The sequence below is a fragment of the Paenibacillus sp. FSL E2-8871 genome (assembly GCF_038000345.1).
Lineage (GTDB): Bacteria > Bacillota > Bacilli > Paenibacillales > Paenibacillaceae > Paenibacillus_AQ.
The window spans coordinates 1,499,456-1,614,798 of record NZ_JBBOBV010000001.1 but is presented as its reverse complement, the minus strand read 5'-3'; the positions used below and the strand labels follow the sequence as shown (position 1 = coordinate 1,614,798).

113 protein-coding genes and 1 pseudogene (2 of these 114 running past the window's edge) are annotated in these 115,343 nt (G+C 43.1%); 87 read left to right on the top strand and 27 right to left on the bottom strand.

What is annotated here, in order from left to right:
• From NYE25_RS07480 to NYE25_RS07470, 3 genes are all read left to right on the top strand, one after another.
• Nucleotides 1-1,070 carry the 3' portion of a serine hydrolase domain-containing protein gene (locus NYE25_RS07480; protein WP_341145573.1) on the top strand. Its footprint begins 100 nt before the window's first position, so 1,070 of the gene's 1,170 nt are visible here — the last part of the coding sequence; its start codon lies off the left edge, out of view; it ends in the stop codon at nucleotides 1,068-1,070.
• A gap of 118 nt (nucleotides 1,071-1,188) precedes the next feature.
• Complete coding sequence (locus NYE25_RS07475; protein ID WP_340970423.1) at nucleotides 1,189-1,743, top strand: DUF1700 domain-containing protein; 555 nt, start codon at nucleotides 1,189-1,191, stop codon at nucleotides 1,741-1,743.
• Nucleotides 1,744-2,013: 270 nt separating this feature from the next.
• Nucleotides 2,014-4,083 (top strand): serine hydrolase, encoded by a 2,070-nt coding sequence (locus NYE25_RS07470; protein WP_340970421.1) that lies wholly within the window; start codon nucleotides 2,014-2,016, stop codon nucleotides 4,081-4,083.
• A 1,052-nt stretch (nucleotides 4,084-5,135) separates the two neighbouring features.
• Here the strand turns inward: NYE25_RS07470 and NYE25_RS07465 are convergent.
• Nucleotides 5,136-5,348, bottom strand: a complete 213-nt coding sequence (locus NYE25_RS07465) for a hypothetical protein (RefSeq protein ID WP_076283489.1) — start codon at nucleotides 5,346-5,348, stop codon at nucleotides 5,136-5,138.
• Nucleotides 5,349-5,447: 99 nt separating this feature from the next.
• The gene (locus tag NYE25_RS07460) at nucleotides 5,448-5,960 is read right to left on the bottom strand and encodes a MogA/MoaB family molybdenum cofactor biosynthesis protein (protein ID WP_341145572.1); all 513 of its coding nucleotides are present in this window, start codon (nucleotides 5,958-5,960) and stop codon (nucleotides 5,448-5,450) included.
• Nucleotides 5,961-6,132: 172 nt separating this feature from the next.
• On the opposite strand from NYE25_RS07460, the gene NYE25_RS07455 reads away from it, so the two are divergent.
• From NYE25_RS07455 to NYE25_RS07445, 3 genes are all read left to right on the top strand, one after another.
• Nucleotides 6,133-7,158, top strand: a complete 1,026-nt coding sequence (locus NYE25_RS07455) for a CobW family GTP-binding protein (RefSeq protein WP_341145571.1) — start codon at nucleotides 6,133-6,135, stop codon at nucleotides 7,156-7,158.
• Nucleotides 7,159-7,252: 94 nt separating this feature from the next.
• Complete coding sequence (locus tag NYE25_RS07450) at nucleotides 7,253-7,600, top strand: four-helix bundle copper-binding protein (RefSeq protein ID WP_042128424.1); 348 nt, start codon at nucleotides 7,253-7,255, stop codon at nucleotides 7,598-7,600.
• 241 nt (nucleotides 7,601-7,841) lie between these two features.
• A complete protein-coding gene (locus NYE25_RS07445) occupies nucleotides 7,842-8,306 on the top strand; it encodes a hypothetical protein (protein WP_042188942.1) in 465 nt (154 codons plus the stop codon).
• Here NYE25_RS07445 and NYE25_RS07440 read toward each other — a convergent pair.
• The 3 genes from NYE25_RS07440 to NYE25_RS07430 all read right to left on the bottom strand — a co-directional run bounded on the left by NYE25_RS07440 (nucleotide 8,283) and on the right by NYE25_RS07430 (nucleotide 13,527).
• Nucleotides 8,283-9,536 carry a winged helix-turn-helix domain-containing protein gene (locus NYE25_RS07440; RefSeq protein ID WP_341145570.1) on the bottom strand — a complete coding sequence of 418 codons (1,254 nt, stop codon included), beginning with the start codon at nucleotides 9,534-9,536 and terminating at the stop codon, nucleotides 8,283-8,285. The genes NYE25_RS07445 and NYE25_RS07440 overlap by 24 nt on opposite strands.
• A gap of 107 nt (nucleotides 9,537-9,643) precedes the next feature.
• On the bottom strand, nucleotides 9,644-11,731 hold the full coding sequence (locus NYE25_RS07435; RefSeq protein WP_341145569.1) for an ABC transporter ATP-binding protein: 2,088 nt from the start codon (nucleotides 11,729-11,731) through the stop codon (nucleotides 9,644-9,646).
• Nucleotides 11,732-11,778: 47 nt separating this feature from the next.
• On the bottom strand, nucleotides 11,779-13,527 hold the full coding sequence (locus NYE25_RS07430; protein WP_341145568.1) for an ABC transporter ATP-binding protein: 1,749 nt from the start codon (nucleotides 13,525-13,527) through the stop codon (nucleotides 11,779-11,781).
• Nucleotides 13,528-14,074: 547 nt separating this feature from the next.
• Here NYE25_RS07430 and NYE25_RS07425 point away from each other — a divergent pair.
• Nucleotides 14,075-14,392 carry a HesB/YadR/YfhF family protein gene (locus tag NYE25_RS07425; RefSeq protein WP_340970406.1) on the top strand — a complete coding sequence of 106 codons (318 nt, stop codon included), beginning with the start codon at nucleotides 14,075-14,077 and terminating at the stop codon, nucleotides 14,390-14,392.
• 76 nt (nucleotides 14,393-14,468) lie between these two features.
• On the opposite strand, the gene NYE25_RS07420 is transcribed toward NYE25_RS07425, so the two are convergent.
• Entirely contained in the window at nucleotides 14,469-14,984 is a 516-nt protein-coding gene (locus tag NYE25_RS07420; protein WP_042128412.1) for a hypothetical protein, read from the bottom strand.
• A 124-nt stretch (nucleotides 14,985-15,108) separates the two neighbouring features.
• Between NYE25_RS07420 and NYE25_RS07415 the strand changes: the two genes are divergently transcribed.
• The 3 genes from NYE25_RS07415 (at nucleotide 15,109) to NYE25_RS07405 (ending at nucleotide 18,440) form a co-directional block, all read left to right on the top strand.
• Nucleotides 15,109-16,857 carry an ABC transporter ATP-binding protein gene (locus tag NYE25_RS07415; RefSeq protein ID WP_042188932.1) on the top strand — a complete coding sequence of 583 codons (1,749 nt, stop codon included), beginning with the start codon at nucleotides 15,109-15,111 and terminating at the stop codon, nucleotides 16,855-16,857.
• A 133-nt stretch (nucleotides 16,858-16,990) separates the two neighbouring features.
• Entirely contained in the window at nucleotides 16,991-17,509 is a 519-nt protein-coding gene (locus NYE25_RS07410) for a sigma-70 family RNA polymerase sigma factor (protein ID WP_042194048.1), read from the top strand.
• Nucleotides 17,502-18,440, top strand: a complete 939-nt coding sequence (locus tag NYE25_RS07405; RefSeq protein WP_341145567.1) for a DUF4179 domain-containing protein — start codon at nucleotides 17,502-17,504, stop codon at nucleotides 18,438-18,440. The genes NYE25_RS07410 and NYE25_RS07405 overlap by 8 nt, the downstream gene beginning before the upstream one ends.
• 77 nt (nucleotides 18,441-18,517) lie before the next feature.
• Here the strand turns inward: NYE25_RS07405 and NYE25_RS07400 are convergent, their stop codons facing one another.
• Both NYE25_RS07400 and NYE25_RS07395 read right to left on the bottom strand, forming a co-directional pair.
• Nucleotides 18,518-18,961 carry a DUF441 domain-containing protein gene (locus NYE25_RS07400; RefSeq protein ID WP_341145566.1) on the bottom strand — a complete coding sequence of 148 codons (444 nt, stop codon included), beginning with the start codon at nucleotides 18,959-18,961 and terminating at the stop codon, nucleotides 18,518-18,520.
• A 1-nt stretch (nucleotide 18,962) separates the two neighbouring features.
• Nucleotides 18,963-19,967: a YpdA family putative bacillithiol disulfide reductase gene (locus NYE25_RS07395; protein WP_076298846.1), complete on the bottom strand. Its 1,005-nt coding sequence runs from the start codon at nucleotides 19,965-19,967 to the stop codon at nucleotides 18,963-18,965.
• A gap of 180 nt (nucleotides 19,968-20,147) precedes the next feature.
• Here NYE25_RS07395 and NYE25_RS07390 point away from each other — a divergent pair, with 180 nt between their 5' ends.
• From NYE25_RS07390 to rsgA, 4 genes are all read left to right on the top strand, one after another.
• The gene (locus tag NYE25_RS07390) at nucleotides 20,148-20,744 is read left to right on the top strand and encodes a DUF2087 domain-containing protein (RefSeq protein WP_341145565.1); all 597 of its coding nucleotides are present in this window, start codon (nucleotides 20,148-20,150) and stop codon (nucleotides 20,742-20,744) included.
• A gap of 121 nt (nucleotides 20,745-20,865) precedes the next feature.
• The gene (locus NYE25_RS07385; RefSeq protein ID WP_076283499.1) at nucleotides 20,866-21,321 is read left to right on the top strand and encodes a DUF3939 domain-containing protein; all 456 of its coding nucleotides are present in this window, start codon (nucleotides 20,866-20,868) and stop codon (nucleotides 21,319-21,321) included.
• 161 nt (nucleotides 21,322-21,482) lie between these two features.
• Nucleotides 21,483-22,154, top strand: a complete 672-nt coding sequence (locus NYE25_RS07380; RefSeq protein WP_341145564.1) for an HAD family hydrolase — start codon at nucleotides 21,483-21,485, stop codon at nucleotides 22,152-22,154.
• A gap of 496 nt (nucleotides 22,155-22,650) precedes the next feature.
• Nucleotides 22,651-23,742 (top strand): ribosome small subunit-dependent GTPase A, encoded by a 1,092-nt coding sequence (gene rsgA / locus NYE25_RS07375; RefSeq protein WP_341055368.1) that lies wholly within the window; start codon nucleotides 22,651-22,653, stop codon nucleotides 23,740-23,742.
• A 119-nt stretch (nucleotides 23,743-23,861) separates the two neighbouring features.
• Here the strand turns inward: rsgA and NYE25_RS07370 are convergent, their stop codons facing one another.
• Together NYE25_RS07370 and NYE25_RS07365 are read right to left on the bottom strand one after the other, a co-directional pair.
• Nucleotides 23,862-24,488, bottom strand: a complete 627-nt coding sequence (locus NYE25_RS07370; RefSeq protein WP_042188917.1) for an FMN-dependent NADH-azoreductase — start codon at nucleotides 24,486-24,488, stop codon at nucleotides 23,862-23,864.
• A 495-nt stretch (nucleotides 24,489-24,983) separates the two neighbouring features.
• Entirely contained in the window at nucleotides 24,984-25,223 is a 240-nt protein-coding gene (locus NYE25_RS07365; RefSeq protein WP_042128392.1) for a hypothetical protein, read from the bottom strand.
• Between the two features lie 142 nt (nucleotides 25,224-25,365).
• Between NYE25_RS07365 and NYE25_RS07360 the strand changes: the two genes are divergently transcribed.
• Nucleotides 25,366-26,034 (top strand): hypothetical protein, encoded by a 669-nt coding sequence (locus NYE25_RS07360; protein WP_341145563.1) that lies wholly within the window; start codon nucleotides 25,366-25,368, stop codon nucleotides 26,032-26,034.
• On the opposite strand, the gene NYE25_RS07355 is transcribed toward NYE25_RS07360, so the two are convergent.
• Nucleotides 26,021-27,721: an alpha-amylase family glycosyl hydrolase gene (locus NYE25_RS07355; RefSeq protein ID WP_341145562.1), complete on the bottom strand. Its 1,701-nt coding sequence runs from the start codon at nucleotides 27,719-27,721 to the stop codon at nucleotides 26,021-26,023. The two genes, NYE25_RS07360 and NYE25_RS07355, sit on opposite strands and share 14 nt — an antisense overlap.
• Before the next feature lie 273 nt (nucleotides 27,722-27,994).
• Between NYE25_RS07355 and NYE25_RS07350 the strand changes: the two genes are divergently transcribed.
• The 7 genes from NYE25_RS07350 to NYE25_RS07320 all read left to right on the top strand — a co-directional run bounded on the left by NYE25_RS07350 (nucleotide 27,995) and on the right by NYE25_RS07320 (nucleotide 35,336).
• Nucleotides 27,995-29,017 (top strand): ABC transporter substrate-binding protein, encoded by a 1,023-nt coding sequence (locus tag NYE25_RS07350; RefSeq protein ID WP_076283503.1) that lies wholly within the window; start codon nucleotides 27,995-27,997, stop codon nucleotides 29,015-29,017.
• A 52-nt stretch (nucleotides 29,018-29,069) separates the two neighbouring features.
• A complete protein-coding gene (locus NYE25_RS07345) occupies nucleotides 29,070-29,846 on the top strand; it encodes an ABC transporter ATP-binding protein (protein ID WP_076283504.1) in 777 nt (258 codons plus the stop codon).
• Entirely contained in the window at nucleotides 29,846-30,682 is an 837-nt protein-coding gene (locus NYE25_RS07340) for an ABC transporter permease (RefSeq protein WP_341145561.1), read from the top strand. The genes NYE25_RS07345 and NYE25_RS07340 overlap by 1 nt, the downstream gene beginning before the upstream one ends.
• A gap of 95 nt (nucleotides 30,683-30,777) precedes the next feature.
• Complete coding sequence (locus tag NYE25_RS07335) at nucleotides 30,778-31,764, top strand: aromatic acid exporter family protein (RefSeq protein WP_042188904.1); 987 nt, start codon at nucleotides 30,778-30,780, stop codon at nucleotides 31,762-31,764.
• A gap of 165 nt (nucleotides 31,765-31,929) precedes the next feature.
• Nucleotides 31,930-32,952 (top strand): HD-GYP domain-containing protein, encoded by a 1,023-nt coding sequence (locus NYE25_RS07330; RefSeq protein WP_052404322.1) that lies wholly within the window; start codon nucleotides 31,930-31,932, stop codon nucleotides 32,950-32,952.
• Between the two features lie 225 nt (nucleotides 32,953-33,177).
• Nucleotides 33,178-33,735: an outer spore coat protein CotE gene (locus NYE25_RS07325; protein ID WP_036687755.1), complete on the top strand. Its 558-nt coding sequence runs from the start codon at nucleotides 33,178-33,180 to the stop codon at nucleotides 33,733-33,735.
• Nucleotides 33,736-34,343: 608 nt separating this feature from the next.
• The gene (locus tag NYE25_RS07320) at nucleotides 34,344-35,336 is read left to right on the top strand and encodes a putative amidoligase domain-containing protein (protein WP_341145560.1); all 993 of its coding nucleotides are present in this window, start codon (nucleotides 34,344-34,346) and stop codon (nucleotides 35,334-35,336) included.
• A gap of 114 nt (nucleotides 35,337-35,450) precedes the next feature.
• On the opposite strand, the gene NYE25_RS07315 is transcribed toward NYE25_RS07320, so the two are convergent.
• Entirely contained in the window at nucleotides 35,451-36,248 is a 798-nt protein-coding gene (locus tag NYE25_RS07315) for a GNAT family N-acetyltransferase (protein WP_341145559.1), read from the bottom strand.
• A gap of 275 nt (nucleotides 36,249-36,523) precedes the next feature.
• On the opposite strand from NYE25_RS07315, the gene mutS reads away from it, so the two are divergent.
• From mutS to glnA, 13 genes are all read left to right on the top strand, one after another.
• Nucleotides 36,524-39,277: a DNA mismatch repair protein MutS gene (gene mutS, locus NYE25_RS07310; RefSeq protein ID WP_340970224.1), complete on the top strand. Its 2,754-nt coding sequence runs from the start codon at nucleotides 36,524-36,526 to the stop codon at nucleotides 39,275-39,277.
• A 32-nt stretch (nucleotides 39,278-39,309) separates the two neighbouring features.
• Nucleotides 39,310-41,295, top strand: a complete 1,986-nt coding sequence (mutL, locus tag NYE25_RS07305) for a DNA mismatch repair endonuclease MutL (protein ID WP_341145558.1) — start codon at nucleotides 39,310-39,312, stop codon at nucleotides 41,293-41,295.
• A 42-nt stretch (nucleotides 41,296-41,337) separates the two neighbouring features.
• Nucleotides 41,338-42,117 (top strand): class I SAM-dependent methyltransferase, encoded by a 780-nt coding sequence (locus NYE25_RS07300; RefSeq protein ID WP_341124949.1) that lies wholly within the window; start codon nucleotides 41,338-41,340, stop codon nucleotides 42,115-42,117.
• Nucleotides 42,107-43,087, top strand: a complete 981-nt coding sequence (gene miaA / locus NYE25_RS07295) for a tRNA (adenosine(37)-N6)-dimethylallyltransferase MiaA (RefSeq protein WP_042188893.1) — start codon at nucleotides 42,107-42,109, stop codon at nucleotides 43,085-43,087. Before NYE25_RS07300 ends, miaA begins: the two co-directional genes overlap by 11 nt.
• A 19-nt stretch (nucleotides 43,088-43,106) precedes the next feature.
• A complete protein-coding gene (hfq, locus tag NYE25_RS07290) occupies nucleotides 43,107-43,346 on the top strand; it encodes an RNA chaperone Hfq (protein ID WP_042128368.1) in 240 nt (79 codons plus the stop codon).
• Between the two features lie 139 nt (nucleotides 43,347-43,485).
• On the top strand, nucleotides 43,486-46,056 hold the full coding sequence (locus NYE25_RS07285) for a transglycosylase domain-containing protein (RefSeq protein ID WP_341145557.1): 2,571 nt from the start codon (nucleotides 43,486-43,488) through the stop codon (nucleotides 46,054-46,056).
• Nucleotides 46,057-46,266: 210 nt separating this feature from the next.
• Entirely contained in the window at nucleotides 46,267-46,821 is a 555-nt protein-coding gene (locus NYE25_RS07280; RefSeq protein ID WP_042128364.1) for a DUF402 domain-containing protein, read from the top strand.
• Nucleotides 46,822-46,825: 4 nt separating this feature from the next.
• The gene (locus NYE25_RS07275; protein ID WP_341145556.1) at nucleotides 46,826-47,482 is read left to right on the top strand and encodes a YdcF family protein; all 657 of its coding nucleotides are present in this window, start codon (nucleotides 46,826-46,828) and stop codon (nucleotides 47,480-47,482) included.
• A gap of 93 nt (nucleotides 47,483-47,575) precedes the next feature.
• The gene (locus NYE25_RS07270) at nucleotides 47,576-48,541 is read left to right on the top strand and encodes an AAA family ATPase (protein ID WP_042188887.1); all 966 of its coding nucleotides are present in this window, start codon (nucleotides 47,576-47,578) and stop codon (nucleotides 48,539-48,541) included.
• A 40-nt stretch (nucleotides 48,542-48,581) separates the two neighbouring features.
• Entirely contained in the window at nucleotides 48,582-49,871 is a 1,290-nt protein-coding gene (gene hflX, locus NYE25_RS07265; protein ID WP_042188885.1) for a GTPase HflX, read from the top strand.
• A gap of 133 nt (nucleotides 49,872-50,004) precedes the next feature.
• Complete coding sequence (locus NYE25_RS07260; RefSeq protein ID WP_341055344.1) at nucleotides 50,005-51,258, top strand: methionine gamma-lyase family protein; 1,254 nt, start codon at nucleotides 50,005-50,007, stop codon at nucleotides 51,256-51,258.
• Nucleotides 51,259-51,341: 83 nt separating this feature from the next.
• Nucleotides 51,342-51,752: a MerR family transcriptional regulator gene (locus NYE25_RS07255; protein WP_042128355.1), complete on the top strand. Its 411-nt coding sequence runs from the start codon at nucleotides 51,342-51,344 to the stop codon at nucleotides 51,750-51,752.
• Between the two features lie 33 nt (nucleotides 51,753-51,785).
• Entirely contained in the window at nucleotides 51,786-53,114 is a 1,329-nt protein-coding gene (gene glnA, locus NYE25_RS07250) for a type I glutamate--ammonia ligase (protein WP_042128352.1), read from the top strand.
• A gap of 147 nt (nucleotides 53,115-53,261) precedes the next feature.
• Here the strand turns inward: glnA and NYE25_RS07245 are convergent, their stop codons facing one another.
• Both NYE25_RS07245 and NYE25_RS07240 read right to left on the bottom strand, forming a co-directional pair.
• A complete protein-coding gene (locus NYE25_RS07245) occupies nucleotides 53,262-53,447 on the bottom strand; it encodes a tyrosine-type recombinase/integrase (protein ID WP_341145555.1) in 186 nt (61 codons plus the stop codon).
• A gap of 195 nt (nucleotides 53,448-53,642) precedes the next feature.
• Nucleotides 53,643-53,903: a DUF2642 domain-containing protein gene (locus NYE25_RS07240; protein WP_445667125.1), complete on the bottom strand. Its 261-nt coding sequence runs from the start codon at nucleotides 53,901-53,903 to the stop codon at nucleotides 53,643-53,645.
• Between the two features lie 363 nt (nucleotides 53,904-54,266).
• Here NYE25_RS07240 and NYE25_RS07235 point away from each other — a divergent pair, with 363 nt between their 5' ends.
• The 6 genes and pseudogenes from NYE25_RS07235 to NYE25_RS31260 form a co-directional block, all read left to right on the top strand.
• Nucleotides 54,267-54,401, top strand: a complete 135-nt coding sequence (locus NYE25_RS07235) for a hypothetical protein (RefSeq protein WP_341145554.1) — start codon at nucleotides 54,267-54,269, stop codon at nucleotides 54,399-54,401.
• 32 nt (nucleotides 54,402-54,433) lie between these two features.
• Nucleotides 54,434-54,703 (top strand): hypothetical protein, encoded by a 270-nt coding sequence (locus NYE25_RS07230; RefSeq protein WP_341145553.1) that lies wholly within the window; start codon nucleotides 54,434-54,436, stop codon nucleotides 54,701-54,703.
• Nucleotides 54,704-55,225: 522 nt separating this feature from the next.
• Nucleotides 55,226-55,588, top strand: coding sequence for a 2-oxoglutarate dehydrogenase E1 (locus NYE25_RS07225; RefSeq protein WP_341145552.1), 363 nt, complete (start codon nucleotides 55,226-55,228; stop codon nucleotides 55,586-55,588).
• A 19-nt stretch (nucleotides 55,589-55,607) separates the two neighbouring features.
• Nucleotides 55,608-56,039, top strand: coding sequence for a hypothetical protein (locus NYE25_RS07220; protein ID WP_341145551.1), 432 nt, complete (start codon nucleotides 55,608-55,610; stop codon nucleotides 56,037-56,039).
• Between the two features lie 380 nt (nucleotides 56,040-56,419).
• The gene (locus tag NYE25_RS07215; RefSeq protein ID WP_341145550.1) at nucleotides 56,420-56,776 is read left to right on the top strand and encodes a ferrichrome ABC transporter ATP-binding protein; all 357 of its coding nucleotides are present in this window, start codon (nucleotides 56,420-56,422) and stop codon (nucleotides 56,774-56,776) included.
• A 141-nt stretch (nucleotides 56,777-56,917) separates the two neighbouring features.
• A pseudogene (locus NYE25_RS31260) lies at nucleotides 56,918-57,031 on the top strand (DNA methyltransferase); the annotation flags it as partial.
• 149 nt (nucleotides 57,032-57,180) lie between these two features.
• Here the strand turns inward: NYE25_RS31260 and NYE25_RS07210 are convergent.
• Nucleotides 57,181-57,348 (bottom strand): DUF4083 family protein, encoded by a 168-nt coding sequence (locus tag NYE25_RS07210; RefSeq protein ID WP_341145549.1) that lies wholly within the window; start codon nucleotides 57,346-57,348, stop codon nucleotides 57,181-57,183.
• A 568-nt stretch (nucleotides 57,349-57,916) separates the two neighbouring features.
• Between NYE25_RS07210 and NYE25_RS07205 the strand changes: the two genes are divergently transcribed.
• The 10 genes from NYE25_RS07205 to NYE25_RS07160 all read left to right on the top strand — a co-directional run bounded on the left by NYE25_RS07205 (nucleotide 57,917) and on the right by NYE25_RS07160 (nucleotide 64,381).
• Complete coding sequence (locus tag NYE25_RS07205) at nucleotides 57,917-58,099, top strand: hypothetical protein (protein WP_341145548.1); 183 nt, start codon at nucleotides 57,917-57,919, stop codon at nucleotides 58,097-58,099.
• A 163-nt stretch (nucleotides 58,100-58,262) separates the two neighbouring features.
• Complete coding sequence (locus NYE25_RS07200; RefSeq protein ID WP_341145547.1) at nucleotides 58,263-58,832, top strand: hypothetical protein; 570 nt, start codon at nucleotides 58,263-58,265, stop codon at nucleotides 58,830-58,832.
• A 427-nt stretch (nucleotides 58,833-59,259) separates the two neighbouring features.
• Entirely contained in the window at nucleotides 59,260-59,481 is a 222-nt protein-coding gene (locus NYE25_RS07195) for a hypothetical protein (protein WP_341145546.1), read from the top strand.
• A 43-nt stretch (nucleotides 59,482-59,524) separates the two neighbouring features.
• Nucleotides 59,525-60,049, top strand: coding sequence for a sigma factor-like helix-turn-helix DNA-binding protein (locus NYE25_RS07190; protein WP_341145545.1), 525 nt, complete (start codon nucleotides 59,525-59,527; stop codon nucleotides 60,047-60,049).
• 265 nt (nucleotides 60,050-60,314) lie between these two features.
• The gene (locus tag NYE25_RS07185) at nucleotides 60,315-60,866 is read left to right on the top strand and encodes an RICIN domain-containing protein (RefSeq protein WP_341145544.1); all 552 of its coding nucleotides are present in this window, start codon (nucleotides 60,315-60,317) and stop codon (nucleotides 60,864-60,866) included.
• Nucleotides 60,867-61,128: 262 nt separating this feature from the next.
• Nucleotides 61,129-61,404 (top strand): phage portal protein, encoded by a 276-nt coding sequence (locus NYE25_RS07180; RefSeq protein WP_341147696.1) that lies wholly within the window; start codon nucleotides 61,129-61,131, stop codon nucleotides 61,402-61,404.
• 470 nt (nucleotides 61,405-61,874) lie between these two features.
• Nucleotides 61,875-62,078 carry a DUF5316 family protein gene (locus NYE25_RS07175; protein WP_341055324.1) on the top strand — a complete coding sequence of 68 codons (204 nt, stop codon included), beginning with the start codon at nucleotides 61,875-61,877 and terminating at the stop codon, nucleotides 62,076-62,078.
• Nucleotides 62,079-62,344: 266 nt separating this feature from the next.
• Nucleotides 62,345-62,968, top strand: a complete 624-nt coding sequence (locus tag NYE25_RS07170; RefSeq protein WP_341145543.1) for a DUF4352 domain-containing protein — start codon at nucleotides 62,345-62,347, stop codon at nucleotides 62,966-62,968.
• 133 nt (nucleotides 62,969-63,101) lie between these two features.
• Nucleotides 63,102-63,602, top strand: coding sequence for a cupin domain-containing protein (locus NYE25_RS07165; RefSeq protein ID WP_341145542.1), 501 nt, complete (start codon nucleotides 63,102-63,104; stop codon nucleotides 63,600-63,602).
• Nucleotides 63,599-64,381 (top strand): MBL fold metallo-hydrolase, encoded by a 783-nt coding sequence (locus NYE25_RS07160; RefSeq protein ID WP_445667124.1) that lies wholly within the window; start codon nucleotides 63,599-63,601, stop codon nucleotides 64,379-64,381. The genes NYE25_RS07165 and NYE25_RS07160 overlap by 4 nt, the downstream gene beginning before the upstream one ends.
• A 126-nt stretch (nucleotides 64,382-64,507) precedes the next feature.
• Here NYE25_RS07160 and NYE25_RS07155 read toward each other — a convergent pair whose 3' ends face one another.
• From NYE25_RS07155 to lexA, 4 genes are all read right to left on the bottom strand, one after another.
• Nucleotides 64,508-65,086, bottom strand: a complete 579-nt coding sequence (locus NYE25_RS07155; RefSeq protein ID WP_076298755.1) for a hypothetical protein — start codon at nucleotides 65,084-65,086, stop codon at nucleotides 64,508-64,510.
• Between the two features lie 234 nt (nucleotides 65,087-65,320).
• Nucleotides 65,321-65,701, bottom strand: coding sequence for a hypothetical protein (locus tag NYE25_RS07150; RefSeq protein ID WP_042188853.1), 381 nt, complete (start codon nucleotides 65,699-65,701; stop codon nucleotides 65,321-65,323).
• 149 nt (nucleotides 65,702-65,850) lie between these two features.
• Complete coding sequence (locus tag NYE25_RS07145; protein WP_042188851.1) at nucleotides 65,851-66,189, bottom strand: L,D-transpeptidase; 339 nt, start codon at nucleotides 66,187-66,189, stop codon at nucleotides 65,851-65,853.
• A 272-nt stretch (nucleotides 66,190-66,461) separates the two neighbouring features.
• Nucleotides 66,462-67,088 carry a transcriptional repressor LexA gene (gene lexA / locus NYE25_RS07140; protein ID WP_042188849.1) on the bottom strand — a complete coding sequence of 209 codons (627 nt, stop codon included), beginning with the start codon at nucleotides 67,086-67,088 and terminating at the stop codon, nucleotides 66,462-66,464.
• A gap of 295 nt (nucleotides 67,089-67,383) precedes the next feature.
• On the opposite strand from lexA, the gene NYE25_RS07135 reads away from it, so the two are divergent.
• The 18 genes from NYE25_RS07135 (at nucleotide 67,384) to NYE25_RS07050 (ending at nucleotide 85,612) form a co-directional block, all read left to right on the top strand.
• The gene (locus tag NYE25_RS07135; protein ID WP_341145540.1) at nucleotides 67,384-67,797 is read left to right on the top strand and encodes a LysM peptidoglycan-binding domain-containing protein; all 414 of its coding nucleotides are present in this window, start codon (nucleotides 67,384-67,386) and stop codon (nucleotides 67,795-67,797) included.
• A 109-nt stretch (nucleotides 67,798-67,906) separates the two neighbouring features.
• A complete protein-coding gene (locus NYE25_RS07130) occupies nucleotides 67,907-68,116 on the top strand; it encodes a DUF896 domain-containing protein (protein ID WP_042188845.1) in 210 nt (69 codons plus the stop codon).
• A 49-nt stretch (nucleotides 68,117-68,165) separates the two neighbouring features.
• Nucleotides 68,166-68,693: a hypothetical protein gene (locus NYE25_RS07125; RefSeq protein ID WP_149647306.1), complete on the top strand. Its 528-nt coding sequence runs from the start codon at nucleotides 68,166-68,168 to the stop codon at nucleotides 68,691-68,693.
• Between the two features lie 33 nt (nucleotides 68,694-68,726).
• Nucleotides 68,727-69,512 (top strand): HAD family hydrolase, encoded by a 786-nt coding sequence (locus NYE25_RS07120; RefSeq protein WP_341145539.1) that lies wholly within the window; start codon nucleotides 68,727-68,729, stop codon nucleotides 69,510-69,512.
• Between the two features lie 263 nt (nucleotides 69,513-69,775).
• Complete coding sequence (locus NYE25_RS07115) at nucleotides 69,776-70,213, top strand: FixH family protein (protein ID WP_341145538.1); 438 nt, start codon at nucleotides 69,776-69,778, stop codon at nucleotides 70,211-70,213.
• A gap of 174 nt (nucleotides 70,214-70,387) precedes the next feature.
• A complete protein-coding gene (gene metH, locus NYE25_RS07110) occupies nucleotides 70,388-73,765 on the top strand; it encodes a methionine synthase (RefSeq protein ID WP_445667169.1) in 3,378 nt (1,125 codons plus the stop codon).
• Nucleotides 73,766-73,909: 144 nt separating this feature from the next.
• On the top strand, nucleotides 73,910-74,857 hold the full coding sequence (gene rnz / locus NYE25_RS07105; RefSeq protein WP_341145536.1) for a ribonuclease Z: 948 nt from the start codon (nucleotides 73,910-73,912) through the stop codon (nucleotides 74,855-74,857).
• 284 nt (nucleotides 74,858-75,141) lie between these two features.
• Nucleotides 75,142-75,930, top strand: coding sequence for an HAD-IIA family hydrolase (locus NYE25_RS07100; RefSeq protein WP_341055309.1), 789 nt, complete (start codon nucleotides 75,142-75,144; stop codon nucleotides 75,928-75,930).
• 46 nt (nucleotides 75,931-75,976) lie between these two features.
• Nucleotides 75,977-76,792, top strand: a complete 816-nt coding sequence (locus NYE25_RS07095) for an Fpg/Nei family DNA glycosylase (RefSeq protein WP_341055306.1) — start codon at nucleotides 75,977-75,979, stop codon at nucleotides 76,790-76,792.
• Nucleotides 76,692-77,639, top strand: coding sequence for a deoxyribonuclease IV (locus NYE25_RS07090; RefSeq protein ID WP_341145535.1), 948 nt, complete (start codon nucleotides 76,692-76,694; stop codon nucleotides 77,637-77,639). Before NYE25_RS07095 ends, NYE25_RS07090 begins: the two co-directional genes overlap by 101 nt.
• A gap of 2 nt (nucleotides 77,640-77,641) precedes the next feature.
• Complete coding sequence (locus NYE25_RS07085; RefSeq protein ID WP_042188830.1) at nucleotides 77,642-77,986, top strand: cyclic-phosphate processing receiver domain-containing protein; 345 nt, start codon at nucleotides 77,642-77,644, stop codon at nucleotides 77,984-77,986.
• On the top strand, nucleotides 77,983-78,306 hold the full coding sequence (locus NYE25_RS07080) for a thioredoxin family protein (protein ID WP_231573284.1): 324 nt from the start codon (nucleotides 77,983-77,985) through the stop codon (nucleotides 78,304-78,306). The genes NYE25_RS07085 and NYE25_RS07080 overlap by 4 nt, the downstream gene beginning before the upstream one ends.
• Nucleotides 78,306-79,088 (top strand): ABC transporter ATP-binding protein, encoded by a 783-nt coding sequence (locus tag NYE25_RS07075; protein WP_341147695.1) that lies wholly within the window; start codon nucleotides 78,306-78,308, stop codon nucleotides 79,086-79,088. The genes NYE25_RS07080 and NYE25_RS07075 overlap by 1 nt, the downstream gene beginning before the upstream one ends.
• Nucleotides 79,085-80,152 (top strand): SAM-dependent methyltransferase, encoded by a 1,068-nt coding sequence (locus NYE25_RS07070; protein ID WP_340970165.1) that lies wholly within the window; start codon nucleotides 79,085-79,087, stop codon nucleotides 80,150-80,152. The genes NYE25_RS07075 and NYE25_RS07070 overlap by 4 nt, the downstream gene beginning before the upstream one ends.
• A 119-nt stretch (nucleotides 80,153-80,271) precedes the next feature.
• Nucleotides 80,272-81,771: a serine/threonine protein kinase gene (locus NYE25_RS07065; protein WP_341145534.1), complete on the top strand. Its 1,500-nt coding sequence runs from the start codon at nucleotides 80,272-80,274 to the stop codon at nucleotides 81,769-81,771.
• Between the two features lie 336 nt (nucleotides 81,772-82,107).
• Nucleotides 82,108-83,661: an ABC-F family ATP-binding cassette domain-containing protein gene (locus NYE25_RS07060; protein WP_042188823.1), complete on the top strand. Its 1,554-nt coding sequence runs from the start codon at nucleotides 82,108-82,110 to the stop codon at nucleotides 83,659-83,661.
• 72 nt (nucleotides 83,662-83,733) lie between these two features.
• A complete protein-coding gene (locus NYE25_RS07055; RefSeq protein ID WP_339265070.1) occupies nucleotides 83,734-84,774 on the top strand; it encodes a ThiF family adenylyltransferase in 1,041 nt (346 codons plus the stop codon).
• A complete protein-coding gene (locus NYE25_RS07050) occupies nucleotides 84,719-85,612 on the top strand; it encodes a response regulator transcription factor (protein WP_341124966.1) in 894 nt (297 codons plus the stop codon). Before NYE25_RS07055 ends, NYE25_RS07050 begins: the two co-directional genes overlap by 56 nt.
• 45 nt (nucleotides 85,613-85,657) lie before the next feature.
• Here NYE25_RS07050 and NYE25_RS07045 read toward each other — a convergent pair whose 3' ends face one another.
• The gene (locus NYE25_RS07045) at nucleotides 85,658-86,158 is read right to left on the bottom strand and encodes a C40 family peptidase (RefSeq protein ID WP_076283549.1); all 501 of its coding nucleotides are present in this window, start codon (nucleotides 86,156-86,158) and stop codon (nucleotides 85,658-85,660) included.
• A gap of 326 nt (nucleotides 86,159-86,484) precedes the next feature.
• Nucleotides 86,485-87,126, bottom strand: coding sequence for a thiamine diphosphokinase (locus tag NYE25_RS07040; RefSeq protein WP_341145533.1), 642 nt, complete (start codon nucleotides 87,124-87,126; stop codon nucleotides 86,485-86,487).
• Between the two features lie 162 nt (nucleotides 87,127-87,288).
• On the opposite strand from NYE25_RS07040, the gene NYE25_RS07035 reads away from it, so the two are divergent.
• Nucleotides 87,289-87,753 (top strand): low molecular weight protein-tyrosine-phosphatase, encoded by a 465-nt coding sequence (locus tag NYE25_RS07035; protein ID WP_341147694.1) that lies wholly within the window; start codon nucleotides 87,289-87,291, stop codon nucleotides 87,751-87,753.
• A 136-nt stretch (nucleotides 87,754-87,889) separates the two neighbouring features.
• Here the strand turns inward: NYE25_RS07035 and NYE25_RS07030 are convergent, their stop codons facing one another.
• Entirely contained in the window at nucleotides 87,890-88,621 is a 732-nt protein-coding gene (locus NYE25_RS07030; protein WP_076298745.1) for an alpha/beta hydrolase, read from the bottom strand.
• A gap of 265 nt (nucleotides 88,622-88,886) precedes the next feature.
• Between NYE25_RS07030 and pdhA the strand changes: the two genes are divergently transcribed.
• From pdhA to NYE25_RS06985, 9 genes are all read left to right on the top strand, one after another.
• Nucleotides 88,887-89,954 (top strand): pyruvate dehydrogenase (acetyl-transferring) E1 component subunit alpha, encoded by a 1,068-nt coding sequence (gene pdhA, locus NYE25_RS07025; protein WP_042188812.1) that lies wholly within the window; start codon nucleotides 88,887-88,889, stop codon nucleotides 89,952-89,954.
• Nucleotides 89,955-89,969: 15 nt separating this feature from the next.
• Nucleotides 89,970-90,947: an alpha-ketoacid dehydrogenase subunit beta gene (locus NYE25_RS07020; protein ID WP_042188810.1), complete on the top strand. Its 978-nt coding sequence runs from the start codon at nucleotides 89,970-89,972 to the stop codon at nucleotides 90,945-90,947.
• Nucleotides 90,948-91,058: 111 nt separating this feature from the next.
• Nucleotides 91,059-92,711 (top strand): 2-oxo acid dehydrogenase subunit E2, encoded by a 1,653-nt coding sequence (locus NYE25_RS07015; RefSeq protein ID WP_076283552.1) that lies wholly within the window; start codon nucleotides 91,059-91,061, stop codon nucleotides 92,709-92,711.
• 2 nt (nucleotides 92,712-92,713) lie between these two features.
• Nucleotides 92,714-94,126, top strand: a complete 1,413-nt coding sequence (gene lpdA / locus NYE25_RS07010) for a dihydrolipoyl dehydrogenase (RefSeq protein ID WP_042188806.1) — start codon at nucleotides 92,714-92,716, stop codon at nucleotides 94,124-94,126.
• 177 nt (nucleotides 94,127-94,303) lie between these two features.
• Nucleotides 94,304-95,278 (top strand): S66 family peptidase, encoded by a 975-nt coding sequence (locus NYE25_RS07005; protein ID WP_042188804.1) that lies wholly within the window; start codon nucleotides 94,304-94,306, stop codon nucleotides 95,276-95,278.
• Between the two features lie 107 nt (nucleotides 95,279-95,385).
• Nucleotides 95,386-96,366: a thymidylate synthase gene (locus NYE25_RS07000; protein WP_341055289.1), complete on the top strand. Its 981-nt coding sequence runs from the start codon at nucleotides 95,386-95,388 to the stop codon at nucleotides 96,364-96,366.
• A 52-nt stretch (nucleotides 96,367-96,418) separates the two neighbouring features.
• On the top strand, nucleotides 96,419-96,910 hold the full coding sequence (locus NYE25_RS06995; RefSeq protein ID WP_341145532.1) for a dihydrofolate reductase: 492 nt from the start codon (nucleotides 96,419-96,421) through the stop codon (nucleotides 96,908-96,910).
• Nucleotides 96,911-97,140: 230 nt separating this feature from the next.
• Nucleotides 97,141-98,628: a glutamate synthase subunit beta gene (locus NYE25_RS06990; protein ID WP_341145531.1), complete on the top strand. Its 1,488-nt coding sequence runs from the start codon at nucleotides 97,141-97,143 to the stop codon at nucleotides 98,626-98,628.
• 423 nt (nucleotides 98,629-99,051) lie between these two features.
• Nucleotides 99,052-100,767, top strand: a complete 1,716-nt coding sequence (locus NYE25_RS06985; RefSeq protein WP_341145530.1) for a proline--tRNA ligase — start codon at nucleotides 99,052-99,054, stop codon at nucleotides 100,765-100,767.
• 11 nt (nucleotides 100,768-100,778) lie between these two features.
• Here the strand turns inward: NYE25_RS06985 and NYE25_RS06980 are convergent, their stop codons facing one another.
• Nucleotides 100,779-101,642: a pentapeptide repeat-containing protein gene (locus NYE25_RS06980; protein WP_341145529.1), complete on the bottom strand. Its 864-nt coding sequence runs from the start codon at nucleotides 101,640-101,642 to the stop codon at nucleotides 100,779-100,781.
• Nucleotides 101,643-101,828: 186 nt separating this feature from the next.
• Here NYE25_RS06980 and NYE25_RS06975 point away from each other — a divergent pair, with 186 nt between their 5' ends.
• Nucleotides 101,829-104,084: a type IA DNA topoisomerase gene (locus tag NYE25_RS06975; protein WP_341145528.1), complete on the top strand. Its 2,256-nt coding sequence runs from the start codon at nucleotides 101,829-101,831 to the stop codon at nucleotides 104,082-104,084.
• Between the two features lie 89 nt (nucleotides 104,085-104,173).
• On the opposite strand, the gene NYE25_RS06970 is transcribed toward NYE25_RS06975, so the two are convergent.
• The 3 genes from NYE25_RS06970 to NYE25_RS06960 all read right to left on the bottom strand — a co-directional run bounded on the left by NYE25_RS06970 (nucleotide 104,174) and on the right by NYE25_RS06960 (nucleotide 106,702).
• The gene (locus tag NYE25_RS06970) at nucleotides 104,174-104,899 is read right to left on the bottom strand and encodes a thioredoxin domain-containing protein (RefSeq protein ID WP_341145527.1); all 726 of its coding nucleotides are present in this window, start codon (nucleotides 104,897-104,899) and stop codon (nucleotides 104,174-104,176) included.
• 103 nt (nucleotides 104,900-105,002) lie between these two features.
• Nucleotides 105,003-105,749, bottom strand: coding sequence for an HAD family hydrolase (locus NYE25_RS06965; RefSeq protein ID WP_341145526.1), 747 nt, complete (start codon nucleotides 105,747-105,749; stop codon nucleotides 105,003-105,005).
• A 35-nt stretch (nucleotides 105,750-105,784) separates the two neighbouring features.
• Entirely contained in the window at nucleotides 105,785-106,702 is a 918-nt protein-coding gene (locus tag NYE25_RS06960) for an ArsR/SmtB family transcription factor (RefSeq protein ID WP_076283561.1), read from the bottom strand.
• 162 nt (nucleotides 106,703-106,864) lie between these two features.
• Between NYE25_RS06960 and NYE25_RS06955 the strand changes: the two genes are divergently transcribed.
• From NYE25_RS06955 to NYE25_RS06930, 6 genes are all read left to right on the top strand, one after another.
• A complete protein-coding gene (locus tag NYE25_RS06955; RefSeq protein WP_076283781.1) occupies nucleotides 106,865-108,019 on the top strand; it encodes an MFS transporter in 1,155 nt (384 codons plus the stop codon).
• A 90-nt stretch (nucleotides 108,020-108,109) separates the two neighbouring features.
• Nucleotides 108,110-108,835 (top strand): phosphonate ABC transporter ATP-binding protein, encoded by a 726-nt coding sequence (locus NYE25_RS06950; protein ID WP_076283562.1) that lies wholly within the window; start codon nucleotides 108,110-108,112, stop codon nucleotides 108,833-108,835.
• 28 nt (nucleotides 108,836-108,863) lie between these two features.
• Nucleotides 108,864-110,153 (top strand): hypothetical protein, encoded by a 1,290-nt coding sequence (locus NYE25_RS06945; RefSeq protein ID WP_231573283.1) that lies wholly within the window; start codon nucleotides 108,864-108,866, stop codon nucleotides 110,151-110,153.
• Nucleotides 110,146-110,844, top strand: a complete 699-nt coding sequence (locus tag NYE25_RS06940) for a response regulator transcription factor (RefSeq protein ID WP_042128265.1) — start codon at nucleotides 110,146-110,148, stop codon at nucleotides 110,842-110,844. The genes NYE25_RS06945 and NYE25_RS06940 overlap by 8 nt, the downstream gene beginning before the upstream one ends.
• Entirely contained in the window at nucleotides 110,841-112,307 is a 1,467-nt protein-coding gene (locus tag NYE25_RS06935) for a sensor histidine kinase (protein WP_341061144.1), read from the top strand. Before NYE25_RS06940 ends, NYE25_RS06935 begins: the two co-directional genes overlap by 4 nt.
• Nucleotides 112,308-112,313: 6 nt before the next feature.
• Nucleotides 112,314-113,372 (top strand): GNAT family N-acetyltransferase, encoded by a 1,059-nt coding sequence (locus NYE25_RS06930; RefSeq protein WP_341147693.1) that lies wholly within the window; start codon nucleotides 112,314-112,316, stop codon nucleotides 113,370-113,372.
• A gap of 195 nt (nucleotides 113,373-113,567) precedes the next feature.
• On the opposite strand, the gene NYE25_RS06925 is transcribed toward NYE25_RS06930, so the two are convergent.
• Nucleotides 113,568-114,791, bottom strand: coding sequence for a glucose-1-phosphate adenylyltransferase (locus NYE25_RS06925; RefSeq protein WP_341145525.1), 1,224 nt, complete (start codon nucleotides 114,789-114,791; stop codon nucleotides 113,568-113,570).
• Between the two features lie 216 nt (nucleotides 114,792-115,007).
• On the opposite strand from NYE25_RS06925, the gene glgB reads away from it, so the two are divergent.
• On the top strand, nucleotides 115,008-115,343 hold the start of the coding sequence (gene glgB / locus NYE25_RS06920; protein ID WP_081951140.1) for a 1,4-alpha-glucan branching protein GlgB. 1,602 nt of this gene lie beyond the right edge of the window; the window shows 336 of its 1,938 coding nt (coding positions 1-336); its start codon is at nucleotides 115,008-115,010; the stop codon falls past the right edge of the window.

Below are 115,343 nucleotides of genomic sequence, written 5' to 3'. Positions count from 1 at the left end.
CCACTCAAAATGTATCTAGTTCGTTACAAACAACCACTCAACGAGATCATAATTCCGTCAAGCAAGCAATGCGGGATACATTGCTACTTGGATTCCCGGGGATACTTGCTAAAACTTCTGAGGGTGGAAAAACTTGGGGTTATGCCGATGGGGTAGCGAATCTGAGCACCAAGAAACCAATGGAAACAGATTTTCGATTTCGCATTGGCAGCGTGACGAAGACGTTCACCGCAACGGTTGTACTTCAATTAGCTGGAGAGAACCGCTTAAATCTAAACGACTCCATCGAAAAATGGCTGCCCGGTGTCATTCAAGGAAACGGATATAATGGTAAACAAATTACCATCCGGCAGATATTGAACCATACAAGTGGTATCGCTGAATACTCAAGATTCAAAGGCGCAGATTTTATGGATACGAAAAAATCGTATACGGCTGAAGAAATAGTTAAGATGGGGATTTCTCTGCCCCCAGACTTTGTCCCAGGAAAGGGATGGTCTTATTCAAACACAGGATACGTATTACTGGGTATTCTTATTGAGAAATTAACCGGAAACAGCTACGCGGAAGAGATTGAGAATCGGATTATTGAACCGCTTGAATTGTCGGATACATTCCTACCTGGCAATTCAAGCGTTATTCCAGGCACCAAGCATGCTCGGGGATATTCCCAACCAGACGAAGCAAGTGAGATTAAAGACGTTACTTATTATAATCCAAGTGCAGGTAGCTCGGCTGGAGATATGATTTCTACTGCTGACAACTTAAATAAATTCTTCTCTTCCTTGCTCGGTGGCAAATTACTGAAGGAAAAGCAGCTAAAACAAATGCTTACTACAGTTCCTACAGGAAGAGCAGGAATCGATGGATATGGTCTTGGAATCTTTGAAACTAAGCTTCCAAACGGTGTCTCGATATGGGGACACACAGGTGGTATTCTAGGGTTTTCTACGATTGCGGGAGGTACACTTGGAGGCAATCATACGTTGGTCGTCAGTTTGAACAGTTTGGGTAGAGATAACAGTCCTAATCCGTTTAAAAGTATTTTAATTGCTGAATTTAGCAATTAGGAAAAAATGAAAATGGAAAATACGGATAAATTCTGCGCAATACAAGGGGTTGGTCCCTTATTTGAAGATTATGATAATTTATTAACAGCTATATCAGTAATCAAAGGAGAGTTAAATTATGGATAAAATTATGAATGATTATCTAATGAAAATTGACAATCATTTGAAATCGATGACCGATTCCGAGCGTATTGACATTTTAAAAGAAATCAAAAGTGTAATACTTGAATTGCAAAATAATGGTGTATCTACTGAGCAAATCATCGAACGGTTAGGAAACCCAAAAGAATTAGCAAAAGTATACTTAGGTAAAGCCATTTCAATGAACAGTAAATTTAGTTGGCGTAAATTTGGTGCAATATTTGCTCTTTGTAACAGTTTTGTAGGTGTCAGTGGTATCTTACTCTTGCCGTTCATCAGTACTCTTTCCATTGCTTTAATGATTGGTGGAGTTATTACGCCGATAGGCGGAATTCTTAAATTTGTCGGACAACATATGGGATTTGATATTGGGGGAATAACAATCGAAATGGGAGCATTTACACCAAGCCCAATGTATTCCTTGCCAATTTCTATTGTGATTGGAGTGTTAATGTTTTGGTTTGGGAAAGTCTTATGGAAGCTTACTATTAAATATATTCAGGCAATTAGTCAGAAAAAGAAATTAATATAATGAACCGGGCGCGACGGTCATTCATAGACCAACCGTACCCCGATTTCTGGCTGGCCTATTTTTTTGTAGGCATATATCGTCAATCGCAATCGAAACAATCGAAAGGCACACCGTAGCCATCGGAGTTAGCTGCAGAGGTCTGACCTTTTTTTGCTTGACCTTAGGCTAGGTGATGAACTATTCGGAAGACTGTGCGGGGAAATAATTCATCATATTACACTGAGAGGGTACTTCTAGCCTATACTAATTTCATTGACGGAGGATTTTCTAATGCGTAAAAAAAGAGTTTCAAAAGTGCTCGCTGTAACGCTAAGCACGTCTCTAGCTGTGACTTACTTAATTGCTTTGGTCGGAGGGTATAGTGTCAGTGCGGAACAGCTCCCTCTTAAGGGACAAACAATCACAGCGATTCAGACTGCAGCTGTTCCTGCTGCTCCAAGCGGTCCGGTTGACCCCAAAGAAGTGGAGGCCTTCGCGGACAATTACTTTGGGAAAAGCCTGAAGAAGTTCAATGTTCCGGGGGCCATGTTCGTCGTCGTTCAGGACGGACAAGTGGTTTTATCCAAAGGATACGGGTATGCAAACAAAGAAAGCAAAACCCCAGTAGATTCCAATACCGTTTTTCGCATCGGTTCCATTTCTAAGACGCTTACAGCTGCGGCTGTGCTGCAGCTTGCAGACCAAGGGAAGATCAAGCTGGATCAGGACATCCAATCATATCTCGGAGGTATCACAATACCAAATTCGACAGGTAAACAGCTAACTTTGGAAAATATGCTGACCCACATGACTGGGTTCGATTTCCCATATGAAAAAGACGATGACGCCTCGCCCGATCTTCTCAATCAAGAGAATTCTCTTCGAGATTTCTTAATGGATCGAATGCCAACCATCGTCCGGACGCCGGGGGAAGCCTACCAGTATGACGATTATGCTTTTGCTTTGGCGGGATATGCCGTGGAACAAGTTACTGGGCTCCCTTTTCATGAATACATGGATAAAAACATCTTTCAACCACTCGGCATGAATTCTTCCCATGATCTTGTAACCCCAGAGCTTAAAGCCCGAATGGCTGCAGCTTACGATCCGGAAGGCACGCCATATCCGGAGTATGGCCTTTATCCTACGGACATGCCTCAGGGCGGAATGTTGTCCACCGGAAGCGATATGGCTAAATTCATGATCATGCTTCTACAAAAAGGAAAGGCCGGAGATCGGCAAATGTTAAGTGAACAAAGTGTTCAACGAATGAGCAAGTTTTCCGTTTTCGCTCATCCGGCCATACCTATAACAAGCTATGGATTTGAAAGCATTTTTAATGAACTGTCGAATGGTCAGTATGTCGTCAGCAAAGGTGGGAACATCCCCGGACATGCCTCTTTTACATGGCTACTGCCTGAGCGCAAAACGGGGATGTTCGTCATTTATAATAATGATTCCGAATTGCGCTCGGATTTGTATGCTGCTTTTATGGACCATTATTATCCGAAGAGCACTGAGATGCCTGAATCGGTATCACCTCTTACAGAACAGCAAGCCGCGCGTTATATCGGATTATACAAAGACCTGCATACCCCGTCATTTGTGACTAGAATTACGTACAATAACGGACAACTTGTAGCGGAAGACAGATACAAATTGGGGAATGGCAAGACTACTTTGAAAAAGATAGATCCCTTGTTGTTTATGGATGACCATGGGAAGAAAATAGCATTTCTTGAACAAAAGGATGGAGGTATTGCTTATATGTATAGACCCTCCAAGTCCCCGATAGCCTATTCGCCCAAAATACAGGAAAAAGCGTTGTTTTCCGATGTCTCGAAAGAAAGCCCCTACCAACCGTCTATAGAAAAGCTCCATTCGCTTGATATCATTAATGGAAGAGATGGGCGCAGCTTTGACCCGAAGGCGTCCGTGACCCGTGCGGAATTCATCACAATGCTGCTGCATGCTTTCGGCTATCCGCCCTCCAAATCGAAATCCGGTTATACGGATATCGAACACCATTTTGCCTTTAAAGAGATACAGGCAGCGGTCGAGCAGCATTGGTTGGAGGAGGAGACCGGAGACCGATTTGAACCGGATCGCACGATAACTCGGGAAGAAATGGCCGTCATCTTAACGCGCATTCCTCTTCCATGGCCGCTTGGCGATGAGGTCCGATTGGCAGGGAAAACCGATGATTCGGCTATCAAGGCCGTAAGCAAGCTTGTTGCTGCCGGAGTTACGGATCCGGTCACAATAATCAATTCTGACGGTTCAGTCGATTTCCACTCCAAAGAACCTTTGCTTCGCCAAGAAGCCTCCTATTTCATTGACAAGATTCTATTTGTTCCTTAATCGCTTATCGGCCGTTACAGCCGCATTCGCGCCCTGACGGAATCTCCAACCATGACTAACTTGTTGTTTCTTTCCAGTTTTATTTTTCACTACCTTAGCGCTTAGCACATTCTATTCGTGAGGGATGGGACACTATTGTTCAATAAAATATCGACAGGCTATAATCTATGGTTTCCGTATTTTATTATTTGGTCGATCTAAACCTTTACTTTCCCTTTCCTTAAACAGCAACAAATTTTTTTAGAAAAAGCTTAAAAATGAATGTAAATATGGGGCAATAGAAGGGGATTGAAAGAATCTGCCTACGCTATTGCCCCTTTACAATGATTAGGATATAATCACCTGATCACCTCATTACGAAACACATTCATTTTCTCCGCTGTCTTATGTTCAGCTGGAGAAGGAGCTGTTGTCTTAATTGACAACTTATAGAATATGCCTTGAGGTTGAAAAAGTGTGGCCATTTTTTGGTTATGCCTTTTTTTCATTTCAAGGCTTTTTTTATGTCCAAAAACATGAAAAGGGGGAGATAAAGATGGACTATATGAAGAAATACTGGCCTATAGAGCTGGAATGCATAAGAAAAGGCGTAAATCATCTTGATGATTACGTCACTATGATTTGTCCACATTAATCAAGTGCTCGCTTACTCGAAACAGTATCGGGAGCAGATAACAATCACTCAATTTGAACCAGTTCAAGATATTAAGAACCGGGGAGTGTTGTGATCGCAATAGACAGGCAACTACGGCGGATCAAACTGCAAATAGAATATGACTATGATTGGATTAAGATCGATGATGTGGTTAAGGTAACTACATAAAAAACGCCCCGGAAACTTTCCCCGGGGCATAACTACTATTCCTCGAATAACTCATCCATTAAACTATCGATTTCCTCTTTTTGGGAAACCGTAGCCTCAATATCGAATTTAGTTTAGAGTATGAATTTGAATTGTTTTTTGACAGAAAAAAGCGAGAGAAGACCCAATGCATTTAGCACGAGTCTGTCTCTCACATATAGGGGACTTTTAATAGTGTTGTGAAGTAGAGTTATCTTCCGCCTCTAGGCATCATGGAGTTATCCACAAATACATCTTTAACAGAATAGGTGTAGCAATGGCGAGGTACGGGTACACAGTGGTGACGTCTTACGATTTCAATTGGATGAATCACATTTACTACTTGTGGGTGGAAGTGATCTTGATAAACCACCTTAGGTGGGTCAGTAACCGTTTGGGCTGGGCATTTTGGACATTCAGACATTTCCTTCAGCTCCTTTTGTGTGTGGACTTACCGTATTATACGCACAGAACAAAAGCCTGCTTGGTTGTTTGTCTATTGTATTTAAAAATGGGTATTTGCTTAACGCTTGTAAATTTCACGCATAACATGGCGAAGTTCCGGGATAATTAGCCGTTCCATAGCCAGTTTTACGGCTCCAGTAGAGCCGGGCATAGAAAAGATAGCGGTCTTTCCCATGGTGCCTGCAATGGCTCGACTAAGAATAGCTGCCGAACCGATGTCCTCTGTGAAGCTTAGCATTCGAAAAATCTCACCGAAGCCAGGTAATGTTTTATCTAGCAAAGAGGCAACAGCTTCATACGTCGTATCCCGTGGAGAAATCCCTGTTCCACCAGTCAGAAGTACAGCTTCTATTCCGGCGTGGTCAACACATTTATACAATAGCTCACGAATATCCTGATAATTGTCTTTCGTAATAGTGCTGCCTATCACTTCATACCCGTCTTCTTCGAGCATAGATTTAATCAAAGCTCCTCCGGTATCTGTTTCAATAGTTCTGGTGTCCGAGACAGTAATGATATAGCAGGAAACGGTTTGAGGCGCTTCTTTCCGATGTTCTTCAACAGATGACAAATGGCTCAACTCCTAGATTAGAGATGTTATCATGATAGGGTATGGCAGAAGTAAAGACAAGCTTTCTTGTACTCACAGAATTCAGCAGGAATTTGGGGTGCCGCTTGCGTGCTTCGCGCGCATGTAGTACACTCGCTACACATAACTGTAATTTGCTGGGGAGCGATGAAACATGGAACAGGTCGTACCTGTGTATATATTGTCAGGATTTCTGGGGAGCGGCAAAACAACGCTGCTGCAGCGCCTACTAGATCATTGGAAAAATCAGGGTTTACGCCCTGCAGTAGTGATGAATGAGCTGGGTGAAGTGAATTTAGATGGATTGCTAGTTGAGCAAACTGTCCCTATGGCAGAACTACTTGGTGGATGCATATGCTGTTCTATCCGAAGTGATCTTAGTACAGAACTCGCAACACTGATCAAGAAAGAGACTCCGGATGTCGTAGTGATCGAGGCAACAGGCGCTGCAAATCCGCTGGAAATAGTGGATGGCGTAACCGAGATTTCGTTGTATCAAAAAGTAGAACTGAAAAGCTTGATCACCGTCGTTGACGCCGCGCATCTTCTTGAACTGTATCGCGCACAGCAGGGGGCAACTTATCGTTTGATGCAGGAGCAGATTCGCTGCGCTTCTGTCTTGCTATTGAATAAAATTGACCGTATAACCGCTGAAGAGGCGGAAGAGGTTAACGCTGTACTGAGGAAATGGAACGCTTATGCACCCATTCTGCCAACTGTGCGTTGTGAGGTGGAACCGGAGGAACTGCTGCGTGATGCAGGTGGAGTTCTTACGGATAAACAGCTGGAAGAGGTTGAGGACGCGAGCGAAAGCTTCTTGCATGATGAAGATGAATACACTACTGGTGGCACACATACTAGCCACGATCATGTGATGGCGTACACACATTATTTTAAACGTCCAGTAAACAGTGAAGAATTCGAACAATTCGTTAAAGAATTGCCGCGTGATGTTTATAGAGCTAAAGGTATTGTGACCTTTAATGACACCTCCAGCCGGTTTCTTTTCCAATATGCCTATCGTGAAGCTGATTTTATGAAAATCACACCACAAGGCGAAGTGCCTGACGTTGCCGTATTTATCGGCGAACATTTCTCATCAAATGAACTGCGCACTAGGTTACTGGAGATGGAGGGACGTACCTTCGTTCGTCCTAGTACAGTTAAGAGAAGTCTATAATCAGATCTCCTTGTCAGAAGTTGTAATGGTTCATTCCTAATCTTGTAGGTTAATAGTATCGCATACCCTATAAAAATACAGGAGGTTTAAGGCTATGACCCGAATTCAATATCAGGAGTGCATTGACGCTTGTTTAGAAAGTATGAATGCCTGTAATTATAGCTATGTCTCAAGCCTAAAAGAATATGATCTTGCTTCTCTGCGTGAAAGCATGCGGCTAGATCGTGAATGTGCGGATATTTGTTCATATGCCGTACAAGCGATGACTCGCCAAAGTCCGTTTGTAGCCGGAATTCTCCGTCTATGTGCCGAAATTTGTGAAGCCTGTGCAGATGAAAGCAGCAAGCATATACATACACATTGTCAGGAATGTATTGATGCCTGCCGTAGATGTGCTGAGGCTTGCCGTTTGATTAGCGATGCGGTTGAAGTATACGCGTAAGGATGTATACCCAACCTAACTATATAATAAGCAAATGACCAGACCATTGCTGTGGATGTACAGCATGGTCTGTTTTTCTTTTTAGCACAAGGTTAGATTAAATTTCGTTTCTAGAAGAGGAAATATGTAGGGAACTGGAGAATTAACAGTAGATATGAAGCGAACATAAACTTCTCCGAATCACCTGGATGATATCAGTTTATTATAGCTCTGGCAGGCCGAATAGAAGTGGAGGGGAAAGATGAAGCATACACAAGTACCAGAGAGTGAACAATCCAAGGAGTTATTTGCGTATTTTGGACTAGCAGTTTATTATGGTCAAGCTCTAGAACAGCAGTTGACCAATTTGTTATTGCTCACCAAATTATCACAAGGGAAGACGCCCACTGAAGCAGATCTGACTGATTTGTATCAGCGAAAACTCAGCAATTCACTCGGTCAACTCATCAAAGAAATCCAGCATCACTTTCCTTTCTCAGAGCAAGAAACCGCTCAGCTAGAAGAAGTGTGGAAGCAGCGTAACCATATCGTTCACGATTATTTCAAGGAACGGATACAAGAAACGTTCACCCCCGCTGGAAGGGCGAAAATGATTGAGGAGTTAAAACGCTTCAAAAATAAAGCAAGAAGGCTAGAGATCAAATTACAAGGCTATTGTACAGAAATGTTCACGAAACTGGGGTTAGAAGAGGAGACTTTGCACTAATAACCCTTCTAATCCGCACTCCTCTACAACCTCCGGTCTAAAATGAATCTTAGAAGCTCTAACGCAGCGTGACAGTGCAGACAGAGCTTCGCCTAATGCCGGAAGCATCTCTGGCGTTAGGTGTTCACCCGGTTCCCACCACCAATTCATAATGTTCAATGTTTGGCTCTTCTTATCCATCACCGGTTCAAATCTCGCAATAAAACGATCATTATATAATAAAGGCAGTACATAATAACCATACTCCCGTTCCAAGGCTGGTTTATAGACTTCCCAGCGGTAATGAAATCCAAATAATTGTCGGATCAGCTCTCGATCCCATATCAAGTTATCGAGTGGAGCTAAGACAGCCGCAAACGAATAACTTGAATGACTCTCAGCATCTTCAGACTCCTGCTGTATTACAGCTTCTAAAGTTAGAGCGTCCATGCTACGGATGTAGAGTGGAAGCTTAATACCCTCCACTAGAACTTCTCTGAGACTGTCCGCCATTAACAGTCTTTGAATCGCTTCAGTACGTTCCTTGCTCTTTAGACCAGAAATTCCAAGCCATCCATCGCCAGATTTATTCCATAGCAGTCCGATGCTACCTATTCTACGCAGCACATACCAATCATGAAATTGTTCATCAGTGGGGTTAGGGTCTTCAGTGTTTAAAAGATTATGAGGAAGCAGGCGTTCAGTGAAATCGTAATACCGACGGGTATGAACACGATGATGAACGACTACTTCCCCCCAAAAGTACATACTTTCCAAAGCGGCCCGGGTTAATCTAGCCGGAGCCCAAGCCCAATCCACCTTATCCTTACCATCTAGATCCAGAGAGGAGAGGGGACCGCGCTTTAATAGCTCTTCACGAACCTGTTCTACTGTAGCCATTACTGGCTCATTGGCCCGATGGTGTGTGGCTGATGCCTCTCTTCTGCGTTTAAAATAAGGCCAGTCCTCTGTACAATAAATGGACATGTTCTTGTCCCAGCCATCTATTAGAAGTCGGTCTTGATACAGTAGCTCTTGGGCTTGCTCAGGTGTGAAACCGGGAACTCGTGCTTGGAGGACAAGCTCATGGTTATGGCCTGCGATGTTAAGTGGATCATATTGGATACAGCCTACGTGACGAACGTAATCATAAATACTAAGTTTACCGGCAGGAAGAGCGCCCCTAGTTAACTTTTGGTGAGCCAGGAGAAAAAGTCGAGCTTGCTTCTTAGTTATAGTGTATGTACGCATCAAATGCCTCCTTCACCTATATGTATTATTTTTCATTTTACAGAACAAACGTTCTAATATCAAGTATAGAAAAACCCTGAATCACTGGATGTGACTCAGGGGATCGATTACATTTTCTCTAACGATGGTTGCAAGCTGCCTAACGAAGGTCGGGAGGGTGCACCATTGTTATTATCTATGCTGTTAGAACCAGCACCTACTTGTAGTTGGTACATCCGGAAGTATCTACCGCCGAGTGCCATCAGCTCATCATGGCTACCGCGCTCTACAATCTCACCATGATGCAGAACAAGAATCTGATCTGCACTGCGAATCGTGGAAAGACGGTGTGCGATGATGAATGTGGTGCGTCCTTTTTTGAGGACTTCTAATGCATCTTGAATGACGCTTTCTGTCTCCGTGTCGATATTGGAGGTAGCTTCATCAAGAATCAGAATAGCTGGGTCGAAGGAGAGCGCTCTGGCAAACGAAATCAATTGCCGCTGACCTGCAGAAAGGGTGCTCCCTTTTTCAATAACCGGTTCATCAAAACCTTGAGGAAGGTGGGCCAGCAATTTATCTGCTCCGACTTCCCGTAAAGCCCGTTCAACCCGTTCGCGTGAGATTCGTTCATCCCCCAGGCTGACATTGGAAGCAATAGTACCAGTGAAGAGGTAAGGGTCTTGAAGAACAATCCCCATGTGATTGCGTAGCCATTGCTTCGGAATATCTGTAACCTTCTGGCCATCAATCGTGATTTCACCTTTCTGTGGATCATAGAACCGGAATAATAAGTTGATGATCGAGCTTTTTCCGGAACCGGTGTGACCTACTAGAGCAACAGTTTCGCCTGGACGTGCTTCAAAGGAAATATTGCGAAGGACGAAGTCTTTTTTATAAGCAAAAGATACGTTCTTAAACTCCACTTTTCCTTTATAGCGCGGCATGGAACCATCGGTAACATTCTCCCCAGGCTCATCCATAAGAGTAAACACACGACCCGCAGACACCATAGAAGTGTCGAGGTTTGCAAGCTGATTCACCATACCTGTAATCGGTTGGAACAAACGTCCAAGCACATCGACGAAGGCGTATAGAACACCTAAAGATACAAATGTAGAACCCGTAATACTGCCATGTCCGAAATACCAAAGCACCATCACAAAAGAGAGACTGCGTAGAGAGTTCACCAGGTTGTGGGAGGTGAAGGCATTCAGATTCAGCATTTTATTCTGATATTTCAAGTAGTCATCGTTCAGATGCTCAAATTCTTCACCAAGCTGCTTCTGACGGCGGAATATACGAACAATGGACATTCCTTGAATCGATTCATTAATGATAGCGTTAATCTCACTCAGACGTGAGCGGATGATCGTATTGTATTTTGTAGCGATTTTGCGGTAGAGCACGATCCAAAGAATAAGAATCGGGATGATGAACAAGCTGATCAGACCTAGCCGAACATCGAGCAGGAACAAGGCGATGTATACACCAGTAATATTAATAATACCAGTACTGAAATTAGAGAGAACGGCAATAAATAGATCCTTAATCGCCTCGGTATCATTAGTTACACGTGACACTACCTTACCTGCTGGCAAGTTGTCAAAAAAGTAAACCGGAAGTCGCTGGATATGCGCATACACATCTGTTCGTAGTTTTCGGATTACCTGATTCGCCGAAGATTGCAGCCAATAGGTTTTACCGAATTCGGCAAAGATCGAGATGACCAGGAAGATAGCGTACAAACCGACCAGCTGATAAATACCAGGGAGCTCAGGTTTGTAAAAATCAAATAGTTCATCCGCTGAAAGTTTAACCGCAGGATAGATGACTTCATCCTGGCCGCGCGTGATATGCATTTCACCATTACTGAACTTTCTCTCACCATCGGACTGTGTTACGGCTTCATTGATAAAGTAGAAACTTCGTCCCGATTGAAGAATGCGAATTTCTTGACCCTTAGCTTCCCCGGGTTCAAACCGGTCTCCGCGTTTGTAATAAGCGTTGTTATACTGAACCGCCTCATCTGGTGATGTAGTACTAAAATAAGGCTTTTCGATGGCCAACATATGATTGTCAATCATGCTTTTGGCAATAAATGGACCTGCCAGTTCAGCCGCTACCCCGATGGAGAGGAGTAGAAGGGCTGCGATAAAGGTTTTTTTTGCGGTCAATGCGTATTCAAGCAGGCGTTTGCCTGTACTCTTTGTCAACGGTGACACCTCCTAAAAGTTTTGCTTAGTCATAGCTAGTATGTCTTTTAATCATTCGATAAATTATTCTCTACTTGCTGCCGGTCATACTGCTCGCGGTACCAGCCATTCATATCCAGCAGCTCTTGATGCGTACCACGTTCCACGATATGTCCGTTATCAAGTACGACGATCATGTCAGCATGTTGAACAGCAGAGAGGCGGTGCGTAGAAATCAATGTAGTCTTTCCCGCACGCTCTTGGCGAATATTCTCAATGATCTGAGCTTCAGTACGAGCATCAACAGCGGATAAGGCATCGTCCAGAATCAGTACATCTGGATTTGCGATAAAGGCTCTGGATAAGGATACACGTTGTTTTTGTCCACCGGATAAGGATACTCCACGTTCACCAACCAACGTATCTAAACCATCGGATAATGTTCCTAAGTCATTTTGGAAGGCGGCAGCTGTGATAGCTTTCATGATCGTATCGTCATCCGCGTTGTCTAGACCAAATTGAATATTCTGACGTACTGATTTGGAGAACAGGATCTGTTCTTGAGGAACATAACCCATCCAGCTGTGTAGCTGATCCAATGAAATCTGTTGAATCGGAATTCCAGAGATGAGAATTTCACCATTACCTGTCGGATATTCACGAAGCAGCTGTTTGAGGAGCGTTGATTTACCGCTTCCCGTACGACCGACTACACCTAGTGTTTGCCCTTGGTTTAAGGTCAGACTGACATTGCTTAGATTGTCAATCGTCGATGAGGGATAACGGAAGGTCACATCGTTAAGTTCAATCCGGGTAGGATTAGCAACTTGAACCGGATTGGCCGCACTTTGAACATCCGCTTTGGAGTTTAGCGTCTCATCAATACGTTCGAGAGAAGCGCCACCACGTTGCATGATGTTAATAAGCTCTCCAATAGCGAACATCGGCCAAACGATCATTCCGAGGTACATATTAAAGGAGACAAGATCCCCTAGGGTGATCTGATTACGGAACACAAGATAAATCCCATAGGTAAGACCGATAATGTAGCTGAGCCCTACGCAGAACCGAATCGTCGGTTCGAAGAAGGCATCGACACGGGCGACGGCCATGTTCTTGTTGTATACATCTTCTGTAATATCTGAGAATCGTTTCTCATCAAGTCTTTCTTGTACATAAGCACGGATAACCCGCACACCTGAGACAGACTCGAGAACCTGATCATTCATATCTCCGAACGCATCTTGTGCTAAGCTGTAACGATCATGGATCGCTTTACCATAAAAAATCATAGCTATTGCAATTAGTGGTAATGGTAAGACTGCTGCAAGTGTCAGCTTCCAGCTGACAAGAAAACCCATTGCGAATAGTACGACAGTGAGGTAAATTGTAGAATCCACCAGGGTGAGCATCCCGAATCCAACGGTAGCTGAGACAGCTCTGATATCATTGGTTGCCCGAGCCATCAGGTCGCCGGTTCTATTGCGTTCGAAAAACGACGGGGTCATGGTCATCAAATGATTCATAAATCTCGAGCGCAGGAGGCGCTCTACGAGGTTGGAGCCTCCGAATAATTTGTGCATCCATATGTAGGTAATCCAATAAATGACTAGCAGCAAAATGAGGATCATACCGATATACTTGGCTAACGATGCTGTAGTAATAGAACCGCGTACTATGTCGTCAATGGCATTGCCTAGCAGACGTGGGGGGAGTAATTCAAGAACACCTACACCAATAAGTAAGATAAGGCCAATCAGGTAACGCCTTTTTTCTCGGCGAAAGAACCAGCCGAGATTACGGAGAACGGAGAACAAGTAAATCCCTTCCTTTCGAGTTAAAGTACTAGCTGTGATGTTGGAAAAAAGCGCAAGTGGTTATCTCGACAGCCAAGAAAAAACGACGTTGTCGTCCTTCAAAGATGACAACCGACAAAAAAAGGCATATCATCCGAAAACGGACGATATGCCTGTAATTTACAGCTATCATGCGCACGGTGCTATACAGCACCAGGCATGTGAGAGACCTTCAAGAACTAAAGTTATACGATCAATTACACTCGCAGGGAACTTCAGGATGGTTTCACCACTTGGGCTGCTTCGGTATTCGGTTGATTGGAAATTCCAACAATAGTTATTTGATATGGCTGTAACTTCGTAAACACCGCGCTCACCCCTTTCATTGATTTAATAATAACTTTTGGTAATAACTAGTAGACCGTTAGTTATGTTCAGAGTTTATCACTCGGTTCGCAAAGTTGTCAAATTAATTTTTGAGGAGCTTGGGAAAACATTAATTGTATAAAGGTGTTTGAATATCGATTCATTTTCAGTATGATTAGACTATACAAAGGAGCTGAGAGAGATGAACATGGAAATTAGTCAAGCAGCGGCAGCTTGGTTTAAAAGAGAACTGGATCTTAAAAATGGAGACTATATTCGTTTATTTCCCCGCTATAGCTCGGGAGGTGGACTTCACCCTGGTTTCTCACTGGGTATCGGGACGGAGGCACCAGGACGTCCGGCAATACAAGTTGAACAAGACGGTATTGTGTTCTACATGGAAGAGCAGGACTTATGGTATATGGAAGGTTACGGCTTAACTATTGTGTATTCTGAGGCAGACGATGACATTGAATATATGTATGAAGCCAAATCGGTGCCTGGCGGAGTACAGGTTTAAATGTCTTAATTTTGTTTTTTTTACTAATGTGAAAAGCCCTTGCCAAAAGGCAGGGCTTTTTCTAGTGTTGATATAATCAGTGCGAATTGCGAAACGTTTCTTCCTCCATAGCAAAATCGAAATCGTCAATGTCGTATACTTGAACAGGGACTCCACCTTCAATAATGCGTTGAATCAGCTCGAATTGATCTGTAAGAATAGGCACCTTCTCACGTTGTGAGGACAATAGAAGCTCCGTTTCGATAGGATCGAACGTTTCGCCGTAGACAGCGGTATCCATGCTGTTAATGATGGTAATCTTTGATTGTCCGCCTAGTAGAATACCAGAGCTTTTTGCCCAAGGAACAGCCAGACAGCGGTTGATTTTTTTAGCATTAAGTGGCTCTTCAAAATAGGCAATGAGCTCACCAATCTTGAGTTTGACATGCTTGTCATCATCTGGACGGTTCATTAACGGATCATCACTGTCCCGCAGTTCGTATAATTCCATCACGGTCGTATAAGGCACTATATATTCTACAGGGCTGCTCGATATGAGAAGCTGGCCGTAAATCGCCATCATGACGGCTTCCGTCACAAATTGTCTAGACATCTTTATCCTCCTGAAGTTCGGGTACTGCTATCGTACTTATGGACTTAAAAATATAAAAACACTGTAGAGCGCAAAAGTCAACTGTACTTAGCAACTCAGTAAAGAGAAAGGACAGAATATCCCTGTGAAGCAATGGAAATCATATTTTACTTTTGTACGGCCTTACATGAAATGGATTGTGTTTACGCTCTTTATAGGTATGATCAAGTTCAGCATCCCGTTGACACTGCCTATGATTCTGAAATACGTAGTCGATGATCTGCTGATGAACCCTGCCATGAGTGCCCAGGAGCGGGTATCGCAATTGATGCTCATCCTCGGAGGCGCTTTTGTTTTATTCGTAATTGTAAGGGGACCGGTGGAGTATTACCGCCAGTATTTTGCCCAGCTGATCACAAGTAAGATATTGTTCGATATGCGGAATAAGCTATACAGTCACTTACAGCGGTTGTCGCTGCGGTATTATCAGAATACAAAAGTGGGCGAAGCGATTTCGAGATTTATAAATGATGTGGAACAGACCAAAAATTTAGTAGAAGTCGGAATGATGAATGTATGGCTGGATTTATTTACGCTAGTGTTTGCGCTTGGTTTTATGTTTTATTTGAATCCAGTGCTGGCGCTAGTATCTATCGCTGTACTTCCGTTTTACGCCTTTGCGGTAAGTAAACTATATAAACGACTTAAGGTATTAACGAAAGACCGTTCACAGGCTCTGGCTGGCATTCAAGGCTATCTTCATGAACGGATTCAAGGCATTTCGATCATCCGCAGCTTCACCATGGAAAAAGTGGATCAGAAGCAGTTCGAAGATATCAACGGTAACTTTCTTAAAAAAGCGATGGCTCAAACCCGTTGGAATGCGATTACCTTCGCGATTATTAACACATTAACGGATATTGCACCACTGCTAGTCATCGGATACGGTGGTTATCAAGTGATTCATGGCAATTTGACTGTGGGAACCTTTGTTGCTTTCTTCGGCTATTTGGACCGGATGTATGCGCCGCTGCGTCGATTGATTAATTCCTCGACAGTGCTCACGCAAGCCTCGGCTTCCCTTGAACGGGTGCTTGAGCTGCTGGACGAGCCTTATGATATCGTGGATAAACCGGGAGCAAGACCTCTGACGAATGCACGTGGTGAAATTGATTTTCATAATGTTTGGTTCAAATACAACGAAGAGAATGATTGGGTACTGAAGGATATTAATTTAAGTATCAAACCTGGTCAGACGGTCGCTTTTGTTGGAATGAGTGGTGGCGGGAAGTCCTCTCTCATAAGCTTGATCCCGCGATTCTATGACATAAGCAAAGGTAGCCTCCAGATGGATGGTCAGGATATACAGGGTTTGACGCAGGAGAGTTTGCGAAGAGCCGTTGGGATGGTGCTTCAAGATAATTTCTTATTTAGTGGGTCTGTACGAGATAATATCTTGTTCGGCAATCCTAATGCTACAGAGGAGCAAGTCCTCTCGGCGGCGAGAGCTGCCAATGCGCATGATTTTATTGAGCAGCTGCCGCTAGGCTATGATACAGAAGTGGGAGAACGTGGAGTGAAGCTGTCCGGTGGGCAAAAGCAACGGGTAGCCATAGCAAGAGTGTTTCTTAAAGACCCAAAGGTTCTTATACTAGACGAAGCTACGTCAGCACTGGATCTGGAATCAGAGCATTTAATTCAACAAGCGCTGCAATCCCTCTCGTCGGAACGAACTACACTAATTGTTGCACATAGACTGTCTACCATTACACATGCTGATCAGATCGTGGTGCTTGAGAACGGTGAAATCACAGAACGTGGTACACATGAGGAACTAATGGGACTGGACGGAAGTTATGCGAGATTGTTTAACGTTCAGCATTTGGATACATGATAAGATCTAACATTATAATAAATTACTTAGGTGGTCTTCTCGGGAGAGAGGGCCATTTTTTTAAATCCATTTGAGTCTTTTTGAATATCACGTGCGTCTAAAAAATATAAGCAACATGAAAGGTAGTGAGAACTTGAATACAACAGAGCTGGAGGAAAAGGCGATAGCGGGTGATGAAGACAGCTTTACTGCATTGATAGACGGGATGCAAGAGCGTCTTTACCGTATGGCGTACTCCTATGTGAGGAATAAGGATGATGCGCTGGAGATAGTACAGGAGACCGTCTATAAAGCGTTCATCTCAATTCATAAGCTGCAGCAACCTCAATATTTTAAAACCTGGCTCACAAAAATAGCCGTCAATTGTGCCTTGGACTTTATCCGAAAATCTAAAAAAATCGTGTATATGGAGAAAGATCCCGAAGGCAGCTACGCTTCAGAACCCATAGAGGATGTCATTGATCTTCAGGAGGCGCTAAGAGTCCTTGATAAAAGATCAAGAATGATCATTGTGATGAGGTATTTTGAAGACTTGCCCATAAAGGAAATTGCCGGGGTATTGGACATGCCAGAGAGTACAGTGAAAACCGTCATCTATCGGGGATTAGGGAAATTAAAAATTAATATGAAGGGGAGTGAGTACTTTGGATAATCAACTTGAACGTTTACAGAAAGCATACAACGATATTGAAATCCCCGAAGAACTATCACAAGCTTCTCGAAAAGGTATTGAAAGAGGAAAACGCTATAAACAACAAAAAAGAGGAATAAAAATGAGCGGATTAAAATGGACAGGATCAGTTGCAGCAGCAGTTATCATTTCTTTTACAGTGGGTGTAAATACGGTACCCGCCTTCGCGGATAGTATGAATCAAGTGCCCGTTCTAGGTAAGCTGGTAAGTGTATTGAAATTTACGGATGGAAGTGCAGGCGGCGGCACGATTCAGGATGGAGTAGATGTCAATTTCATTTCGTTGAAACATCAGAAGAATAGTGATCAAATGATTTTAAATTTTGCAAACTCGGACAATACACAAGACCTTGCAAGCTCTTATAACGTAAAATTCACTGACAATCCTTATACAATGACCGTAACCGTGAGTGGGGCAAGGAACTTCTCAGCTGTTAAAGATCTTGAGACATTAAAAGAAAGCAAGTATGTTCAAGATGCTTATCCTTTAATTACATTGGATGACTCGATGATACGTTTCAATGTAACCTTCAAAGAGCCAGTTGCTTATGAGGTGAAGGAATATAAGGAGCCGGCACAGGTGGCGATTACATTGAAGGATAAGAAGGGTGACGTGGAGGAAGGAACTTCTATCTATTCACTTAGAACAATCTCAGAGCCTTCCGGCGAGAGTCAAGGCATGGCTGAAGAGATGTTATTCGGGTTAGAGAACGTGCGCGTATTAAAGGATCAGAAGGGATTATTCCTAGTGGAAGCTGGGTATTTCAATACAGAAGCAGAAGCTTTGGCCCAACTGAAAAAAATTCAAACAGAGCATGGGGTTGGTGATCTATTGTTTGTAGAAAAACGATCGTCTCAGGAAATTCCACAATCCATTTCTCAGGCTGAATAAAAATAAAATAGAGCAGCGATTCTCTCGATAGTGGAGAATTGCTGCTCTATTTTTGTGTTGAATGGTTGCACCACCGTTTACATTTTGCCAATCAAGAGCGACAAAATACCGGCTGCGATAAGCGGTCCTACAGGGACACCCTTGAACAATGCAACGCCAACCACTGTTCCGATCAGGAGACCCGCAACAACTGTGGGCTGGTTGGTCATAAGGATGGCTCCGCGCCCACCAAGATAAGCGACGAGAATGCCGATCGCAATCGCAAGAAGAGACTTCCAGTGGAGGAAGGACTGACCGACCATCTGCAGCGATATTTTTCCGCTGGCCAAAGGCGTCATGACCCCGATCGTAAGAATAATAATCCCGATGGTTAAACCATATTTCTCAAGCCAAGGGAAGGTCTGCTGCAGGCCAAGAACTCTTAGCAGTAGTAGGACGACCATTGCTATTGTTACAGGGGAATTACTGCTTATAATACCGAGCGCAGCAAGACCAAGCAAAAGCAAAGAGGTCATGTCCATCTTAAACGTTCAACTCCTTATTGTGAGAACTGCGCTTCGCAAGAATGTGATCTGCGATAAGTTTACCATGCCCACGTCCTGTCTCAATAAATACTTCATTCGCATTGCGGCCTGAAGCGATTACTCCAGCAACATAAAGACCTGGAACATTACTTTCCATAGTTAAAGGATTAAAAGCTGGCTTATCCATATCGTCATCCATAACTACGCCGGCAGAAGTGAGAAGCACCCGGCTAGGCCGGAAGCCAGTCAAAGCAAGGACGAAATCATTATCTATGGATTTTTTGTCTCCATTATGACTCGTAACTATAACCGAACTAGCCGTAATTTCAGTTACACGTGATTCCAGATGTAGAGTGATTTTACCCTTTTGTACCATCCCTTCAAAGATTGGCCGAACCCAAGGCTTAATATTCGAGGAAATGCTCTCACCACGATAGACCATATCTACTGTAGCTCCAACGCGCATAAGCTCCAGTGCTGCATCTACCGCTGAATTACTGCCACCAATGACAGTAACTTTCATCCCTGTATATGGATGGGCTTCACCGAAATAGTGGGTAACTTTAGGAAGTTCTTCCCCTGGAATGCCGATCATATTCGGTTGATCAAAATAACCTGTAGCGATAACGACATTTGCAGTGATACGTGTGTGATGCTCACCACGCATATTGGACGTATGTACAGCATAGGTTCCATCTTCCAGAGGCTCAATGGATAACGCTTCTTCGTAAGCGGCGATATCTAGACCATACTGCTTCGCAGCCCGGCGGTAATAGACAAGAGCTTCATGGCGGTATGGTTTATCATTGGTCGAGGTGAAAGGAACGTCTCCGATTTCTAATAACTCAGCGGTACTGAAGAATTGCATATTTGTTGGATACAAATAAATGGAGTGTACGATAAAGCTTTTTTCGATAATGAGACTGGACAGTCCTTGGCGCTGGCATTCGATAGCTGCCGAGAGGCCGCAAGGACCTGCACCGATAATAATTACATCTTTCATACAGTGGGTTACCTCCTGATTGTTACTATCTTTTCTTTAAATCCTACCCTAAATTCATTCATTTTGCCATAAGCATAAGATTAAACACAATAACCATTGCAAGCATAATGTTGATTGTTATATAATTAGATATATATCTAATATGTATCTAGCTTAAGAAGGTGAAGGAGTGTGATTCCAATGCAATTAGAAAAAATAGTGAACTATCATAAAGCTTTGGCTGACCCAACACGTCTTCGTTTATTGTTGCTTCTGTCACAAGGAGAAATGCACGGACAAGCGCTGGCTGAGAAATTGAATTTATCACAACCAACGGTAACTCATCATGCAGCGAAATTGCGTGAAGCAGCTCTAATAAAGGAACGACGTGACAAAAATACAGTTTATTTTAAGTTGAATCCAGAATTCATTAGTAGTGGGGCTGAGGCTTCACTTCAGTTTATTTTTTCGAAAGGAGCGAGAAATATGGAAGAGAAATCACCTGAAAATAGTCTAAAGGAGTCTGTGCTGCGTAACTTTTTTTCGAAGGATGGGCGGCTTCGGCAAATCCCGGCACAATATAAGAAGAAACTGATCGCACTTCAGTACATGGTTGAGAAGCTAGAGCCAGGGGTAGTTTATAGTGAGAAGGAAATTAACGAGTTTATTAAGCAGTTCCATGAAGATTTTGCTACCATTCGGCGTGAATTTATTATGCATCAGTTTATGTATCGTGAGAATGATAAATATGAACTTAATCCCCAAGAAATTTGGACACGTTGGGAAGATGTCGAATAATGATCATAAAGTTGTTAACAATTTGTGTCTATTGGAAATATGCTGATTAAGAGGGAGGAATTCGAATATAATAGAATTGTAAGCGTTAACAAAGATAGTTTTTCGAAAGGAGACTTGTCTTATGTTTTTTAAACGCACAAAAAAACAACCCCAATCCGATCATATTACCGTTACCTTAACCCAAGTCAAGCAGGCGATCAGACAGTTTGAAGAAGATATGCCTGCGCTCATTAATAGAACAGCTTTAATCCTTGACGACAAAAGAATAGATTTGAGCAGACTAAAACGGTATTTAGGAGGAATTCCAGAGCAGAATTTCTATATGTCACGCGAGACCTATGAAGTTTTCGAGGAACAAGATAAGCTTGTTCCGTATTACCTTGATATGGTTCAGTCCGCTGTAGACAATTACATCAGTGATACAGGTCAGCTGCCACTTGTTGAAGATGCATGGTTACCTGAGGTCCATTATCGTTTGCTAGCCACAGAAAGTTATCTCAAAGAAACCCCTCCTTTCCCACTGTATATCACAGAAGAGGAAATGATGCTGACACATCGTGCGGAGCATTTTGAGTAAATGAATAAATCAAATATAAAGCCTATAAAGACTGTTCTGTAGAAGGGGAGACAGCTGTTCCTTTTTTACAGAATGGTCTTTTCATTGTCTCCAAAGGCATAGTACAATAGATTTCTGTAAGTTAAATTTTATAATCAACAGCATATAAGGGGAATCGCTTGATGAAAGAAGTACAAGCTATATTATTTGATTTGGATAATACTTTAATGGATCGTGACCATACATTTCGCAGTTTTAGTACTCAGTTTGTTCAGGATTTTCTAGGACATTTGGAAGCTGAAGAAGCGCAGGAAGTAATAGAAGATATGATTCACAGAGATGCTGATGGTTACCGTGATAAGGACGGATTCTTCGTAGAGCTAAGCGAGGTACTGCCTTGGGAAACACCAGTTACGGCTGAACATATTCGTGCGTATTATGATGCAAGCTATATCAATCATGGTGCTACGATGAAGGATGCTGTGGACGTTCTAAAGTACTGCAAAGAGCGCGGTTATATACTTGGTCTGGTTACCAACGGCAAAGTAGATATCCAGAACACCAAAATTGATACCCTTGCCCTGCGAGCGTACTTCAAGGCTATTGTCATTTCTGGAGAAGTAGAAATCGCTAAGCCCGATCCTAAGATTTATCAACTTGCATTAGACAGATTGGGAGTTACTGCGGATCAGACATTGTTTATTGGAGATCACCCCGTGAATGATATCTGGGGTGCAGGGAAAGCAGGGCTACAAGGCATTTGGCTGCAAAGAAAACATACTTGGGACGATCAATTGGACATACAACCTTGGAAGATAATATACGAGTTGAATGAGCTTAAGTCCATTTTGTAATTTTATCAAAATTTATAGTTGACATTATACGGCAGCGCCGTTTATGATAACAGCATCTTATTTCGGAAGGAGACGATGTTTTATGACAGTTTTAAATGTAATGAACTCAACTGTTGTGGATACGTGTCTTCCGGGAACAGCGGCTGCCGAATAAGTTATTCGTGCAGTTTAGCAGGTAAGCTCTATTACGCTTATTAGAGCCGCGGGAACCGTATTGGGTCCGGCGGCTTTTTTGCGTATATAGAATCGATAGGAATTGTAGTTAATTGTCTATTTCTCTATATATCGCACGGGAAAATGAACTTATCCTTGTCTTTAGGATGAGACATTTTCCTGATTATGTGTACACTTTTTGTCCTTTTCGTTCTAGAAGAGTTCATGAAGTGTGACCGCCGCCGGAGTCTTAAATTCCGACGGCTTTTTGTGTTCTCGGAAAATGCTAGCAGTACATGGTAAATAAAAACAAAAACTTAAACAGATCTTTAGGAGGATTCAAATGACTAACATACAGCAATATGGTTGGAATGAAAATTGGAGTTCAAAATGGGATGAAAAGTGGAAGGAGACGGAGGATAAACGGCTTGTTCCCGGAAGAATTGTAGGCGATTTTGGCAGTAAGTATAGGGTGATGACTGATTTGGGAGAGACATGGGGGGAGCTATCAGGCAAGTTGAGACATACGTTTGTCGCTTCAGGTGATTTTCCAGCGATCGGCGACTGGGTGGCTCTTTCAATGCAGGATGGCGGCGAGCATGCGATTTTACATGGGATATTGCCTCGGCATAGTGTTATCTCACGCAAGGTGGCTGGTAACACACAAGAGGAGCAGATTGTTGCCTCGAATGTAGACACTTTATTTCTGGTCAGTGCTTTGAATGATGACTTTAATGTTCGGCGGATGGAGAGATACTTAATCATGGCTTGGAACAGCGGGGCCAATCCAGTCATTCTGCTGACCAAAGCAGATCTTTGCCTAGATGCAGAGAGTAAAATTGCCGAAATGGAAAGCGCCGCACCAGGTGTGCCAGTTCATGCGGTTAGTGCACTGCAAGATAATGGCCGTGAGAAGCTGCTGCCTTACATTGGGAGTGGACAGACAGTAGCTCTAACGGGCTCATCAGGCTGTGGCAAATCTACGATGGTCAACTGGTTATGTGGAAAAAATCTTCAGCTTACACAGGATGTAAGAGAAGGCGATAGCCGTGGACGCCATACTACTACCCACCGTGAACTGTTTATTATGCCGGACGGAGGAATCATAGTAGACACACCAGGGATGCGTGAGCTGCAGCTGTGGGAAGATGAGGGTGGATTAGATCTGGCGTTCAGTGATATTAGCAGCTTAGCTGCTGCATGTCGGTTTAGTAACTGTAAACATGAACGTGAGGAGGGCTGTGCGGTACTTGAAGCGGTTCATAACGGTGAGCTCGAAGAGAAGAGACTGCTGAACTACCGAAAGACACAGCGGGAGCTGCTGTACCAAAGCACCAAAGAGGTGAAGCTCAAGAGAAAAACCACAGCTTCTTCTAAAGTTCATTCGACAAGGACTAGAGGGTACGGTTGGCGTAAAGAACTTGATGAGTATTAGAAGAACTTTATAGACAGCGACGGAGCCAAGAGTAGTGTTCCAATAGGCTAGATAGTCAAAAAAAGGGTGACCCTGAGCTCAGGGTCACCCTTTTTTATTAAATTCTCTTATAGCTTCTATTAGAACGATGCTGCAGTTTCCTTAGCCAATTGTAATCCGTTCTCAATGATTTCAGCGGATTGTGCAGGAAGTTGGTTGTGACCTTCGATGATTACTTGAGTAATATCTTTGATACCCCAAAGGTTAAGGTTACCAACGATGAAGTTTACAGCCATTTCAGCACTTGCTGCAGGACCTTCGGAATAAATGCCACCTCTAGCGTTCAGTACGATTGCTTTTTTACCTGTCAAAAGACCAACTGGACCTTCAGCAGTGTAAGAGAATGTTTTGCCAGCTTGGCAAAGGTAATCGACATAAGTATGCAATACAGCTGGTACAGTCATGTTCCACAGTGGGAAACCAAATACTACTTTATCAGCAGCGATAAACTGTTCCAGATATTTATTAACTACAGCAGCACCTGCTGCTTCTTCAGCTGTTAGTTCGTAACCTTGAGCAGCTTTGTACATACCAGTGATCAGGGTATTGTCGTAGTAAGGAAGTTGCTCTGCGAACAAATCAAGTTCAGTGATTTCATCTTCTGGATTGTTGAGTTTGTAGTTCTCCAAAAATTCATTGTAAAGCTTAACACTTACGGATTGTTCTGCTGGACGGTTGTTTGCTTTGATAAATAAAACATTAGACATTATGATTGCTCCCTTGGATGTGTGTATTTAATATTAACTATAAATAATATAGCATGTATTATTTTGTTTGTAAATTATTTTTTTGTAATTGTTTTTTGGGGAAATGAGTATTTTATAAAGGAACAAGAGTTTGAAAAATAGAAATCCCGGTTAATAAACTTACAAGGAAACAGGAAAATATTCCCTATATCCATAAGGATCTGAATGAATTAAAAGGAGCGATGGACATGTCCATTGATCGGTTTATCATTAAGAAATTGGATAGCTGTCACGAAGAGCATACACGCCAAAATTTAGTGAGACTCTTTAAACTTCGAATACAGAAAGCTGAAAAAGCAGAGAATAAGAACTATAAGATTAGCTGAAATTGCCCCATACTCGTGTAATCATTCATTACTAAAGCTGCAAAACTTAAAAACAGCAAGTCTCTTTCAGAGACTTGCTGTTTTGTCTGCGAAAGGATAAAAGAAACTTCACAAAAAAACTACCCCTCTATTAATAGAGGGATAGCGCCAATGAATCATTCTCACTATAACTGTGCAATATAGCCTCAGAGCCTTTAATTTCGATACTAATTAATGAATTCAGGCATTTCTGGATAGCATTCTTGCCCTTTTGAATTTTGAGCTCCAACGTACTGTTAAGTAATCTAAGTACTTTTTGAGTGGGCTGTTTATTTTCTGTTGTGAAATACACAGGTACAAGTTTGTTCTGAAATGTGATGAGCATTCTCATTTTGAAGACACCTCGCTAAAAGTATTTCATGTTAATGATAATACCCTTTGTTTCTTAATTTTACCTTAAAATTAGCTTATGATAACATAAAGATTGTTAGATTAATATACATATATATGAAATACAGGAAGGATACAATGATGTGAATGACAATGGATTGGCCGATTTAACGCATTTTTTATTTCCAGATGAAGTAATGGGGCAAGCAGTTCTGGATCAGTTACATACAGGTTTAAACGCAGAACGGATCTGTAGATTGAAATATAAAGAGAAGGAGGAAATGAAGGATCTGTGTCTGCAAATACATAAAGACCGGATACTAGTAATCTGCAATAGTAACCCGGAAACCCTGCCCTATGAATTAAAGGATGAAAGTGAAACGGAGAGCTTTTGTCTTCAGCTGTTTGAATGTGAGAACATGAAGGAGCTCTTTAATCACGGGATTCCGGCATTACTAATGTCAAAAAGAAAATTTGAGGAGCTGAAAAAAAGCTCATGCTCATCCACGCTGCAAATGCTCTCAGATTGTTTAGCAGCAGAGACAGGGGATGATGTACATTCCATCCAACTAGCACGGGTAATGAAGTGCTTCATGGCGGAAGGAGAAATACGACTCTGCACGTCCAGTGACAGTGGATGGAGCTTCCAGAAAGCACGCTTCTTAGGCGATCATTCCAGTGGCTGGTTGTTACGAATGAGCAGTGATCCATCCAAAGACTGGCTTATAGCCCTCCCGATTACAAAAGCTCAATTATGTGGGTCAGTAACAAAGTGGGTGTTACATTCTTCCGCATTTCTCACTCCACAATAGCAGTTGAATAAGGAGGGAGGGTAAGTTGATCTGAATTCAAGATCGATTTGACAGCAATCGTCTTTAGGATCTTGGAGTAAGAGAAACCCTCGACATTGGGTTGTAGTACAATAGTTTGTTCTTCTCCAGTAAGGTTATGAACGACGAGCACCTGATCCTGTGTTGTTAGTCGTTCGTAAGCCATAACCCCGGGATTGCCAGAAGCATAGTCACGGATTCCGCCATCCCGGAGCGCAGGAATCTCATTTCTTAGCGCAATAAGCTCGCGATATCTTTCTAGCATTGAACCACTGTCATTCAGCTGGCTCTCAACATCAACGTTTATCGCACCCGCATTATTACGTCCGGCCTCCCAAGTAGTCTGCCCCTCTCCTTGATCAGCTGCACTCCATCTCATTGGCTCTCGAAGTCCTTCATCTGGCTTCACACCGCGCATTCCAATTTCTTCACCATAATAGATAAAAGGATTCCCAGGCAAAGTTAATAGTAGGGCTGCTGCCATTTTTGCATGATTCGGGTTATTGTCTAATTGACTCATAACTCTGTTTTGATCATGATTCGTCAAGAAAGTAGCATCGGTAAATTGGTTATCGGATATTTTGGAATACAATTTATAGGTTCGTTCCAGCGTAAAGGCCGTTCCGCTGTCTTTTTCAGTTTTTACAGAGTTCACCAGTGTTTCTGCTAAGCCAAAGTTAAAGCTTGAGTTAAAAGCTTGATCTAAATAAGCTCCGACAGTGACAGCAGAATTCTCCCAGACCTCGCCAACTATAAATGCCTCTGGATTTACTTCATTCATAGCCTTGCGGAACTCCTGCCACCAGGATACATTTTTAGCGGTAGTAGCTTCACTTTTATCACTCAAAAGATCTTCGTAGATATGCTTCGCAGCATCTAGTCGGAAGCCATCCACACCTTGCTCCAGCCAAAACTTTCCGATGTCCTTCATTTCAGTACGAACTTCTGCATTATCGAAATTCAGATCAGGCATGCCTTCCCAAAATCCGCCCAGATAATGACTACCAAGGATAGAATGCCACGCACTGCCACCGCCAGCAGCGCTGGCTCCATTTGCGGGACGACCTTGATCTTCAGCCCAGACGTACCAATCGCGATATTTGCTGTCACTGTTTTTAGCCGAGTCTACGAACCATGGGTGTTCTTTGGAGGTATGATTCACAACCAAATCCATAATTATTTTTATTCCTCGTTTATGCGCTTCTTTAATTAGCTCCTGCATATCCTCAATCGTCCCATAATCAGGATTAATCGCACGATAATCGGTTACATCATATCCATGATAGCTTGGTGATGGGTTGATGGGCATGAGCCAAATCCCGCCAATCCCCAAATCAGTCGTGGTTTCAGGATTCCCATCATTTAAGTAATCCAGCTTTTGGGTGATTCCTTTTAGATCTCCAATTCCATCGCCGTCTGAATCATAGAAGGAACGAACAAATAATTCATAATAAACGGCAGAAGGTTGTTCATCCGTCTTATTTATCACTTTTGCAGCTTGAGGTGTAGCGGTGCTCTGAATGGAATCTGCATTAGGGGAGGGCGTGGCAATGGATGTTTTGTTGCTTTGATTACCAGAACAACCGGACAGCAGTAATGTGGTTAGACTGATGCCCACCAGAGAGCATATTGTGATTTTTTTGGTTTTGAATGTAACACCTTTATACATATGTAATAACTCCTTCTATTGCAAATTTTCTAATTCAAGAAATGGAAAGCGCTTTATTTCCTATAGTACTCGAATGCATCCCCATTGGTAAAACGTTTGCACAGATACAAAAACAGCAAATTAAACGATATTTATCGATTCCTTCAATAAAAGTCGCTAGTATCTTGGTTATTCTTGGATTTCCCAAGGTTATTGGAGGTTTTAACCTTTTCGTAGGCATCTGCATATGCTTTAAGCAAGGGCGAAGGACCCGGTAAGAAAGGAGAATGAAGAATGAAGATTAGGAAAAAGCTGTCATTGTCGCTCATGATCATTACTTTATGCTTTTCAGTGCTTGCCGGTTGCGGCGGAAAGTCAGAGTTGGTAAAGGTGAAGATTGGTGAAGTCACCCGTTCTGTCTTTTATGCACCCGAATATGTTGCCTTATCACAAAATTTCTTTAAAGACGAAGGACTTGACGTAGAGCTACAGACGATCCCCGGTGGAGATAAAACCATGACTGCACTCCTCTCAGGTGCCATCGATGTTGCATTGGTAGGTTCTGAAACCTCCATTTATGTGTATCAACAGGGTTCAGATGATCCGGTCATTAATTTTGCACAGCTGACTCAGAGGGATGGAACGTTCTTGTTTGCCCGTAAAGCTGACGGAGCGTTTAACTGGGATAAAGTGAAGGGTTCTACCTTCCTGGGGCAAAGAAAAGGCGGAATGCCACAAATGGCAGGTGCGTTTACTTTATCTAAAAAAGGAATAGATCCTACTAAAGACATTACCTTGATCCAAAATATTGACTTTGCTAATATTGCCGGTGCTTTTGCTTCAGGTACAGGCGATTATGTGCAGCTGTTTGAACCACAGGCTTCAATCTTTGAACGTGAGAACCGAGGTGCAGTAGTGGCTTCGTTTGGTGTGGAAAGCGGCTATTTACCGTACACCGTGTTTATGTCTAAGAACAGCTATATTAGTAAAAATGGAGACACGGTACAGAAGTTCACAAATGCGATCCAGCGTGCTCAGCTTTGGGTGAAGGAACATAGCCCTGAAGAAATTGCGGATGCGATAATGACTTATTTTGATAAGACAGATAAAGATATCGTGGTTTCTGCAGTCAAACGTTATAAGGAACAGGATACCTATGCGGTTAATCCAATTATAGATCAAGAAGAATGGAACAATTTGCTCGATGTCATTGATAATGCTGGTGAGCTTAAAGAACGCGTTCCCGCTGACAAAATAGTGAATAACAGTTTTGCTGAGAAAGCTGAGAAGAGCATAACGAGCAGCACTTCAAAATAAGAGAGAACCAAAGATCCTAAATAAGATGTGTAAATTGAAGGAGGGGCTGACAATGCTTCCAGTAGTGCAATTAAAGGGAGTAACGCATGCCTATCTTGGCGACCGTGAAGCTTCACTGGCCGTTGAGGACCTGAACCTTAATGTCGAGCAAGGAGAGTTCGTTAGCTTAGTCGGACCAAGTGGTTGCGGTAAGACGACTCTCCTATCGATTATTGCAGGACTGCTGCAGCCATCTCAAGGCGAAGTGTTCGTAAATGGAGAGCCCATTATGGGACCCTCACCAGAGGTTGGGTATATGCTGCAGCAGGATTATCTTTTTCCTTGGCGGAGTATTCTGGACAATGCCATTCTCGGACTAGAGCTGACTGGAAACTTGAACGAGGAGAGCAGAAAGCGGACGTTGGAGCTACTTCGAGAGATGGGCTTAGAGGGCAAAGAGCACGCCTTTCCTACTCAGTTATCAGGTGGGATGCGGCAGAGAGTGGCTCTGGTACGCACCTTGGCAACGAATCCTGGACTCCTTCTACTAGACGAGCCGTTCTCGGCACTTGATTACCAGATCAAACTACAGCTGGAAGATTTGGTCTCTGAGACCTTACGCAGCAGGGGGACAACTGCAATATTAGTTACTCATGATCTATCTGAGGCCATTGCGGTAAGCAGCAGTGTTATTCTTCTACAACGAAATCCAGGGAAGATCCGAAAAGTATTTTCAGTGCCAGAGCAAATCCGGTCAGCACCTCCGCTATTTGCACGTGATCAGCCAGGCTTTTCGGAGCTTTTTCATGAAATATGGAAAGAGATGGAGATTGCAGGGAGGGAAAGCTAATGAAGCATACGGAGCAATCGGGGTTATTAGCTTCCCGTGAACAGTGGCTACAACAATTGCATGGCGATTATAAAAAAACGAAGCACCGCTGGCGCAATCAGGTGATTGTTGTAAGGAGCAGCCTGTTACTGCTGTTTTTTGTTCTCTGGGAAGCTGGCGCAAGAATGGGCTGGATTGATGAGTTATTATTCAGCTATCCCACAAAAATCTTCCGGCAGATCTGGGGAGATATGGTCAGTGGAAGCTTGTGGCCGCATCTGGGGATGACGGTAGGTGAGACTGCGGTAGGCTTTGTACTAGGAACGCTATTAGGGACACTTCTTGCTGTGATCATTTGGTGGTCTCCTTTTTTATCAGCAGTGCTTGATCCGTATATGGTCGTATTTAACAGTATGCCGAAGGTGGCGCTGGGGCCGATTTTTATCGTCATGTTCGGAGCCGGATTCACTGCTATCGTTGTTACTACTTTATCTATAACGGTGATTATAACGACGCTTGTTGTGTACAATAGTTTTTGCAGTGTGGATCCGAATCTGGTTAAGGTGGTTCGTTCCTTCGGAGCTTCTAGAGTTCAGGTGTTTTTTAAAGTAATTCTTCCAGCCTCGTTCGGGGCGGTGGTATCCACCTTAAAAGTGAATGTGGGGATGTCATGGGTAGGAGTTATCGTAGGGGAGTTCCTGGTCGCTAAATCGGGTCTGGGTTATCTGATTATTTATGGTTTCCAGGTCTTTAATTTCACGCTAGTGATGTCCAGTCTTTTGATTATCGCGGCCGTGGCTACAGCAATGTATCAATTAGTGGTATATCTTGAGAAGCGGCTGTTATCCCGGCGATGAACCTTATGCAATATTGTGTCCGTACACAAAATCTTGTAACATGTCTATATCTTTACCTATTTATTGGGTTAGTGCTTGTAAGGAGAGATAAGGCTATGGGATTTCGTGTGATAAAAACAGCAGCAGCTACGTTATTATCCGTACTAGTTGCGTCTGCAGTGGGTATACCTAATGCGCAGAGTGCAGGCTTGCTGGCAATTTTGGGTGTAGAGGTTACTTTGAAAAGGAGTTTCCGAACGATAACGGCTCGTTTTTTAGCCTCGCTCGTGGGACTCTTTTTTGGCTGCATCCTATTCTGGCTTCTAGGGTTCCATTACTGGGTGCTCGGGCTGTATGTACTCGTGGGCTTTCCGATGATTGTAAAGTCTGGCTACAAAGAAGGAATTGTCACCAGCTCGGTTATCGTGTTTCGCGTGTTTGGACAAGCTGAACTATCGCTCCATGTCCTGTTGCAGCAAATAGAGCTTCTGGCTATCGGGCTCGGTTCAGCAGGGCTGGTAAACCTGATTTACATGCCTCAGACTGGTGGGGTCATTTATGGGATCCGTAAGGAAGTGGATCGCTATTTTTCGGTTATTTTTACACAGATGGCCCGAACGCTTCGAGATCCTGCGTATATTTGGGACGGCAAAGAATTAATTGACGCAGATAATACAGTGCAGCGGGGATTAACGGCAGCTACCCGTGAGATGGAGAATCATGTTATTCATCCTGATGAAGCATGGAATGTTTATTTCTACATGCGGAAGGAGCAACTGGAATCGATTCAAAGTATGATGCAGCTGCTTTCCCAAGTGTACCGCCATTTACCGCATGGGGAGATGGTTGCTGAGTTATTTGACCAGCTTAGCGGGGATGTGCTTGCGGAAGAATATACTGGACGAACTGAACATTTACTGGACGAGCTAACAAGAGAATTCGAAGAAATGGATCTGCCAGAGACACGTGAGGAATTTGAAGTGCGCTCAGCTATTCTTCAGTTATGCAGGGAACTGGCACTTTATTTAAAGATCGCTAAGCGGCATAAAATCCCGGTCAGTTACAAGCCGGAGAAACGTTTGAAGATTCGAAATAAGGCTTAAATTGAGGCTTTAATAAACTGAAGTATTAACTATCTCTGCCAAAATCACGATAAGATATGTATGAGCTAAAAGTTGATCACAGGATATGATTAACGATTTTATGGTGAGTTCAAATAATAGCAGGAAGTTCGGTAGTCGAATTTTCCGCATTGGCAGGTGAGGCGTATGGACAAAGTTATGGAATCATTTATAGGAAAACAGCTTATAGCTAACCTTTTTAATGACAAAGGAGTATTTGTTTTACCCGCATTGACTTTATTAAGTGCTGAGCATATACGATTAATCAATCAACATAAGATCACCCTAGAGTCTCATGACGTCGTACAGCTGGATAGCGCGGAATTTTTCCAACTTGCAATCGATGATTGCACAGCTGCGATAGAAAATATTTTTGAACAGCTTCGTCATAACAAAAACAAACGAATTCCTATGCTTGAGGTTAGAAATGAAGTCATTCCGTTTATTCAGCAGGTAAGCGAAAAGAATGACTTCTACGGCGTATTGGCTGCATTGCAGTCCAAGGATGATTATACATATAGACATAATGTAGCGGTTGGTATTTTATCTACATTGCTAGGTAAATGGCTAAAATTAAAGCCTGAGGATTTGAGTATGCTGACGATCGCAGCGACCCTTCATGATATCGGAAAAATGAGGATTCCGGATGAATTATTAACCAGGCCGGGCCCGTTGACCGCTGAGGAGTATCAGCTTATGAAAAAGCATACGACCTATGGTTACGAGATGATCCGGGATACTATTGGAACCAATCATTTGCAAGCGCTCGTCGCCCTGCAGCATCATGAAAGAATGGACGGCAGTGGTTATCCATTCGGCGTACTTGGGAATCGGATCACTGATTTCAGTAAAATTGTTGCAGTAGCAGACGTGTTCCATGCGATGACATCCGATCGGTTTTATCGTAAAGCTTCACCTCTTTATGAAGTGTTGCTGCAGATGGAGGAAAACGTATTTGGCAAGCTTGACCCTTATATTTGTAGAGTCTTTATTAATAAGTTAATGCAGTCAATGATAGGGAATGAAGTGGAATTGACAGATGGACGGACAGGAAAAATCATTATGATTCTTGCTACTGATCCACTGCGTCCCCTCGTGAATATTGATGACGATTTTATTGACCTGAGTAAACATAGATCTATTGGTATTATGCGCGTAATCCCGCAATAGCGGGCTTTATAAGGTTTTTTTAACGTTCAGAATGGATATGTATTAGGCTGGACCATTTTTATAATCTACTCATATCTGTACAAATTTTGAAATAAAATGAACTATAAGTCTTCTGATAAGACCCTCTGGAGGGCTTACTCAAATTTATTTATAGACTAACAATCAACAAATGCCTAGAACCTGCATACACTTGATAGTGAATGATTGTATGGAGGAGGTTTAAAGATGTCATTAAGCCATAAACGTCAAACAAGGGAGATCATTACGAAGGCAATTTGCGGCAAAGGTCGTAAGTTCTCTACAGCAACCCATACCGTGACTCCGCCACATCACCCGACTAGTATTCTGGGGGCTTGGATTATCAACCACCAGTACGAAGCGGTTGCCGCCGGGAACGGAATCGAAGTAATTGGTACTTACGATGTAAACATCTGGTACTCGTACGACAAGAACAAGCAGACCGAGGTAGCTAAAGAAACGGTCTCCTATGTGGAGCTCATTCCGCTTTCGTACCTGGACACGAGACACCGCACTTCTACCGTTGAGGTCTCTGCGGAGGCAACGCAGGAACCCAACTGTGTAGAAGCGGGCGTATCGCCAGGCGGAGGCAGTGTGACACTTCGCGTAGAGCGCGAATTCGAAGTGGAGTTGGTGGCTGAGACCAAAGTCCGTGTGTATGTCACTGAGCAAAGCGATGATCCAGAAGACAAGGATTATGATTTTGAAGGTGATAGCTTCGATTACGATGATCTAGACCCTGACAATCTGGATGATGAACTGTAAGGAAGGATACGCCGCCGCTAACTGAGTACTGATGGGTTATGGTCCATTATATGTAGGGAGGGCGGCGGCGTAGAGGGCGAATGCCCTCCTTTTTTTTATTTATTTTTAGAATTAAAAATGGAATCAGAGTGGATGAAGAACAGCTTGGTTCGTATGAATGGGCAAGAAGTGCTACTGCAGGGCTTTCAATCTTGGGCTGCGATGGATGGAGGGGCAGGAGAATGAATGAGGGGTTTAAGGTGTATTCGGGATTGTCATCAGCACAGAGAGAGTCCAGATTATTTCGGAGCGGGATTGAAGCGACGCTCACTTCGTCTAGTAAGCAGGAACTGCTGCGAATGAAGGGCTCAGAAGCATCTCTGCGGAGAAACCAGACCTCTGGTGAAAGAAATCGCTTAGAAGATACATATGATACTCTGCCTTCCGATAAGGGCCATAAACAGTGCTATAACATACTCGTGTATAATTTGAGCGTTCTGCAGATCACTCCACTAGGAGCAGGCCCAGGTATGCGCGCAGCCTCCGATTTGCTAGCCGGGGCTGTGCGAATGGATAGAGTCGATAGCAGCGAATCAATGGGGGCTGCACCAGGAGTATGGCGTGGAGTAATGAAATTACTTCAGCGTATTGCTATTCGGACTTTGTACAGCTTGGGGCTGGATAGCGGTGAGGTCCTGCTGAGGGCAATGGGTAACCGGAGGTATGTCGTGGAGGGAGTCACTCCACTACTACAGAGTTCCGGCAAATCATTCCCAGAGCCTTATCGTTCCGCAGCATTAGCGCTGGAACAGAGCCTTGCTCTGGAGCAGCCAGGCCGCAGCGGCCTGCTCATGGGCATGGACCCGGAGTTTATCATCCTCCGGGAGTCCACGGGCCGCGTCGTGCCTGCGTCGCGGTACCTGCCCACGGACGGCGTCGCAGGCTGCGACGCCGGACCTCCGGGAACGCGGGGCGCGTTCCCGGTCGCCGAGCTGCGCCCCCAGCCGCGCGGGGAACCACGCGCGCTGCTGGCGCAGCTGATGTCCGCCGCGGCTACGGCGGACCGGCTCATCGCCGACCGCACGCTGCGCTGGCGGGCGGGAGGCATGCCGCTGACGGGCTGGGCCCTCGGCGGCCATTTGCACTTCAGCGGCGTGACGCTGACAGCGCCGCTATTGCGCGCGCTCGACAACTATCTCGCGCTGCCGATGCTTTTGCTTGAGGACGTCCGCGCGGGAGCGCGTCGTCCTCGTTACGGCGTGCTCGGCGATTTCCGGATTCAGCCGCATGGCGGCTTTGAGTACCGGACTTTGCCGAGCTTCCTGGTATCCCCGGTCATCGCTAAAGGCGCGGTCTATCTGGCTCACCTTATCGTGAGCCATTATGAAGACCTGACGCTACGCCCGCTCGACCGGGAAGACCTGCATATCGCCTACTACGGCGGCGATAAATCCCCGCTGCGCGACGGAGTACCCCCTCTGCTGGCGCAGCTACGCTCTCTAGGCGGCTACGAGAAGGCCGCCCAATACATAGAGCCTTTATTTCAGTATATCGCCTCTAAACGAACGTGGGATGAATCTCGCGATATCCGTGAGCTGTGGTGCAGCAAAGTTAAAGCTTGAGCTTATATTTCAAAATATTAGAAAGTATTAGTTTTTCACATATCCCTTATATCTAATATTTCTCGCATAAACGCTTACAGTCCTAATAAGGACGCCGAAGGCGTTTATGCTTGTCTACATGTACATGATGCTCCAAGAGCCGATATCATGAAATCCAAGTCGTTTGTATATGACCCCAGCATGAGGGTTGTCATAAAAGAGGCATAAAGATTTCCCTTCAGAGAGTAAGTCTGTGCATAGCTGTGCAACTACGCTTGTAGCTAATCCTTGCTCTCTGAATGCTTGATGAGTGGCAACCCCTACAATCATAGCTGACATGGAATTTTCCGCTGATGTTGAGGCCGTTGTAATCACTTGATCTTCACGTTTCACATAATACGTACGGCCAGTGCCAGTCGCCAATGTTTTACGTAGGCTAGTTCTCGATCCATCCCGACTGCTTTCAAACTCTTCTATTGTATCCGTAAGCGAACAAATCGCTTCCACATCCTGGATGGTTGCTTTATTAATGTTATCAACGGAAGAAGAGTACTGTTTAATTTTGGCATTCATTTCCTTTAGCTCAGCAAAGTATAATTGCTTTTCTTGTTTAAAGTTAATTACTCCGTCAAAGGCCTTTACCACTTCGGTTACACCGGAAATCATATGAATATCGTTATCTTGTCGCATGATTGTAGCGAATCCTTCCACATCAAACGGCCCATCCGCGTAAGGAAGATAGCTTCTATAGAAACGTAATAGCACGGCTTTTATCCGACCATCAGATGGATCTATTTCTCCCCACAATGCCATAAAATCCTGTTCAAACCCGAAATTCTCTACATCTCCAATGATGAACAAATTAAGAGCAGGCTCTTTCTGTAGCAACGCCATTAGAAGTTCCCGATCATCCTCCGTAAGTCTTCGTATCATTTGATATTCTCCTTTTATTTTCTTATGATCTAACGCTCTGTGTTAAGATTTTACAATATTAAGATGCAGAAGAATACACCTCCTTCTAATGAACGATGGATGCTTGAAATATAATCAAAAGGTACTACCCAATGAGCTTCAGTAATAGTGTCGGATTTCGTGATTTTTTGTCTGAGGATCGAGAAGAATGAACTTCTATGCGGATGCAGGGTGACTTTGTACGCAAATTTTCTGTTATAATGGAGGACAGCAATAAATAGGCATGGAGGTTGACCATGGCACAATATACGCCGATGATTGAGCAATATTTAAAAGTGAAGGAAGGGGCAAAGGATGCCTTCCTATTTTTTAGACTGGGCGATTTCTATGAAATGTTCTTTGAAGATGCCATTTTGGCTTCCAAGGAGCTTGAAATTACGTTGACAGGTCGCGAAGGCGGGGGCGCAGAGAAGATCCCGATGTGTGGAGTACCTTATCACGCCGCCGAGGGTTATATTCAACGCCTGATTGAAAAAGGATATAAAGTCGCTATTTGTGAGCAATTAGAGGATGCTTCTGTCACAAAGGGAATGGTGAAACGGGATATCGTACGTGTCGTGACACCTGGAACAGTTATGGATGGAAAAATCATTGCCGACAAAAGCAACAATTATCTTGTTTGTGTAACCGAAAGTGATGGGATGATGGCATTAGCTGCATGTGATTTAACTACAGGTGAATTGTATGTTACTTCAGTGTTATCTGGTGCAGAGTGGCTGCGCGATGAGATTGGCATTTATGAACCGGCTGAGATCATCGGAGACCCGACGTTATTGGAGCTTTTACGTAGTGAAACGCCTCTGTTGGCGAAACCTGTTGTGTACACACCTTGGGAGAAACGTGAGGAGGAGCTGGCACGTCGACAATTCGGTGAAGCCGCATGGGTTCGTCTAGAGAAAGAACGTGGACAATGTCTAGCGCTGCTAATCTCCTATCTAAACGAGACGCAACGGCGTTCAATGGGACAACTTAGTCAAATTTCTCCTTATGAACCAGGTAATTATATGATTCTTGATCCGTTCACACGCCGAAATCTGGAGCTAACAGAGACGGTCCGAGAACGTTCTAAAAAAGGATCTCTTCTATGGCTACTAGACCGTACCGAAACATCCATGGGTGCGCGATTGTTACGTCGTAGAATAGATAAGCCGCTGTTGCAGCGCGCTCCGATCGAACGTCGCCTAGAAGCAGTTGATTATTTGTACAACCAGTTTATTGTTCGAGAGGACCTGCGTTTAGCGTTGAAGGAAATTTATGACTTAGAGCGGCTGGTAGGTCGTATTGCCTTTGGTAGTGCGAATGGTCGTGACATGAATGCCTTAAAGCTATCACTGGCACAAATCCCTGCTTTGAAGGAATTATGTATGACTTCGGGATCTGCAACCTTACGCGAGATCGGTGCTAGCATGGATGAATGTGCCGAGATACGGGAGGATATAGATCGAGCAATTGTTGAAGATGCGCCGGTGTCCGTGCGAGACGGAGGGATTATCCGTTCTGGTTATCATGCCAGGTTGGACGAGCTGCGGGAAGCTAGTAGTAATGGTAAACGTTGGATCGCCGAACTGGAAGCGAAAGAACGGCAAGCCACAGGCATCAAATCACTGAAGATCGGATATAACAAAATCTTCGGTTATTTCATAGAGATCACCAAATCCAATCTGGCTTCGTTGCCGGAAGGGCGTTATGAACGTAAGCAGACGCTTGCAAATGCAGAGCGATTTGTTACACCTGAGCTTAAAGAGAAAGAGGCACTGATTCTTGAAGCGCAAGATAAAATGACAGATTTGGAATATAGCCTGTTTACTGAACTGCGTGATCGAATCAGCGGCCAAATTCCGCGACTGCAGAATCTTGCGGAAAAGGTAGCTGAGATTGATGTGTATCAATGTCTGGCAGCCGTCAGTGCCGAGCATCGCTTCGTAAAACCTGTTCTATCGGATGGGTACGATCTTCGACTTGAAGGTGGTCGTCATCCTGTCGTGGAGGCTGTGTTAAAGGACTCGGCATTTATAGCAAACGGAAGTACGCTAAGTAAGGAAGATGGAAATATTCTTTTAATCACTGGTCCTAATATGGCTGGGAAAAGTACCTATATGCGGCAGGTTGCACTCATTTGTATTATGGCTCAAATTGGCTGTTTTGTTCCGGCCACCAGTGCAGAAGTTCCGCTAATTGATCGAATCTTTACTCGTATTGGGGCAGCTGATGATTTGATCGGAGGTCAGAGTACATTTATGGTAGAAATGGCCGACATACAGGTCATGACAGAAAAAGCAACAGCCCGGAGTTTAATTATCATAGATGAGCTTGGTAGAGGAACATCGACGAGTGAAGGCATGGCGATTGCACAAGCGGTAATTGAGTATGTGCACGATACCATTTCTTGCAAAGCTTTAGTTTCGACGCATTTTCATGAATTGGCCCACTTAGAAGAAAGTCTTAAAGGGCTTAAGAATTACTCTATGGCCGTACAGGAGAGTGGGGATAAAGTAAACTTCCTGCGTAAGCTTGTTCCGGGAGCGGCAGACAGTAGCTATGGGATTTATTGTGCACGCCTAGCAGGGCTTCCTGAAGGGATCATTGATCGTGCTTACGGTCTGCTTCAGAGTATCGAGCAGGCGGCTCATCCAGGTGGTTCCTCTATTCATTATGGGGGTGGACTAGAAAGTCAGGCCGCTGCAAAAGAGGTCGCAACTACATCTACCCAACAACCCGATAATGTCATCGCAGAAACTTCGGGGATTCCTGCAGACTCCTATTCATCAATAGCAGATGAAGTAGTTCAACTGTCTATCTTTGGCGAGGAAGAACCACGTAAGAATCGGAAAGGTAGTGCAAATCAGTCGGCTGTAGTAACTGAAGTACAAGAGAATCCTGCGATAAAAGAATTCATCACTTCTGTGCGTAACGCAGATCTTATGAATATGACTCCGCTTCAGGCTATGAGTCTGCTGAACGACCTGAAGATGAAAGCAAAGGATCTTTAATTATTGATTGCCTAAATAAGAGGTGAATGAAATTGGCCAAAATTCATATATTGGACGAGCATATTGCCAACCAGATTGCTGCGGGTGAAGTTGTAGAGCGACCAGCTTCTGTTGTGAAGGAGCTAGTTGAGAATGCTATTGACGCAGGAAGCACAAGGATTGAGGTTTCGGTGGAGGAAGGCGGTTTACAGAGCATCCGAGTGAAAGATAACGGCTCAGGGATCGAGCCTGAGGATTGCGAGACCGCTTTTTATCGCCATGCTACAAGTAAAATCGCTAATGGGCGTGATCTATTCCAGATCACTAGCTTAGGGTTCCGTGGTGAGGCGCTCCCCAGTATTGCTGCGGTATCCAAAGTCTCTCTTCTAACGGCTACTGCCGATGACGGCAAAGGACGCCTGATTGATATTGAGGGTGGTAATTTAATTCGGAATGAAGATTCCCCTTCGGGCCGTGGGAGCGATCTAGCGGTGCGTGAATTATTTTTTAACACACCGGCACGGCTGAAATACATGAAGAGTATCCAGACGGAGCTTGGTCATATATCGGATGCCATGTATCGAATGGCGTTAGCCCATCCGGGAATCTCTTTTACCTTGCATCATAATGGCAATCAGCTGCTGCACACGCTTGGTAATGGTGATCTGCTGCAAGTGATCGCAGCGGTGTACGGAACCTCCGCAGCCAAGGCTATGTTGCCGATTACGGCAGAGGACTTGGATTATCGTATTTCTGGTTATATTAGTCGTCCGGAATGGACACGCTCAAATCGAAACGCAGTGACTACCATTGTGGGAGGACGATATATTCGCAGCAATGGTCTGAACGCAGCGATCATGCGTGCTTATCATACTTTACTTCCGATTAACCGCTATCCACTGCTGGTGCTCGAACTGGACATGCATCCTTCACTTGTGGATGTCAATGTTCATCCAGCTAAGCTGGAGGTTCGGTTTAGTAAGGAGAATGAGCTTTACACGTTTGTTGAACAAGAAATTCGTAAAGTGTTGTTAGGGCAAAGTTTGATACCGCGTCCCGGTAAAGAAACCATTGGGCCAAAGGGCAGCAGTTCATTTATACAGGAGCAGTTTGCTTTTTCTAAAGGGTCAGTTCCGGCACCCCCACCGTCTGAGGTGGGCAAGGATCCAGTTCCTCAGGGATCTGGTAGTTCCTTTAGTAGACAACAACCATCAAATGTTGAACAGAGCGCCAGGGAGATCAGAAAAGAGGGGCAGATTGATACTCCGATGACTCGTGAAACGGCTCCATCCTACGGGTCAGGATACCAGTCTTCCTCTTCACAAGGACGTCAAAATAATGTGAGCAACAACTATGCTAATGGATATCGCCCTCAAGAAGCTTCATCCCTGCAGAGGCAGATTCCTTCTGCCCAAGCGTTATGGGCACCGCCAGTCGATGAAGAACCTGGGCTTCCTGCCTTCCCGGAACTAAATTATATCGGACAGCATCATGGGACTTATATTATCGCTCAGAATGACGGCGGGCTGTATCTCATTGATCAACATGCGGCTCACGAACGCATAAATTACGAGTTTTTTTATGAGAAGTTCGGTCGTCCTGAAGACGCTTCTCAGGATCTGCTTTTGCCAATTACGCTTGAGTTCACGCCTTCGGAAAGTCGTCAACTTAGTGAACGTTTACATTGGTTTCAGCAGGCTGGAGTGTACCTTGAACATTTTGGAGGACAGACTTTTCTGATTCGATCTTTGCCGTATTGGTTTCCTGAAGGCGAGGAGAAGGCGATCGTTGAAGAAATGGCGGAGTGGGTCTTGAGTGAACGATTGATTGACCTAGCAAAGCTACGAGAGAAATCGTCTATTCTATGCTCGTGTAAAGCCTCCATCAAAGCCAACCAGAAACTAACAGAACAGGAAGTCGAGGCCTTGTTGTCTCGTCTGGCAGCATGCAGACAGCCGTATACTTGTCCACATGGGCGTCCGATTGTGATTTCTTTTTCATCCTATGATTTAGAGAAATTGTTCAAACGGGTGATGTAATTGTACGATTAGAAATTTGTTTATAGCAAGACTGGAGGCAACATGATTATAACTACGGGTTATAGCCCGATAATGGATATTGTAGAGCGAGCTCAGAATCTCGCAGAAAGAACGGGCTGTAAATACGCTCCACGCGAGAAATTCTCTATACCCAAGATGGTGGAACACTATGGAGATGAGGATATACTAATTCTTTCTCAAGAAGCCGTTCGTTTACACCGATTAGGGATGGAGCCTATGGAGTTTCACCCAAGCATGGGTTTCGTTCGTGCGAAACGGATTCTAAAGGGTGATATAGAACCGATGCTTGTCGCTGCTCGAATGCTTCCCGGAGATAGCGTACTAGATTGCACAGCGGGTCTAGGTGCTGATTCGTTGCTATTTGCTGTGCATGGTGGTGAGTCCTCAGAGATTACCGCTCTGGAGAGCTCATTGCCGCTGTATGCACTGCTCTATGAAGGGATGCGGCATTATACCTCTGGGCAAGTAAGGGTTAATGATGCCTTGCGTAGAATTAATGTCGTTCATAGTGAACATTTGGACTACTTACGTGCTCTACCGGATCGAAGTGTAGATATTGTGTACTTTGATCCTATGTTCCGAGTGCCGCTGACCGGTTCTGCTTCGATTTCCCCGCTGCGGCAGTTTGCTAATCGTGCAGCATTATCACTAGAGAGTGTAGCTGAGGCGGTAAGAGTGGCCCGTAAAACTGTTCTTTTGAAAGAAAAGGCTCTGAGCGGCGAATTTGAAAGGCTTGGCTTTACAGAGCTGCTCCGGAGCAACTCCAAAACATCGTACGGGGTGATACACATTGACAACTAAAGAGAGACATAAGGTTCTAGTCTTACTAGGACCAACAGCTGTAGGTAAAACCAGGTTAAGTTTGGAGCTTGCGGCTGCATATAACGCAGAGATTATTTCTGGCGATTCGATGCAGGTTTATCGTGGTATGGATATTGGTACAGCTAAGATCACTCCAGCTGAGATGATGGGAATTCCTCACCACCTAATCGACATTCATGATCCACAGGACCCATATTCTGCTGCTGAATTTCAGGAACAAGGTAGCAGACTTATCGAAGAGATAAGCAGTCGTGGAAAACTTCCATTTATTGTTGGGGGAACGGGTCTCTATATTGAGTCCTTATGTTACGGTTTTCAATTCTCTGAAGCTGTGGCTGACGAAGCTTTCCGTAAAGAACAGGATCAATTTGCAGAAGAACATGGAGCGCTTGCACTGCATGCCAGACTTGAAGCCGTTGATCCGGTCAGTGCAGCGAAATTGCATCCGAATGACCGCCGTAGAATTATACGGGCACTGGAAATTCATCACCAGACAAACACCACACTTTCCGCTTCTCATGCAGCTCAAAAGAAGGAGTCGCCCTATGACTTATGCCTTATCGGTTTGACAATGGACCGGAAAATACTATATAAACGTATTGAGGACCGAATTGATAGCATGCTTGCGGATGGTCTTGTTGCTGAGGTGAACGGACTGCTGGAAAACGGCTACAGCAGAAGCCTTGTGTCCATGCAGGGACTGGGCTACAAGGAAATTGCCGCTTACCTCGCAGGGGAACTGACGCTTGAGGAAGCTGTGATACTGCTCAAACGCGATACTCGCCGATTCGCCAAAAGACAGTTGTCATGGTTTCGCCACATGAAGGAAATCGAGTGGATCGATGTCGAAGGTGAGCAAAACTTTTCTGAGAATTTCTCGAAAATACGTGCTATAATAGCAGGAAAGTTTCTCTCAGGTCTTGAATATACTTCTGAACAATATAATTGAACCATTGGGGGTACGTCATATGAACAAGTCCATTAACATCCAAGATACATTCTTGAACCAACTACGCAAAGAAAATATCCCTGCTACAGTATATTTGACCAACGGCTTTCAAATCCGGGGAATTATTAAAGCATTCGACAATTTTACAATCGTTATTGACAGTGATGGACGCCAGCAAATGGTGTATAAGCACGCGATTTCCACTTTTACACCACAGCGCAGTGTGTCACTTATGCAGGACAATAGTAACGAAGAATAACATTAACAAAATTGAAGTGAAACCTTTCTTGTTAATAAATCGTTTGAATAGAGTGTGAGAGAGCAACCTGAGAAGGTTGTTCTTTTCATTCAGAGAAGTCCATACATGATTTATTCAAGGAAGGGAGTCAGGAGGCATCATGTCTAGAGATGATACATCAAGGACGAACAACAATAGAAATAGAGGATCGTCCAGTACCAATTCAAAACCAAAACCGAAAAGTAAGAAGAAAAAGAAGTTTTTGACTAAAAAGCGTGTGCTGTGGAGCTTGTTCTTTGCTACAGCGTTGGCCATTTTCTGTGCGCTTGGCGGTTATCTGTTCATTATGCTGAATGGGCAAAAACTTCTCCTAGAGAACCAAGACAAGCTGACCGTAAATGAAACTACAAAAGTATATGACCGCAATGCTAATTTAATCGGCGAATTATCGCTTGAGAAAAGCGATCCTGTAGAGTATGAGAAGATTCCACCGTTATTGATCAATGCCTTTGTGGCCACAGAAGATAAACGCTTCTTTGAGCATTCTGGTGTGGATTTATGGTCAATCGGCCGGGCAGCGGTAAAAGATATTGCTGCACGCAGCATGGTAGAAGGTGGTAGTACCATTACTCAGCAGCTGGCCAAAAACATCTTTTTGACACGGGATAAAACATTTTTCCGTAAAGCGACTGAGGTATCCATTGCTGTAGCATTGGAGAACCAGAAATCTAAAGAAGAGATCATTACGATGTACCTGAACCGAATAAACTTTGGGGGTACGATCTACGGAATTAAAGCAGCATCTGAAAGATATTTTGGTAAGAGTGATCTGAATGATCTGAAAGTTTGGGAAATTGCGACACTGGCTGCGATGCCTAAGGGACCGTCTCGTTACAACCCTCTGCGTAACCCGGATCTTTCAAAGGAACGTCGCGCAGTAGTGCTTCAGCTCATGTACGAACAAGGTTATATTACGGAGCAAGAGAGAGACGAAGCACAAGCCGTGGATTATAATTATAAGCCACCTGAAAAGAAACAGCGTTATCAAGCTTTTATTGACTTCGCAGTGGAAGAAGCAGAAGAAAAGTTTGGACTATCCGAAGATGATCTGAATATTGGTGGTTACAAGATATACACCACGATGGATAAGCATGCTCAAGAAACCGTAGAAGATGCTTTTGCAGACAGTGATAACTTCGAGAAGAGTGTAGACGACGAACTGGTACAAGGTTCTATGACCATCGTGAATCAAGAGAATGGCGGCATTGTCGCACTTCTAGGTGGACGGAATTATGAGAAAAAAGGCTATAGCCGTGTAAATGGCAGCCGACGTTCTCCTGGTTCAGCCTTTAAACCAATCGTTGCTTATGCTCCAGCACTGGAAACTGGAAAGTACGACAAGTATTCTACGTTAAGCAACGAGAAGCAGTGTTTTTCCAACTATTGCCCAACTAACCTTCACGGATATTCCAAGAGTATTAGTATGAGTGATGCTATACAGAAATCAGAGAATATTCCTTCGGTCTGGTTGCTTAATGAAATTGGAGTGAATACCGGATTTAAGTTTGCCAAGAAATTGGGGATTGGACTGGAAGACGAGGACAAGAACCTCTCACTGGCTCTCGGAGGTATGAGCAAAGGAACGAATACACTGGAAATGGCACAAGCTTACAGTGCTTTTGCAAATGGCGGTGAACTTCGAGAATCATATTCCATTAAATCGATCACTGATAGTAGTGGAGAGACCGTCTTCAAGGCTAATACAACGCCTGATCGTGTTATGAGTAAGCAAACGGCTTATCAAATGACCGAGATGATGCAAAAGGTTGTAGAGAGTGGTACGGGTAGAAAAGCAAGGATTGATCGTCCAGTTGCTGGTAAGACCGGTACGACTCAAAGTGGATATTCTGGAATCAGCTCGAACCGTGATGTTTGGTTTGTGGGATATACACCTGAATGGACAGCTGCTGTGTGGATGGGTTATGACAAGCCAAGCAAGAAACATCTGCTTAAGAATAGCAGTGGGCTTGCCGCAGCATTCTGGGGTAAAGTGATGGAGGAAGCGTTAAGGGATGTTCCTAAGAAGTCCTTCCCACAGCTAGATAATGAAATCGCTCCTGCACCTACAGAAACACCTGAACCAGCTAAGAATGTTAGTGGACTTACTGCAGCTTATGATCCATCTACGATGACAGTAAATCTGGGCTGGCAGGCAGTTCCTGTTGCGGGTGTAGAATATCGTATTTATCGTAGAGAGACATCCGAGGCTGATTTCGGTTTACTGTTAAATACGGTCACGACTAGTGCAGGAGACTTTAGTGCAATGCCTGGTCTGGTTTACGAGTATTATGTTACTTCCTACGATCCTGCAACCCAAGTAGAAAGTGAACCATCGAATGTGGTTACTGTCTCTGTGCAGGATGAGATGCCAACACCTGAGCCGACCATTGATCCTAATCTCCCGACACCAACCCCTGAGAATGGTGGAGACAATGGCTGGGATAATGGCAACGGTGGTAATAATGGTGGTGGCAACGATGGAAGCGGGAATAATGGTGGAACAGGAACCTTGCCTGAATTCACTACGCCTCCACCGTCAGCAACACCGATACCTACTGCTCAGCCAGATGTACCTTCTGGAGGCGGAAGTTCGGGGAATGACAGTGGTAATGCAACACAAAGCCCTGATCAAGAGGCTAGTAATATGAATGGTGATTCTTCTGTTCAATAGTGATGCTTTGAATTTATGAAGTTAGCTTTTCTTTTCCTGAGGCTGTCTCAAAAGTAGTGAATGCTACTTATGGGACAGCTTCTTTCTTTTATAACTCCATATTTTTCTAATCGAATCTGTGATAAAAATTTGCTGTATTTTGCGGGATGTTTTGAGTGTATCCTCTAAATGTGGTAAGCTGAAGAAACCATACTGGAGAGGGTAATTTCTATGAAACGTAAATTCGGAGACCGGGCCAACTGGCGCCGGATTACGCGTCGCCATTTTGCCTGCCGCTATGTGGAGAGCCGGGAATTCAGCGGATATATTACGCTTTATACCATCTACGGGCTGAAAGAACCACTGTGGAAGAGCTATGGACGGCATACATATCGTATTGCGGATAAAGGTTATTCCTGGCTGCAATATTTCCCAAAAGACAGTCACTATATTGTGACGGCTATGTTCGACGAACGGCAAAATATCATTCAATGGTACATAGACACCTGCAAGGTGCAGGGCGTCACAGACCAAGGCGTTCCATGGTTTGATGATTTGTATCTGGATGTGGTTGTGCTTTGGAACGGCGAGGTTTTCTTGCTTGATGAGGATGAATTAGAGGAAGCGCTGGAGAGGGAAGATATTTCCGAGAGTGATTATAAACTCGCCTGGGAGACAGCCAATACTATTTTACGCGGCATCGATGCTCATGCTTTCCCTTATTTCTCACTATCTTTGAAGCATCGTGCCGAATTATTTCATCATGGAGAATTCAGGAGGAAATAAAGAAATGGAATGGTACGTCTACGGAAGAGGGTCTTCCCCGATTCGGATTGTTTCCAAAAAACGCAGATTCTGGACGAAACGAACGTTGCTTATCGCTTTATCGATAATTGTGAGTGCTGGATTGTTGTGGTGTGCTTATGCGTTAAACAATATTAATAAAGCTGCCACCACAGATCCTATGCAAAAGGCGGATGTTGGGATCATTCTTGGCATGTCGATGTGGGGGGATGAGCCTAGCCCAGGACTTAAGGAACGGCTGGATTACGGACTGAAGCTTTATCAAAAAGGGATGTTCCCACATCTTATTGTATCTGGTGGTTTAGATAAACCTGATTTACAATACACAGAAGCTCAAGGAATGCGTAATTATTTGGTTGCTAAAGGAGTGCCAGATAGCGCCATTTACGTAGAGAATGAAGCTACCAGCACTTACGAGAATCTTTTGTTTAGTAAAGAGATTATGGCACGAGAAGGTTTGTCTTCAACAATAATCATTACGCATACTTATCATGGGTGGCGGGCTCATGAAATTGCTGACGAGCTTGGATATGTGAATCCTGAGCTGGGACTTACAGAATCCACCGTTCTATCGATGACAAGACATAAAACACGTGAGATTCTAGCCTATACGAAATGGAAGCTTCAGCAGCTATTCCTGTGATTTGTCCAAAAAATCCCGAATCTTCTAATAACACTTCATTTACTGGAATAGACTTGATTAGAGAAGTCAGCCCTGGATAATGAGGTGATACCGATGAGCGGACGCGTAGCAGCGGCCAGTGGACGGGAGGAAGAAAGACCGTCTCGACAAATCAATATTGTATTGCGGAGTCAAGAGCCTCCGGCTATAACTAACCCTTCTGGAGAGAGTCGGCCGGTACCTCCAAAAAATCACGGCCACACTAGCCTATTCCAAGAGTTAACGCAAGAATTGGAAGGTTTAGTGGGTCTGGACAATATCAAAGAGCTAGTCTTTGAAATCTACGCCTTGTTACAGATTGCTCAAATGCGAACTGAGGCAGGACTTGCAAGCGGTGGGCAAGCTTATCACATGGTTTTTAAAGGGAATCCCGGAACTGGCAAAACAACCGTGGCTAGAATCGTGGCTAAGCTGTTCCAGCGTATGGGGGTACTGACCAAAGGACATCTCATTGAGGTGGAGAGAGCCGACCTTGTAGGAGAATACATCGGTCATACAGCACAGAAGACTCGTGATCTGGTAAAAAAGGCTTTGGGTGGTATTTTGTTTATCGATGAGGCTTATAGCCTCGCTCGGGGTGGAGAAAAGGATTTTGGAAAAGAAGCGATTGATACGCTCGTCAAGGCCATGGAGGATCATCGCAGTCAATTTATACTTATCTTAGCGGGGTACTCTGGGGAGATGGAGTATTTTTTGATGAGCAATCCCGGATTGCCTTCACGGTTTCCGATACAGGTGGAATTTCCTGATTATACGATCGATCAACTGCTGCAAATTGCTGAACTCATGGCAAAAGATCGCGACTATATTTTGATGCCACAGGCGATACTCAAGTTAAAGCAGCATTTGTTAGTAGAGAAGACGGAGAGTCTTCATGCTTTCAGTAATGCGCGGTATGTTCGCAACGCCATTGAGAAAGCTGTTCGGGGTCAGGCTGTAAGACTGTTAAACCAGTATGAAAGTACCAGCCCAGGCAAGCAGGAATTAATGACGCTTCGAACTGAGGATTTCAAATTATGAATTACAGGATACTATCACCGTCATAAGGAGCATGACATACATGGCAATAACAACGCATGATACGGAAACAGATGTACAAGATCGAGCGATATTGGTAAGTCTCGTCACAGATAAAATTAAAAGAACCGGAATTGATCCAGAGCTTTCACTACAGGAATTAGTGCAATTAGCCGAAACCGCTGGTGTTGAAGTTCTGGATGTGCTGCGTCAAAACAAGGAAACGCCTGATTCTAGATGGTTTATTGGTAAAGGTAAAGTAGAAGAGCTACGGATGGCTGCTGATGCTCTCGGGGCTAATACAGCTATCTTTGATCAAGAATTGTCCGGAGCCCAAGTACGGAATCTTGAAGAAGCTCTGGATCTTAAGATTATTGACCGGACGCAGCTTATTCTGGATATTTTTGCGGGGCGTGCGAAGACGCGAGAAGGAATTATTCAGGTAGAGCTGGCACAATTGTCCTATCTGTTACCCCGGCTTTCCGGCCAAGGGAAGAACTTATCCAGACTAGGTGGAGGAATTGGTACCAGAGGTCCGGGTGAAAGTAAGCTGGAAACCGACCGCCGACATATTCGTGATCGGATTACGGAGCTGAAACGCCAGCTGGATGAGGTTGTTAAGACTCGTGAGCTACATCGGGAGCGTCGCCGCAAGGCGGGAGCGGTGCAAGTCGCACTTGTTGGGTATACGAATGCAGGGAAATCAACGCTGCTTAAGCAACTAACCGATGCGGATGTCTATATTGAAAACCAGCTGTTTGCCACACTGGACCCTACTTCACGTGTACTTGAGCTAGCAGGTGGTAAAGAGGTTGTGCTTACGGATACTGTAGGCTTCATTCAGAATCTTCCGCATGATCTTGTCGCATCTTTCCGTGCAACGCTGGAGGAAGTGAATGAGGCCAATTTGGTGCTACATGTGGTGGATGCCTCTTCACCAATGCGTGAGGAGCAGATGGAGATTGTCCAATCCATCTTGCAGGATCTAGGTGCATCTGGTACACCGCAAATCGTACTTTTTAATAAAATTGATCTATGTCAGCCTGAGCAACTGGAAATGTTGCCTACAGGTACAGGATACTTGAAGATCAGTGCATTTAATCCTGAAGATTTAACTCGGATTACCGAAATGATCGCCGATGAACTGGCTGGCGACACACTCAACTTCCGCATTCCCGGAGACCGAGGTGACATTTCTTCTTTGCTCTACAGGGTGGGAGAGGTTCTGGAAACGACATATGATGAGAACGATGTGCTCTATAACGTTCGTCTTAATAAAGAGGATTATGACAAATGGGGTTACATGCTTGCTGATTTTGTGGACCAGCAGTAATCTTATCAGTCATTCCTAAGGTGGAAATGCTTCGTTTATAGGTATAAAATAATAGCTAATCTAGAAAGCGTCAGTTTACTGCCGCTTTCTGTCATTATGATGGCAAGTAAATGTAAGGAGCGAATAAGAACGAATGGTAGTTTTTGCAGAGGATATTTTGAGCGCGGCAGAGGCCGCAGAAGTTGAAATAGAAGGCGCTGTCAAAGCCCTTGATCGTATTGTAGATAAGAATCAGTGGAAGGTTATAGAAGCGTTCCAGCGTCATCAAGTCAGTGATTTTCACTTTGCTGGTTCAACGGGGTATGCGTATAATGACCGTGGCCGTGAAGTGCTGGATCTTGTCTATGCTGACGTTTTTGGTGCGGAATCTGCACTGGTACGCCCGCATTTCGCTTCAGGAACACACACCATATCAACAGCCCTATTTGGTGTACTGCGTCCAGGAGATGAGCTGCTATACATCACAGGACGTCCGTACGATACCTTACATAAGGTAATTGGTCACACAGGGGATGGGACAGGTTCTCTCGCAGATTTCGGAATTACTTACCGGGAGGTTACTCTTACTGCAGATGGCAAGATCGATTGGGATGAGGTAGCTCTCGCTATTAACGAAAATACTAAAGTGATTGGAATCCAAAGGTCACGCGGATATGATTGGCGTGCTTCTTTCACAGTGGCTGAAATTGGTGAAATGACTTCGAGGGTAAAGGTGTTGAAACCGGAAGTGATTGTCTTCGTAGACAATTGTTATGGTGAGTTTACCGAAGAGCTTGAGCCTCCACAGGTTGGTGTGGATCTAGTAGCAGGATCGTTAATTAAGAATCCGGGTGGGGGTATTGCTGAGACAGGCGGTTATATTTGTGGCCGACAGGATCTTGTAGAATTGGCAGCTTATCGATTAACCGCTCCTGGCATAGGTGGTGAAGTAGGGGCTATGTTAGGAACAACACGTGGGCTTTACCAAGGGTTGTTCATGGCTCCACACACGGTCGGACAAGCTTTAAAAGGGAGTATTTTTGCTGCATCCGTATTTCAGCGTTGCGGGTTTGAGACAAAGCCAGCGTGGAACGAGCCTCGTACAGATTTGATTCAGGCGGTTTCCTTTGATGGACCAGAACACTTAATTGCCTTTGTTCAGGGCATACAACGCGCTGCGGCTGTGGACAGCCATGTGGTACCAGAGCCTTGGGATATGCCAGGTTATGAACATCCTGTTATTATGGCTGCAGGTACGTTTATACAAGGTGGAAGCTTGGAGTTATCTGCAGATGCGCCTATACGGGCTCCTTATATTGGCTATATGCAAGGCGGGTTAACCTATTCACATGTTAAATATGGCGTTTTGATGGCACTTCAAAGTATGCGTGAAAGAAAATTGCTGTAAGAATATCTCACATACCATTGACACGCTGTATTAGGAAATGTACAATGAGATCAGAAAAAGATCATTGGAAGGTTGGATGAGTCATGGGTGATGAAATCCGCAGAAATATGGCACTATTTCCTATTGGAATTGTAATGAAGCTGACTGATTTGTCCGCGAGACAAATTCGTTATTATGAGCAGCACAGTCTGATCGTACCAGCACGTACGTCGGGGAATCAGCGTTTGTTCTCTTTTAATGATGTTGAGCGCCTATTAGAAATTAAAGCTCTGATCGAGAAGGGTGTTAATATTGCTGGCATTAAGCAAGTAATGAATCCTGTCTCTAAGGAATCCGAGGAAGCTACTGTTATTACCCCTGATACAGAGGTAAGACGTAGAGAGTTATCCGATTCCCAGCTTCACCGAATGCTGAAGCAAGAACTAGTTTCCGGTAAAAGACCGGGACAAGTGTCTCTGATTCAAGGTGAGTTATCCCGGTTTTTTAATAAATAATAATATATAGAAGTTCGAAAGGGAGAGGATCACATGAGCTTTTCTAAAGAGGATATTTTACGCATTGCCAAGGAAGAGAATGTTCGTTTTATTCGTCTGCAATTTACGGATCTATTAGGTACTATCAAGAATGTAGAGATTCCAGTTAGCCAATTGGAAAAAGCGCTTGATAATAAAATGATGTTTGATGGTTCTTCCATCGAAGGTTACGTACGGATTGAAGAATCTGATATGTATCTCTTCCCTGACCTAGATACATGGGTAATCTTCCCTTGGGTGACTGATAGTCGTGTAGCTCGTCTGATTTGTGACGTCTACATGCCAGATGGTACACCTTTTGCTGGAGACCCGCGTGGTATCCTCAAACGTTGTCTGAAGGAAGCGGAAGAAATGGGTTTCACAGCTATGAACGTTGGACCAGAACCTGAATTCTTCCTATTCAAGACAGACGAAAGAGGCAATCCTACTACGGAATTGAACGACCAAGGTGGATACTTTGACTTAGCGCCAACGGATTTAGGGGAAAACTGTCGTCGTGAAATCGTACTGACCCTTGAAGAAATGGGCTTTGAAATCGAAGCTTCCCACCATGAAGTAGCTTCGGGCCAGCATGAAATTGACTTTAAATATGCTGACGCGATTACTGCTGCTGACCAAATTCAAACCTTTAAGCTCGTCGTGAAAACGGTAGCCCGTCAACACGGCCTGCATGCAACTTTTATGCCTAAACCATTGTTCGGTATCAACGGATCTGGTATGCACGCTCACCAATCCTTGTTTAAAGGCAAAGAAAACATGTTCTACGACGAAAGCGACAAGCTGGGTCTGAGCAAAACTGCACGTTACTACATGGCTGGTATTTTGAAGCACGCTCGTGCTTTTGCAGCGATTACTAACCCAACAGTGAACTCATACAAACGCCTTGTTCCTGGTTATGAAGCACCTTGCTACGTAGCTTGGTCTGCAAGTAACCGTAGCCCAATGATTCGTATTCCGGCTTCTAGAGGTCTTAGCACACGTGTTGAGGTTCGTAACCCGGACCCAGCAGCTAACCCTTACCTCGCACTTGCTGTTATGTTGAAAGCAGGTCTTGACGGAATTAAACGTAAGCTTGATCTTCCAGCTCCGATTGACCGTAACATCTATGTGATGTCTGAAGAAGAGCGTATCGAAGAAGGCATTCCAAGCTTGCCATCCGATTTGAAAGAAGCACTTAGCGAAATGATCCGTAGTCATGTTATTACCGAAGCTCTCGGCGAACATGCTTTGGCTCACTTCTACGAGCTAAAAGAAATCGAATGGGATATCTACCGCACGCAAGTGCATGAGTGGGAAAGAGCGCAATACATGACTCTTTACTAGGATAAATCAGCCCTTGGCGCTCTAAGCGTTAAGGGTTTTTTTCTGTGTGGGTAAGGTTTGGAGGTTTGTGGAAGGTTAATGAGCGCCCCCGTAATGCCCCCTAAAAATGTAGTTTCATTCGAGGATACTTCTCATATGAGCTCCATATTACTCCACACAGCTTTCATTTATTTTCTTTGAAAAATGTGTGTATGTGTCCGCTGTGATTCTCATACTACCGTGACCTAAAAGTTCTTGTACGTACTTCCTATCGTTACCAGCCTCAAGTGAAAGGACAGCATGATTGTGACGGAGAGAATGGATCGGCAGCGCTGGGAGACCAATACATTTCAAAATTCGCAAAAAAGAATTGAATGGCTATGCTGCACAGGGGTCTTATCATCCAAATGATCGATTTGAAGATTATAAGATTCGTATAACAACGAGGTTATTGCATTATTGGTTATCAGGAATGCTGAACTGTTAGCTACAAGAGGCAAATAGATATGAAAAAAAGAGCTGTTTTCACAGCCCCTCTGGAATAGAAAATTACTCAGGCATGATCCAAACAATCTCACTTATCCGGACAAAGAACTTTCTACCTCTAGTATCTAACACAACATGGTCTGGTTTGACATCCACTACACATCCGCTGACGCCACCACGAGTAGTTTCTAACACAACTTGTTTTCCAATAACGGATTTTAAGGTTTCTACAACATATGGATCAACAGGGTATACCACGATGGATTGTGGCATTTGGTGCATTTGATGCATTGAATTCATTTGGTTCATTGGATAGTTCAACATATTACCTCCCAATTGGTTATACGTCATCCTATGCTGATGCCTAGCCAATGTACTGGGCAGTAACCCATTTTCAAAATAAGGCTAAGCCATTAATCGGTGATAGCCCCAGTAGCGGAACCTCATTTATCTTTAGGAGTTTTGGGTTTACCTGTCTGAGACAAGGCAACACCAAAAACAATTCCTAAACAATACCTAATGCAATGTTGTGGAATGCAAATCCAAAAGCAACAGCAAAGCATATTCCTAGACCCAAGCCGTAAAACTTTTTATTTTTATCCATATGTAACACCCCGATTTCAATTATTTAACAATTGTACGTAGCTTATCAAAATAAGTTTCGTTAGTCCAAGGGAGGGAAAAGACATGGAAACATGGGATAAATACCGTTGTGAGTGCGGCAGGAAATACGCGATTGAGAAGATCTCGGGCGAAGAACTGGAGGAACCAGCTTGCCCGGAGTGTGGCGAAACGAATAGTGAGTTGCTGACGGATGAATAAGCAGCAGATTCTGTTCTGTATAGACTACAACCTTGAAATTATCGCTGATTTTGAACGGGATATACAAGGAGCTGAAAAGCAACTGCTTCAATGCAGGCGAGATTATAACACTCGGAGTACAGATCCGGGCTGGTGAAATGATTGAGTGGCTTGAGAAATCCGGACTGATACCGGAAGACAAAGTAATCATGCATTCATGCTACGAAGCTCGGAAGGAAAAATACAAGGATAAGGTTTGGACGGTGAAGTCGGAACCGTGGGGACTTGTGCGGATCAGAGGTAGTGCTGCTGGAAGGTTTTAATGGCGGGTTTGTCACTGAATATCTAAAGAAGGTAGAGGGTTAACCACCCTCTACCATATAAAGGAGAGGACAAATAACCAGTATGTATTGAAAGAACAATTATGCAAACAAGTTGCTCAGCGCCAGGGGTTGGACAAGTGCGGAGACTATAATCGGGGGATGCTTGGTGACCTCAAACGATCGATGACGAGATAAATTAAACCCAACCAAGGTATGAAAATTGTCAGTATGACAGCAATAACAATCTTCCATATTTCGGATTTCTTTTTCCGCATAACTCTAGCAACAAAAATTGGAACAAGTATACGTAGTGCATATATTCCAATACCAATGAATATATATTCCATTTCAAATTCTCCTTATGTATTATTTATTCTCTTTTTACTATCGGTTGGAAAATAAATCATTATTAACATTTCTTCAATTTATTTGATAATACGATGAAGAAATGAGGCGAAGCCATGAAGTCCATAACCATCATTCAGCGGTGGGCAACACTGATAGCTCTCAATGAGAAGAAGTTTGAAACGCGCGCCCACAAAGCACAGAGGACCACTCGCTATCCATGCAGGGAAGAAAATTGATAAAGAAGCCTGCGAGGTACCAGAGATTAAAGCAGCGTTGACTCGGAACGGTTATACAGTGGACAACTTACCGACTGGGGCTGTGGTAGCTATTTCAGAGTTGATAGATTGCTTTAGAATCCGGCGAGATGTGCTGGGCGGAGTGATTGCCTTAGAATCAGACACTCGAAAAACTCACTTCAATACTCTTGATAAAGAGTATTCCTTCGGATGGTTTGATCAAGGACGCTATGCTTGGGAATTGGCAGAAATTAAGCAACTGCTGGCTCCGATTCAGCCAAAGGGCAACAACGGATTTTGAACTGGGAAGGAGTGCAGTTATGAGTGAATCAGGAAAAATTCCCTTATCCAGCATGACACCAGAATGGATAGAAGAGATAAAGAAAAATTTTAAAGCAGGTTCTCCATGGTGGTTCATGATTGAAAAGGCAGACATTGCGTATTTAATTCACTCACTAGAAGAGTCACAACAACAGAACGCGCGTTGGAAAGAAGCTGTAACCGGGTTGATGATGGCTGACACAGATGTTCAGAGGGATTTAGCAGAGGCACAGCAGACCATAGCTCGGCAACAGGCGGAGCTGGAAGAATATCAAGGGCAAATGAAAATCCTGACCGAGTGGGCGTACGCAGAGGAAATGAATGTTTCTGATTTGATTTCTGAGCGAAATGATCTACAGGAAGCACTTGAAAAGATTAAATCCGCGGCGCCAAATCTTTTTTATCACATGGCTTCGGATGCTCTGAAGTGAAATAAGGAAGGGAGCAACAAGTCATGACACAGGTAAAGGATAAGACAAACATTTGCCCCCGAGAGAGGGCAGAGGCGGCATTTATCACGCTTAGTATTGTTAAGTAGACACATAAGGCGTAACAAATGCTATTCGTTTTTCTTCTGTATCAGCTTCTCTATATAAATCCAAACATAGTAAGTAATCCAAAACGCCATCATGGTTGCTAATAATGCATAAGACCTTTTATCGTATGGAAGAGTAAAAGCCAAGATGATCCCTAGAATGAGGAACGGTGGTGAGAGGGTGAAATATTTCTTTTTATGCAATTTAACTATCTCCTTATTATTAATTAGTTATAAGTACATTATCGCTATTAACAAATTATGGGAAGTGCGGACATGATCCTATGCGATCTACCATACGGCACAACGCAGAGCCCTTGGGATTCTATCCTGCCGTTTGATCAGCTATGGAAGGCATATGAACGGATCATTAAGGATAACGGGGCAATCGTCTTATTTGCTAAAGCCCCATTTGATAAGGCACTCGCAGCCAGCAATATGAAATTATTTAAATATGAATGGATATGGGAAAAGAACAAGGCAACAGGACACTTAAATAAAGGTCTGATGCCGCTGCAAGCTCATGAAAACATACTAGTCTTTTATAAAAGGCTGCCGACCTATAATGCTCAAATGAGTCAGGGACATAAACCAATGAATGCAGCGACTAACAACCATAAATTATCTGTTTAGGGTGATGGAATTCCGTGGTCAAACGAGGCTGGAAAGACTGAGAGATTGCCGCGCAGTGTCTTGTACTATCCGGTAGTTAACAACGATGATCCTGAACTAATCCATCCAAATCAAAAACCAGTGGAGTTGTGAGAATACCTCATACGCACCTACACCAACCCTGGGGGAACCGTCCTAGATAATTGTGCTGGAAGTTGTACAACGGCTGTGGCTGCATCAAGGACTGGAAGAAAATATATCGCTATAGGGCGTGATGAACGACATGCTGCAGACGGAATGGAACGGTTGAAGAGTATAAACCCAGCAACGCGGGGGCCACACCAGATCATTAAGGGACTAGGAGTATCCCTCCTCTCCCAAAAGCACAGTAGACGCATACTGCGACATAAAAAAGATAAAAGTGATTATGCACCCTTATCTTTTTCAAGCAATTCTATTATTCTGTCTAATTTTTTCTCTATGGTAGCATTTTTATCTGAAACCTTGTTTTTAGTTAGATAATCTCTTTTTAACAGTAAAACCAAGGGAATCGCCCAAACAAATGCCAATGGTATTAAAAAAATATATTGCAAGATAACACCTCATTAATAGTTATTGTTTTATTATAACAAACTAAAACTAAAAAAAAGAACTTATTTGAAGTTATTTACTGCGCAGTACGAAGATACATGACATTAAGGGATATAGGAGGTTACAGCACTCCTCACCCAAAGTTTATGACGCAGTAGACGCATACTGTGAAGCAAAAGTATTTACAACTTAGATTTCTCTTTATACTTTGACCAATTTATCCAAGATAAACTTATAAAACCTAACGCCATAAGCAGAATTTGTATTGGATCTCGATAAATATCGAATACAATTCCGATGCCAACAGAGAGAGGTATTAATATAAGACAAATAATAGAAAGCCATTTATTAATATTTTGATTTTCCTTCTTTATGTTATTCATGTTTATCCCCTTTCAAAAAAATGATAATTATTAACAAATGTATTATATCATGCCAACTTAGGTTAATGTCCACATGCTATACAGTACGAAAATACTGGGACAGAGATGGGTTAAAGCCCTCCTCTCCCACAAGGAGGATATAAATGATGGAATTGGCTGTACTGAACTTATAAGGGGGCTGAGACACATGGATAAGCATGACATTGTATACGTTTTGATTAACACGCTGCATGGAAAGGTAGAAATGGCAACGCAAAACGATTCTGAGGCATGGGCATTTTATCGGGATATGAAGGGAATTCGAATACAAGTGCTCATGAACATGAATCTGATTGTAAGTATAGAGCCTACAGTATCAGCGCTGGATTAATTTAGGGGGCTGAGACCCCAATCAAAGGAGACGATACACGATGAATACTTAAGAAGTATGGGTCCAGTGGAGCGAATAGGATGATCCTTGGTGCAGACGAACAGTACAAGGTGAAACTGCTGGGAAGGCTAAGTATTCATTTTGGGAATACCTTCAGGATGGATTGTGGGAAGAGAAGTTCGGCACAGTAGTCAAGAAATTGCGCTGCCGGAAGATCGGCGGTTTCAAGGTCAGTGACTTGTTCACCAATCCAGCGACCTTCCGGGAGATTTGCGAGCGCCGTGCAATTGACTTCGCATATCAAGGAATGAAGATCGAGGTTGACGGGCAATGTGGCGTGATAGAGGGCGGCAATAACTCGGGAAATATTGACGTTTCCTTCGAGGGGGAATACTACGCTGAGAGGATGAAAGAAGTAAATGCAGATTTGTACCATCTGCTCAATGAAAACGAAACTGGCCTATATAATCAGGAATTTCAAAAGAACAAAACGGTATATGCCTACGTTCATCTTAATTTTTCAGACTTGGCGGACTTCGCAGAAGCCGTAGGTACCTATCCGTTTGAAGAGGGCGGCATGAAAGTCACGATGTTTGAGAGAACAATCGACATTGACTTGAATGACATCATAGAAGGGCAAGGACATAGCTTGAGTAGTTACAAAAAATGCTTCGATGAAGACACTTGGGACAGGTACAAAGAGCAGATCGAAGAGATGGAACTTGACTATTAGGCCGAAGGCCATCGAGTCAGACCGAATAATTCCAGTAAAATGGGGCCCGGGTAATCATAGATCTTAACCATTAAAGATGTACCAAAGTAATCCATAAGCTATTCCGAAGTAAGCAATAACACCCAGTAAAGAGATGGACAAAAGAATAATGATAACTTTCTTACCGTTCATAAAATTCACCTCTTATTTAATATAGCACGGGTTGAGAGAGGAACAAGAGACTTTGATAATCCGAAAGCGAGGAAATCATAATAAGCGATTGGTACTCAGGAATCAAAAGCAAGGAGATTGAATCTACAGGCGGTGGGCACGGAAAGATTAAGTGATCACAACTCACGGAGGAAGAGAGAGCAAACCTAGATTCGAAATATCCCAAACCTATTGGTAAGGCTGCTGAGCGTCCATTTGTGAATAAGGGGTCAGTAGAATGAAATACAAAGACACTCAAAACTCATTAAGAGCCGGTCATCGTCAATTTATTTTTACTGCAAGCCCGGGCTTACCTGTAGATGTACTGGCTTGGGGACCGACCTGGGTGAGATTTAAGGATGCATACAACACATTTCCTATCAGTACAAACATGAAGATGTTTTCTATGATGGTGGAATGTATTTATACAGAAAAAAGCCATGATGTGCCAGGGCAATAGCTGCTTCTATCCTCGACCAAATTATACACAAAGGGGAATGAGGATGAACATCGCCAATAGTAAGGCTCCTGTATTAAAGGTAACGGACTCAGGTCCAGCAACTGCCCTAAACTATCGACTCTCCCTCAAAGGCGCGGAGCGAGCATATAGGAAGGCTGATGCTGATGATAAAAAAGCTATCTCAGGGATGAAATCAGATTGTGAGTTTGTATTAGAGTGGCTGTCTACAGGACGTAGACCAGGTAATAAACGTGGGATAGAAAGGCGAGCAGTATATCAGCGTGAGATACTGATGGACCCTATTCGAATGCAATCATTTATCCAACAAAGTAATGCAGGGAGTCCAAGTAATTTATCAGAGTGGCAAAGAATTCAGATTGAAGATGCATTATCAACATTGAGTACTCGCGAAAAAGAATGTTATGTATTAGCTTTTGGCAATTGCTACTCACGTAGTCAAATTGCTCATCTACTTGGAATAAAAAAGGAGAGTGTTAACGAGTATATTGTCCGAGGGCAGGTGAAAGTTGGAAAATCACTTCAAAATAGTTTGTTTTTATGTGATTAAATTGACAACATCTCTTTTGCAAATGATGTATAATTAAGGAATAATTTCCCTATATTTTAATTTATTTCTTCTAGATCTATTTCTATGAACTTCATTACGAGCGCTCCCCTTCAAACGATAGAAATAGAAAACCATCATGAGTTTTGATGAAATGGGTATTAATTACTTTTTATCAAAGGAGGCGACATTCTAATCGTATAATGGCAGTTTGATTGGGAGAAGTTGAAATCTGACTAAATAAAAATTAAAGGAGTGGACTTATCTTATGAAACGGTTACTCAATAGGAAATGGTTGATAGCGATTCTGGCACTTGTATTTATTGGATCCGCAGCATCTGCTGCATTTACTCAGACGATGTATGCTGCTGGAACGAACCCTAAAGTCATTATAAATGTAAATAGCAATAAAGCACTGGGAGTCAGTGGATGGGATAAACAAGCGGATGGGGCGCTTATCATACAATGGCACTTTAATTGGAGTTCCATTGTTAATGATCAAAAATGGTATTTCGAAGATCTAGGAGACGGCTATTATCACATCAGAAACGTAGAAAGCGGAGATTTACTGGAAGTCAGCGAATCGTCTACATCCGATGGTGCTAATGTGATTCAATGGCCGGATAATGGCGGATGGAACCAGCAATGGAAAGTTGTTCCAACCAATCTGGATAGAGGTGACTCGTCGTATATTATCAACCGAGGTAGCGGCAAGTATTTGGATATATCGGGACAATCGACATCCGATGGAGGACAGGCTATCCAGTGGGATTATAATCGCGGCGCCAATCAGCGCTGGTTCATTCCGCCTGCATCGTAACACATATGAAGCTAATGCCACGCCGTTTCCACACATAGTAACGGCGTGGTTTTTTAGATAGAGAAATTCAAGTTGAACATCCGACACGTATAGATAATTATAGATTCGGAATACAAGTGGCGAATACAGTTTTTGAAGACACTCTTTGCTAAATTTCATATCCTCTCTTTATTTGGAATATCGATGTCCAAAGTATAGTCCAGCAAATGCAGCACCGAATGCTCTTGCACTGTTATATAAGGTGTCAAATTAATGTTCATAAATAGGTGGGGCGCTGGTAGAAGCTACAAACCTCGCTAATAATAAGATCGTTCACGGATTCTTGCGAAAGCTCGTTGATCAGAAAGCCGGTTATCTGCTGAGTAAGGAAATGAGCATCCAGATAAAGAACAAAGTTTATGATGAACTGTTGACAGGGATTTTTGATAAAGGATTTAAACGACTATTAAAAAACCTGTTGAAGGAGAGCATTAAAAAGGGGTGCGCATGGTTGCATGTTTATTTAAGAAGGGAGTGCCCTTTCAGCGATGGCTGTTGAGGCACTCCCTTCTTTTTGAGGATATTCTTGAGCAATAACGACAAACTGCATTAATTTAGTCGTCTGATTAGGCTTATAGGTTCGCATACAAGGTTGCTATCGGACCTATCGGACCTATCGGACCGCGATGCAGTTATTGGCCTGAAAAGTACCCAATATTATGCTCTAAAGAACCAATAACGTTACTGGAGTCGGAAACCCTGCACAAAAGACGATTATTTTGTAAATAACATCATCTGAGTCCAAAACTCGAAGAAGAGGACTCTCTCCGTTAGTGGAGAAACTAAGTAGATATCAGAAGGGCCGCAATACCAATCGCCAAAAAAATAGCACCTGAGCTCATACCCATGATTCCTCGATTATGTGTATTCTCGTCATACATCATTTTAACTTTTCCAATTAGTAGTGGAGAATAATGTTAGAATATCTTATATATAGATATACAATACTTTCCTGGGAGGAGCACTAATATGCGCATATTCATATATATAGGACTGGCTTTTTTTGTGATCTCTGGTATATGTGTTGGAGGATTTACGACAGGTACTCAGCAAAGAGGGAATTTTTATTCGGAATCCAAAGAAGACCGTAAAATTAAAAACAAAGTAGCGAAATGGTCTGCTTTAGGAGGGGTTCTTTCCTTGGCTATAGCTGGACTAGTATATTTGTTGTGATATTTACCTTACGCAAGTTCAAGAGTGGTGAAGAGTGCAATACATGACTTTTTACAAGAACCTTTAGACCCTTTATGACTTTGCCGTTGAGGTTTTTTATATTTATAGTTCTAGTAAAATGGAATTTAATATAACAGTCACAATTATTCTTATCATCTGACATTATTTTATATTTTTCTTGCAAAGGTATATCTTTCATAGGATAATATGGGTATATTTTCCTAGCAAAAGTTGGAAGTGGATATTATCTGAGAGGAAGTAGAATATTGAAAACAAAGAAACCTTTTTTTAAAAAATGGTGGTTTTGGCTTATTATTGTTTTTGTTGTAATAGGGGTGATTGGATCACAGGGGAATGATAGTGAACCTACAGTATCAAAATCAGAACCAGCAGTGGCAAAGGTAGATGATACTGCAGCAACAGAGAAACCGGTCGAAAAGGAAAAGCCTACCAGCAAGCCTACTGAAGAGCCAAAGGAAACGATGATAACTGAAGTTGGACAAACCATCACAACTAAGAATTTTAAGCTTACAGTTGAATCTCTGGAAAAGCCTAAGGGAAATGATTATGTACAACCATCAGAGGGTAATGAGTTTGTAGAAATCGGAATTATACTTGAGAATATTTCCAGTAAAGATTATATGGTAAGCTCTATGCTAATGTTCAATGCATACCAAGACAGCTTCTCCATAAATGAAGATCTCATGGCTCATACTTTGGATAGTCAAGTAGGAACAATGGACGGCGCTTTAGCTGCGGGAAAGAAAATTCGTGGCAAACTAGCTTACCAGCTTCCTAAGGATTGGAAAGAACTTGAAATCAATACTGATTTTACGGCTTTAAGTTTTAGTTCAGATGGAGAAATCAAAATCGTTCTTCAAAATAATTAGGATATCTCACATATAAGAGTCTCGCCAAAGCTGGCGGGGCTTTTTTTATTATTAAACCTGATAATCTGCATTTACATAAAGTACCAAACCGATTATATTGAAAGAAAAGCGTAATGGATGAGGGGTGTTATATTTGGCGAAGATTTTTAATGAAAATACAGTTTCATTTAAACAAAAGTTATCTCCGATCCCTGAGTTTGCTTGGCACACGAGTGAGAGACTAGCTGAGATCGCTAATTCTAAACATCTTGTCTTCGACATAAGATCGCTTGATCCAGATAAGTATTCCTTTCCTTATCATTTTCATAGAAACGCTGAAGAAATATTTGTGATTTTGACGGGAAAAGCGATGTTAAGAACTCCCGAGGGTTTTAGTGAGGTTTCTGAAGGTGATGTGATATTTTTTGAAATGGGACCTGAAGGAGCGCATCAACTTTATAATCATACGGATGCCTCTTGCAAGTATCTTGATCTCCGAACGAACCAGGGCATAGATGTTTGCGAATATCCGGACTCAGGTAAAATCAACATTCTCCCCTATCAAGAAATTTATCAGGCGGATCAACAAGCGGACTATTATAAAGGAGAAGAGCAGGTAAGGGAGAAATGGAACGGAATGGAGGATCACACTTGATTCAAGATCGATGGTTCACAGTCACGAAAATTGATCCAATTACTTATGCAATCAGTGAATATGGACATTGGGAAAAGGTGCACTCTTTTTTGTTGTTAGGAAAAGAACAAGCGGTGTTGATTGATACGGGATTAGGCATCGATAATATAAAAAGAATAACGGATCAGTTAACGGATTTACCTATCGCTGTCATCACTACACATGTGCATGCAGACCATATAGGCAGTCATGGACAATTTGAGACGATCTATGTTCATAAAGAGGATGAGGATTGGCTGATTAATGGAATACGAGGTTTAACCCTTGCCCAGATCAGAAAAGATATGAGCCGAGATATTACTCTTCCTGTTCCTGAGACGTTTGATCCTAATACGTATACACCTTATCAAGGGAAACCAACAGCTCTATTGCGAGAGGGAGATGTGCTTGATTTAGGCGGGCGTAGATTAGAAATTCACCACACACCGGGTCATTCGCCAGGTCATATTAGCATTTTTGATCATGCCAACGGGTATCTGTTTACAGGAGATTTGTTGTATGATGTTACGCCAATTTATGCTTTTTATCCCTCTACTAGTCCGGCAGATTTAGTGGCTTCTTTAGAAAAGATTGCGCAAATTCCAAATGTATCTCAAGTATTCGGCTCTCATAATACGTTGGGTCTAGATCCAGCTATTTTGCAAGAGGTTATGAAGGCAGTTCGTGAATTACGTGAACGGGATCTTGTTGCTCATGGTACGGGCATTCATCAATTTAACGGATTTAGTGTGCAATTTTAAAATGAATGTTGGATGCAGCGAAAACGGCCCTCTCAAAAGGACCGTTTTTTTTGTCTTTCCTTAAGGTTTTCAAAATTTCTAATTGGGAAAGGTAAAGTGAAGTAATAATAGGCGGAAGGGGGGCATTCATTCGGATACGATCGACCTGAAGAAAGCATGTAATTGTTGGACTTGGGAGTAAGCTTCTTTGTATTGATTATCGGATTGTTGAATGGGCAATAAGCCTGGCAAGAAGGAAATACTATACACAGGTATTTCATTGCTGTTCATGTATATTTTAAGCGTAAGTTCCTCAATAACATCAGCCTCTTCGTCAAAGCTATTAACCACATTAATATCCGCACTTGAAGCAGTTGATTTGCTGTTTTGTTGTCGTTTAGATACTTTTGAAAGGGTTAGTGCGTTAACAACAATCTCTGATCCCATTATATTGTCGAACGAGTATAGCTTTGCTATTGCTTTTTTGCTTGTTTTCGGATTGCTGGTACCTATTGCTATTTTTTTATAAGGTTCATTAAGGGCGATCAAGTGAGATTGATTGGGCGGAATGAATGTTTTGGTGAATATAATATTAAAAGATGAGGTTGCGTTTAACAGCTTAGAAAGTTCAGAAGAAGTAGATAGTTTTTTTAATTCTATAATAACGGCACTTAGAATTAAGACTCCTCCTACAATGGCAAACATATACATCAAGAAAATCAGCATGTAATCACACCTCCAATGATCTCAGTAGAGCAAGATTTATTGCTTATTGAAAGATATGCCTGAATTCTCTCTACTAGTATCTGTTAAGAGCGAAAATCGTGGGAATTTAGGAAACGACAACTGATTAGAAAAAGAGAAAGCACCCAGAGATCTGCCGATTTTGCAAGCTGAGTGCAAAATTGGGGCAACTGCTGGAGTGCTTTGTTGAGAGCATTTAAAATAAATATGTCAAAATCATAAGAAATTGAAGGCTGTGATTTGATCAGTATAAACAATTAGCTGTTTGTATTCGATCGGAGATTCATAGTGAGTATAGGGTCTTACAGAAACATCATTAAGGACTACAAAGTTATAGCTGAAATTTTTATCGGGATGTTCCGCACCTAAATAAGATATGTATTCATCTACAATGACATCATCCATTAGAGATTTTAAGTCAAAAACATCCTCTTTATTGGAGGTGGAAGGGGAGATGGTCCCTTGAATACTGCCGAATGAGGTGAGTAAATTTACTTTTTTTCCACTCGCTTGATCGTTATTTAACAATAAGCCAGAGAGTTTAACAAGTGCATCGACTTTAAAATCGACGAGGGTTCTAATTTTTGAGTTGTTCAAAACGAGACACTTCCTTTCAATTTGAAATCCTGTTAACATTATTCGACATATAACCACATAATTCCTATTAGGTCATCAAAAATACATAAATACAAACACGCCCCCTCCATTGAACCATGAGTGAGGCGTGTTTATCTATAGAGATAGATTTAATTCCTGATCGTTACTCGTGTTCCAATCGGTACAATCGCAGCTAGTGCTAACACATCTTCATTGTACATACGAATACAACCATGGGATACTTCGTGCCCTATGGATGAGGGATCATTATTTCCATGTATCCCATAATGAGGCTTAGATAGACCCATCCAAAAGACCCCAAATGGACCACCTGGATCGGGTTGTTTGTTAATGATTGTGAATTCACCGAGTGGTGATTGAGTTAACATTTTACCGATTCCGACTGGGAAGCCCCTGATCACAATGTCGTTATCAAGAAGATAAAGCATACGCTGCGTCAGATCAACTATAATCCGGTAATTTGGCATTGTGCAACACTCCTTTCTAATTAAGATATGAGGAGGATGCCTAAACGGTTATTCATTAAAAATGGTCATTTTAGCCTATGAGAACAAATGTTCTGTAATTGATAAATGGAGTTTGATAACAATAAAAAAGCTGTTCTGCATTTGCAGAACAGCTTTTTTTAAAAAATAAAAGAAAGTATATATTATACGATATACCCTATCCTTATACTTCTCGTAGAAACGGATACCGTCCTAAAGGACGGTATCCGTTTTCGCTTGGTAGGAGTGCATACTTAGTGGATATCTCGAAATAATCCGATAACTCTGCCGAGAATGGTCACGCGATTAAGGCGAAGAGGCTCGTACGCCGGATTCTCCGGCTGAAGACGTATATGATCACGTTCTTTATAAAAAGTCTTAACGGTTGCTTCATCTTCTTCGGTCATAGCTACAACGATATCTCCGTTATCAGCCGTTTGTTGTTGACGAACAATAACATAGTCGCCATTCATAATCCCAGCTTCGACCATACTGTCACCTTGAACCGATAACATAAATACTTTGTTATCTCCAACATAGTGAGTTGGAAGCGGGAAGTAGTCTTCAATATTCTCAGTAGCAGTGATAGGAACCCCGGCGGTAACCTTACCTACGACAGGAATGCGAGCGACGGTTTGCGCGAAATGATGGACATTCTCGGAATCCTCTTGGCCAAGCAATTCTATCGCACGAGGCTTCGTTGGATCTCGACGGATAAGTCCCTTCTTCTCTAGCCGATCCAAATGACCGTGAACTGTGGAGCTGGAAGCAAGACCAACAGCTTCTCCAATCTCCCGGACGGAAGGAGGATAACCCTTGCTGCGGACTTCGCTACGTATAAATTCCAGGATCGCCAGCTGGCGACTTGAAATCTTTGACATTGGAATCAACCCCATATAGTAATGTTTGGGAAAATTATAACATAGAACTACCGTTCGCACAAACATAAGTTCTAACTATTATAAATATTAATTCGAAAGAGTTAATAAATGGTAGTCTTGTATTGATTGCGTTTCCTTCATCTAAACGATAAGAGTGATTCTTTATATGAAGAATATGGTAAATATTAACCTCTGAAAAAAAGAGAACAATTGTTCTAAAATAGTATTGAACAAAACACATGTTCGTGTTATTATAATTTCAAAAGTAAGAACAAGTGTTTGGAGGATGATATTCATGTTAAAATACAGTACATACCGTAGCATCTACGATAAAGCCCCAGTGGTTGAATCTTTAGGACATAATCCTATTACCCGTTATTCAGCTCAGATTAAAGAGATTACAGAGCTTTTGCTTGAAGGCTTGATGCGTTTGTTCCGTAGAGATTTTGTTATTAAACTGACATTGATCATCGTGCTCGTACTATCAGGACTTACAGTAGTAGGTAATGTATTTGCAGGATCTACTACTTTAATGAAGGATGAGAAGCGCGTAGTGGTTGAACGTGGAGATACACTTTGGAGTATTGCTCTTGAGAATAAACCTTCTGATATGAAAACGGCTGTATATATAGAAGGAATTAAAAAATCCAATGGCATTAAAGGTAGTCAGATTAATGCTGGAGATGTTCTCACTTTACCTATATATTAATATTCTAAGAACATAATAAGAGGACATGAAGAGCTTGCAGGGAGTAAACCTTGACAAGCTCTTTTTCTCATGGCAGAGTTAGAATTAATTTATAAGGGGAGGGAAAGTTTTGAATATTGATGAGTTGGTCGCGCGTATTAACGAATTGGCACGCAAACAGAAGAGCGTAGGCCTTAATCAAGAGGAAACGGCGGAACGCGCCAAGCTTCGTGAAATTTATTTGGGGAATATTCGCAATAACTTCCGAGCACAATTGAATACGATTGAATTGGTCGATAATGATGAGCATGAACAAGGTAACAAGGGGCGTAAGCATTAACACCCTGTTCCTTTTCATAGATATTACTGGATGACTAGGGGGAACGCATATGGCCCGTTCTTGGGAAAGAATGGTTCAACGCAACACGCAGCAAATTAATAAGCAAAGAAAGAAACAGGGGAAGGAAACGATTTACGCATCTAAATCTAAATCTCCTGGTAAGAACAGTGAAACCTTTAAAGGCCGTAACATTGCATTTCCAGTAGTGTTATTAGTGCTTGGTACTATGTTTTGGATGGTTGGTTCAGTGGACCAGGCCAAAGGTAATGGTATGCTTATGAACTGGCTAGGAGTCGTTTTGTACTACTTACTAGCGGCACTTCTGTTCTTCCGACGTCCGTACTTGAAGGTAGAGAATGCTAGACTATCTACTATAAAATTCAACCGCGAACGTTATCTGCCAGCTTCTGATATTGAGAAAATCATCCTTTCGCGTGGAGCTGTTGTAATTAAGCATAAAGGCAAACGCACGAAATGGATTTTTACCAGACTTATGAATCGTTATGATACCAATGCAATGGGGACTCGACTGGAAGCATTCGCAAAAGCTCACCAAATTGAAGTAGTTCACGAATAGAAATTAACCAGCCATGGGAGAGGGAGACCTGTAATGCCAATTTCCGCCGTACTATTTGACCTTGATGATACACTGCTCTGGGATGATCGGAGCGTTAATGAAGCATTTCGTTCTGCATGTGAAGCCGCTGGGGATACGATTGATCCACAAGAACTGGAACTTGCGGTGCGTAAAGAAGCCATTGGACTATATGAATCCTACGAAACGAACCCGTTTACAAAGATGATTGGGATTAATCCGTTTGAAGCACTTTGGGGGAACTTTACTGCAGGTGAACAGCCGGAATTCCGTCAATTGGAGCAGCTTGCACCGGGATATCGTAAAGAGGCATGGCGTCGTGGTCTTGCAGCACTTGGTGTAGAGGACGAAGCTCTTGCTGAGACATTAGCAGCCAAATTCGCAGCAGAGCGTAGAAATCGACCTTACATCTATGAAGAAACGATTCAGGTGCTTGAAGAACTGAAGGGGAAAGTGAGGCTATTGCTTCTGACTAATGGATGCCCTGCATTGCAACAAGAGAAACTAGATAGCGTACCTGAAATCGTTCCTTTCTTTGATCACATCGTGATTTCTGGAAGCTTCGGAAAAGGAAAGCCGGATAAGGAAATTTTTCTGCATGCCCTAGAACTTTTAGATATTGCACCTGAGCAAGGAGTTATGGTCGGAGATAAGCTTACAACGGATATTCGTGGTGGGCTGGCAACAGGTTTGACTACAGTTTGGATTAATAGAAAAGGCAAACAGCCAGATCCGGAAATTCAGCCGGATTATGAAATCAAACATCTTGGAGAGCTTCTTTCATTAGTCCAATCTTTATAAAATTGAGTAGAAGAGGCTTTCATTCATTTAAGCTTTAAGATGGCAGTGAGTTCCTAGGTATCTAGGAGACTTGCTGTCTTTTTTATATCTACATCATATTTAGTATGTTAGATGAGATTTACTAGTATATGATTTAAGTCACAAGAGTTTAGCTGAATTGATGCGAAATACTGAAAAACCAATAATAATGTGTATAATAGATGGAGAATGTATAACATGAATTGGTAGATTCTTAGTAATCAATTCGACTGGGAGGAATCTAAATGAAGATTTCAAGAACAATAGTTCCTTTATTATTAGGTGCAACACTTTTAGTATTGGGAGGATGTTCATCAGACCAAACTAAACATTCTGGCGTACATAATATGAACATGAACATGAACATGGACATGTCTATGGAACCTATCAAGGTCGAGTTACATTGGAATCCTGAAGAGGTTGTTGTAAATCAGAAGGTGACCTTTGAAGCAGTGGTGACACAAGACAACTTGGCAGTAGATGATGCGAAAGAGGTTCTGTTCGAAATTGTGAGTAAAGATGATAGTGAACAGAAAATTGAATTTAAAGGAAAGCTAGTCAGTGATGGAATCTATCAAGCAGAGGGAACACTAACGAAAGAAGGACAATATATTGTTACATCACACGTAACTGCTAGAACTCAGCATTCTATGCCTAATAAAGAACTCTCTGTAAAACCATAATTAAAAGAATAGCAATTCCTATGATTACAGATAATGCAGAGTGGAAAGGAAGGCTTTTCGAAATTCCTTTATTCTGCTAAACTTACTCTAATGTTTTACTGGGGGGACTATACGTTGGCTAAATATACACTTGAGGAAAGCTTACAACAAAGAATATTAATTCTAGATGGTGCAATGGGCACAATGATCCAACAGGTGCCTCTGACAGGTGAGGATTTTGGTGGGGAAGAATTGGACGGCTGTAATGAAATGCTAGTATTAACTCGTCCAGAAGTAATTCAGACGATTCATGAGCAGTATCTTGAAGCAGGTGCTGATCTCATTGAAACAAATACATTTGGTGCAACGTCTGTTGTACTTGCTGAATATGATATTCCGCAACGGGCTCGTGAAATTAATCTGGTTGCAGCACAGCTAGCCCGTAATGCCGTTGATAAATATGATACACCAGATCGTCCCCGCTATGTTGTAGGTGCGATGGGTCCTACAACAAAGACACTCTCTGTTACGGGAGGCGTGACTTTCCAAGAGCTCGTTGATAGCTACGAGGAACAGGCAGTGGCATTGATTGATGGTCAAGTAGATGCGTTATTGCTAGAGACCTCTCAGGATACTTTGAACGTGAAGGCTGGAAGTATAGGTATTCGAAATGCATTTGAGAAGACGGGTATCAAATTGCCAGTGATGATTTCGGGAACAATAGAGCCGATGGGTACCACACTTGCCGGTCAGAACATTGAAGCATTCTATATTTCTTTAGAACATCTGAAGCCTATCTCTATAGGCCTGAACTGTGCGACGGGTCCAGAGTTCATGCGTGATCATATTCGTTCACTTTCTGCAATCTCTTCAGCGGCTGTGAGTTGTTATCCGAACGCTGGACTGCCAGATGAGAATGGGCATTATCATGAATCTCCTGATTCTCTTGCGCGTAAAATTGCTGCGTTTGCAGAAAAGGGATGGCTTAACATTGCGGGAGGTTGTTGCGGAACAACACCGGAACATATCCGTGCTATGTCGGAGGCACTTTCACAATTCCCTCCACGTCCGCTTGCAGGAAATCATCCACCGGCACTTTCTGGGATTGAACCTATTTATATTGAGAACGACAACCGTCCATACATGGTTGGTGAACGTACGAATGTATTAGGGTCGCGTAAGTTTAAACGTCTTATCGTCGAAGGTAAATATGAGGAAGCCTCAGAAATTGCCCGTGCACAGGTGAAGAGTGGTGCTCAAGTTATCGACGTCTGCGTGCAAGATCCGGACCGTGATGAGATTGAAGATATTAAGCTGTTTCTAGAATTAGTTGTAAAAAAGGTTAAAGTTCCTTTGATGATCGATACTACCGATCCGAAGGTTATTGATCTGGCATTACAGTACTGTCAAGGTAAGGCGATAATTAACTCCATTAACCTTGAAGATGGTGAAGAAAAATTTGAGCTGGTCACTCCATTGATTCATAAGTATGGCGCAGCTATCGTAGTGGGTACGATTGATGAGACAGGACAAGCAATCAAGGCTACGGACAAACTGGAGGTTGCCAAACGCTCCTACGACTTACTAGTGAACAAATACGGATTAGCTGGAGAAGACCTTATTTTCGACACGCTTGTGTTCCCTGTAGGAACCGGGGATGAACAATATATTGGCTCTGCTAAAGAAACTATTGATGGGATTCGTCTAATCAAAGAAGCACTTCCAGGTGTTCATACGATCTTGGGGATCAGCAACGTTTCCTTTGGATTACCGGAAGCAGGACGTGAAGTGCTGAATTCAGTATTCCTCTATGAGTGCACTAAAGCTGGGTTGGATTATGCGATCGTAAATACCGAGAAGGTAGAACGTTATGCGTCTATTCCTGCTGAAGACCGTCGTCTTGCGGAGGAATTAATTTATAATACGAATGACGACACGCTTGCTGCTTTTGTAGCCGCCTTCCGAGGGAAAAAGGTTGAGAAAAAAGAGAAAATTTCTAACCTGTCACTAGAAGAGCGTCTGGCTTCATATGTAGTTGAAGGCACCAAAGAAGGACTTATTCCAGACCTAAATGAGGCGCTTACCAAATCAGGACCTTTGGAGATTATCAATGGCCCGCTAATGGCCGGGATGTCAGAGGTTGGACGGCTGTTTAATAACAATGAGTTGATTGTTGCTGAGGTGCTGCAAAGCGCTGAAGTGATGAAGGCTTCTGTTGGTCATTTAGAGCAGTTTATGAAGAAGGATGAGACATCGGTAAAAGGTAAGATCATGCTGGCAACTGTAAAAGGCGACGTGCATGATATAGGTAAGAATCTGGTGGAGATCATCTTATCCAATAATGGTTATCAGATCATTAATTTGGGTATAAAAGTACCACCTGAGACCATTATCGAAGCGTTTCGTCGTGAAAAAGCCGATGCGATCGGATTGTCTGGACTACTCGTAAAATCGGCACAGCAGATGGTGCTGACTGCGCAAGACCTACGCACGGCTGGGATTGATGTGCCTATTATGGTAGGTGGTGCTGCCTTGACTCGCAAGTTCACCAAAACACGTATCCGGCCGGAATATGATGGGCTGGTATTATATGCTAAGGATGCTATGGATGGACTCGATATTGCTAATCGGCTTATGAATCCTGTTGAACGGGAGAAAATTGCCGAGGAAATTCGAGTGGAAGCAGAATCCGCAGTGGCAGTTGCTCCTAAGCAAGAGCTTCCTACGCTGACTAGAGCTGTGCGCTCCAAAATATCTCCAGATGCACCTGTATTTGTTCCACCGGATTTAGAGCGCCATGTCATTCGTAATTATCCATTGGGGCATATTATCCCTTATGTGAACATGCAGATGCTGCTCGGTCACCATCTGGGACTACGAGGTTCTGTAGAGGCGCAATTAGCTGCTGGTGATGAGCGGACTGTGGAGTTGAAAGGTACTGTCGATGACATTCTACATCAAGCGATGCTGGAAGGTACGATTACTCCTCATGCGATGTATCAATTCTTTCCGGCACAATCAAGTGGTAACGATATTATCGTGTATAATCCACAGAATACAGCCGAGATTCTGCATACCTTTACTTTCCCAAGACAAGGTGTTGAGCCTTATCTCTGTCTAGCGGACTTTTTGAAGTCGGTCGACAGTGGAATGATGGACTATGTTGGATTCCTCGTGGTAACTGCGGGACACGGTGTTCGTGAGCTCTCTACAGCCCTTAAGGATAATGGAGATTATTTACGCTCACATGCGTTACAATCTGTAGCGCTGGAAGTAGCAGAAGGATTAGCGGAGCGTGTTCATCATATGATGCGTGATACATGGGGCTTCCCAGATCCTGCAGATATGACCATGAAACAAAGACATGGGGCAAGATATCAAGGGATTCGTGTATCCTTTGGTTATCCTGCATGCCCAGATCTGGAAGATCAGGGACCACTATTTAAACTGTTATCCCCAGAGGATATCGGTGTTCACCTTACAGAAGGCTTTATGATGGAGCCTGAGGCTTCCGTTTCGGCGATGGTATTCGCTCATCCAGAAGCGCAGTATTTTAATGTAGAGAAGCTGTAATTCTTTCATTTATACACCCGGTCTGTAGGGGGATTGTATCCCTTTCAGCGGAACCTCCCGTAACTGGGGGGTTTTTTGCTGGAAGAAGGACGTTTAGAATAGATAAGAGATAGTTCAGCCAATAAGAAGAAGGGAGGAAGAGGGATGGAATTATATTTTTTAGGTACGAATGCAGGGGTACCAACTATACAACGCAATGTAACGTCGATTGCATTAAGACTTCTGGAAGAACGCCGTAGCATTTGGATGTTCGATTGCGGGGAAGGGACTCAGCATCAGGTTCTTCGCTCACCGATTCGCCTAGGGAAGCTGGAAAAGCTATTTATTACACATTTACACGGAGATCATCTATTTGGTCTTCCAGGTTTATTATCTAGTCGTGGTTATCAGGGAGGGACATCTCCTTTAACGGTTTATGGTCCCCCTGGATTGAAGGCATACTTAGATATATCCTTAGCTGTGAGCCAATCCCGAATTCCATACAAGATTGAGATTGTCGAGCATACAGGAGGAACGGTATTTGAGGATGATGGTTTTAAAGTGGAGGCAGCATTATTAGAGCATCGTATTGATAGCTATGGTTACCGGGTAACGGAAAAGGATAGTCCCGGGAGCCTCAATACGGAATTACTAAAGAGTTATGGCTTAAAGCCTGGACCGTTATATGGAAAATTAAAAAAAGGTGAAGATGTTCTAACGGATGACGGTGTTCGTATCTGCGCTGCTGATGTTGTTAGAGAACCTAAAAGAGGGCGTATTGTTACGATCTTGGGAGACACAAGACCTTGTTCAGGAGCTTTAGAACTCTCACTTCATGCAGACCTTATCGTTCATGAAGCAACCTTTGCTCATGATCTGGCAGAAATGGCGTATCAATACCATCACAGTACAGCACGTCAAGCTGCAGAGCTAGCAAAGGAAGCCAATGCAGGCCAACTATTGTTGACTCATTTCAGCTCTCGCTACAGTTCGTCTGAAGAGTTGATTCCTTTGCTGGAAGAAGCTGAGCTCGTTTTTCCAGAGACATTGTTAGCGGAGGAATTCGGCACATATCCAATTTATCGAAGACAAAACGGGCAATTGGGGAAATGATTATTTTCCGGGAAAGCGCAGGAAATGACAGTGCTATGCTAAAAAATGCTCGATGAGTCTCTCGTTCGATTTCATTCGACGAAGTGTGTTAGATTTAAAGTAATTACAGCGTGTAAGAGGTACGAATGGCTGGAAATCTTGCCGAAAATAAAAGGGCAATACCATCAAACAAAAAGTATTATTAATCATTCTAAATCCAAGCTGGGCTTAGGTTGAATGTTCATTAATACCGTTATTAATTTATTACATTAATTAATTTTTTTATGGAAATAGAGGGATTTATAATGGAACAGATTAAAGGATTATTGATTGACTTAGATGGTACGTTATACCATGGGCATAAAATGATTCCTGGTGCTGATTTACTGATTAAAGGTCTGCGTGAAGCGGGCATTCCTTTTTTATTTGTTACCAACAATTCATCGCGTACAGCGGCTAATGTGGCTGCACATTTATGTGGAATGGGAATCGATGCGAAAGCTGAGGAGGTATGTACCTCATCAATGGCGGCCGCACGTTACATAGCTGAGGAATCACCTGGGGCTGCAGTGGCGATACTTGGAGAAGAGGGTTTGCATGTGGCTTGTACCGAAGCTGGGCTCCGCATCGTCACAGACTCACCCGATTATGTACTGCAAGGCATCGATCGCTCCTTCAACTATACGTCGCTCTCGCAAGCTTCGCGCTGGATTCTGGGAGGAGCAAAGTTTGTACTCACTAACCCAGACTTAATGCTGCCATCAGATGATGGCATTATGCCAGGCGCAGGAACGATCGGAGCAGCCATCGAGGCTGCTAGTGGAGTGAGTCCGGTAGTGATTGGCAAGCCGGAATCCCATTTAATCAAATTTGCGACAGATCTTCTTGGTATCGAGCCTGAACATGCAGTGGTTGTCGGTGATAATATGCGTACAGATATAGCAGCTGGAGTAAATGCGGGCTGTCGTACAGTTCTTGTATTTACCGGATTAACCAATGCAGAAAATCTTGACCACTATAAAAACCTTACCGGAATCTCACCGGATGAAATTTGTGCCGATTTAACTGAACTTAAAACGATTCTCGGTGTATAATAGCTAGGATCTTATTACTTCACCAACCTAGAAGGGACGATGAGCTATGCCGGAATTGCCGGAAATGGAGAATTATAGAAAGCTGCTTAGTCAGCATATTATAAATGTGCCAATATCTGATGTAATCGTGAACAGAGAAAAATCAATTAATATGGAAACAGAAGCTTTTAGAAATGCATTGATCGGTGCGCGTGTTGTTTTTGTTGAGCGGCGTGCCAAGTATATTTTGTTTCATCTTCATGATGGAAGAAGACTACTTTTACATTTGATGCTTGGTGGAATACTTTTTTATGGCAGGGAGGAAGAACGGCCGGATCGTAACACACAAGTCGAAATCGCATTTGGAGATCATATCCTTTACTTCATTGGACTTCGCTTAGGCTATCTACATTTGCTGTCGGTGAAGGAAAGCGAAGCCACAATGGGTAAGCTTGGGCCTGAGCTGCTGGATCGTCGGATGACGCTGGAAAGATTCACTGGATTATTAAAGGGACGGAGAGGTGCGCTCAAAAGCCTGTTAGTAAATCAGCATGTGATGGCAGGAGTCGGGAATTGCTATGCTGATGAGATTGCTTTTGAAGCTAGGCTTTTACCTTCTGTACAAGTACAAAATTTAACATCTGAATCTATAGCCCGTCTTTATGAGAGCATCCAAAAAGTACTGACTGAGGCCACTGAAATTGGTGGGTATATGGAAATGCCGTTTATGACTGGGGATACTGTTACAGGTTCATATAATAATCAATGTAAAGTGTATGATCGTGAAGGCGAGTCTTGTCTTCGTGATGGGGGAACGATTATCAAAACAGAGCAGTCTGGACGCAAAGTGTTTTATTGCCCAAACTGTCAGCATGACGAATAGCTCCAAAATAGGGGCACATGTTAGCATTCGCGGTGGTTATGGGAGAGCTGCCCGATTCGCTTGGGAGAGCGGTGCAACATGTTTTCAATATTTTCCTAAAAATCCGCGTAGTTTGAAACTTAAACAGGTAGATGTAAGAGATACGAGGGATTGTGCGCTCTTTTGCCAAGACAAAGGGATTGCTTCGATTGCTCACACACCCTATGGGATTAACATGGCGGCTGGTGTAGATGATGTTACTCCGCGAAAGGTTTATGTATCCTCTCTCTTAAATGATCTAGAGATTGCAGAAGCTTGTGGTTCATTAGGCATCGTTGTTCATTTTGGACATTTTGGTGGAATGGAGCCGTTACAAGGCTATCAAAATATTATACAATGTATGAATGATGTGCTTCAGTCCTGGGATGGACGTACTAAGCTGCTTATAGAGAATCAAGCGGGCAACCATGGAAATGAAGGAATTACACTTGAAGAACTCGTGAAAGTTCGAGAGCTTAGCCAATTTTCGGAGAAAATAGGATTTTGTTTGGACACCTGTCACGCTTACGCAGCTGGTATCTGGAACCCTGAGCGAACGGAAGACTTCCTTGAACGAGGAGAGCGACTTGGATTTTGGCCACATCTTGTTGCTGTTCATTTAAATGATTCTAAGTTTCCTTTCGACTCAAGACGCGACAGACATGCTGGAATCGGACAAGGACATATTGGAGAGCAGGGGCTGAAAAGCTTATTGTCCTCCAAGCTTTTACGAAGCTCAGCTGTTGTCATGGAAACGGAGAAGGGTGCGGATGGCAGTCACCGAAAAGAAATTGCTACTGTGCGTGGTTGGTTTGAAGCGGAGGCGTAATTGTGATTCATATCTATATGGATGATCTTCGAAAGGTACCTAAAGGGTTCGCTCTGGCTCGTTCGACGGAAGAATGTCTTCTAATGCTGCGTGAGTGCGAGGTGGATATTTTATCACTGGATTACGATATGGGACCGGGTGATTATTCGGGTGGAGAAGTTGCCAGACGGATCGTACTGGAAGGACTGTTCCCCCGAGAAATCTATTTGCACACTTCCAGTCTGTGGGGGCGAAAAGAAATGTATGAGATCTTATATACTGCTAAACCTGAGGGGATGCTTTTGGTAAATGGTCCCCTGAGTTCTGATAAGCTTCGCGATATCGCCGAGGAGACGGACTTGAAATGAAGGTAATGAATGAAGTGGAATTACTGGAGGCGCTCAAGAGTTCAGGAGAACCGCTTGTAGTATTCTTACACACTCCACTGTGCGGTACTTGTAAGGCTGCTGAACGGATGTTAGAGGTGGCGGCTCATCTATTGCCTGCTGAACTTCAAATGGTTGCAGGCAATGTGAACATGCTGCCGAATTTGGTACAACAATATCGTATTACGAGCGTTCCTGCACTACTTGTAGCTTCTGCAGAACGGGAAAATGATCCGAAAGTTTATTATTCCATGGTTTCAGTTGAGCGAGTGCTGGAATACATAAGGAGTGTTATATCATAATCATTTCATTACAACATTTATCTCTCCGCAGGGAAGAAAGCTTAATCTTGGACGATGTGTCGCTAGAAGTTAAAGAAGGTGAGAACTGGGTCATTTTGGGACGGAATGGCTCTGGTAAAACCACAATCTTAGAGATGATGACTGGTTATTTGTTTCCTAGCAAAGGGACTGTAGAAGTGCTGGGTTATAAATATGGACAATGTGATATACGTGAGGTTCGTAAAGAAATTGGCTATATCGGGCCTTCCTTGATGGAAAAGATGTCATTAAATGATCCGGTGTGGGAGGTCGTAGCAACAGGTGCTTACGCTTATTTGCGTTTCTACGAGACGATCCCCTCCGAAGTAAAAGAGAAAGCAATCAGCATGCTGGAAGATATGAATCTAGGCAATATGGCATTTCATCCTTTTGGGACCTTGTCACAGGGGGAACGTAAAAAAGCTATGCTGGCAAGATGTCTTATGGCTGACCCTAAGCTATTAATTATGGACGAGCCATGTGCCGGCCTTGATCTATATGAAAGGGAAAAAATGCTGGCTGAAATAGACAAACTGAGACAGCGTAATGTTTCTGTAGTATACGTAACTCACCATGTGGAAGAAATTGTCCCGCTTTTCACGCATGTTGCATTAATCCGTGAGGGTAAGCTAGCTGGATCTGGACCGAAAGAAGAAGTATTAACGAAAGAAATGATCTTGGCCACTTATGATATTCCTGTTGATGTTGAATGGGATAGCGGTCGTCCCTGGATTAAAATTAGACCTGGAGGCAAAACGATTTGAACGATTTAAGACAAGATACCGAAGAGCAGAACATTGCTCCGGAAGAAGAAGTGTATTCCCGATATATTTGTACAGCTAATCACGGATTTGCGCCTTATGCGCAAGAAGAGCTTCGCCGTTTATTCGGTGCTGTGAAGAGTACCTTGTTACTACCAGGAGAAATCTTTCTGGCTACATTGCAATCTGAACCAGAGGAAGTAACGCGCCTACTCACACAGAATCTTCCCATTTTCCTGCGTCATATACAACCTGTTCAGTTTCAGGATGAAGGAACCATGGAAGCTCTACAGCGTTTGGCGGTGTATTTAAGTCGCCACACTGAGCTTGAGGGTGAAAAGGTATCCCTAAATGTTCGTAAAGGTGATCCTTCCTTCTGGCAGGACAGTCCAGGAGAACTTCGTGAATGGCTCCAAGAGCAATTGCAGAGCTTAGGCGCAGAATTTACTGTGCAAGATCCAGCCTGGGTTATTTCAGTCTACGCAGACGGGAATGCCTTATATGCAGGTGTGTCCAGACCAGAAGCGAATTTATCTAGCTGGAATGGCGGTGCCATCCGTTTCCGTAAGGAAGATGGACAAATCTCACGTGCCAAGTTCAAACTAATGGAAGCCGAGAAGGAGTTTGATATTCCTTTTTACAGTTTCCGTAATGCGTTAGATATTGGTGCTTCTCCAGGTGGGTGGACTTCTTTCTTACTGGAACGTGGAATGAAGGTTACAGCTGTTGACCCTGCGTTAATGCATGAGTCCCTACGTAATTATCCGGGCTTGAAAATCCTTCGTAAAAACGCAGGAGAAGTAAAATTCCGGGACAATGAATTTGATCTGCTCGTGTGCGATATGAGCTGGAGTCCTAAGCTGATGGCGAAGCTAGTAACCGGGTTACTCCACAGTCTGTCACCGGGTGGAACAGCCATTGTGACCGTAAAACTGATGCATAAGAAACCACTTGCGATGATCAAAGAAATTATTGCGATGTTTGAAGGGGAGCGCATGCAGATTCAGCGTGCAAAGCAGCTGTTCCATAATCGTGATGAGATCACACTTTATATGATTAAATACTAATCAAACAAATTTTAAATTACTAAGGGAAAGCATCCCGTTATTAATGTTAACCGTATTTTGCGGTAAGAACATTAATGGCGGAAGCTTTCTCTTTTTTTCGCGAAAAAGGGGGAGTTAGTTTGTATTTTGAGACGAAGCTTAAGATTGGACAGGTTATTGATGACAGATACAAAATTACGGACCTGATTGGTTCAGGTGGGATGAGTATTGTTTATCTTGCGGATGATTTGCGGCTAAAGGGAAAACGATGGGCTGTAAAAGAAAGCTTATGCTTAGATGAGCTGCATTCGGACATCCAAGCGGAAGCCGATATGTTAATTACATTAGATCACCCACGATTGCCGCGTATTGTCGATTTCTATCTTCCAGATCGAGAAGGGTATTCCTATTTAATCATGGACTATATTGAAGGTGTGAGCTTGAGTCAGCTAATGAGGGATAATCCCGGACCTTTACCAAGTGACTTCGTCATTCAGGCGGCTAAACAGCTTTTAGAAGTCCTTCAATATCTGCATAGTCATCAACCACCGATTATCTATCGTGATCTAAAGCCTTCAAATATCATGTTGACACTGCAAAAAGAACTGATGTTAATTGACTTTGGGATCGCACGAAGCTACAAACACGGTATCTCTGAAGATACGGTTAAGCTTGGTACGGTTGGCTTCGCGGCACCTGAGCAATATGGAAGTGGGCAGAGTCAGCCGGTATCCGATTTATATGGACTAGGAGCATTAATTCTCTATATGGCAACTGGAGGGCAATGTAGTCAATGGGAGTTTGGGATGGAGAATAGGCTTTATAACCATATGCCATCTGGCATTGTTCCAATCATAAGACGCTTATTACGACATCACGCTGAGGAGCGTTATCAGAATGCAGAAGCAGTTCTACAGGCACTAATTCGTATGGAATCTGAAATGGATAGAGGAAATGATTTTACTAATTCAGTCCCACGCTCTCTCGAAAAGCGAAAAGCGATGGTCATTGCCATACTCGGAGTTGCTTCAGGTCTTGGAACAACACATACTTCATTCGCAGTGAGTAGCTTACTTGTACAGAAGGGGACAACTGCATGGGTTGATTTTTCTCCTGATTCATCGGTTTATGAACGCATTCGCAGCATGTTATACACACAGATTACAACTGTCGCAGCCAAGGATGAGAAATCTGCTTTTTCATGGAAAGGGGTACATTATTGGAAACGTCCTATTCGCGGAAAAATGGCTGATTTGATGAGAGGGGATTATCAATTTGTAGTGTTGGATCTTGGCGTTGGGGAATATGAAGGGGCGCTTGATGAGTTCAAATATAGCGATATGCCGATTCTAATTACTTCTGGTGCAGATTGGCGACTCGAAGATTTACTAGTGTGGCTTAGGCGTAAAAGGTTACAGCCTGAAACGAATTGGAGGGTGGGGTTACCACTCGCAGAACCCTCAACTGTACAACTGTTGCAAACCGCTATAGGTACAGATAAGATTTATGGACTACCTTTTCAGCAAGATCCATTCAAGCCTAAGGGGAAGTTGGTAGAAGTGATCAATGAAATGTTTGAGGGAATATTAGATGTACCCAGTAAGGGGAAAAGCCGTAGTTTTTTTCAAAAGAAAGGCTGAATAAAGCGGTTCTCTATGCTTCCTCTTTTCACTCAACTAACTTTTAGTTCAGTGTTGCATTAAAGTGTGTTAAAATATATATTTATACGTGTTTTGAAAAATATAAGAAAGTATAAGTTTTACACTATACTTTATCTTTATATTTCTTGCATGAACGCTTACCGTCCTATAGGGACGCCGAAGACGTTTCTGCTTGAAATATAAGAAAGTATAAGCTTCACACTATACTTTATCCTTATATTTTTACGAGAAACGTTTGTCGTCTTTAAAAGACCACAACGTCGTTTCTTCTTATTACGCATTATTTAAGTATAGACAGGAGCTTGCGGAGAATTTATGAGTTTACTTAGTGTAGAAGACGTTTCCCACAATTTTGGGGATCGGACGTTGTTTAAAAATGTTTCTTTCCGGTTGTTACCGGGTGAACATGTAGGAATCGTAGGAGCAAATGGCGTAGGAAAATCGACGCTTATGAATATTTTGACTGGAAAACTGTTGAAGGATAGTGGAAAAGTAGAGTGGACGCCTCGCGTCCGTTACGGTTACTTGGATCAGCATACGATCTTAACGCCAGGGAAAACCATCCGTGATGTATTGAAGGACGCTTTCTTGCCACTTTTAGAGCTGGAACAGGAAATGCTAACTATAACTGAAAAGATGGGCGACGCTTCTCCTGAAGAGTTAGAGATGTTACTCGAGCAAATGGGGGACATTCAGGAACAGCTGGACATCGGAGATTTTTATCTTATTGATGTAAAAGTGGAGGAAATGGCGAATGGTCTTGGCCTATCCGTCATTGGACTTGACCGTGATGTCGCTTCACTAAGTGGGGGTCAGCGCACAAAGGTTCTGCTCGCGAAGCTTCTGCTTGAGAAACCGAATGTACTATTGCTGGATGAGCCTACCAACTATTTGGATGTTGAGCATATCGACTGGTTAACTAACTATTTGAAGCAATATCCATATGCATTTATATTGATCTCTCATGATACGGAATTCATGAATAAAGTCGTAAATGTGGTCTATCACCTGGAGTTCGGTAAACTTACTCGATACACTGCGAACTACGAGAAATTCCTGAATATGGCCGAGATGAATAAGATCCAACACATAGATGCTTATGAGAAACAACAGGATTTTATTAAGAAACAAGAGGATTTCATTCAGCGTAACAAAGCTCGTGCCTCCACATCTGGACGGGCGAAGAGCCGTGAGAAACAGCTGGATCGTATGGATCGAATTGATCGACCAGAAGAAGCTGCAAAACCTACCTTTAAGTTTAAAGAGAGCCGTGCCAGTGGCAAAACAGTCTTCGAAGGCATTGATTTCGAAATTGGTTACGACCGTCCGCTTCTACCTATGCTGAACATGACCATTGAACGTGGAGAGAAGATCGCTATAACTGGCTGCAATGGTGTTGGTAAATCGACGCTACTGAAGACTATTCTTGGCGTGATTCCAACATATAGCGGTAAAACCTATCTAGGAGATTATCTGAACTCAGCGTATTTCCAGCAAGAAGTGAAAGCAGCTAATCTTACACCTATTGAGGATGTCTGGAATGAATTTTCTAGTCTAACTCAGAATGAAGTGCGTGGACATCTAGCTCGCTGTGGTCTGAAAAATGAACATATTACCCGACCGCTTAGCATGCTGAGTGGTGGCGAACAAGCTAAGGTCCGTCTCTGTAAGCTGTTGATGCGTGAGAGCAACTGGGTTCTGTTCGATGAACCTACCAATCACCTTGATGTTATTGCCAAGGCAGAGCTGAAGCGGGCATTACAAGAATATAAAGGCACAGTCCTGCTCGTCTCCCATGAACCTGATTTCTATGAAGATTGGGTTACGAAAATTTGGGATGTTGAACAGTGGTCAGCAGTACAAGTATAGAATCATCATACTCCCGGGGAATAGCAGACGTTCTGCTGTTCTCCGGTTTTTGGATACGGGGAGGGGAACCGAATGATTCATACAGATGGTCGTGAAGATCGTTATTCTCGTCAGGTGCGATTTGCGCCATTTGGAGCAGAGGGACAAGAAGGGCTCGCGCAGTCTAGTGTTTTAGTAGTGGGAGCAGGTGCGCTTGGTACAGGGATTGCAGAGACGCTGGTACGCTGCGGGGTAGGCAAAATTATTTTAGCTGACCGTGATTATGTAGAGTGGAGTAACCTTCAGAGGCAACAGCTCTATACTGAGGTAGATGCTATTGAACGTATGCCTAAGGCTGCTGCTGCGCAGCGCAGACTTCAACAGATTAATTCTGAGGTCGTTATTGAAGCCTATGTTATAGATGTTCGTGCCGAAGAGTTGGAAGGGCTTGTTTCAGGGGTTGATCTGATCATGGATGGTACAGACAATTTTGATACTCGGCTCATTATTAATGATATGGCGCAAAAGCACGGTATTCCTTGGATCTATGGTGCATGTGTAGGCAGTTATGGAATAACCTATACGATTTTGCCAGGAGAAACTCCATGTCTCCATTGTCTTCTAGGTACAGTACCGCTAGGAGGTGATACCTGTGATACCGCAGGTATACTTCCGCAAGCAGTACAACTAGTTACGGCAAATGCAACGGCAGAGGCGCTGAAACTACTAGGTCAGCGTAAAGATCAATTAAGAAACAAACTGTTAACGTTTGATGTGTGGCGGAATGAATACCATGAAATTGGAGTGAAAGCTGCCAAAAAGAAAAACTGCCCTTCTTGTGGGAGTCATCCGATCTACCCCTATCTAATGGCAGCGAATACCGAACGAGGCGATGTTCTTTGTGGAAGGGATACAGTACAAATTCGACCTGCGAGACCACAGAAGCTTAACTTGCAGGAAACTGCGGATCGTTTGTCTCGTTTAGGAAGCGGAAGTGTGGACAGCAACGCTTATCTGGTTTCTTTTATAGAAGGGCCTTATCGGTTAGTAATTTTTGCTGATGGTAGAGCGTTGATTCATGGAACAAAAGATATTGCTGCTGCTCGGAGCTTTTATCATCGATATTTTGGATAAAGAAGCTGTAAATAGGTGTTCAGGCCATTTCTTAGGAATGGTCTTTTTGTTTTCCGGGAATTCTATACGTACCGCAGTGATGCTGGTGCAAGTCATATGGATATGGGGGAACTTTGTGATTGAGCAAATAATATGGTATATGGCTGATAGCAGTAGTAGAGAAGAAGATCGAACCGTTATAGAAAGTGTGCTACAAGATATTGGACTTGAAGCAACAAAAAGCGAAGATCCCGAGGATCTCCGCTTATCCATATCAAAAGTAGAACCGGTACTGCTGCTTGCTGAGTTATGCGAGGTGGGGACTTGGGAAGGCTGGGACATAATTTCCGCTGTAAGAGCTGAGGGGATGATACTACCGGTAATGGTGATTTCCGGTGAACAATCTGAATCTGGAACTGGGGCAGTTTCGGCGTTCTCAGCCGGGGGTAATGAATATATGACAAAGCCTTTACATACCGGTGAATTCAAACACAGAATTCTAAATTTGTTAACCCTTACTGGACGGCGTCGAAATTTAAATCAAATACTGAGAGTCGATGGTTTAATGCTCGATCCCAGCCGCAGGTTTGTAAGTCGCGACGGGATCGAGTTAAAAATGACACCCAAAGAATTTGATCTATTGTATTATCTCGCTGCGAACCAAGGAATGATATGCTCTCGCATCGAGATACTTAAGGAAGTATGGGGTTACCAATTTCACGCAGATACCAATGTTGTAGATGTTTACATCAGACATATCCGTTTGAAAATGGATAAAGGTCACCGGAACAAGTTGATTCACACCGTTCGCGGAACAGGATATGTAATGAGGGCGCCCGAAGGCGGCACCACATCCTGAGACTATTTCTCTATTATAGTTTGAACTCTACTACAGAGTCGTTGTTTACAGTACGCGGCGAGCCTTTAAATATGTTTTTTTCCAAGTACCGGAGTTAAGATCGGAAATCGTAACACCAGGTTTGCCGTAAGTGTGCAGAATTTTACCATTGCCGGCATAAACAGCAACGTGAGTTACGTTTTTACCAGTTGCTCTGCTACCGCTGGAGAAGAATACGAGATCGCCTACACGAAGATTCGCTTTAGATACGGCTGTTCCTACTTTTGATTGCGCTGCAGCCGTACGAGGCAGTGTTACGTTATATTGTTTAAAGATGTATTTTGTAAAAGAAGAGCAGTCAAAAACTTTAGTAGTAGAAGTGGATGCACCGAACTTGTAAGGCACTCCCATATATTTCTTCCCGAGATTCACTACACTTTGACCTTTAGATACGGAAGCTGCTTCAACTTTCGTTGCGCCTACGCCTGTTGCCATCATTGTACCCAAGCCCATTGTAGTAACCATACCTATAACAATCGCTTTTTTAATCCATTGTTGTTTATTCATGTTGTATTACCTCCAAGGTGTTAGTCTTTGTTGTTGTGTTTGTCTGTCTTGCTTGCCTGATTCGTAGTATAGCAGGTTATCTATGACATAAAAATTGGAAGAGGTGCAATAAAGTGAGGCTGGGTATGGGTTGTAAGCGTTTTATTAAAAATTCATTAAAAGTTACAAAAAATTAATAATTTGATGTAATAGGATTTTAAAAAAGCCGGAAAACCCTTGGTACAAAAGAGTTTTTACGGCTTTTTCGAATTTGAGATAAAAGTTACAATGATGTTTCTAAACTATAAAAAAGTAGCATTTTTACGTTAAACATGATCTCTATGTATCTAGTCTTTACTCTGAATGATCAGCAACAATCCACTTCGAATGGTAACCGTCCCTGAGGATGAAACCAGTTTGTTACTCACACCAAGTGATTGTCCAAGCTTTAGTGTAGCGTTAGTCAATGGATATTGAAATCCTTCTAAGGTAATACCCGATACTTCTGGGGTTAAAGGCAGTAAAGAAACGTAGGTATAGCCTAAATCGTTGATAACTGCTTGGGATCCTGTAAGGGTTATATAGTTATGCGTGTCCATGACGTAGCAGTTGATTTGACGTTGTAGGGCTCTTGTCATCATTTGAATGCTAGCCAGGGAGTGGTCAATTCGAGTACCTGTAACACCTAATAGTAGAATAGAATCGGGTTGTTGATCCATCGCAATATCTAGCGCCATCTCGCTATCTGTCAAATCTTTGTTCACGGCATCACAGGTGATAGTCTTCTTGCTTTTGGATTCAATATCTTGAAGCGCTTCAGGCGAAACGGAATCAAAATCACCTACTGCTATATCTGGTTTATATCCGTGTGAAATGAGAAATAGCGCTCCCTGATCCGCACCGATAATAAAATCATCTTCATCTAATAGGTTGAAATATTCTGGAGACAGTTCTCCACCTGCAAAAATTACGACTCGTTTGGATGACATAACATCCATTCCTCCTCTTAAACCTCTTGTTGAGTATCCTGTCCAGTATAATGCAGATCGAAAGGTTGCACAATTGACCTCGAGAACGCTAAAATGAGAGTGTGCGATCTTTTGAGTATAAATTCACATATAATTAGGTTTAACAACTGGGAGGTGAACGAAATCGTAAGAGTACTGTTTGTATGTCTGGGTAATATTTGTCGATCACCAATGGCGGAGGCTGTTCTGCGGCATAAGATTAATGAACGAGAACTATCTGATAAGATTCTTGTAGAATCAGCGGGAACTGGAGATTGGCATATAGGAAAAGAGCCGCATGAAGGAACAAGACGTATCCTTGATCAGAACGACATTAGCTATGAGAACATGTTAGCGCGGCTAGTCGACAGTGAAGATTTTCAAAAATTTGACTATATCGTCTGCATGGACAAGTCTAATGGAGAGAATGTTCGAAAGATTCCAGGCGGGAAAGACGCCGAGCTAATGTTCTTCATGGATTTATTGCCTGAGGAGGAGCTGCGCGAAGTGCCGGATCCGTATTTTACAGGTAATTTTGAACAGGTATATGATTTGATCAACGCGGGCTGTGACATATTGCTGGAAAGAATGATAAGAGAAAAGCTGTAACCCATTCGGATTACAGCTCTCTCTGTATGATTCATATGGTAAATCGAGGGAAATTGCTGGATTTAACTGTAAGCGCAATCAAGTAATCTACATACTGTTCTTTAGATGTTCACTATTTACTACTATCAATAGGTCATTATGCGTTTAAGAAATAGAGTAGAGATTCTGGTAGCTCTTTCTGCCAGAAACCCCAGAGATGAAGTCCGTCTTTCTCTCGGTAGGATACGGTTGCTCCGCGTGATTCAAGCAATGTTTTTGTTTCTCGATTCATCTGAACAAAATCATAAATGCCAGTATCCGTTTTGTAGTCTGTTTCCTGCAGACCAACGACCATATTAATGTTGAGCCAGGAGAGATCCTCTTCTTTAGCCAGCATGTCGCGGGATTCAGGATAGAATGCACCGGAAAGGCTGATGATACGTGTGAAGATCGCAGGATAAGCAAGTGCAAGATGGAGCGATACACTGCCCCCAAGGGAGTCACCTGCTAAGATTCGTTCGTCCGGAGTACGGCGCACAGGATATTTTTGTTCAATGAAGGGAATAATCTCTTCGGAAAAGCAAGATAAGTACTGCTTGAATCTGCTGCCAAAAGGAGCGTATTCTTGAGTGCGAACAGCGACGTCTACTTCGACACCAACAATGATGAAGGGCTCCACGTCTTCTTCTATAATAAGACGTCCAGCGAGTGTAGCGATGCGGCCAAAGTTAAAGAACTCTTCGCCGTCTTGGCAGTACACCACTGGGTAGCTCAAGACTTCGTTGTAGCCGGGAGGGAGATAGATGCGTAATTTACGTTCCTCCTGCAGATGTTTACTCCAAAGCGTTTCTTTTACAATTGTGCGTTTCAGAAAAACAGAATCGCTCATAGTTGCCACGTCACCTTTCTTGTCGAATTTTGCAATGCACAACGGTTTGCTCTAAAATGAATAGCTGAGTAACTGTGTGATTAATCATTTACTTGTTCCAAAAGCTTTAAACTGTTATATAAAAATAAATCACCTGTTATACATACAAAATTTAAAGGAATATAAATTTTATAAGTATTTCTTTGACGAAAGTAACCAAACAGGTGTATAATAATATTATAACAGAGGCAGCTGATATTCAAATTTTTTTATTGAGGTGAAGATAATGAGTAAAGTTCCTTATGAAGTGTATACAGAGGACGTCGAGGCTCTAACGGTACTTTCCCCGGATGGAGAAATTATCAACAAGGATAAAATGCCTGATTTAACCGACGATCAACTGAAAGAAATTATGTATCGTATGGTATTTACCCGTACTTGGGATGATCGTGCAGTAAATCTTGGTCGTCAAGGCCGTCTTGGTTTCTACGCACCGGTATCCGGTCAAGAAGCTACTATGATTGGTAGCGAGTACGCTTTGGAGAAAGAAGACTTCTTATGCCCAGGCTACCGTGATATTCCGCAGCTAGTATGGCACGGACTTCCATTGTACCAAGCATTCTTATATTCCCGTGGACACCAACATGGTGGAGCTATTCCTGATGGCGTTAATGTATTGATGCCACAAATTATCATCGGCGCGCAAATCCTGCACGCTACAGGAATTGCAATGGGCTTTAAATTGAAGAAACAAAAGAGTGTTGCAATTACTTACACTGGTGATGGCGGTTCTTCTGAAGGCGACTTCTATGAAGGCTTGAACTTTGCTGGTCGCTTTAAACTGCCTGTTATCTTCTTTGTTCAAAACAACGGTTACGCGATTACGACTCCATTCGCAAAACAAACAGCTTCCAAATCGATCGCTCACAAAGCGGTTGCAGCTGGTATCCCGGGAATTAAAGTTGACGGCATGGACATCTTTGCAGTAATCAGTGCTGTTCGTGACGCTGCTGAGCGTGCACGTAATGGCGAAGGTGCTACATTGATCGAAGCTGTAACTTACCGTTTCCGTCCACACTCCCTTTCTGACGATGCAAGTAAATATCGTTCGAAAGAAGAAGAAGGACAATGGAGCGAAAAGGATCCAATCAACCGTCTTGCCAAGTATTTGGAGAAGAAAGGTCTTTGGACTGAAGAAGATACGCTGCGCGTGAAAGACGAAGCGAAAGCTACTGTTAACGAGCAGATTAAAAAAGCTGAACAAACCGAAAAAATGACTATACCTGGCTTGATCGACAGCATGTTCGAAGTAACACCTAAACATCTGGAAGAGCAAAAAGCCGATTTTGAATAAGGGGGATATCAGGCAATGGCACAAATGAATATGAAAGAAGCGATCCGCGACGCGATGCGCGTTGAACTGAATCGTGACCCTAACGTTCTTATCTTCGGAGAGGATGTTGGTAATGTAGGTGGCGTTTTCCGTGTAACGGAAGGGCTGCAAAAGGAATTTGGCGAAGATCGTATTTTTGATACTCCACTAGCTGAGTCCGCTATCGGTGGTCTGGCATTTGGTCTTGGTGTACAAGGCTTCCGCCCAATTGCAGAAATTCAATTCGTTGGTTTTATCTTTGAAGCACTTGATCAGATCGTTGTTCAAGCGGCACGTCTGCGCTGGCGTTCTGGCGGTAAATATAATGCTCCAATCGTATTCCGTACTCCTTTTGGTGGCGGAGTTAAGGCTGCTGAGCTTCATACGGATTCACTCGAAGGTTTGATTGCACAAAGCCCGGGTATTAAAGTAGTAATTCCTTCAAACCCATATGATGCTAAGGGACTTCTTATCGCGTCTATCCGCGACAATGACCCTGTATTCTTCATGGAGCATTTGAACCTTTACCATGCATTCCGTGCTGAAGTGCCAGAAGGTGAATACACTGTTGAACTTGGCAAAGCTAACGTAGTACGTGAAGGTGCTGATGTATCTATCATTACTTACGGGCTGATGGTACATACAGCTACCAAAGCAGCCGAGCAACTCGAAAAAGAAGGCATTAACGTTGAAATTATTGACCTTCGTACTGTAAGTCCAATCGACATCGACACTATTGTAGCGTCTGTGAAGAAGACTAACCGTGCTATCGTAGTACAAGAAGCTCAAAAGAGCTCCGGTGTTGCTGCTGAGGTTATTGCGCAAATTAACGAAAAAGCATTGCTGCACTTGGAAGCACCTGTTCTTCGGATCGCAGGTCCGGACACAGTATATCCATTCGCACAAATTGAAGATACATGGCTTCCAAACCCTGCGCGTATTATTGCAGGCGTGAAGAAAGTTTTGGATTTCTAAAATATTTTTTTCTATGAGAAACGGTTGTCATCCTTTATGGATGACAACGTCGTTTCTTCTTCTGAATTCTAACCATAAGGTCAGTCCCAATTTCACAAGGAGGTTTTCAAAGTGGCAAAGTTTGAATACCGATTCCCTGAACTAGGTGAAGGTTTGCATGAAGGTGAAATCATCAAAATGCATATCAAAGCCGGTGACAAGGTAACGGATGATGATATCGTAATGGAAGTTCAAAATGATAAGGCGGTAGTTGAGGTGCCTTGTCCAGTGAACGGTACCGTGTTGGAAGTTTTGACTAAAGATGGCCAAGTTTGCCGTGTTGGCGAAGTTGTAGCTATTATCGAAGCTGAGGGCGACGTGCCTGAGCAAGAAGGTCATGCTGCTGAAGAAGCTCCAGCTGCACCTGCACCTGCTGCACCAGCTCCTGCGAATGCTAAATCAGCGAACTTTGAATATCGGTTCCCAGAACTGGGTGAAGGTCTGCATGAAGGTGAAATCATCAAAATGCATATCAAAGCCGGTGACAAAGTAACCGATGATGATATCATCATGGAAGTTCAAAATGACAAGGCAGTAGTTGAAGTTCCTTGTCCAGTGAACGGTACTGTGTTGGAAGTTCTGACTAAAGATGGTCAAGTATGCCGTGTTGGCGATGTTGTAGCTATCATTGCTGCAGAAGGTGACGTTCCTGAACAAGCAGGTCATGCTTCCGCAGAAGCAGATGCAGCAAAAGGAAGTGCAAATACCACTTCTTCCCCTGCAGCAACTAGCCCATCTGATGCTAAACAAGGTGGATCTGTTAGTGCAGCACCTGCGCCTGACCGTGATGTGTTGGCTACACCAAGCGTTCGTAAATTTGCTCGTGAGCAAAAAGTGGATATCTCTAAAGTGAACGGAACTGGAAAAGGCGGCAAAATCACTCGTGAAGACGTTGAAGCATTCTTGAAAGGTGGTTCAGCACCTGCGGCAGCGGCAACACCTGCAGCGGCAGCTTCTGAAGCTCCTAAGGCTGCTAAAACTGAAGCTAAAGCAACATCTGCAGCAGCGAGCGGTAATGTTAGTCTTGAAGAAGAACGTGTACCTTACAAGGGCATTCGTAAAGCGATCGCCAATGCAATGGTTAAATCGGCTTACACTGCACCGCACGTTACAATTATGGACGAAGTAGATGTTACTGAACTGGTAGCATTCCGTACACGTATGAAACCAATCGCTGAGAAAAAAGGCGTTAAGGTTACTTACCTTCCGTTCATTGTTAAAGCATTGGTTGCAGCTTCCCGTCAATTCCCGGCGCTTAACGCTATGATTGATGAAGAAGCAGGCGAGATTGTTTACAAGAAATACTACAACATCGGTATCGCTACTGATACACCAAACGGCTTGATCGTTCCAGTTATCAAAGATGCTGACCGTAAGAGCATCTGGATGATCGCTAGCAGCATCACTGACCTTGCAGTTCGTGGTCGTGACGGTAAATTGTCTGCTAACGAAATGAAGGGCAGCACGATCTCTATCAGTAACATTGGTTCTGCTGGCGGTATGTTCTTTACTCCAATCATTAACTTCCCTGAAGTGGCTATCCTCGGAACTGGCCGTATCAGTGAAAAAGCAGTAGTTAAGAATGGTGAAATCGTAGTTGCTCCTGTAATGGCGTTGTCACTCAGCTTTGACCACCGTATTATCGATGGTGCGACTGCTCAAAACTTTATGAACTACATTAAATCGCTGCTCAATAATCCTGAGCTGCTGGTTATGGAGGTATAATTATGGTAGTAGGAGACGCTTCTCTAGATATTGACACATTGGTCATTGGTGCAGGTCCTGGTGGGTATGTGGCGGCAATTCGTGCCGCCCAGCTCGGCCAAAAAGTCCTCATCGTGGATAAATCGGAACTCGGCGGTGTATGTTTGAACCGTGGATGTATTCCTTCTAAAGCACTGATTGCTGCTGCACATCAGTTCGAATCTGCTAAGCATGGTGAAGTTTTCGGTGTTACTGCTGAGAACGTTAAAGTGGATTTTGCTAAAACTCAAGAGTTCAAAAACGGCGTAGTTAAGAAAATGACTAGCGGCGTGACTAGCTTGATGAAAGGCAACAAAATTGAAGTATTTAACGGCGAATGCATGTTTATCAGCGACACAGAAGCACGTGTGTTCAATGATCATGAATCCCCACGTTACCGCTTCAAACACTGTATCATTGCAACAGGTTCCCGTCCGATTGAATTGAAACCTTTCCCATTCGGTGGACGCATTTTGTCTTCGACTGAAGCTCTTGAGCTTCCAGAAATTCCGAAGAGCATGATCGTAATCGGTGGTGGTTACATCGGCGCTGAGCTTGGCCAAATGTACTCCAAATTCGGTACTAAAGTAACAATCATCGAAGGTTTGGATACTGTACTTCCAGGCTTTGATAAAGATATGACTCGTCTTGTTGCGAAAAACATGGCTAAAACTGGCATCGAAATCGTAACTAACGCTAAAGCTGAAAGTGCTGTACAGAACGACAAGGAAGTTACCGTGAAATATTCTGTTGGTGGCGAATCCAAAGAAGTTACTGCGGATTACTTGCTTGTAACTGTAGGCCGTCGTCCTAACACTGATGGTGAACTTGGACTAGACCTGATCGGTCTTGAGCTCGACGAGCGTGGATTGATCAAAGTCGATCACCAAGGTCGCACAAGCATTCCTAACATCTTCGCTATCGGCGACGTTGTTCCAGGTCTGGCGTTGGCTCACAAAGCTTCTTACGAAGGTAAGATTGCCGCAGAAGCGATTGCAGGACTTACATCTGTTGTTGACTACAAAGTCATTCCAGCAGTTGTGTTTACAGATCCTGAATGCTCAAGCGTTGGTTTGACTGAGAAAGAAGCGAAAGACAAAGGCTACAAAGTGAAAGCTGGTAAGTTCCCATTTGCAGGGAATGGCCGCGCCGTATCTTTGAACAGCCCAGAAGGTTTCATCAAAATTGTTGCTAACTCCGAAAACAACCTTGTGCTTGGTGCACAAATCGTTGGTATCGAAGCTTCTAACTTGATCGCTGAACTTGGTTTGGCAATTGAAATGGGCGCAACACTTGAAGATATCGCTTTGACTATTCATGCGCATCCAACCCTTGGCGAAATCGTCATGGAAGCTGCTGAACTGGTTGAAGGTCATCCTATTCACGTAATGAAATAATTTCTCTACCCAATTGCTCTAGCAGGCACTGAAAGGCGGAACGCATTTGCGTTTCGCCTTTTTGAGTTTTCCACTTTTTTGAAAAAAGATATAATGGGAGGAGATGAAACAATTTGAGCGAATACACTATAAAATCATTCATCCGTATTTTAAAAACTTATATAGGGAGGACAAATGATGAAACCCAATAAGTTAAAGCCTGGTGATGAGTTGCGAATCATCTCACCTGCCAGAAGTCTGTCGTTAATCGCTGCTGAACAAAGGAAAATTGCCAAAGAACAGCTACAAAAATTAGGCTTTCGGATATCATTTTCCGTAAATTCTTTTGAGAAGGATGATTTTGTTTCCTCATCGATCGATTCTAGAATAGAGGATTTGCACGAAGCTTTTTTAGATCCGAATGTTAAAGGGATTCTTACGACCATTGGAGGCTTTAATAGCAATCAACTGCTACGTTATATCGACTATTCCATCATTGCAGAGCATCCTAAACGATTATGCGGGTATTCGGATATTACTGCTTTAAGTAATGCAATCTATGCTAAAACAGGATTAGTTACATATTCAGGACCACATTTTTCTAGCTTCGCAATGCTTCACGACAATGAATATACCACCGAATATTTCCGTAAGCTGATGATGGACAACAAAGAAATAGTGGTGAGGCCTTCGAAGCATTGGAGTGATGATGAGTGGTATCTGGATCAGGAGAACCGTGTATTTATCAGAAATGAAGGTCCGTTCATTATCAATGATGGAGAAGCGAAAGGGACAATTATCGGTGGGAACCTGTGTACATTAAATCTTTTGCAGGGAACGGAGTATATGCCAAGTTTAAAAAATTCGATATTATTTCTTGAGGATGATTATGAGTCATCGCCTGCAACCTTTGATAGGGATTTACAATCGCTGATTCATCAACCAGATTTTCAGCATGTTAAAGGATTGGTTATTGGCAGATTCCAACAAGGATCACGTATGACTAAAGAACTGTTGATCAAAATCATAACTTCGAAAGAAGAGCTATCAGACATTCCTGTCATTGCAGACGTGGACTTTGGACATACCTCCCCTATGATTACTTTTCCTGTAGGTGGACAAGCCTCACTTCGTGCTTATGGGGTTAGAGTAGAGTTAAGGATATCGGAGTAGTGAATTCCTCAGATTATTAAATAAATTTAAAAAATATCTTACTGTCTACAAAAATCGGATTTTTCAGATATAATATATGAGGTGAAATATTACGGAGGTGCAGTAAATTGAATAATGAGTTAGAACAAACCTATTTGAATTTTTTACAATATATTTTAGATAATGGTGTAAAAAAAGAAGATCGTACCGGAACGGGTACTATTAGTGTATTTGGTTATCAAATGCGATTTGATTTATCAAAAGGCTTCCCATTATTTACAACAAAACGGACTCCGTTCCGTTTAATCGCTAGTGAATTATTATGGTTTATTAAAGGTGACACAAACATTCGTTATTTATTGAAAAATAATAATCATATTTGGGATGAATGGGCTTTCAAAAGATGGGCTGAATCAGACGAATATACAGGTCCAGATATGACTGATTTCGGGAATCGTTGTTTAATTGATGAAGGCTTCAATCAAGTTTATCAAGCAGAGATGAAAGCATTTTGTGATCGTGTCTTAGAAGATGATGCGTTCGCAGCGAAGCATGGTGACCTAGGGAATGTTTATGGTAAGCAATGGCGAAATTGGACATCTTCTACGGGGGAATCCATTGACCAATTACAAGATGTAATTCATCAGATCAAAACAAATCCTGATTCTCGTCGTTTAATTGTAAGCGCATGGAACCCGGAAGATGTTATAAATGCTGGGGCAAAAGGGAGTAAAGCAGCGTTACCACCTTGTCACGTTATGTTCCAGTTCTATGTTGCAAATGGTAAATTAAGCTGTCACTTGCTGCAGCGCAGCGCTGACTCTTTTCTTGGAGCTAACTTCAATATCCCGTCTTACTCCTTACTTACACATTTAATTGCACATGAGTGTGGTCTAGAAGTAGGCGAGTTTGTATATAGCATTAGTGATGCACATATCTATTCAAACCATGTTGATCAAGTTAAAGAGCAATTATCAAGAGATTTAAGACCATTGCCAACATTGGTTATTAATTCAAATAAGAAATCACTTTTTGATATCGAGCTGGAAGACCTTATCATTGAAGGATACAATCCGCATCCTTCGATAAAAGCGCCGATCGCAGTATAAATTAATGGTTATCAAGATTTTTGATCTATATAGGTAGGAAGGAGCGTGTTTCATGAGTATTAGCTTAATATGGGCAATGGGCAACAATCATGTTATTGGAAAAGATAATGATATGCCTTGGCATTTACCGCTTGATTTTGCTTATTTCAAAGCGGAAACACTGGGGAAGAGAATGCTTATGGGCCGCAAAACGTGGGATTCGCTCGGAGGGAAGCCTCTAAAGGGCAGAACAAGCTTAATTATGACTAGAGATACTGATTATGCTCCTGAAGGTGCAGAGGTTGTACACACGCTTGAGGAAGCTCTCAGCGAGGGTAGAAAAGACGATGAGCTGATGGTGATCGGCGGTGCGGAAATTTATAAGCTGATGTTGCCGTATGCTGACAAGTTGATGTTAACGCAAATTGAACAGGATTTTGAAGGAAATACCCGGTTTCCTGATATTGACTGGAGTGTGTGGAAAGAGGTTTCCAATAAGAAGGGAATTCGTGATGAAAAGAATCCGTATGATTACCGTTTTCTTGTTTATGAACGTACGGAATAGCAATAAAACGTTTTCTCTGACATAACATGTGAAATAGTACAAAAAATCAGTAGATTAATCCATTACTGTGCAAAAGTAATGAGTGCTACTATAATTAAAATTAGAAATGATAATCTACAGGTATAGAATGTGCAGGTACTTCATTGCGCTGCTCACGACCATACGAAGCCGCAATATGCTACAATGTACTATACTTCAACACGAAGAGAACGGATGGGGGAAACGTAAACATGTCTACACCTACAGGTTTTATGGAGTATAAACGGCAGCTCCCAGGTGATCGGGATCCTGAGCAGCGGGTAAAAGACTGGGAGGAGTTCCACCATCATTTATCCGAGGACGAGCTTCAGACACAAGGAGCGCGCTGCATGGATTGCGGAACGCCGTATTGTCATACAGGAATTGATATGGCTGGAGGAACCTCGGGTTGTCCAGTTCATAATCTAATTCCAGAGTGGAATAATTTGGTGTACCGCGGACTCTGGAAAGAAGCCCTGGAACGTCTGCATAAGACGAATAATTTTCCTGAGTTTACTGGAAGCATTTGTCCTGCTCCTTGTGAAGGCTCTTGCACAGTGGGTCTAATTGGACAGCCGGTGACCATTAAGACCATTGAGTTAGCTATTATTGATAAGGGCTTTGAAGAAGGCTGGGTTGTACCTAATCCTCCAGAGAAACGTACAGGCAAAAAGATTGCAATCGTAGGCTCTGGACCTGCTGGACTCTCAGCAGCAGCTCAACTTAATAAGGCTGGACATACAGTAACTGTATTTGAACGCAGTGACCGCATCGGCGGACTGCTGACATATGGCATTCCCACTATGAAACTTGATAAGAGAGTTGTTCAACGTCGTGTAGATTTATTAGCTGCAGAAGGTATTAATTTTGTAGTGAATACAGAGATTGGCAAGGATATTCCTGCTCAACAGCTAGTGGATGAATATGATGCGGTTGTTCTGTGTGGTGGAGCTACAAAGGCACGTCGTTTTAACGTTGAAGGCAGTGAGCTTAAGGGTGTTATGTACGCCATGGACTATTTAAATGGTACGATTAAGAGCTATTTGAATTCCAATCTTGAAGATGGCAACTATGTATCTGCTGAAGGTAAAGACGTGATCGTCTTGGGTGGCGGTGATACTGGATCTGACTGTGTTGCTACAGCACTTCGTCATGGCTGCAGCAGTATCACTCAATTTGGTACACATGAAAAAGCACCTCTTCAGCGTGATCCGATTGCTAACCCTTGGCCACAATTCCCGAATGTATATAGCCTAGACTACGCGCAAGAAGAAGCTAAAGCCATATTTGGGGATGACCCGCGTGAGTTCTCTATCATGACTACTAAATTTGTTGGTGATGATGAAGGTAACTTGAAAGAGTTGCATACTGTACAGATCCGCCGGATCGTGGATGAGACAGGTCGTAAGATCTATCAGCCTGTTCCAGGTACCGAAGCTGTATATCCTGCTCAATTAGCTTTGATAGCCATCGGTTTTGATGGGCCAGAACAAGATATTATTCAAGAGCTTGATCTTGAGACAGATCGTCGTTCCAATGTGAAAGCTCGTTATGGTAAATTCAATACGAACGTGAAAAAAGTATTTGCTGCTGGCGATATGAGACGTGGTCAAAGCTTGGTTGTATGGGCCATCAACGAAGGACGCGAAGCTGCGCGTGAAGTGGATAAATACCTGATGGGTTCAACCGTTCTTGTTTAAAACGTAAAGATAATAATTGTCTAATAAGCCGTTTCAAAAGCAGTTTATCTGCTTGAGAAACGGTTTTTTATATAAAGCGATGCTTGACGTAGATATCAGTATCATATAAATTAAATACATTATTCACATGATAAAAGCATTGACCAAGGATCTACGATTCAAGAAGCGTTAGAACAGAGAGGGAACCCACCGGGTGAAAGGTTCCTCAAACACGTGTGAGTGGTATCCTGCCTTGGTAGCTGTAGCGATAGTATCTACTAACCCGCTACCGGAATCGACCGTTATCCGATTTGAGGATTGCCAAATCAGAATGGATTGTACGTTGAGCTGGCAGTTGAATAAGGGTGGTATCACGACACATTCGTCCCTGACGAATGTGTCTTTTTGCATTTAGAGAGATAATTTCTAGGGAGGGTATTTAAGATGCGACAAAGCAATTTATTATTAACAACACTGCGTGAGGTGCCTTCGGAAGCGGAGACGAACAGTCATCAGCTACTGCTGCGTGCGGGGTATATCCGTCAATTAGCTGCTGGAGTATATACCTATTTACCACTTGGACGGCGGGTTCTGCGAAAGATAGAAGCGATTGTGAGAGAAGAGATGGATCATTCCGGAACGCAGGAGATTTTAATGCCATCCATGCAGCCTGCGGAACTTTGGAAGGAATCAGAACGTTATGATGTTTATGGTAAGGAGTTGATGACTTTTAAGGATCGTCATGAGCGGGAATTCATTCTCGGTCCAACGCATGAAGAAGTAGTAACCACACTTGTGCGGAATGAGATCAGCTCCTATCGTAAGCTTCCTGTTACCGTGTATCAAATTCAGACTAAGTTTCGAGATGAACGGCGACCACGTTCTGGATTGCTAAGAGGAAGAGAGTTCTTGATGAAGGATGCGTACTCTTTTGACATAAGCTCAGAAGGACTTGATAAATCATACCACCAAATGTTCGATGCTTATCACCGGATATTTAAGCGATGTGGATTGAAGTTCAGAGCTGTTCATGCAGATTCTGGTGCAATTGGCGGAGAAGGGGGCAGCCATGAATTTATGGCACTGGCTGATATCGGGGAAGATACGATTGCGGTTTGTTCCTCTTGCGATTACGCAGCTAATCTGGAACAGGCAGAAGCTGTACGTCCTGTTAAGAAGGAAATGAATTTCGAAGTACCAGCGATAGAGAAATTCCATACTCCAAATTTACGTACAATTGATCAATTAGAGCAGGAGTTGGAGATCCAGCCAGAGCAGATTATGAAAACATTGATCTACGAAGGTAGCGGACAATTCTTTGCTGTAGTGGTTCGAGGAGATCATGAAGTTAATGAGATAAAAGTGAGTAAATATATCGGAGCGATGGAGATCGGTCTTGCAGACTATGAAGCTGTGAAATCCTTAACGGGTGTAGAGAGTGGGTTTGTGGGGCCTGTGGGACTTCAATTAACTGTACTAGTTGATGCCGCAGTTGCTGAGATGACGGAAGGTACGACGGGAGCAGGAGAAAAAGATTATCACTTCCGTAATGTTGTACCTGGTAGAGATTTTGGGCTTGAGCATGTGGGGGATTTTCGCAATGTAGCGGAAGGAGAAACTTGTCCACATTGCGAGGATGGCGTTCTTCATTTTCATCAAGGCATTGAAATCGGACATGTCTTTAAATTAGGTACCAAATACAGTGAGAAGCTTGGAGCTTCCTTTTTAGATCGTTCAGGCAAAAGTCAGCCTATGATCATGGGTTGTTACGGAATTGGAATCTCGCGACTATTGTCCGCAATTGTAGAACAGAATCATGATGATCAAGGAATAATGTGGCCAGTTGCATTAGCACCTTATCAGGTTCATATTTTGATCATGTCCATAAAGGACTCGGAGCAACTGGAAGTTGCAGAGGAGCTTTATAATCAACTTACTAAGCTCGGTTTTGAGACGCTTCTAGATGATAGGGATGAACGTGCTGGCGTTAAATTTAAGGATTCAAGTTTGATTGGTATACCCGTAACGCTAGTAGTCGGTAAGGAGGCTGCACAAGGTAGGGTGGAGTATCTAGAAAGAGCCTCCGCTGCGGGTAAAGAAGTTTTAGAAAAGTTAGAAGCAGTTTCTCGTATCCAAGAATTCTTTTCGCAGCTGAATTAAACTTCTATAACTCAAACTGAAAGCCATTGTTCAGGGCGGGAAAGTGCTGGAGGTAACTTTGTGAGATCATCACCTATTGCCGCATTAATCTGACCCTGAGTTAGAAAAATGCTCTCTGATAGATCAGCCCCCCTAAGATCAGTGTCACGGAAATCTGCACCAATAAGATCTGCACCTCTAAGATTAGCGCCTTTAAGGTCAGCGGCAATCAAATAGGCTCCCCTCAGGTTGGCGCCCCTGAGATCTGCATTTTTAAGATTTGCGCCGACAAGGTCAGCACCACGGCTGAAAGTTCTCGATGCTTTTTTTAGTTTACGACGAGCCTCAGTACGCACAAGTTCACTGACTTGCAGCAGTAACAGATTAATCTTTGCTCGATGTGCGTCAACATTCACCTTCTGTAGAGAATCAGGGTTAAGTAAAGTGAGTTGTTCCGTCTCATCGAGTGCTGTTTGCAGCTCAACATGTATTGAATGGGTTATATCTAAGTTCAATGATTCATTTAAGTACCATAGCAATTCGTGCAAATGCCACATGGCCGTAAATACCTCGAACATTTGCTTTGCAGTTTTTGGATTCTTCCGCCAGTCCTCACCAGTATAAGTAACCTGAGAAAGCTTTTGCCCAGCCCCAAAACAGTCATATACAGTACAACCACGAAATCCAAGCGCTCTTAAATCTGTATGTACACCACAGCGAAAGTCTGATTGTAGGTTATGGCACGGCTGGCCAGCTGCTTTATCCATAGTAAAATCCACTGAAGCTGAAAAAGGTAGTGCGGAACAGCACAAACCGAAGCAGCTCTCACATTCTGCTTTTAAATAGTGACCGTTTTTGTCCTTATAAGGTTCTGTAAATTTGTGATTTTCAGACACGTTTTGATTCCTCCGATATATAAAACTCGTTTACCAAACTATTCTAATTCATAGAAAAGACAAAGGGAAGTCTGAATTTTACCTAGGCCTACTAACCAATCCATTAAAAAAAACCGAGGTTAATGGTATAATAGAATACTGGACGCATTTTGGACTTAAGAACGAAAAGGTAAGGAGCGATTGTTTTTGAAGACACTCATTATTGCGGAGAAACCGGATATGGGGCGGAATATCGCCGCCGCAATAGAACCGAAGGCCAAAAATTACCGTTCCTATCTTGAAGGGGAGCAGTACATTATTACTTGGGCAATAGGGCATCTAATCGGTTTGGCCGAGCCGGATGCTTATGATGTTAAATACAAAAAGTGGAATATTAATGATCTGCCCATTATTCCAGACCAGTTCAAACTGGTTCCTAATGCGCGGACAATCGACCAGCTCAAGGTAATTGGAGATCTTGCGAAACGTAGCGATCTTCTAGTGAATTCATGCGATGCCGGGCGAGAAGGGCAGCATATCTTTTCACTCATTCAACGACATTTGAAGCTGGAGCATCCTGTGAAGCGGTTGTGGATCTCGGATCTGACCCCAGAGACCATTCGCAAAGGATTCCAGGAGCTGAAGGATGGATCGGAGTACGAGAATCTAACGAAAGCTGCAAAAGCACGCAGTGAAGCGGATTGGCTCATCGGCATGAACGGATCACGTGCTTTTACTACAAAGCATAATGTGCTGCTGTCCGTGGGTAGGGTTCAAACTCCCGTACTCGCGCTGATTTATGACCGTCAGAAGACGATTGAGGCGTTCTCTTCCCTAAAGTTTTTTGAGGTGGAGGGACATTTTACTCAGAATGAAATGAGCTATAAAGGAATGTGGCAGGGGGATCGGCTGACTGACGGGGATAAGGCGGAGGCGCTAGCTGCCATGGTCAAAGGAAAACCGGGCCGGATTGAGTCTTACGAGGTTAAGGAAACAAAAGAGTATCCAAATAAGCTGTACGATTTAACGCTGCTGCAGCGTGAGGCGAATGGAAAGTACGCTTTTTCCGCAAAAAAGACGCTTGATATTGCTCAAGCGTTATATGAAAAACATAAGGTGATCTCTTATCCGCGGACGAACTCCAACTATGTTACAGAACAGAATATTCCTGAGATGCATAAGACGTTATCCGCACTGCAAGGGACGGCTTATGATGAGTGGGTGAAGGGTGCGAATCGCAATCTTGTTCATAAAGGGAATAAATTCATCTGCAACCCCTCGAAGGTTGAGGATCACCACGCGATTTTGCCTACATATCGTAAAGCATCAGGACTTAGTGCAGATGAAGGAAAGCTGTATGATTTGATTGTGCGGCGTTTTTTGTCTCAGTTCTATCCGGCAGCGGAGTATAAAGTGCATACGGTGATGACCGAGGTAGAAGAGGAAAAGTTCAAAACCACAGTCAAGGAATTATTAAGCCTCGGCTGGAAGGTCATTTACGCGGACCAGAAGAAGGATAAAGCGAAGACTTCCAAGGGTAAGAACAAGGATGACGAAGAGGACGAAGAGATCGAAGTGAATGAACCATTTTCTATTGCTCCGGCAGAAGAAGTGGTTTGTAGTGAGGCTATTGTTAAAGAGAAAGATACTCAGCCACCCAAGCATTACACAGAAGGTACGCTGCTTCGAGCGATGGAAAGTGCCGGAAAGCAGATTGAGGATGAAGAGCTTCGCGATGCTATGAAGGATTCAGGGCTTGGAACTCCGGCTACCCGTGCAGCAACGATAGAACGGCTGAAGAATGTCGGATACATCGAAATGCAGGGCAAAAAAATTGCCATCACGCAAAAAGGACGAACAGCCATTGAGCTGATTCGTGGAGCGGGTATTGAGCTGTTGACTTCACCGGAAATGACCGGACAATGGGAACGTCGTTTGAACGAAATATCGAGAGGAACGGCGTCGGACGGGCAGTTTATGGAGAATGTAAAAAGATTCGCCTGCATGATCGTAGACAAAGTACGAGTACAATCACGGGCGTCCAAAACCTCTTTTGAAGGGGAGACGCCTTCTGTCAATACAAGTGCTAAAGGGCGAAGTGCTGGAAGTACATCTCGTAAAACCACCGACAAACCTGCGGCGCCGCGAAAGCGCAAGGCAAGTAGTGAAGAGGAATCTGCCAATTCAGGACCTAAGGTCATCGGAAACTGTCCGCGTCCCGGCTGCGGTGGAATGATTTTTATGGGTAAAAAAGGCTACGGCTGCTCTCATTACAAGGAAGGCTGTAAATTCGTGATTTGGAAAGAGAATCAAGGTCGTACACTCACGGATGCACAAGTGAAGGCATTGATTGAGAAAGGTCGGACGGGCAAGCTAAAGCTTACCAGCGAAGACGGTACACCTCTGGAAGGCAAGCTAGTGCTTCAAAATATGGATACGGGCCAATTAGCAATTGAATCATAGTCGAACGGAAAGAATTCGTGTACGGTAAAAAGGTGTCTCTAGCCATGATGGATACATGGCGGAGACACCTTTTTAATCATGCCTTATAATTATTCAGCGGATTTAGCCAGCTGCGCCTCAATCGCTGCAGTTAACCCTTCGTAAGAGGAGTCTGGAAGCAGGACACCGTTCACCATAAATTTAGGTGTTCCGTTAACTCCATACGATCCCGCGATCTTGAAGTCTTCTTTGACGTCGAACATGTAGGTATGATTCTTGAGATCTGTTTCGAATTGAGCGAAATCAATATCTTCAATGTTATCTTTGACGAAATTTAGAATGAACTTCTGTGTGGCCCATATTTTGCTCTCATCGCCTTGATTGGCGTACAGCTTATGGAGATATTCCCAGAACTTCTCGTTGCTTTGCCTATAAATGGCTTCACCTGCACTTGCAGCAAGATAGGAATCTCGATCCAAAAAGGCAAAATTCATGAAGAAAAGCTCAACTTTTCCGGTATCCACGTAGTCCTTAACAAACGTATCCAGATATTTCTCCGTCCAGTTTTTGCAGGCAGGACATTTGAAATCTGCAAATTCGATGACTTTGATTTTGGCATCAGGACTACCAAGATGAGGTTGCTTTTCATATTTCAGCCCATCAACAACAATGCTCCCCTTCACATCAGTGTAGTTAGGTAAACCCTCTGTACTGTCCGTCTTGTCATTTAGAATGAAGACAATAACAGCGACAAGGATTACAACAACTATACCTAAGAGCATGGGAAGCACTTGTTTGTTAGTTCGAGAATGGTTGGACTTCACTTTCTTGTTCATATCTCATCTCCTACCTCATTTAGGAATTATACAAAAATAGTATAATCATCCCAGAGGTAGAGTAGATATGTCATTTGTAACAATGTCTGAGGTTACTTTGCTCCTAGAGTTTCTGCAGAGTAGCAGTACGAATAACAGGAGGCACCTCATGGATGGAGGAAATGGTCTTCACTGCTTGTTGCATTTCTTGCTCCAGTTCAATAAGGTTATAGCTCCATTCATTCTGTTGCTTCAGATAGATACTGTTAATGCCTGCGGTTACTGCCGGAAGTACATCTGTACGTAAAGAGTTACCAATCATCCAGGTGCGTTTGCGGTCAAAGCCTTGCGTAGTCAAAATATTTTCAAGTGCCTCAACATTTTTATGTTGACGAATATAGATCCGGTCATCAAAGTAAGCATCTAGCTTCATTTGCTCAATTTTACGTTGTTGGATCGTATCGTCTCCACCTGTATACAGGAATAAATGGTGACCATCCTGCTTCAGAGTATCCAGCGTTTCAACCATGCCAGGGTAAGCTTCGATTTCTTGATCATAGACGCTTAGTCCAAGCTTGTGTAACTGTTGTTCTTGAAAACGGTCCGTCGGACGATTATATTTTGCGCAGAAATAGCGGTAGGTAGCGATTAGGGATTTAGGGAAATTATCGCTGGCAAGACCACTTGTGTTGACCGTGTGCACGTCAATTTCTATTTGTTTGTCGCGTAGGTCACTGGTGCTCGGGCCAAATTGGTTAAACCAATCAGTCATTAGCTCAAAATATTGCCCTAAAATCAGATCGAAATATTTGTTGCAGTGGACCAGTGTATCATCTAGATCGAAAATCACCTGTTGTGTCATGTATTTCATATCTCTCACTCCTTGGATCTGTATCTGTATGTGTTCTATAGATAAATATAAGACTCTAGGAACATTTGAAGCTCTGATGCGCCGTCAGGGCGAATACTGAAACGTTCATCTTGTTCACCTCTAAGATGGATGCGGAGTAGGCCGGCTACTCGTAGAATCATAAGGTGATGCATCAGCATTTCTCTGGATTGATTAAGATCTGATTGCATCTCCCACAACGACTTGGGTTCATGTGCGACATAGCGAAGCAATCGAAGTCTGGTGGGGTCGGAAAGTGCCTTGGTCATGCGCAAAAGCACCATAGGTGGTTCATTTTCGTCTTCTAAAGGTACATCTACAGGGTATTGTACGATCACCATGGTTTTGTAGAAGCAGTAGGTGTTAATCGGACGATTATGAACAGTTGGTAGTAATACAATCGTTTTTAGATCCGTGATCTCCTCGAAAACTACACCGCCAGACGCGTATTCAATTAGAGAAATGGGATCCATTTTACTTTCAAGCATTTTTTTCTCAGAAGCATCTTCAATTAATAGCGGTAATATTTTGTGCTCCACATGGCGGAAGTATTGCTCGTACCAGAGACGCAAGAGTGGACTATAGCTGCTCCGAATCCGAAAAGCATCTTCAATCGTAAACTCCTGAATGAGCGGAGCGATTTGCTGATAACATTCTTCTATGGAGGCTGAATCCAGATCATCTAAGAAATGCTGCACTGAAGTTGCGGGTCCTCGAATGTAAACCCAGGCATATAGCACATCATAATCCGTAAAAGGCCACTCGGCGGCTTGCATTAAAGCTGTTACCTTATGAGGAGAAATGCGATCTTCCACATCACTTATCCAGTGGGGACCAATGTCCAAATTGGAGATCCATTTTCTAGTTACATATAACATAAAACTGTCCAGCAGTTCATAAACCGGCGATACGTCGATCTTTAATTCGTACTCCATGTCTCATGCACCCCCAGGAAATCCGTAACATCTTCATATTATCTCTTGTTTTGAAGAGGGTTGTCCACTATAATGTTCGGTGTTTGCCAATTGGCGTTAGAACAAATTAGCGTTATTAATCATAGGGGGATATCATCTGTGTCAGACCGGCCAAAATTATCTATTCGAAGTAACAGCAAAATGAATTTCATGATTCTTATTACCGCTACTATAGCGGCTGGACTCAGCCAAGGAATGCTGCTTCCCGTATTATCCATTCTATTGGAGCAGAAAGGAGTTTCCTCTTCACTTAATGGACTTAATGCAGCTGCTTTATACATAGGATCATTCGGAATGACCTTGATTGCTGAAAGAGTTCTCGGAGCGATTGGATTCAAAAAATTGATTGCTGGCGGGATAAGCTTAGTCTTAGTAAGCTTGCTTTTATTCCCCTTTTTTCCTGGAATCAAAATATGGTTTGTGTTACGTCTACTTGTAGGTGTTGGTGATGCAGCTATCAATTATGCCGCCCAGCTATGGGTGCTGCTAATGACACCTGCCGAGCATCGTGGACGAAATCTATCCCTGTATGGGATGTCCTATGGTCTGGGCTTTAGCTTGGGGCCACTTGGAATTAGTCTGCTGCGCTTTGGTCAGGCAACACCCTTTATTGTTCTAGCTTTTCTTTTTTTGCTGGTCCTAATACTAGCCGTTACAATGCTTCCGGATTCCCGTCCAGATAAAGTTGAGAGTGGAGAAAGTCAGGTACGCCGGTTTGGACGTTGTTACAGTCTAGCGTGGTTCGCATTAATTCCTGCACTCCTATACGGTTTCATGGAAGCAAGCTTAAACAGTAATTTTCCAGTGTATGGCCTCCGGATCGGATACAGCACGGATCAAATTGCAGCCTTATTGCCTTTTGCGGGCATTGGAGGACTGTTGTTACAATTCCCGCTAGGACTGTGGAGCGACCGTTTTGGTCGAAAGAAGGTATTGATTCTTACTGGGATTGGAGGCGGGATTGCCTTCGCATTACTGCCATTAGCAGGTGACCATTTCAAAGTGACTATGGTGCTGTTGATGATTGCTGGTGGACTTGTAGGTTCCTTTTTCTCGTTAGGGCTTAGTCTGGCTGCGGACATTTTACCACGACATTTATTGCCTGCTGCAAATGTGGTTGCTTCTTTTCATTTTAGTATAGGCAGTATTATAGGTCCAGGTATCGGCGGTTTGCTCATGCAAGTCGGCTGGGGCGGGGGGATTTTCGGCTTGATGGGTGCTTTATATATCGCCTTCGGATTGCTTGGGTTATTTTTCTCGCCACGGCAAAAAATTTGAGGTAAGATAAGAACGAGTGCTCGCATGGAAATTCATCTGGCTTTCAGAGTACACTATAGATTATAGATAAAGACAGGGAGAGGCTGAACTATGATCACAGTTGAACACTTAGCCAAGGCAGTTGGGGAAGATAAGAATCCAGTTCTACAGGATATAGGGTTTCAATTAGAACCGGGTGAGTTCGTAGCAATACTTGGAGCTAGCGGTAGCGGTAAGACCACTTTACTGCGCTGTTTAGCGCTGCGTGAGAAGTGGGATAGAGGGAATTTTAGAGTTGACGGTACAGATATAATGGCGAGTGCCTTTACAGGTAAAAGAAAAATCCGCCGCGAGTGGGCATACCTGGAGCAGAATGCAGAGCTCAATCCTAACCGTACTGCATTGAAAAATGTACTGATCGGCCAGTCTTCACAAACGCCGTTATGGCGAATGGTCACTGGGATGGTACGTTCAGATGATTATATGGGTGCAATGGATGAACTGGACGCCCTTGGCCTCCTGGATAAGGCGAAGATGAAGACAAGTCAACTTAGTGGCGGAGAAAGGCAGCGTGTAGCGATTGCTAGAGCGTTGACTCACGGTGCTAAAGTGATTTTAGCGGATGAACCGGTTACGGGATTAGATCCTAAATCCGCGGAGAGTGTCTTGGAAACATTGCGGAAGCTGTGTAAAGAAACCGGTCTTACGGTTGTAACGGTGTTACCGATTGAATTAGCGGAACGTTTTGCTACGCGTCTATGGGTACTAGAAGATGGCAGAATTAAGCATGATATAAAGGGGCGTAGATTAACGTTCCAAGAACGTGCAAATCTTTAAATATAGGACACGGATAAGGGAAAGAGTGATGAAGTTGAATATGAGAAGTCTTAGGTGCTTTGTAGCCGCAACGCTGACGTTATCCGTACTGTCGGGTTGTACTTTCATCAGTGATCCTGTTTCTAAGATGAAATCCCCACAATTGTCCGCTGACAAAGCAACACTTATGGCTGCTATTAATTCACTTAAGCCAGCAGGTTCCACGTTGATTCGTCCGACCAATGACGATGATAGTACCATCTTTACTGAAGATCTCAATAAGGATGGAGTTATGGAGACGCTAGTGTTCTATAGGACTCCAGGTGAAGCGGTACAGATTCACGGGATGATACTGGAGAAACAGGGCGACACTTGGGTCAAGAAACTTGTATTCGATGGCGACGGGTCTGTGCTGGAGTCGGTTGATTTGAAGGATATGACGGGTGATGGGAAGCTTGAAATTGTTACAGGCTATTCACAAGGTGAAGAAAAGGGTCTTGTCGTCTATAGCTATTCCAGCGGAACATTAGAAGAAGTGCTTTCACATCCTTATACAAAATATATGATTGATGATCTTAATGGGGATGGAATTGAAGACATAACCGTTGTTTACTTTAAAAGAAATGAATTTGCAACCATTTCGGTCTATCAGTACAATGATGGCTTTAAGGTACTCGATAAGCTTGATAATATCGATCCTTATTTTAATAATTATTACAATATTGTTGCAGGAAAAATCTCAGAGAATAAAGAAGGAATCGTATTGGATGCTGCGGTGGATTCCCAATCTGCCTATACCTCTATTGTCGTTATGGAGAATAACAAGCTGCGTGTGGTATTACCAGGCGATGCGCGGACTTATAAAGATCGTCGGATTGCAAGTGAAGATATTGATCATGATGGCATTATTGAAATTGGATTGCTTGAGGCGCCTAAAGGATGGGAGTATTTCGATCCAGCTGAAATTCCATACTTTACCTCCTATTATAAATGGGATGGGAAAGAAGGACTGACCTTCGCAACCCAGCTATATCATGATCCATCGGATCGATTCAATATTAATTTTTCTCCGGAATGGCATGGAAAGGTGACAGTTGATACGAAATCGGTTCTGGATAAGAACCTTAAGTTTATCATGTCAGATACCGGTGAGACGGTTGCTGAGGTTTCCTTCTTTTCTCCTTCAGAATGGGATCGCGTAAAAAATGACGGTTGGGATTTGCTTGCACGTGATGCAGACAAGGTCATCGCCTACCGCGGTAAGTTAGAACAAAGTACAACAAAGGAAGGAAGCAATAAAATTGCTTCCCCTATAGAAAGGAAGGGAATAGATGAGTAAAGTACTGATACTGGAAGATGAGGAGTCCATTCGTAGTTTTATTGTCATTAACTTGAAGCGTAATGGGTTCGAAGTGATAGAGGCTGCGGATGGGCATGAAGCTCTTCACAAGTTAACCACGATCCCTGATATTGATATCGCTCTGTTGGATGTAATGGTTCCGGGTATTGATGGATTTGAAGTATGTAGACGGGTCAGAGAAACCAATGAGCGTTTGGGTATTATTTTTCTGACAGCCAAGGTTCAAGAGCAAGACAAAGTGTATGCATTGTCTGTAGGAGCGGATGACCATGTTAGCAAGCCATTCAGCCCGACAGAACTGATTGCTCGAATTCAATCTTTGCTGCGCCGAGTGAACGTTCATCGTGAACAGTCAGCGAAAGTTTCATTCGTTTCAGGGCCATTTACCTTGGATCTTATTTCCAAACATTTTAAACGTGATAATGAAGCGATTGAACTGACGCCAACGGAATTTTCGTTGATTCAATTCTTCCTCGAAAAAGAAAATACACCGCTCAGCCGCGATCTTCTGCTGGATCATGTGTGGGGCAAGGAGTATATGGGTGATCCCAAAATTGTGGATGTGAATATTCGTCGTCTGCGTCAAAAAATAGAGAATAATCCGTCAGAGCCAGAATTTTTGCAAACGGTATGGGGACACGGATATAGATGGAAAGGCCAAGTACAATGATTAAGAAGGGGATGCGCAGACAAATTGTTCTACACTACATTCTTGTAGTTTTTTTGGCGCTTCTCCTCGTAGAAGTTATCTTCCTGCTTGCCATCAGAACGTATTATTATGACAGTGTATATAGCAAGATGAAAAATCACATTACCACGGCAGAGTCGTTTTTTCATAAATACGAGCTAGATGGCGATAACAACTCGAATCAGCTGCAAGTACTGCTGGATAGATTTGAGCTGCCCAATACAGAGCTAGAAGTATTGACCATGAATGGTGACATGATTACCAGTTCGACCGGTTTTCAGCCTGATCGTACGATTACAACTAGTGACGTCCCTGAAGCGGTAGGGGGCAGCATTGGCCGCTGGGTAGGACGCCAGAGTGGTACTAACGAGAGTGTTATGGCTGTGTCCAAGATGCTGCAGGTTCACGGACGTGATACGTATATTCTTAGATATCTTACTTCACTTGAGGGTATCAACAACGATTTGCTTAATCTTACGTTACTGTCAATTGGGATAGGTGCAGCTGTTATGGCTGTAGTTATCGTGTTCAGCTTCGGACTTGCCAATTCAATCGTAAAGCCGCTCAATAACATTACGGCGGTATCAGCCCAAATGGCTAAGGGTAGATTTAATGTGCGGATTAAGGGGAATTACAAATTTGAGATTGGTGATTTGGCTTCAACGCTGAATTATATGGCTCAGGAAATTGTGCGCAGTAATCAGATTAAGGATGATTTCATCTCGTCCATTTCACATGAGCTTCGGACACCCCTTACTAGTATCAAGGGCTGGAGTGAAACCTTGGTCTCTGGTGGCTATGATCCGGAGGAGACGAAGCTTGGAGTCAGCATCATTTCCAAAGAAAGCGAACGCTTGATTGGTCTAGTAGAGGAGATTCTAGACTTTTCAAAGCTGCAGCAAAACCAAATGAAGCTGTCCATTGGGATTGTTGACGTGAAAGTGTTACTTCAGGAGACTATACTTAATATTTGGGCCAAGGCGGAGAAGAAACGGATTCACTTGCTTCTTGAATGTGAAGACGGGATCTATGTTAAAGGGGATGCCAATCGTCTAAAACAAGTTTTCTTGAATCTGGTAGACAATGCCGTGAAGTTTTCACATGAGGAGTCCAGTATAGAATTGTCTGCGAAGAGGATATCCGCTACAGAGACTGCTATCATGGTTCGTGATAGTGGGATTGGGATTAGTGAAGCACATATCTCCAGAGTGAAAGACCGTTTCTTTCAAGTGGATGCACTCAATGGAGGAACAGGCTTGGGGCTAGCGATCTCACAGCAGATTGTAGAACTTCATAATGGGACACTTGATATGGTAAGTGAGCTTGGAAAAGGAACGGAAGTTACCGTCATCTTGCCTCTTACAGAACCACAGCCTGAAGTTAACTCAGAAGGGGTAACTCAAATTACAGCTACCTTTCCAGAATTAGATGATTGGGAGGCATGACGTGTGATGGGAGTGACGACGAATTCGATTAGTATAGTTCGTGGAGAGCCAGATCGGGTTAGCGACATCTTGAGGCTGCTGCAGGAAGCAGCAAATTGGATGGAACGAAATGGGATTAAGCAATGGACCCCCGGCCAATTTAACGAGAATGATATCACAGGCTATTTCACTGATAGGCATGTTTATCTTGCGATTGACGATGAAGCAGTAGTTGGAATGTTCACGTTACAATTCAGTGATCCTCAATACTGGGGAAGCAAAAACGATGAGTCTTATGCATATTTGCATAGATTAGCTGTAGCGGGTTCACACCGCAGTCAGGGACTTGGTCAGCATATGCTTAAATATGCTGCGGTGCGAGCCAAAGAACTTGGCTGCAGAGGACTCAGATTTGATACCGTCGCACATAACATTAAACTCAATCGTTATTATCAGAGCATGGGTTTTCATTACATGGGTACTAACGATATGGGAAATGGTCGTTTAGTGAACCTGTATGAGCATTTTGAGGAACAACCTGATTCCGATCGTCTGATTCTTAGATTTATTTCTGAATCTGACTTTGAGCACCTGAAACGATGGAGTGTCTCACCTGAGTATCTGAAGCAATGGGCTGGACCTTCACTAACTTTTCCTCTTGACGATGACCAGCTTACTAAGTATTTAGATGGGGCGAATCATCCAGCGAATTCTGATCGCCTTATTTTCTGTGCGGTGCATGAAGCTACTCAGCAGGTCGTAGGACACATCAGTTTTTCAGCCATAGACCGGGCGAATCGATCTGCACGTATTGGCAGAGTAGTAGTAGATCCTGATTATCAGGGTAGAGGCTTTGGAACAAGGATGATGAATGAAATGCTCCGGATCGGATTTGAGAGTTTGGATCTGCATCGTATTTCTCTGGGAGCTTTTGCTTTCAACACCGTTGCCCTGAAAACCTATGAAGCATTGGGCTTTAAGCGGGAGGGTGTAGAGCGCGAATCAGCGCTGTTTGGGGAGCAATATGTAGATTGTGTGGAAATGAGTATTTTAGATCGAGAATGGTTAGCGCTCCATGAATCATAAAGGTTAACTTCTAACAACCGAAGGGGCTGTTGCTCTGGTCATGTTCGACCAGGACAACAGCCCCTTTTTATAAATATAAGAATATATAGGTTTCACACTATACATTATCCTTATATTTCTCGTATAAACGCTTACCGTCCATTTGGGACGCCGAAGGCGTTTTTGCTTGATATAGTATTTATATATATAATGGTTTTAAGAAGGGAGAACTTCCCGTAGACGTCCTGTCTTCTCATAAACATCCTGAAACAGACGGGAGGGTTGATTTCGAACCGCTGGCTTAGGAGCTACGGTCTCATTGGGCCCAACAACTACAATATTATTAATACTTCCCTTGACGACAGCACCATCCTTAATAATGGCGCCTTCGCCTATAATGGCATTTTCGATCTGTACTCCACGTCCGATGCGAACGCCAGGCATAATAACGCTTTGTTTAATTTGGCTCATTTTTCCAATTTCCACACCATTGAAGATTACAGAACGTTGCAAGTTGCCTTCTTGCGTGCAGAATTCATTCACGAGAGAGTCCGTTGATGGAATCTGAACACGTGGTTTATGAACAGCAAGCTTAGTCCGGCGACTCCGGCTATACATCGGCCAATGAGCTTTGTCGAGCTTCATGCCATTGTTTTTTTGCAGAAGATCCATATGTGCTTCCCAGAGACTACCCACAGTACCTACATCTCTCCAGTATCCTTTGAAGCGGTAAGCGAATAAATCATCATTCTGATCAAGCATCGTTGGTATAACGTCTTTACCAAAGTCATGACTGGAATTCGGATTAGCTGCATCCCGCAACAAGTGCTCCTTCAGATAAGCCCACTCAAACAGATATATACCCATAGAAGCTAAATTACTTTTAGGTACTTTTGGTTTTTCCGCAAACTCAGAGATTTTTAGTTCATCATTTACGTTCATCACTCCAAAACGACTAGCTTCATCCCACGGCACCTCCATTACGGAGATGGTGGCTTTTGCAGCCTTCTCTACATGGTAATCCAACATTTTTCGGTAATCCATATGGTAAATATGATCACCGGATAGAATGAGAACATGTTCTGGATTACGGCTATCGATATACTCAATGTTTTTATAAATTGCATCAGCAGTTCCTGTATAGCTGTCTCTGCCTTCAACACCGGAAGGAAGCAGGGTTACACCTTTATCCTTTTGACTATGTAAGCCCCAAGGCTCACCTTCACCGATGTGTTCATGTAAGGATTCAGCTTCATATTGCGTCAGGACACCTACTGTATCAATTTTAGAATTTACACAATTACTTAGTGGGAAATCAATAATTTTATACTGTCCACCGAAAGGGACTGCAGGCTTAGCCATACTGGAAGTCAAGGGAGCCAATCTGCGGCCTTCCCCTCCTGCCAAGAGCATGGCGATACAATCTTTTTTGTTATTCATTTGTTATCCCTCCCATTTATTTTGTCAATGCTTGATATATAAACTCACGACAAGCACTTGAAACGACATAGGTGAAGTATATTGCTGTGTAAAAAGAAAAATTACAATTAATATTTCTTTATCAGAAAATCTTTTGTTTTCACATCAAATCATTTTCAAAATGGTAATATTCGGGTAATGTAATAGGTACAAGCATTCAAAAAAGGTGGTGTAGAATTGGCTGAAAAAGCAACAATCGATACCCTTCCGTCAGCATCTGATATTTATTTGTTCCATGAGGGCACCAATTATCGCAGCTATTCTATGCTGGGTGCGCACACTGCCGCTGAAGAAGGCGTTACGGGCGTGCGCTTTACCGTGTGGGCTCCTCATGCGACATATGTAGGACTAGCTGGTGATCATAATGGCTGGGATGGAACGCAGGACATGGACTCGTTATATAAGATACCCGATTCAGGATTTTGGAGTCGTTTTTTTCCGGGAATACAGCCGGGAACTTTTTACAAATACAGGATTGTTGCCAGTGATGGCTCCAGCTTCCTAAAAGCGGAT

Coding starts and splice junctions, on each gene's coding strand:
- NYE25_RS07475 (WP_340970423.1), top strand. CDS start 1,189: ATGGATAAAATTATGAATGATTATCTAATGAAAATTGACAATCATTTG.
- NYE25_RS07030 (WP_076298745.1), bottom strand. CDS start 88,621: ATGAGCGATTCTGTTTTTCTGAAACGCACAATTGTAAAAGAAACGCTT.
- NYE25_RS06960 (WP_076283561.1), bottom strand. CDS start 106,702: ATGGAGTACGAATTAAAGATCGACGTATCGCCGGTTTATGAACTGCTG.
- NYE25_RS07155 (WP_076298755.1), bottom strand. CDS start 65,086: ATGCTGATTTTCTTGATGTATATGTTTGCCATTGTAGGAGGAGTCTTA.
- NYE25_RS07455 (WP_341145571.1), top strand. CDS start 6,133: ATGGAACAGGTCGTACCTGTGTATATATTGTCAGGATTTCTGGGGAGC.
- NYE25_RS07175 (WP_341055324.1), top strand. CDS start 61,875: ATGCGCATATTCATATATATAGGACTGGCTTTTTTTGTGATCTCTGGT.
- NYE25_RS07145 (WP_042188851.1), bottom strand. CDS start 66,189: ATGCCAAATTACCGGATTATAGTTGATCTGACGCAGCGTATGCTTTAT.
- NYE25_RS07470 (WP_340970421.1), top strand. CDS start 2,014: ATGCGTAAAAAAAGAGTTTCAAAAGTGCTCGCTGTAACGCTAAGCACG.
- NYE25_RS07370 (WP_042188917.1), bottom strand. CDS start 24,488: ATGTCTAATGTTTTATTTATCAAAGCAAACAACCGTCCAGCAGAACAA.
- hflX (WP_042188885.1), top strand. CDS start 48,582: ATGGCAATAACAACGCATGATACGGAAACAGATGTACAAGATCGAGCG.
- NYE25_RS07050 (WP_341124966.1), top strand. CDS start 84,719: ATGGAACAAAAGATATTGCTGCTGCTCGGAGCTTTTATCATCGATATT.
- NYE25_RS07355 (WP_341145562.1), bottom strand. CDS start 27,721: ATGTATAAAGGTGTTACATTCAAAACCAAAAAAATCACAATATGCTCT.
- NYE25_RS07095 (WP_341055306.1), top strand. CDS start 75,977: ATGCCGGAATTGCCGGAAATGGAGAATTATAGAAAGCTGCTTAGTCAG.
- NYE25_RS06935 (WP_341061144.1), top strand. CDS start 110,841: ATGATTAAGAAGGGGATGCGCAGACAAATTGTTCTACACTACATTCTT.
- NYE25_RS07220 (WP_341145551.1), top strand. CDS start 55,608: ATGAGTGAATCAGGAAAAATTCCCTTATCCAGCATGACACCAGAATGG.
- NYE25_RS06945 (WP_231573283.1), top strand. CDS start 108,864: ATGAAGTTGAATATGAGAAGTCTTAGGTGCTTTGTAGCCGCAACGCTG.
- NYE25_RS06925 (WP_341145525.1), bottom strand. CDS start 114,791: ATGAATAACAAAAAAGATTGTATCGCCATGCTCTTGGCAGGAGGGGAA.
- NYE25_RS07195 (WP_341145546.1), top strand. CDS start 59,260: ATGAAATACAAAGACACTCAAAACTCATTAAGAGCCGGTCATCGTCAA.
- NYE25_RS07350 (WP_076283503.1), top strand. CDS start 27,995: ATGAAGATTAGGAAAAAGCTGTCATTGTCGCTCATGATCATTACTTTA.
- NYE25_RS07240 (WP_445667125.1), bottom strand. CDS start 53,903: ATGTTGAACTATCCAATGAACCAAATGAATTCAATGCATCAAATGCAC.
- NYE25_RS07215 (WP_341145550.1), top strand. CDS start 56,420: ATGATCCTATGCGATCTACCATACGGCACAACGCAGAGCCCTTGGGAT.
- NYE25_RS06985 (WP_341145530.1), top strand. CDS start 99,052: ATGCGACAAAGCAATTTATTATTAACAACACTGCGTGAGGTGCCTTCG.
- NYE25_RS07060 (WP_042188823.1), top strand. CDS start 82,108: ATGAGTTTACTTAGTGTAGAAGACGTTTCCCACAATTTTGGGGATCGG.
- NYE25_RS07325 (WP_036687755.1), top strand. CDS start 33,178: ATGTCATTAAGCCATAAACGTCAAACAAGGGAGATCATTACGAAGGCA.
- NYE25_RS07280 (WP_042128364.1), top strand. CDS start 46,267: ATGAAACGTAAATTCGGAGACCGGGCCAACTGGCGCCGGATTACGCGT.
- hfq (WP_042128368.1), top strand. CDS start 43,107: ATGAACAAGTCCATTAACATCCAAGATACATTCTTGAACCAACTACGC.
- NYE25_RS07345 (WP_076283504.1), top strand. CDS start 29,070: ATGCTTCCAGTAGTGCAATTAAAGGGAGTAACGCATGCCTATCTTGGC.
- NYE25_RS07335 (WP_042188904.1), top strand. CDS start 30,778: ATGGGATTTCGTGTGATAAAAACAGCAGCAGCTACGTTATTATCCGTA.
- NYE25_RS07255 (WP_042128355.1), top strand. CDS start 51,342: ATGGGTGATGAAATCCGCAGAAATATGGCACTATTTCCTATTGGAATT.
- NYE25_RS07260 (WP_341055344.1), top strand. CDS start 50,005: ATGGTAGTTTTTGCAGAGGATATTTTGAGCGCGGCAGAGGCCGCAGAA.
- glnA (WP_042128352.1), top strand. CDS start 51,786: ATGAGCTTTTCTAAAGAGGATATTTTACGCATTGCCAAGGAAGAGAAT.
- NYE25_RS07080 (WP_231573284.1), top strand. CDS start 77,983: ATGAAGGTAATGAATGAAGTGGAATTACTGGAGGCGCTCAAGAGTTCA.
- NYE25_RS07120 (WP_341145539.1), top strand. CDS start 68,727: ATGCCAATTTCCGCCGTACTATTTGACCTTGATGATACACTGCTCTGG.
- NYE25_RS07365 (WP_042128392.1), bottom strand. CDS start 25,223: ATGAGAATGCTCATCACATTTCAGAACAAACTTGTACCTGTGTATTTC.
- pdhA (WP_042188812.1), top strand. CDS start 88,887: ATGAGTAAAGTTCCTTATGAAGTGTATACAGAGGACGTCGAGGCTCTA.
- NYE25_RS07465 (WP_076283489.1), bottom strand. CDS start 5,348: ATGTCTGAATGTCCAAAATGCCCAGCCCAAACGGTTACTGACCCACCT.
- NYE25_RS07100 (WP_341055309.1), top strand. CDS start 75,142: ATGGAACAGATTAAAGGATTATTGATTGACTTAGATGGTACGTTATAC.
- NYE25_RS07395 (WP_076298846.1), bottom strand. CDS start 19,967: ATGAAAGATGTAATTATTATCGGTGCAGGTCCTTGCGGCCTCTCGGCA.
- NYE25_RS07400 (WP_341145566.1), bottom strand. CDS start 18,961: ATGGACATGACCTCTTTGCTTTTGCTTGGTCTTGCTGCGCTCGGTATT.
- NYE25_RS06950 (WP_076283562.1), top strand. CDS start 108,110: ATGATCACAGTTGAACACTTAGCCAAGGCAGTTGGGGAAGATAAGAAT.
- NYE25_RS07330 (WP_052404322.1), top strand. CDS start 31,930: ATGGACAAAGTTATGGAATCATTTATAGGAAAACAGCTTATAGCTAAC.
- NYE25_RS07445 (WP_042188942.1), top strand. CDS start 7,842: ATGAAGCATACACAAGTACCAGAGAGTGAACAATCCAAGGAGTTATTT.
- NYE25_RS07205 (WP_341145548.1), top strand. CDS start 57,917: ATGGATAAGCATGACATTGTATACGTTTTGATTAACACGCTGCATGGA.
- NYE25_RS07285 (WP_341145557.1), top strand. CDS start 43,486: ATGTCTAGAGATGATACATCAAGGACGAACAACAATAGAAATAGAGGA.
- NYE25_RS07270 (WP_042188887.1), top strand. CDS start 47,576: ATGAGCGGACGCGTAGCAGCGGCCAGTGGACGGGAGGAAGAAAGACCG.
- NYE25_RS07045 (WP_076283549.1), bottom strand. CDS start 86,158: ATGAATAAACAACAATGGATTAAAAAAGCGATTGTTATAGGTATGGTT.
- NYE25_RS06990 (WP_341145531.1), top strand. CDS start 97,141: ATGTCTACACCTACAGGTTTTATGGAGTATAAACGGCAGCTCCCAGGT.
- NYE25_RS07385 (WP_076283499.1), top strand. CDS start 20,866: ATGTTTTTTAAACGCACAAAAAAACAACCCCAATCCGATCATATTACC.
- NYE25_RS07115 (WP_341145538.1), top strand. CDS start 69,776: ATGAAGATTTCAAGAACAATAGTTCCTTTATTATTAGGTGCAACACTT.
- NYE25_RS07320 (WP_341145560.1), top strand. CDS start 34,344: ATGAAATTACTTCAGCGTATTGCTATTCGGACTTTGTACAGCTTGGGG.
- NYE25_RS07340 (WP_341145561.1), top strand. CDS start 29,846: ATGAAGCATACGGAGCAATCGGGGTTATTAGCTTCCCGTGAACAGTGG.
- NYE25_RS07425 (WP_340970406.1), top strand. CDS start 14,075: ATGAACATGGAAATTAGTCAAGCAGCGGCAGCTTGGTTTAAAAGAGAA.
- NYE25_RS07235 (WP_341145554.1), top strand. CDS start 54,267: ATGGAAACATGGGATAAATACCGTTGTGAGTGCGGCAGGAAATACGCG.
- NYE25_RS07420 (WP_042128412.1), bottom strand. CDS start 14,984: ATGTCTAGACAATTTGTGACGGAAGCCGTCATGATGGCGATTTACGGC.
- NYE25_RS07390 (WP_341145565.1), top strand. CDS start 20,148: ATGCAATTAGAAAAAATAGTGAACTATCATAAAGCTTTGGCTGACCCA.
- rnz (WP_341145536.1), top strand. CDS start 73,910: ATGGAATTATATTTTTTAGGTACGAATGCAGGGGTACCAACTATACAA.
- NYE25_RS07300 (WP_341124949.1), top strand. CDS start 41,338: ATGATTATAACTACGGGTTATAGCCCGATAATGGATATTGTAGAGCGA.
- NYE25_RS07055 (WP_339265070.1), top strand. CDS start 83,734: ATGATTCATACAGATGGTCGTGAAGATCGTTATTCTCGTCAGGTGCGA.
- rsgA (WP_341055368.1), top strand. CDS start 22,651: ATGACTAACATACAGCAATATGGTTGGAATGAAAATTGGAGTTCAAAA.
- NYE25_RS06995 (WP_341145532.1), top strand. CDS start 96,419: ATGAGTATTAGCTTAATATGGGCAATGGGCAACAATCATGTTATTGGA.
- NYE25_RS06940 (WP_042128265.1), top strand. CDS start 110,146: ATGAGTAAAGTACTGATACTGGAAGATGAGGAGTCCATTCGTAGTTTT.
- metH (WP_445667169.1), top strand. CDS start 70,388: ATGGGCACAATGATCCAACAGGTGCCTCTGACAGGTGAGGATTTTGGT.
- NYE25_RS07190 (WP_341145545.1), top strand. CDS start 59,525: ATGAACATCGCCAATAGTAAGGCTCCTGTATTAAAGGTAACGGACTCA.
- NYE25_RS06970 (WP_341145527.1), bottom strand. CDS start 104,899: ATGAACAAGAAAGTGAAGTCCAACCATTCTCGAACTAACAAACAAGTG.
- lpdA (WP_042188806.1), top strand. CDS start 92,714: ATGGTAGTAGGAGACGCTTCTCTAGATATTGACACATTGGTCATTGGT.
- lexA (WP_042188849.1), bottom strand. CDS start 67,088: ATGTCAAAGATTTCAAGTCGCCAGCTGGCGATCCTGGAATTTATACGT.
- NYE25_RS06965 (WP_341145526.1), bottom strand. CDS start 105,749: ATGAAATACATGACACAACAGGTGATTTTCGATCTAGATGATACACTG.
- NYE25_RS07380 (WP_341145564.1), top strand. CDS start 21,483: ATGAAAGAAGTACAAGCTATATTATTTGATTTGGATAATACTTTAATG.
- NYE25_RS07005 (WP_042188804.1), top strand. CDS start 94,304: ATGAAACCCAATAAGTTAAAGCCTGGTGATGAGTTGCGAATCATCTCA.
- NYE25_RS07125 (WP_149647306.1), top strand. CDS start 68,166: ATGGCCCGTTCTTGGGAAAGAATGGTTCAACGCAACACGCAGCAAATT.
- NYE25_RS07440 (WP_341145570.1), bottom strand. CDS start 9,536: ATGCGTACATACACTATAACTAAGAAGCAAGCTCGACTTTTTCTCCTG.
- NYE25_RS07185 (WP_341145544.1), top strand. CDS start 60,315: ATGAAACGGTTACTCAATAGGAAATGGTTGATAGCGATTCTGGCACTT.
- NYE25_RS07450 (WP_042128424.1), top strand. CDS start 7,253: ATGACCCGAATTCAATATCAGGAGTGCATTGACGCTTGTTTAGAAAGT.
- mutS (WP_340970224.1), top strand. CDS start 36,524: ATGGCACAATATACGCCGATGATTGAGCAATATTTAAAAGTGAAGGAA.
- NYE25_RS07020 (WP_042188810.1), top strand. CDS start 89,970: ATGGCACAAATGAATATGAAAGAAGCGATCCGCGACGCGATGCGCGTT.
- NYE25_RS06930 (WP_341147693.1), top strand. CDS start 112,314: ATGGGAGTGACGACGAATTCGATTAGTATAGTTCGTGGAGAGCCAGAT.
- NYE25_RS07275 (WP_341145556.1), top strand. CDS start 46,826: ATGGAATGGTACGTCTACGGAAGAGGGTCTTCCCCGATTCGGATTGTT.
- NYE25_RS07135 (WP_341145540.1), top strand. CDS start 67,384: ATGTTAAAATACAGTACATACCGTAGCATCTACGATAAAGCCCCAGTG.
- NYE25_RS07040 (WP_341145533.1), bottom strand. CDS start 87,126: ATGTCATCCAAACGAGTCGTAATTTTTGCAGGTGGAGAACTGTCTCCA.
- NYE25_RS07315 (WP_341145559.1), bottom strand. CDS start 36,248: ATGATACGAAGACTTACGGAGGATGATCGGGAACTTCTAATGGCGTTG.